A 115,343-nucleotide genomic window follows, 5' to 3' on the forward strand; every position below is an offset into this window, starting at 1 on the left:
TGCGAATGCAACTCAACGACAAAGTAATCATTATCACTGGCGGTTGCCAAGGCTTGGGCCGCTCGATGGCCGAGTATTTCGCAGGCAAGGGCGCGAAGCTGGCACTGGTCGACCTGAACCAGGAAAAACTCGATGATGCCGTCGCGGCCTGCAAGGCCAAGGGCGTCGAGGCACGCAGCTATCTGTGCAACGTCGCCAACGAAGAGCAGGTGACGCACATGGTTGCTCAGGTCGCCGCCGACTTCGGCGCGATCCACGGCCTGATCAACAACGCCGGGATCCTGCGCGACGGCCTGCTGCTCAAGGTCAAGGACGGCGAGATGACCAAGATGAGCCTGGCCCAGTGGCAGGCGGTGATCGACGTCAACCTGACCGGCGTGTTCCTCTGCACCCGTGAAGTGGCGGCGAAAATGGTCGAGCTGAAGAACAGCGGCGCGATCATCAACATCTCGTCGATCTCCCGCGCGGGCAACGTCGGCCAGACCAACTACTCCGCCGCCAAGGCCGGTGTGGCAGCAGCGACCGTGACCTGGGCCAAGGAACTGGCGCGCTACGGCATTCGCGTGGCGGGCATTGCTCCGGGCTTCATCGAAACCGAGATGACCCTGGGCATGAAACCCGAAGCGCTGGAGAAAATGACTTCGGGCATTCCACTCAAGCGCATGGGCAAGCCGGAAGAGATCGCCCATTCGGCGGCGTACATCTTCGAGAACGACTACTACACCGGCCGGATTCTGGAGATGGATGGCGGGTTGCGCATTTAAGGCTTACCAAAAATCACTGTGGGAGCGACGGTTCGACGCTTCGACTTGCTCGCGAATGCGTTGGATCAGACAACTGATAGGTTGAATGACACACCGCGTTCGCGAGCAAGCTCGCTCCCACAGTTTTTTTCAGCGGCGCGGCAAAATCAATCGTCGCTGATGGTGATGTTCGGCATCGCCGGCGATGCCGCTTCCTGCAACACGATCCGCGCGCCGACGTGGCGGGCCAGTTCCTGATAGACCATGGCGATCTGGCTGTCCGGCTCGGAAATCACCGTCGGCTTGCCACCATCGGCCTGTTCGCGGATCAGCATCGACAGCGGCAACGAGGCCAGCAGTTCGACGCCGAACTGGGTCGCCAGTTTCTCGCCACCGCCCTCACCGAACAGATGCTCGGCGTGCCCGCAGTTCGAGCAGATGTGCACGGCCATGTTTTCCACCACGCCCAGTACCGGGATGTTGACCTTGCGGAACATCTCCACGCCTTTGCGCGCATCGAGCAGCGCCAGATCCTGTGGCGTGGTGACGATCACGGCGCCGGCCACCGGGACTTTCTGCGCCAGGGTCAGCTGAATGTCGCCGGTGCCTGGCGGCATGTCGATCACCAGATAATCCAGGTCGCCCCAAGCGGTTTGCGTCACCAGTTGCAGCAGCGCGCCGGAGACCATCGGCCCGCGCCAGACCATCGGCGTGTTGTCGTCGGTCAGGAACGCCATCGACATCACTTCGACACCGTGGGCCTGCAGCGGCACGAACCATTTCTGATCCTTGACCTGCGGGCGGGTGCCCTCGGGAATGCCGAACATGATGCCCTGGCTCGGGCCGTAGATATCGGCATCGAGAATCCCGACCTTCGCGCCTTCACGGGCCAGTGCCAGCGCCAGGTTGGCGGCGGTGGTGGATTTGCCCACACCGCCCTTGCCCGACGCCACGGCGACCACGTTCTTCACGTTGGCCAGCCCCGGAATCTGCGCCTGGGCCTTGTGCGCGGCGATCACACTGTTGACCTCGACCCTAGCAGTCACCACACCGTCGAGGTTTTCGATGGCCAGTTGCAGCAGTTGCGCCCAGCCGCTTTTAAACAGACCGGCGGCATAGCCGATTTCCAGCTGCACATTGACACGATCACCGGTGATTTCGATGTTGCGCACGCAACCGGCGCTGACCGGATCCTGGTTCAGGTAAGGGTCGGTGTATTGGCTGAGGACGGCTTCCACCGCTGCGCGAGTGACGGCGCTCATGGGCAACTCCGATAACAAGACTGGGAAAAGATGGCGGGTATCCTACCCCTTCTGTCCTCCGGACGGCATGTCCGGCAACGATTTGCAGAGGTGAAATATCTTTCCCGGCGCTTTATAGTGGCCGACCTCCGTTTCATCAAGTAGCGAAGCCCCACATGTCCGAACCACGCAAGATTCTCGTCACCAGCGCCCTGCCCTACGCCAACGGTTCGATCCACCTTGGCCATATGCTGGAATACATCCAGACCGATATGTGGGTGCGCTTCCAGAAGCATCGCGGCAATCAGTGCATCTATGTCTGCGCCGACGACGCCCACGGTTCGGCGATCATGCTGCGCGCGGAAAAGGAAGGCATCACCCCGGAACAACTGATCGCCAACGTCCAGGCCGAACACAGCGCCGACTTTGCCGAGTTCCTGGTGGACTTCGACAACTTCCACTCCACTCACGCCGAAGAAAACCGTGAGCTGTCGAGCCAGATCTACCTGAAGCTGCGTGACGCCGGACACATCGCCCAACGTTCGATCACCCAGTATTTCGACCCGGAAAAGAAAATGTTCCTGGCCGACCGCTTCATCAAGGGCACCTGCCCGAAGTGCGGCACCGAAGACCAGTACGGCGACAACTGCGAAAAATGCGGTGCGACCTACGCGCCGACCGACCTGAAGGATCCGAAGTCGGCAATCTCCGGCGCCACCCCGGTGCTCAAGGATTCCCAGCACTTCTTCTTCAAGCTGCCGGACTTCCAGGAAATGCTGCAGGCCTGGACCCGCAGCGGCACCCTGCAGGACGCCGTCGCCAACAAGATCGCCGAATGGCTGGACGCCGGCCTGCAACAGTGGGACATCTCCCGCGATGCGCCGTACTTCGGTTTCGAGATCCCGGGCGAGCCAGGCAAATATTTCTACGTGTGGCTGGACGCGCCGATCGGCTACATGGCCAGCTTCAAGAACCTGTGCAACCGCACGCCGGAGCTGGACTTCGACGCGTTCTGGGGCAAGGACTCCTCCGCCGAGCTGTACCACTTCATCGGCAAGGACATCGTCAACTTCCACGCCCTGTTCTGGCCGGCGATGCTCGAAGGCGCGGGTTTCCGCAAGCCGACCGGGATCAACGTACACGGCTACCTGACCGTCAACGGTCAGAAGATGTCCAAGTCCCGCGGCACCTTCATCAAGGCCCGTACCTACCTGGATCACCTGTCGCCGGAATACCTGCGCTATTACTACGCGGCCAAACTGGGCCGTGGCGTGGACGACCTCGACCTGAACCTCGAAGACTTCGTGCAGAAGGTCAACTCCGACCTGGTCGGCAAAGTCGTCAACATCGCCAGCCGTTGCGCCGGTTTCATCCAGAAGGGCAACGCCGGCCTGCTGGTGGACACCAACGCCGCGCCGGAACTGACCGAAGCGTTCCTGGCCGCTGCGCCGAGCATCGCCGACGCCTATGAGGCCCGCGATTTCGCCCGTGCCATGCGCGAAACCATGGCTTTGGCCGACCGCGCCAACGCCTGGATCGCTGACAAGGCGCCATGGTCGCTGAACAAGCAGGAAGGCAAGCAGGATGAAGTCCAGGCGGTCTGCGCCACGGCGATCAACCTGTTCCGCCAGCTGGTGATCTTCCTCAAACCGGTGCTGCCAGTGCTGGCCGCCGATGCCGAGGCGTTCCTCAACGTCGCCCCGCTGACCTGGAACGACCACACCACCCTGCTGGCCAACCACCAGTTGAACGAATTCAAACCGTTGATGACCCGCATCGACCCGGTAAAAGTGCAAGCCATGACCGACGCCTCGAAAGAAGACCTGACCGCCAGCCAGACCGACACCGGCGCCGCTGCGCCGGCCGGCAAAGGCGAACTGGCCAAGGATCCGCTGTCGCCGGAAATCGACTTCGACACCTTCGCCGCCGTCGACCTGCGCGTCGCGCTGATCGTCAAGGCCGAACACGTTGAAGGTGCGGACAAGTTGCTGCGTCTGACCCTGGATATCGGTGACGAACAACGCAACGTGTTCTCGGGGATCAAGAGCGCTTACCCGGATCCGTCGAAGCTCGACGGTCGTCTGACCATGATGATCGCCAACCTCAAGCCACGGAAAATGAAGTTCGGCATCTCCGAAGGCATGGTGATGGCGGCCGGCCCTGGCGGTGAAGAAATCTACCTGCTGAGCCCGGACAGCGGCGCCAAGCCGGGTCAGCGCATCAAGTAAGGTTCTGCCCTGACTGATCCCACAGGCGTGCTCCGTGCGCCTGTGGGATTTTTCATATCTGGCCCGCGCTCCACGGCTGCCGGATAATGCCTAACCTTAAGTGACACACGCCCGTTCCTGCCGGCAGAACCATGACCGAACTCGTGCTTACGCTCTTCAGTGCTGCGCTGATCAACAACTTCGTGTTGCACTGGCCGCTGGGCGTCGATCCGCTGCTGGCGGGCGAACGCCGTCAGGTGCATGCACTAGGGCTGGCGACGTTGTGTCTGATGCTGATTGTCGGCGTGACGGGTTATGCGATCTGGCATTGGCTGCTGGTGCCGTTGCAACTGGAATTCCTGCGGCTGTTTGTGTTTCTGCCGTTGAGCGTCCTGCTGATCACGCCGTTGCTGAAGCTGTTGGCGCATTGGCGGCCCACGCTGCCATTCGACGGCTTGTGGCCGCTGCTGCTGGGCAATGCCGGTGTGCTGGGGCTGACGCTGATCAACGCGCAAACGGATAAAGGCCTGTTTCATGCGATTGCGTTGAGCCTGGGCGCCGGTCTGGGTTTCTGGCTGGTGTTGAGCCTGTTCAGCGATTTGCGTGAGCGCACGGCCGACAACGATATTCCCCTGCCCTTTCGTGGCCTGCCGATCCTGTTGATCGGCGCCGGACTGATGGCCGTGGCTTTTCTCGGATTCAGTGGACTGATCAAAACATGAGTCTGATTCAACGGATCGATGCCTTGCTGCCGCAGACCCAATGCGGCAAGTGCGGCCATCCCGGATGCAAACCCTATGCTGAAGGCATCGCCGACGGCGAGCCGATCAACAAGTGCCCGCCGGGTGGCGACGAAACCATCGCGGCACTGGCCGAACTGTTGAAAATCCCGGTGCTGGAGCTGGACATCAGCCGCGGTTCGGCGCCGCCGCAAGTGGCCTACATCCGTGAGGCCGAATGTATCGGCTGCACCAAGTGCATCCAGGCCTGCCCGATCGACGCCATTGTCGGCGCGGCGAAGCTGATGCACACGGTCATCATCGACGAATGCACCGGTTGCGATCTGTGCGTGGCGCCCTGCCCGGTCGATTGCATCGAGATGCATCCGCTGCCGCCGGGCACGCTGCCGGTGGTCAGTGGTCTGGCCACAAGCCTTGAAGAACAGCAGGCCCGCGCAACCAAACGCGATCACGCCCGCCAGCGTTTCGAACGGCGCAATGCTCGCCTGCAACGCGAAGAACAGCAGAAGCAGGCCGAACGCGAGGCCCGGGCGCAGCGCGCGGCACAGGTAGAAGTCGCCGCCACCTCGCTCGATCCGGTGCAGGCGGCGCTGGAACGGGTGCGTGCGCAAAAAGCCGCCACCGCCGATGCCGCGCTGAAAAAGGCCAAGATCGACGTGGCCATGAGTCGGGCGCAGTTGAACAAGTCGCTCAAGGCATTCGGTCATCCGCCGACCTTCGATCAACAATCGCAACTGATCGTCCTGCAGCAGCAGTTCGAAGCGGCCGAACAGGCACTGGCGAAGCTGGAAAGCAGCGCGACACCTGCGCCGGTCGTGGCCGCCCCGGCAAAGGACGCCGATTTGAAAAGGGCGAAAATCCAGTTGGCGATGCGCCGCGCCGAGCTGAAAAAGGCACAAAACGCAGAGGCCCCGCCAGCCGAGATCGCCGCGCTGGAGCAAGCGCTGCGTGACGCCGAACAGGCGCTGCACAGCGCCGAAGCCGCCAGCGATCAACCGGCGCCCGAGCTTGTGCGTGTCGAGAAACGTCCGATCAACGACCAGCTTCGCCAGCTGAAAACCGAACTGGCTTACGCTCGCGCCGACCTGAACAAACTGCAACGACGCGACGGCACGCCCGCCGACATCCTCGAAAAAGCCCGTGCCCGCCTGCAAGAAGCGGAGCGGCAGGTACAAGCCCATGTCATCGATTGAGACCAGAGACGAACGCCTGCAACAGGCAATGAAGCTGGTTTTACTGGCGACATTGCCGGGATTGCTGGCGTTGTTCTGGTTTTATGGTTGGGGCGTGTTGATCAACCTGCTCCTGTCCATCGTCTCAGCCTTGAGCGTCGAAGCCACCGTGACTCATCTGCGCCGGCAACCGCTGCAAGCCACCTTGACCGATGGCAGCGCGGTGGTCAGCGCCACACTGCTGGCAATCGCCCTGCCGCCTTACTGCCCGTGGTGGCTGACGGTCACGGCGATCGCCTCGGGGCTGCTGCTGGGCAAACATCTGTACGGTGGTGTTGGCCGAAATCCGTTCAATCCGGCCATGCTCGGCTTCGCGCTGGCCATGGTGATGTTCCCGCAACCGATGACCCATTGGCCGGCCCACGGCATGGATCTGGCGGCGGCTTTTGGCCAGGTGTTCAATCTTGGCTCACAGCCGGATGGCTGGGTTCAGGCCACTGCGCTGGACAGTCTGCGCATCAATAAAAGCCTGACCATGGACGAACTGTTTGCCGGCAATCCGGCATTCGGTCGCTTTGGCGGGCACGGCGTTGAATGGGTGAACCTGGCGTTCCTCGCCGGCGGGTTGTTGCTGTTGCAGCGTCGGGTGTTTGGCTGGCATGCGCCGGTCGGCATGCTCGCCAGCCTGTTCGTGATCAGCCTGTTGTGCTGGAACGGTTCGGGATCGGACTCCCACGGCTCGCCGCTGTTTCACCTGCTGAGCGGCGCGACCATGCTGGGGGCATTCTTCATCGTCACGGAACCGGTGTCGGGGGCCAAAAGCCCGCTCGCCCGCCTGCTGTTCGGCGCCGGCGTGGGGTTGCTGACGTATGTGATTCGCACGTGGGGCGGTTACCCGGATGGCGTGGCATTTGCGGTGCTGTTGATGAACCTGTGCGTGCCGGCGCTGGAGCGCTTCGCCATGGCCCGTCAGAGGCAGGTGGCGCCATGAACCGCACGAGCAGCCTGATCACACTGGCGTTGATTACCGCGCTGGGCATCGGCGTGACGTGGCTGGTGCAACACAGCAATGCACCGCAGATCGCCGCCGAACAGCGTCTGCTTGAAAGTCGCAAACTGCTGGACGTGCTGCCGGTCGACGCTTACGACAATCAGCCGCTTGAACAACCTCTGGCGCTGACCGACATCAACCTGAGCCACAGTCTGTTGCTGGGCGGTTATCGGGCGACCAAAGGCAGCCAGCCCGTGGCGATCCTGCTGCGCAGCCAGACCCAAGGTTATGCCGGCAATATCGAGTTGCTGATTGCCATCGATGCCAATGGCCGATTGCTTGGTGTGAAAACCCTCGAACAAAACGAAACGCCTTCGCTGGGTGGGCATATCGGCGACTGGCCGAATGGCTGGCTTCAGACCTTTACTGGAAAATCGAGCGGCCAACCGACGGACGCCGGATGGGCACTCAAAAAGGATCAGGGGCAATTCGACCAGATCGCTGGCGCAACCATTACGTCTCGCGCGACCATCAATGCCATCCACGATGCCCTGCGTTACTTCGATGAACACCGGACGACCCTGCTCGGGAGCGCGCCATGAACACGCCTGCGACTCTGTCGAACTCAATGATGCTGGTGCTGTTGATCGGTGCCACCGACTCCGTGGCGGGTGCGCTGGCGACTCTGCTGATGTTCACCGTTGTCGTGGGCGTTTACGGTTTGTGTATGGCACCGCTGCGCTCGCGCCTGAGCAGCGAGAGCCTGTTGCCGGTCAGTCTGGTGCTGGCCGCGACCCTGGCGGGCTGCGCCGATATCTTTCTGCAACGCGTTGCGCTGCAGTGGCATCAACTGTTCAGTCTTTATGCCGGGCTGATTGGCTTGCAGTGCGTCGTGATAGAGCACAATGGATTTTTTCGCCGGCCTGTCCGTAATCGACTGAAACTGTGCGGCCTGTTTGCCGTGCTGATGATTGTGCTCGCGGTGTTGCGTGAGCTGATCGGTCAGGGCAGCATCGGCCATCATCTGCCGGAACACTGGCAAGGTTTGATTCTGTTCGGCGACGGCCTGCATTTCGCGACGCTGGCTCCCGGCGCCTTCATATTGCTTGGACTGTTACTGGCCGCCCGTCAGGCCTGGACTCGCACCTGCGACCTACCCGAGGAAACGCATCACCCATGAATGCCGCAAAACGACTGGAGATCTTCCGCAGGCTTCACGAGGACAACCCCGAGCCCAAGACCGAACTGGCCTACTCCTCGCCTTTCGAATTGTTGATCGCGGTGATTCTGTCCGCACAATCCACGGACGTCGGTGTGAATAAAGCGACGGCCAAGCTGTACCCGGTGGCGAACACGCCGGCGGCCATTCATGCCCTGGGCGTCGAAGGACTGTCCGAGTACATCAAGACCATCGGCCTCTATAACAGCAAGGCCAAAAATGTGATCGAGACCTGCCGCCTGCTGGTCGAGCTGCACAATGGCGAAGTCCCGCAGACGCGCGAAGAACTGGAAGCCTTGCCCGGCGTTGGCCGCAAGACCGCCAACGTCGTGCTCAACACCGCTTTCCGCCAGTTGACCATGGCCGTGGACACCCACATCTTCCGCGTCAGCAACCGCACCGGCATTGCGCCGGGTAAAAATGTGGTCGAGGTGGAAAAGAAGCTGATGAAGTTCGTGCCAAAGGAATACCTGTTGGACTCCCACCACTGGCTGATTCTGCACGGTCGCTACGTCTGTCTGGCGCGCAAGCCGCGCTGTGGAAGCTGTCGGATCGAAGACCTGTGCGATTACAAGCACAAAACTTCTGACGATTGAGCGGCTATTGGTTTTATTGATTTATCGATTGAAAAAATCTTTTTTACCATCTGCTGGAATATCGATATAAGGAGCGCCAAAGGCCGTCTTAGCCTGGAGTTAACCTTATGACTGACAGCAAAGAACAACTGGATGTAGATGACGATTTCACCGCTGCCGAAACCGACGACACCGAACCGGTGGTTGAAGTCGCCAAGACCAATCTCAGCAAGCGCCGGACCATCGACAACCTGCTCGAGGAGCGCCGACTGCAGAAGCAATTGGCCGATTACGATTTTGATCTCTGACATTTGAAAGCCTCCCGAAACGGAGGCTTTTCCTTTTCTGTCGCACGCTGATTCCGACCCGCCCATGATCGTCAGCCACTAAACAGTCAGACAAGACCGTTTCGCTGTGCCAGTTCGATCAGATCCACCAGTGATCGCGCGTTGAGTTTCAGTAACAACCGGGTCTTGTAGGTACTCACGGTCTTGTTGCTGAGAAACATCCCATCGGCAATTTCCTTGTTGGTCTTGCCGCGCGCCAGCTGTTGCAAGACCATCATCTCTCGCCCGGACAGACGATCAACCATATCGGCCTCACTGGCATTTCCCAGGCTGGTCCGTACGGTGTGCAGCGCCTGGTTCGGAAAATAACTATACCCGGACAGCACCGCCTTGATGGCGCTCAACAACTCAGTCAGATCCTGCTGCTTGCAAACATAACCCGCCGCCTCCGATTGCATGCAGCGCATGGAGAAGTGCCCGGGTGACTGGGATGTCAGCACAAGTACTTTCAATGGCATCGCGCTTGTTGTAAGGCGCGCAATGACTTCCAGTCCATCCAGTTTCGGTATGCCGATATCCAGTATTACGATATCCGGCATCTGATCACGGGCAAGTTGTAACGCATCCACTCCATTGTCGGTTTCTGCAATGACTTCGTAGCCATGACGCTCCATCAGCATACGTACCGCAAGACGAATGACGGGGTGATCATCCACGATCAGCACTTTATTCATGGGCAAGTCCAGTTTCGCTGTTCGAATTTTTAGAACCGGCACAATAACGCAGTCATTTCACTCATGGCATGGAGAAGTTCATTCACACCGGCATCAAGAGACACCTCCTACAGCCAATAAAGATTATTCCTACAGAAAAGGACCACCGCAAAAAAGATAGCCTGGCAAGAACATAAAGCCAGCCATCAAACCGATCGCAACTCGACAATACCTTGACAAGACACTCAATAAAAAACAAACCCACCAAAAAATTAAAATCCGAAACAACATATCTATATTAATTTAACGATATTTCATATAAACACCAACTAACTAGCACTGGACTCTCTACCTGGCGCCCAGCGATACAAATCACTAACCCCCATGACGAGAACAACAACCTCATGAGCAAAGCACATGTTAAAAAACAACAGAAAGATCACCAACCCTATAAGCATCATTGCCGTATTTGCATTGATAACCGAGACCTCTGCAGCGGTTTCCCTGCCCTTTCTCGATAACGAAGAACGGAAGATCTACATTTGGCTTTTAATCAGCTTTCCTTTTTTCCTGTCGTTCCTGTTCTTCATAACTCTTAACTTCAACTATCGATCCCTTTATGCGCCTTCAGACTTTGAAAATGACAAGAATTTTTTAAAGGCATTTGAGGAAGCTGCATCCCACCTGCATGGAACAACCACACAATCCAACATAGAGTTACTCTCCGTAAAACTGCAAAAGTCGCTCACCACGCTATATATCGTTGATATCAGGGGACGAAATAGCGAATTTGAAACGGACGCACTATTGGAAAAAAGCCCACATCCCTCCAAGCATTCACTCAGAATATTCCTGTTCCTGACCCACTCGATACCGGACGTTTCATTAACAGAGAACGTCTACAAATCGTTTAAACAGGGAAAGAAAGCTGCCGGAACTACCTACTGCATTTTTTACGACGTGGATTCAATGAGTATGATTCAGGTGGAAAAAGTTTGAACACGTCGGAGAAGGCGGGCACAGCGAAAGCGGCGAAAATACGGGTCCGGATCAGCTTGAAGAAAGGAGCCCCCGAAACAAAAAGGCCTTGTCTTACGACAAGGCCTTAGTTTCACATCCGAACCGAACGGATCAGAACAGCTTGCGGCCCTTGTTGGCAGCAATGCGCATGCGCAGCGCGTTGAGCTTGATAAAGCCCGCCGCGTCGGCCTGGTTGTAAGCGCCGCCGTCTTCTTCGAAGGTCGCGATATTGGCGTCGAACAGCGAATCGTCGGACTTGCGGCCAGTCACGATCACGTTGCCCTTGTACAGCTTCAGGCGTACGACGCCGTTAACGTTGACCTGGGAAGCGTCGATCATTTGTTGCAGCATCAGACGCTCCGGGCTCCACCAGTAACCGGTGTAGATCAGGCTGGCGTATTTCGGCATCAGCTCGTCTTTCAAGTGAGCGACTTCGCGGTCCAGGGTGATCGACTCGATGGCGCGGTGAGCGCGCAGCATGATGGTGCCGCCCGGGGTTTCGTAGCAGCCACGGGACTTCATGCCGACGTAACGGTTTTCAACGATATCGAGACGGCCGATGCCATGCTCGCCACCGATCTTGTTCAGCGTTGCCAGCACGGTGGCCGGGGTCATTTCAACGCCGTCCAGCGCGACGATGTCGCCGTTGCGGTAGGTCAGTTCCAGGTACTGCGGGGTGTCAGGAGCCTTCTCCGGGGAGACGGTCCAGCGCCACATGTCTTCTTCGTGCTCGGTCCAGGTGTCTTCCAGCACGCCGCCTTCATAGGAGATGTGCAGCAGGTTGGCGTCCATCGAGTACGGGGATTTCTTCTTGCCGTGACGCTCGATCGGGATCGCGTGCTTCTCGGCGTAGTCCATCAGCTTCTCGCGGGACAGCAGGTCCCACTCGCGCCATGGAGCGATCACTTTCACGCCTGGCTTGAGTGCGTAGGCACCCAGTTCGAAACGGACCTGGTCGTTGCCTTTGCCGGTGGCACCGTGGGAAATGGCGTCGGCGCCGGTTTCGTTGGCGATTTCGATCAGACGCTTGGCGATCAGCGGACGCGCGATGGAAGTACCCAGCAGGTACTCGCCCTCGTAAACGGTGTTGGCGCGGAACATCGGGAACACGAAGTCACGCACGAATTCTTCGCGCAGGTCGTCGATGTAGATTTCTTTGACGCCCATGGCCTGCGCCTTGGCGCGAGCCGGCTCGACTTCTTCGCCCTGACCCAGGTCAGCGGTGAAGGTCACGACTTCACAGTTATAAGTATCCTGCAGCCACTTGAGGATCACCGAAGTGTCCAGGCCGCCGGAATACGCCAGAACGACCTTGTTTACGTCCGCCATGCCATCACTCCACGGGGTTCTACGGAAAGCCGAGGAGTCTACCGCTCAAACGCGATAATTTACAGAGGCGCGACAGCTTAAGACGACAAAGCGACAGAATCTGTCGAGAGGGCGACGATGACCAACGGGTCAGGAAGTCGCCGCAGCATTGGCCGGGGCGCTGGCCGTCGGTGCCGGAGCCGCCGTTGGTGCCACCCGCGCCAGATGCACATTGACCCGACGGTTCTTGGCCCGGTTGGCGGCATTGGTGTTCGGCACCAACGGGTAGCGCTCTCCATGGAAACGCACGGTGATCTGCGATTCCTGGATGCCGTTGGCCTTGAAGAAGTCGACCACTGCCAGCGCGCGGCGGCGCGACAGTTCGCGATTGGTCAGGCGATTGCCGCTGTTGTCGGAGTGGCCGTCGAGTTCGATGTGATTGACCGTCGGATCGGCCTTCATATATTCGAGCATCACTTGCAGCTTGGCCTTGGCGGCAGCGTCCAGCTCGATGCCTTCGCCGGGGAAGCCGATCTGCGACTGTTTGACCTGATCGAAATTCTGCGGCAAGAGTTTCGCCACGCAGGTCTGATAGTCGTTGAACGCCTTGCTGAACTTGACCGGCAAAAGCCGCACTTCCGACACCCGACCATCGCCCGATGCCCGGCGTACCACCGGGCTGCGACCGTCCATCAGCCCGCTGATCAACTGCCCGGCCTGGGATTGAGAACTGTTGAACAACACGTTGCCGCTGCCCAACCGGACAGTGCCCAGATTGATGTCGCCACGTCCCGGCTGCCACGGCGCGGCCGCCGCCAGCAAGGTCGCCGAACCGCCGCCGAGCATGGCGTTGTAGGCGTTCAGGCGAAAGGTCGCCTGCTCGCCGGCCTTGCGCACGAATTGCCCCGAACCGAAGTCGGTGATCGGCTGCGTCAGACGGCACTCGAACTTGTCGCCCTCGACCGTCCACTCAATGTTCTCCAGACGGGTCTGGTAGGTCAGTGCCATCGCTGGAAGGCTGGCAAACACACTGAGCAAGGCTAGATATCGCTGGCGCACGGGAGGCTCCATTGGTTTCTACAACAAAAAAGACCGAGACATACATCTTTACGGCATACCTACGGGATATCGGACGCTCGTCGCAAAACTTGATAGCGAGTGCCTGCAAGAGTCTTTTCCGGTAGCATTCGCCTCAGTTTGACCCGCCTGGAATCCCCTCATGTCCGACCGCCTGACCCTGCTGCGTCCCGACGACTGGCACATTCATCTTCGCGATGGTGCCGTGTTGACCAATACCGTTGCGGATGTCGCGCGCACCTTTGGTCGCGCCATCATCATGCCCAACCTGGTACCTCCGGTGCGCAACGCCGCTGAAGCCGACGGCTATCGCCAGCGGATTCTCGCTGCCCGCCCGGCCGGCAGTCGTTTCGAGCCGCTGATGGTGCTGTACCTCACCGACCGCACCCAGCCCGAAGAAATCCGTGAAGCCAAGGCCAGCGGTTTCGTGCATGCCGCCAAGCTGTACCCGGCCGGCGCCACCACCAACTCCGATTCCGGGGTCACCAGCATCGACAAGATTTTCCCGGCGCTGGAAGCCATGGCCGAAGTCGGCATGCCGCTGTTGATCCACGGTGAAGTCACCCGTGGCGACGTCGACGTGTTCGACCGCGAAAAAATCTTCATCGACGAGCACATGCGCCGCGTGGTCGAGCGCTTCCCGACGCTGAAAGTGGTCTTCGAACACATCACCACCGGCGACGCCGTGCAGTTCGTCAACGAGGCTTCGGCCAACGTCGGCGCGACCATCACCGCGCATCACCTGCTCTACAACCGCAACCACATGCTGGTGGGCGGGATCCGGCCGCACTTCTATTGCCTGCCGATCCTCAAGCGCAACACGCACCAGGAAGCCCTGCTCGACGCCGCCACCAGTGGCAGCGCGAAGTTCTTCCTCGGTACCGACTCGGCGCCGCACGCCCAGCACGCCAAGGAAGCCGCCTGCGGCTGCGCCGGCTGCTACACCGCGTACGCCGCCATCGAGCTGTATGCCGAAGCCTTCGAACAGCGCAATGCGCTGGACAAGCTCGAAGCGTTCGCCAGCCTCAACGGCCCGCGTTTCTACGGCCTGCCGGCCAACACCGATCGCATCACCCTGGTTCGTGACGAATGGACCGCCCCGACCAGCCTGCCTTTCGGCGAGCTGACCGTTATCCCGCTGCGCGCCGGTGAAAAACTGCGCTGGCGCCTGCTGGAGGAACACGCGTGAGTGAAGACCATTTCGACGACGAACTGGACGGTCAAGGTGGCGGCGGTTCGCGCCATCCAATGGCAGCACGCTTTCGCGGCTACCTGCCGGTTGTCGTCGACGTAGAAACCGGTGGTTTCAACTCGGCCACCGACGCTTTGCTGGAGATTGCCGCGACCACCATCGCCATGGATGAAAAGGGTTTCGTCTACCCGGATCACACCTACTTCTTCCGTGTCGAGCCGTTCGAAGGCGCCAACGTTGAAGCGGCCGCGCTGGAGTTCACCGGGATCAAGCTCGATCACCCGTTGCGCATGGCCGTCAGCGAAGAAACGGCCCTGACCGACATCTTCCGCGGCGTGCGCAAGGCCTTGAAGGCCAACGGCTGCAAGCGGGCGATTCTGGTCGGCCACAACAGCAGCTTCGACCTGGGCTTCCTGAACGCTGCCGTTGCGCGGCTGGACATGAAGCGCAACCCGTTCCACCCGTTCTCCAGCTTCGACACCGCGACCCTCGCCGGTCTGGCTTACGGCCAGACCGTATTGGCCAAGGCCTGTCAGGCAGCCGACATCGACTTCGACGGCCGTGAAGCGCACTCCGCGCGTTACGACACCGAGAAAACGGCCGAGCTGTTCTGCGGCATCGTCAACCGCTGGAAACAAATGGGCGGCTGGGAAGACTTCGACGACTGATCCTCGTCGGGTTTTTCCTAATATAAAAAAACCGGCCACATGGGCCGGTTTTTTTGTACCTCGACGTTGCGCCTTACAGGGCAGCAGCGTTCTCGGTCAGGTAAGCCGCAACGCCTTCTGGCGAAGCGTTCATGCCTTTGTCGCCTTTTTTCCAGTTGGCAGGGCAGACTTCGCCGTGCTCTTCGTGGAATTGCAGCGCGTCGACCAGACGGATCAGCTCTTCCATGTTACGGCCCAGCGGCAGGTCGTTGACGATCTGCGAGCGGACAACGCCTTTGTCGTCGATCAGGAACGCGCCACGGAAAGCCACGCCGCCTTCGGATTCAACGTCGTAGGCCTTGGCGATGTCGTGCTTCATGTCGGCAGCCATGGTGTATTTCACCTGACCGATGCCGCCATTGTTGACCGGGGTGTTGCGCCAGGCGTTGTGGGTGAAGTGCGAGTCGATCGACACGGCGATCACTTCTACGTTGCGTGCCTTGAAGTCGGCCATGCGGTTGTCCAGAGCGATCAGCTCGGACGGGCAGACGAAGGTGAAGTCCAGCGGGTAGAAGAACACCAGGCCGTATTTGCCTTTGATGGCCGAGGACAGGGTGAAGCTGTCAACGATCTCGCCATTGCCGAGTACGGCCGGGACGGTGAAGTCAGGGGCTTGTTTGCCTACGAGTACGCTCATTGATATCTCCTGGTGTAAAAACTTGAAGTTCAGGGTTCGGGCCAGCCTGGCACCCTCAGGCGACAGCCCTGTGACACGAACCCCCTTCGCAAGGGCCGACCATCATACACTGCGTTTTTCGACTGTCCTTAAAGGTTTTTCGCGAAATCCCGGCTGGCATTGCGCCATGAACCACCGTTCGTCAGTCACAGGCGTTGGCAATGAAAACCACTGGGAAAGCACTTTGACAATCATTCTCGTTAACATTAAGATCCATCGCAATTGAGTCACAACCAGCGACGGTTCTCACTTATGTATGTTTGCCTCTGCACTGGCGTCACCGACGGACAGATCCGCGAAGCGATCTATGAAGGTTGCTGCAGCTATAAAGAAGTCCGTCAGGCCACCGGCGTAGCCAGCCAATGCGGCAAATGTGCGTGCCTGGCGAAGGAAGTGGTCCGCGAAACCCTGACCAAGCTGCAAACCGCCCAGGCTGCGATCCCCTACCCGGCAGAATTTACCGCCGCGTAATTATCCCGAATTCGAAGAACCGGACTTATGTCCGGTTTTTTTATGCCTGAAAATCAACTGCTTAGCGTCTAGACGCGGAACACAAACATTCTTATTCCGATTAATTTTCATTTATTATTCAATAACTTAGGTTTGACACTTATAAATACCAAGCTCAAACTCTGCCTTATATACCGCTACTTAGGGCAGGACTCCCATCATGAAAGGCGACGTAACAGTCATCCAGCATCTCAACAAGATCCTTGCCAATGAGCTGGTCGCGATCAATCAGTACTTCCTGCATGCACGCATGTATGAAGATTGGGGCCTGAACAAGCTCGGCAAGCACGAGTACAAAGAATCCATCGACGAGATGAAGCACGCGGACAAGCTGATCAAGCGCATCCTGTTCCTCGAAGGCCTGCCGAACGTGCAGGATCTGGGCAAGCTGCACATCGGCGAGCACACCAAGGAAATGCTGGAGTGCGACCTGCGTATCGAGAAGACCGGCCATGCCGACCTGAAGGTCGCCATCGCCCACTGCGAATCCGTCGGTGATTTCGGCAGCCGCGAACTGCTCGAAGACATCCTTGAATCCGAAGAAGAACATATCGACTGGCTGGAAACCCAACTGGGCCTGATCGATAAAGTCGGTCTTGAGAACTATCTGCAATCGCAGATGGGCGAAGACGAGTAATTAGCCAGCGCTAAACTCGAGACACTAAAAAGCCCCGCCCTCTTTCGAGAGGCGGGGCTTTTTATTGCCCGGACTTCAGACTCGCCGAAATCCGGACAGAAACCAATCAGGCTTCGGACTTGGCCGCAGCAGCCTTGGCGGATGCTTCCTTGACCAGGGTCTGCAGCTCACCGTTGGCGAACATTTCAGCCATGATGTCGCTGCCGCCGACCAGTTCACCGCCGACCCACAGCTGCGGGAAAGTCGGCCAGTTGGCGTATTTCGGCAGGTTGGCGCGGATTTCCGGGTTCTGCAGGATGTCGACGTAGGCGAACTTCTCGCCACAGCCCATCACAGCCTGCGCAGCTTTCGCGGAGAAGCCACACTGCGGGGCATTCGGCGAGCCTTTCATGTAAAGCAGAATGGTGTTGTTGGCAATCTGCTCTTTAATCGTTTCGATGATATCCATGGAGCACCTCGGCTGAACTTTCCGACTCATGGGTCGGCACGGTGGCGCATTGTAACGGAATCCCGAGCGCCCTGCTCGGTCTCCCCGACAGACTTGCTCAAGCCGCCGCCACGGTCACCGGCACGCCATTGAGCGCCGCATTGCCTGAGAGCTCGTCGAGCTGGCATTCATCGGTCAGGTCATTGGCACTGGAACCGGGCTGACCGCTGGCGATCGCCATCTGCACACCTGGCCGGGCATGGCCCCATCCGTGCGGCAGGCTGACCACACCCTTCATCATGTCCGCACTGCCCAGCACTTCGACCTCGATCTGCCCGACCCGCGAACTCACCCGCACAAGCTGACCATCACTGAGCCCGCGACTGGCGAGATCGTCCGGGTTCATCAGCAACTGATGACGCGGCTTGCCCTTCACCAGCCGATGATAATTGTGCATCCAGGAATTATTGCTGCGCACATGACGGCGACCGATCATCAACAGCTCATCGGCGGCCGGCGCCTGCAACGCGGCGAAACGCGCCAGATCGGCGAGGATTTCCGGCGGCGCTGCCTGAACCTGCTGATTAACGGTTTTCAGGCGCGCCGCAAGATTCGGCTTCAATGGGCCCAGGTCGACACCGTGAGGATGGTCGAACAGAGTGGCCAGAGACAACCTGTGCTCGGACGCATCGCCGTAAAGGCCCATGCGCAACCCCATGTCGATCATCTTCGCTGGCGGCATCGTCGGTTTCAGCTCCTTGCCGGTCTTCGCGGCAAAGGCCTTGGCCAGGCCGACAAAGATCTCCCAGTCGTGCAACGCCCCTTCGGGTTTGACGAGAATCGCCCGGTTGAAGCGGGTGACGTTGCGCACCGCGAACAGGTTGAAGGTGGTGTCGTAATGATCGTTCTCCAGCGCCGAGGTCGACGGCAGGATCAGGTCGGCATAGCGCGTGGTTTCGTTGATATACAGGTCGACACTGACCATGAACTCCAGCCCGCCCAGCGCCTGCTCCAGTTGCCGGCCGTTGGGCGTGGACAGGACCGGATTGCCGGCCACGGTGATCAACGCGCGGATCTGCCCCTCGCCTTCGGTGAGCATTTCTTCGGCCAATGCCGAGACCGGCAACTCGCCGCCGTATTCAGGACGCCCGGATACGCGGCTCTGCCATTTGTTGAAGTGCCCGCCCGAAGTGGACGCCACCAGATCCACCGCAGGCTCGGTGCACAAGGCACCGCCAACGCGGTCGAGATTCCCGGTGACCAGATTGATCAACTGCACGACCCAATGGCACAGCGTGCCGAAGGCCTGAGTGGAAACACCCATCCGGCCGTAGCAAACGGCGCTTGGCGCCGCGGCGAAGTCCCGGGCCAGTTGGCGAATCTGTTCCGCGGGAACGGCGCACAACGAGCTCATGGCTTCGGCGGTGAACCCTGCCACCGCCGCGCGAACCTCATCAAGGCCGTCCACCGGCAAATGAGTGCCTCGAGCCAGCCCCTCATCGAATAGCGTGTTGAGCACACCAAACAACAACGCCGCATCGCCACCCGGGCGCACGAACAAATGCTGATCGGCCATCGCCGCCGTCTCGCTGCGCCGAGGATCGACCACCACCACTTTGCCGCCCCGGGCCTGGATCGCCTTCAGACGCTTCTCGACATCCGGCACGGTCATGATGCTGCCGTTGGACGCCAGCGGATTGCCGCCCAGGATCAGCATGAAATCGGTGTGATCGATATCCGGGATCGGCAGCAGCAGGCCGTGGCCGTACATCAAGTAGCTGGTCAGGTGATGGGGCAGTTGATCGACCGACGTCGCCGAATAGCGGTTGCGGGTTTTCAACAGGCCGAGGAAGTAGTTGCTGTGGGTCATCAGCCCGTAGTTGTGCACGCTGGGGTTGCCCTGATACACGGCGACCGCGTTCTGCCCATGACGCTCCTGAATCGCCGAGAGTTTTTCGGCGACCAGCTCGAACGCTTCGTCCCACTCGATAGGCAGCCATTCGCTGCCGACCCGGCGCATCGGCTGGCGCAGGCGATCCGGATCGTTCTGGATATCCTGCAGCGCGACGGCCTTGGGGCAGATGTGCCCACGACTGAACGTGTCCAGGGCATCGCCCTTGATCGAGGTGATCTGCACCTGGCCGTCGGTCTCGGTGGTTTCGATGGTCAAGCCGCAGATGGCTTCACACAGGTGGCAGGCACGGTGATGGAGAGTCTTGGTCATGGCCAGTCTCTGTCTTGTTCTGGGCAGGCAATCACGCCTGCGGGAACAAAACTATGGCCCGCGACCCGGTGCAGCGCCAGCGACGTTCGTCTTGTGAATCGGCGGCCATCAGGCCCGCCGATAGACCCGCGTCAGTTCGCCGGAAGCTGTGGCGGCGCGGCCAGCTGGATTTCCTGGATGGTCTCGATCTGCTCGTGGGCGACATGGACGCCGGTGAGTTCGCCGATCAGTCGCCAGTGCTCGTCGAGCCCGGCACTGATGGTCGCCATGCGATCGATCATCTGCCGGCTGGCGGCCTTGACCACGTCGTCATCGCTGCGCAGCAGTTCGAAGGACATCGAGGTCATCGAGGCGGTGAGGTGGGTCAATGAGCGTGCCGTGTGGCCCAGCAGTTCCATTAACAGTTTTTCTTTCGATTCCATGCGGAGGCTTCCTGCGTCGCTCGTGATTTATTTATAACCCAGCACTTTGCTTTAGCAAATGTTTCAGCCTGCGCATCCGACCAAGCGAACCGGTGGCTCACGGGTCGCAAACCGACCAGGGCTGTGCCATCCCCGCCGCGCCTGATTGCCAAGCCCGGTGGGGCCAGTGTACAAATGCCTCGCAACCCTCTCGAAAACTGACCGGAAATCACAGTGTTCGCACTGTTCTCACCCCGGCGCATTTCTGCAAAAACCGTAGCCTATTGGAAAAACGCGACATTTAGTGTCAATATCGCGCCTTCCCCTATTTCGTCGCCCCCGTGCGGCTTACGCCGCAGGTCTCGCCCGTTGTTCCGATAAACAAGGCTTTGAGCATCTGCGGTTTGTAGCAAAAAGGTAGTCAATGATGAGCGCAAGGCACTTTCTCTCCCTGATGGATTGCACGCCCGAAGAGCTGGTCAGCGTGATCCGTCGAGGCGTTGAGCTCAAGGACCTGCGTAACCGCGGCGTACTGTTCGAGCCTCTGAAAAACCGCGTCCTGGGGATGATCTTCGAGAAATCCTCGACCCGTACCCGAATCTCCTTCGAGGCCGGCATGATCCAGCTCGGCGGCCAGGCAATCTTCCTGTCCCCGCGCGACACCCAACTGGGTCGTGGCGAGCCGATCGGCGACTGCGCCATCGTCATGTCGAGCATGCTCGATGCGGTGATGATCCGTACCTTTGCCCACAGCACCCTGACCGAATTCGCCGCCAACTCCCGCGTGCCGGTGATCAACGGCCTGTCCGATGACCTGCACCCGTGCCAGTTGCTGGCCGACATGCAGACTTTCCTCGAACACCGTGGCTCGATCCAGGGCAAGACCGTGGCCTGGATCGGCGACGGCAACAACATGTGCAACAGCTATATAGAAGCGGCGATCCAGTTCGACTTCCAGTTGCGCGTGGCTTGTCCGGAAGGCTATGAGCCAAACCCTGAGTTCGTGGCCAAGGCCGGTGACCGCGTGACCATCGTCCGCGACCCGGAAGACGCCGTGCGCGGCGCGCATCTGGTGAGCACCGACGTCTGGACCTCCATGGGCCAGGAAGAAGAAACCGCCAAGCGCCTCAAACTGTTCGCGCCGTACCAGGTCACCCGCGCCCTGCTCGACCTGGCAGCCGAGGACGTGTTATTCCTGCACTGCCTTCCCGCCCACCGCGGTGAGGAAATCAGCCTCGACCTGCTCGATGACCCACGCTCCGTTGCCTGGGATCAGGCAGAAAACCGTCTCCACGCACAGAAGGCCCTGCTCGAGTTCCTCGTCGAACCGGCATATCACCACGCATGAGTCATGAATTACTGCTGAACCTGCGCAACCTCGCTTGCGGCTATCAAGATCAACGCGTGGTGCAGAACCTCAATCTGCACCTCAACGCCGGCGACATCGGTTGCCTGCTCGGCTCCTCGGGCTGCGGCAAAACCACCACCCTGCGCGCGATTGCCGGTTTCGAACCGGTGCACGAAGGGGAAATCTCTCTCGGCGGTGAAGTGATCTCCAGCGCCGGCTTCACCCTCGCCCCGGAGAAACGCCGGATCGGCATGGTGTTCCAGGACTACGCGCTGTTCCCGCACCTGAGTGTCGCGGACAACATCGCCTTCGGCATCCGCAAGCACCCGAACAAGGAGCGCGTCACCGAAGAGCTGCTGGAACTGGTCAACCTGAAGAACCTCGGCAAACGCTTCCCCCACGAGCTGTCCGGCGGCCAGCAACAACGTGTCGCCCTCGCCCGCGCCCTGGCGCCTGAGCCGCAGCTGTTGCTGCTCGACGAGCCGTTCTCCAACCTCGATGGCGAATTGCGACGCAAGCTCAGCCACGAAGTGCGGGACATCCTCAAGGCCCGTGGCACCAGCGCGATTCTGGTGACGCACGACCAGGAAGAAGCCTTCGCCGTCAGCGATCACGTCGGTGTGTTCAAGGAAGGCCGGCTGGAGCAGTGGGACACGCCCTACAACCTCTATCACGAACCGGCGACGCCGTTTGTGGCCAGCTTCATCGGTCAGGGTTACTTCATTCGCGGCCAGCTCGGCAGCCCGGAGTCGGTGCAGACCGAACTCGGTGAACTGCGCGGCAATCGCGCCTACACCTGGCCGATCGGTGGCGCGGTGGATGTGCTGCTGCGTCCGGACGACATCGTCTACGCGCCGGACAGCGGGTTGAAAGCACGGATCGTTGGAAAGACCTTCCTAGGCGCTTCGACCCTGTATCGCCTGCAACTGCCGACCGGCGCACAGCTGGAGTCGATCTTCCCGAGCCATGCCGACCATCAGGTGGGTGCGGATGTCGGGATTCGGGTGGCGGCGGAACATCTGGTGCTGTTCCAGGCCAGCGGCAGCACGGCAGCGCAGATTCCGGCCGTGGAAAACGGCGTCCGCCGTTACAGCACCGCGCACTGATCTGCACACAAACAATGAGGGAGCCTGATGGCTCCCTCATTTTTTGGCTTCAGCCCAGCATCAATGTGCCGCTGGCCACCAGCGTCGCATTGCCGCCGATCTTCACCCGCTCGCCTTCCAGCCGACAGAACAACTCACCGCCCCGCGCCGAACGCTGGCATGCAGTGAGGCTGGATTTGCCCAGACGTTTCGACCAGTAGGGAATCAGGCTGCAATGGGTCGAGCCGGTCACCGGGTCCTCATTGATGCCAATCGCCGGGGCGAAATAGCGCGAGACGAAGTCATGCTGATTACCCCGCGCGGTGATGATCGCGCCCAACCACGGCAGCTTGGCGAGGGCGACCATGTCCGGCTGGCAATCGAGCACCGCCTGCTCCGACTCCAGCACCACGAACAGCTCATTGGAACTCAGAACATCCACTGCCTGGACATTCAGCGCACGCTCGATCTCCAGGGTGACACCTTTCTCCACCGCTTCGATGGCCGGGAAATCCAGCCACAGCCTGTCGCCTTCGCGGCTGACGCTCAACGGCCCGGACTTGCAGGTGAAATCCAGACGCTCGGCCGTTTCCTTATAGATCTCGAACAACACATAGGCGCTGGCGAGTGTCGCGTGACCACACAGAGGCACCTCGGTGGTCGGCGTGAACCAGCGGATGTGCCACGCCTGCCCCTCGCGCACCAGAAACGCGGTTTCCGCCAGATTGTGCTCGGCGGCGATCTTCTGCATCAGTTCGTCCGCGAGCCACGCGTCGAGCCGATAGACCATTGCCGGATTGCCACTGAACGGCCGATCACTGAACGCGTCGACCTGATGAAACTCGAGCTGCATAACCTTCTCCCTGTGTCAGTCGAACGAGCATGCAGCGCCGGCCGGATCAGCGCCAGTGACAGTGCCGGCCAATTTTCTTCATACAGACGTCAAGGGCGACCGATGTCGGCAAATTTCGCCTGGGTGTGTTCCGCCAATACCGCCGGCGCCAGCTCCACTTCCAGCCCGCGCCGACCGGCGCTGACATAAATGGTCGCAAAAGGCTGGGCCGAGTTATCGATGAAGGTACGCAGGCGTTTTTTCTGCCCCAGCGGGCTGATGCCGCCCAACAGGTAACCGGTGGAACGTTGCGCCGCGGCCGGGTCGGCCATTTCGACTTTTTTCACCCCGGCGGCGTGGGCAAGCCCCTTGAGGTCGAGACTTCCGACGACCGGCACCACCGCCACCAGCAACTCACCCTTTTCACTGGCCGCCAGCAGCGTCTTGAACACCTGCGCCGGATCGAGTCCCAGCTTTTCCGCGGCCTCCAGCCCATACGACGCGGCCTTCGGGTCATGTTCGTAACTGTGCACGCGATGTTCGGCACGAACTTTTTTCAACAAGTCCAACGCAGGGGTCATGGCAGCTCCGGGCTCGGCAGTGACAAAAAATCCTGCGGCGGATTTTAGGCCATCGCTGTGCAAAAGGCTCTATCACGCGCCACGTTTCCCGGGGTTTGCAGGCCGATAACATTCGTGCAGAACGGGTAGCCCGCAGGATCATTCACATGACTGATAGTTTATTTGTGACTGACGGTTCACTTTCGACCTTTGACAGGTTTGTTTCTTGTCTATATTTTTTCGAATCTGAATAATGTAAGAATTATCGTCATCGCAGCACCCAGCAGTAAACCGGGAACAGGATGGGGATCCTGCCTCGGCGAAAATCGCGCCTTGCCCTGTCGGCAGCGCGCCAGACAACAACAAAAACCGAGGTTTTCAATGACAACTGCGTTACAGCAACCTTCGCTCTCGAGCCAGTGCCTGGCCGAGTTTCTGGGTACTGCACTCCTGATCTTTTTCGGTACGGGTTGTGTCGCCGCGCTCAAGGTCGCGGGCGCCAGCTTCGGCCTGTGGGAAATCAGCATCATCTGGGGCGTCGGCGTCAGCATGGCGATCTACCTCACCGCCGGCGTTTCCGGCGCGCACCTGAACCCTGCCGTCAGTATCGCCCTGAGCATTTTCGCCGACTTCGAAAAGCGCAAACTGCCGTTCTACATTCTGGCCCAGATCGCCGGCGCCTTCTGCGGCGCGCTGCTGGTGTACACGCTGTACAGCAACCTGTTCTTCGATTTCGAACAAACTCACCATATGGTTCGTGGCACTGAAGCCAGCCTCGAACTGGCGTCGGTGTTCTCCACCTTCCCGAACCCTGCGCTGTCGACCGCGCAGGCGTTTCTGGTCGAGATGATCATCACCGCGATCCTGATGGGCGTGATCATGTCCCTGACCGACGACAACAACGGCCTGCCGAAAGGCCCGCTGGCGCCACTGCTGATCGGTCTGCTGATTGCCGTGATCGGCAGCTCGATGGGCCCGCTGACCGGTTTCGCGATGAACCCGGCCCGGGACTTCGGTCCGAAACTGATGACTTTCTTCGCCGGCTGGGGTGAAATTTCTTTCACCGGCGCACGCGAAATCCCGTACTTCCTGATTCCGATTTTTGCACCGATTGTCGGTGCCTGCCTCGGCGCTGCCGGGTATCGCGGGCTGATTGCCCGTCACCTGACCGGCGCCACACCTGCTACAAAGGATGCAGAACCGGCCATTGACGGCAAACCAAGAACTTCTTGAAACAGTCGGCGCGGGCTCCTGCCCTTTTAGAGCCCGCGCCACGGCCCACTCTCCCTTATTTCGTCCAAGGCAATCGACATGACCGACATTCAGAATAAGAACTACATCATTGCCCTCGATCAGGGTACGACCAGCTCCCGGGCGATCATTTTCGACCGCGACGCGAACGTGGTCTGCACCGCACAACGCGAATTCGCCCAGCATTACCCGCAAGCTGGCTGGGTCGAACACGACCCGATGGAAATCTTCGCCACCCAGAGCGCGGTAATGGTCGAAGCGCTGGCCCAGGCCGGCCTGCACCATGACCAGGTCGCCGCCATCGGTATCACCAACCAGCGTGAAACCACCGTAGTCTGGGACAAGACCACCGGCCGCCCGGTGTACAACGCGATCGTCTGGCAATGCCGCCGCAGCACCGAGATCTGCCAGCAGCTCAAGCGCGACGGTCATGAAGACTACATCCGCGACACCACGGGCCTGGTCACCGACCCGTACTTCTCCGGCACCAAACTGAAGTGGATCCTCGACAACGTCGAAGGCAGCCGCGAACGTGCGCGCAACGGCGAACTGCTGTTCGGCACCGTCGACAGCTGGCTGATCTGGAAATTCACCGGCGGCAAGGTCCACGTCACCGACTACACCAACGCCTCGCGCACCATGCTCTTCAACATCCACTCGCTGGAGTGGGACGCGAAGATGCTGGAGATCCTCGACATCCCGCGCGAAATGCTGCCGGAAGTCAAAGCCTCCTCGGAAATCTACGGCCGTACCAAAAGCGGCATCGCCATCGGCGGTATCGCCGGCGACCAGCAGGCTGCACTGTTCGGCCAGATGTGCGTCGAGCCGGGCCAGGCGAAAAACACCTACGGTACCGGTTGCTTCCTGCTGATGAACACCGGCGACAAAGCGGTCAAATCGCAACACGGCATGCTCACCACTATCGCTTGCGGCCCGCGCGGCGAAGTGGCTTATGCCCTGGAAGGCGCGGTGTTCAACGGTGGTTCGACCGTACAGTGGCTGCGCGATGAACTGAAAATCGTCAACGACGCCCACGACACCGAATACTTCGCCAATAAAGTGAAAGACAGCAACGGCGTGTACCTGGTGCCAGCCTTCACCGGCCTCGGCGCACCTTACTGGGACCCGTATGCCCGTGGCGCGCTGTTCGGCCTGACCCGTGGCGTGCGCGTGGATCACATCATCCGCGCTGCGCTGGAATCGATTGCCTACCAGACCCGCGACGTCCTCGACGCCATGCAACAGGACTCCGGCGAACGCCTGAAAGCCCTGCGCGTGGACGGTGGCGCCGTGGCGAACAACTTCTTGATGCAGTTCCAGGCCGACATCCTCGGCACCCAGGTCGAGCGTCCGAAAATGCGCGAAACCACGGCGCTGGGCGCAGCTTATCTGGCCGGTCTGGCATGCGGTTTCTGGGGCAGCCTGGAAGAACTGCGCGGCAAGGCCGTGATCGAGCGCGAGTTCGAACCGAGCCTGGACGAGGCGGCAAAAGAGAAGCTCTATAAAGGCTGGAAAAAAGCCGTCAGCCGTACCCGCGACTGGGAACGTGAAGACGCTGAATAAGCCAGTCTGAGGACTGACTAAGGCTGGAAACTGGTAGGGAGGAGATTCCTGCGGCATCATGGGCAAATTTTGCACGGCAGCCCAAAGGAAGCCCCATGAATCTGCCTCCCCGTCAGCAGCAAATCCTCGAGCTGGTCCGCGAACGCGGCTATGTGAGCATCGAGGAAATGGCCACGCTGTTCGTTGTTACCCCGCAAACCATCCGCCGCGATATCAATCAGCTGGCGGAAGCCAATCTGCTGCGTCGCTACCACGGCGGCGCCGCCTATGATTCCAGCGTCGAAAACACCGCCTACGCGATGCGCGCCGATCAGATGCGCGATGAAAAGCAACGCATCGGCGAAGCCATCGCCGCGCAGATTCCCGATCACGCCTCGCTGTTCATCAACATCGGCACCACCACCGAATCGATTGCCCGCGCCCTGCTCAATCACAGCCACCTGAAGATCATCACCAACAACCTGCACGTCGCTTCGATGCTCAGTGCCAAGGATGATTTCGATGTGCTGCTCACCGGCGGCAACGTGCGTCGCGACGGGGGCGTGGTGGGGCAGGCGAGCGTGGACTTCATCAACCAGTTCAAGGTCGACTTTGCACTGGTGGGCATCAGCGGTATCGACGAAGACGGCAGCCTGCTCGATTTCGATTACCAGGAAGTGCGGGTGTCACAGGCGATCATCGCCAATGCCCGTCAGGTGATCCTGGCGGCGGACTCCAGCAAGTTCGGGCGTAACGCGATGATCCGCCTCGGCCCGATCAGCCTGATCGATTGCCTGGTGACCGACCAGCAGCCAGTGCCAGCCCTGGCGCAACTGCTGAGCCAGCACAAGATTCGCCTGGAAGTCGTTTAACCCCTCCTTACATCCTCAGCGCCTGTACTGGCGCCTTCGCGGGCAAGCCCGCTCCCACAGTGCCTGTGGCGTTCATCAGCTCTGTGAACGACGAAAGTCCTGTGGGAGCGGGCTTGCCCGCGAAAGCGATCTCACAAGCGCCCCCATCCGCGCTCTAACGCGCATTTCATGTTCGAATATTTTCCTTTCTCGGTCCTTCGATGAGTTTTTTCAATCGAAGTCGACTGGCTGCGCGCGTCTTTATGGGCTACCATTTTCGCAAATGAACATTCATGTTCGATTTCCAAGACAGAAAATCAAAAGAGCCCGAGGCCAGCCGATGTCTACATCTACCTTGCGTACGCCCCCTATCTCCGAGATCTACGATATCGCCGTCATCGGCGGCGGGATCAATGGCGTGGGGATCGCAGCGGATGCCGCCGGTCGCGGTCTTTCGGTGTTCCTTTGCGAAAAGGACGACCTGGCCAGCCACACCTCCTCGGCCAGCAGCAAGCTGATCCACGGTGGCCTGCGTTACCTCGAACATTACGAATTCCGTCTGGTGCGCGAAGCCCTGGCCGAACGCGAAGTGCTGCTGGCCAAGGCCCCGCACATCGTCAAGCCAATGCGTTTCGTGCTGCCGCACCGCCCGCACCTGCGCCCGGCGTGGATGATCCGCGCGGGCCTGTTCCTTTATGACCACCTCGGCAAGCGCGAAAAACTGGCGGGCTCGAAAAGCCTGAAGTTCGGTGCCGACAGCGCACTGAAAAGCGAAATCAGCAAAGGCTTCGAATACTCCGACTGCTGGGTCGACGACGCCCGCCTCGTGGTACTGAACGCCATGGCCGCCCGTGAAAAAGGCGCGCACATTCACACCCAGACCCGTTGCGTCAGCGCCCGCCGCGCCAAGGGCCTGTGGCACCTGAACCTGGAACGCGCCGACGGCAGCCTGTTTTCGATCACCGCCAAAGCGCTGGTGAACGCGGCCGGCCCGTGGGTCGCCAAGTTCATCCGTGACGACCTGAAGATGGAATCGCCGTACGGCATCCGTCTGATCCAGGGCAGCCACATCATCGTGCCGAAGCTGTACGAAGGCGATCACGCGCACATCCTGCAAAACGAAGATCAGCGCATCGTTTTCACCATTCCGTACCTGAACAACCTGACCCTGATCGGCACCACCGACCGCGAGTACACCGGCGATCCGGCCAAAGTGGCCATCACCGATGGCGAAACCGATTACCTGCTGAAAGTGGTCAACGCCCACTTCAAGAAGCAGATCAGCCGTGACGACATCCTGCACACCTACTCGGGCGTGCGTCCGCTGTGCAACGACGAATCCGACAACCCGTCGGCCGTGACTCGCGACTACACACTTGCACTGTCCGGCAGCACCGAAGAAGCGCCGCTGCTGTCGGTGTTCGGCGGCAAGCTGACCACCTACCGCAAACTCGCCGAGTCGGCGATGGCGCAGCTGATGCCGTTCTTCACCCAGATGCGCCCGAGCTGGACGGCCACCGCCACCCTGCCCGGCGGCGAAGACATGACCACCCCGCAGGCCTTGAGCGCGCTGATCCGCGACAAGTTCGACTGGGTACCGACCGAAATCGCTCGCCGCTGGGCCACCACCTACGGCAGCCGTACCTGGCGCATGCTCGAAGGCGTCGACACTCTGGCCGACCTGGGTGAACACATTGGCGGCGGGCTCTACACCCGCGAAGTCGATTACTTGTGCACCGAAGAGTGGGCCACCACGGCACACGACATTCTGTGGCGTCGCAGCAAACTGGGCCTGTTCACCACGGCGGACGAGCAAGAGCGATTGGCGGCGTACCTGAACAAGGTCGAGCAGAACCGCAGCAGGATCGAAGCGGCCTGATCCATTCGTCATTGAACAAAAAGCCCCTGAATCGAAAGATTCAGGGGCTTTTTTCATTCAGGCTGAAACAAGCTGCAATAAGGATGTTCGGTTTTCCGAACGCGACCTGGCAGTCAATTCGGTTAACCGGATCAGATTCACGAAAAAACACCATCACAAAACTTTAATAACGTTATAAATCAATGCATTGAACTGTATCGACTGGTCTGGCACGACTCATGCTCTACACTCCTTCGACGAATGCCTGTTGCGCCAACACACCAGGAGCCGTCAGGCATTCGAAGCACAAAAGGGCCCGCTCAACCGGCTCCATAAAAAAAACAATGTCGAGGAAAATTTGATGCGCATCGTTCCCCATATCCTGGGCGCAGCCATTGCTGCCGCTCTGATCAGCACACCAGTTTTCGCTGCCGAACTCACCGGCACCCTTAAGAAGATCAAAGAGTCCGGCGTCATCACCCTGGGCCACCGTGACGCTTCCATTCCTTTCTCCTACATCGCTGACGCTTCCGGCAAGCCGGTCGGCTACTCCCACGATATCCAGCTGGCCATCGTCGAAGCGATCAAGAAAGACCTCGACCTGCCAAACCTGCAGGTCAAATACAACCTCGTCACCTCGCAGACCCGTATCCCGCTGGTGCAGAACGGCACCGTGGACGTCGAGTGCGGCTCCACCACCAACAACGTCGAGCGTCAGCAACAGGTCGACTTCTCCGTCGGCATCTTCGAAATCGGTACCCGCCTGCTGTCCAAGGCTGACTCCAAGTACAAGGATTTCGACGACCTGAAAGGCAAGAACGTCGTGACCACCGCCGGCACCACTTCCGAGCGCATCCTCAAGGCGATGAACGCTGACAAGCAGATGGGCATGAACGTGATCTCCGCCAAGGACCACGGTGAATCCTTCCAGATGCTGGAGTCGGGCCGTGCCGTTGCGTTCATGATGGACGACGCCCTGCTGGCCGGCGAAGCTGCCAAAGCCAAGAAAGCCTCCGACTGGGCCGTCACCGGTACTCCACAGTCGTACGAAATCTACGGCTGCATGATGCGCAAAGGCGACGAGCCGTTCAAAAAGGCTGTCGACGACGCCATCAAGGCAACCTACGCCTCGGGCGAGATCAACAAGATCTACGAAAAATGGTTCATGCAGCCGATTCCGCCAAAAGGCCTGAACCTGAACTTCCCGATGAGCGACGAGCTCAAGGCCCTGATCGCCAATCCGACCGACAAAGCGGCTGACGACAAGAAATCCTGATTTCTGACTAACCTTATCCCCTGAGAAGGCGCCTGCCTTTTCAGGGGATGGTCACTCCCTGCTGGCACTTATTGGAAACACTCGAACCGGTGGCTGTCGAGCCGATCGCGTGTGCCTGATTTTCACAATCAGGGCGGGAACGGAGCTTCCCCAGGCGGGCACTTGTACATTGATCGAATCAAGGGGAGACCCTAATGAATTACAACTGGGACTGGAGCGTGTTCTTCAAGTCCACCGGCGTGGGCAGCGAGACCTATCTCGACTGGTTCATCTCCGGTCTGGGCTGGACCATCGCCATCGCCATCGTGGCCTGGATCATCGCCCTGCTGCTCGGCTCGCTGCTGGGCATCATGCGCACCGTGCCGAACCGCATCGTGTCGGGCATCGCGACCTGCTACGTCGAACTGTTCCGTAACGTGCCGCTGCTGGTTCAGCTGTTCATCTGGTACTTCCTGGTGCCCGATCTGCTGCCGCCGGATCTGCAGGAGTGGTACAAGCAGGACCTGAACCCGACCACCTCGGCCTACCTGAGCGTTGTCGTCTGCCTGGGCCTGTTTACCGCCGCCCGTGTCTGCGAACAGGTTCGCACCGGTATCCAGGCGCTGCCACGCGGTCAGGAATCCGCCGCCCGCGCCATGGGTTTCAAGCTGCCGCAGATCTACTGGAACGTGCTGCTGCCCCAGGCCTACCGGATCATCATTCCACCGCTCACCTCGGAATTCCTGAACGTGTTCAAGAACTCCTCCGTGGCGTCCCTGATCGGTTTGATGGAACTGCTGGCGCAAACCAAACAGACCGCCGAATTCTCGGCCAACCTGTTTGAAGCCTTCACCCTGGCGACCCTGATCTACTTCACCCTCAACATGAGCCTGATGCTGCTGATGCGCATGGTCGAGAAGAAAGTCGCCGTGCCCGGCCTGATCTCCGTGGGGGGTAAATAATGGAATTCGATTTCAGTGGCATCGTTCCGGCCATTCCCGGCCTGTGGAACGGCATGCTGATGACCCTCAAGCTGATGGCGCTGGGCGTGGTCGGCGGGATCATCCTCGGCACCATCCTCGCGCTGATGCGCCTGTCCCACAGCAAACTGCTGTCGAGCATCGCCGGCGCCTACGTCAACTACTTCCGTTCGATCCCGCTGCTGCTGGTGATCACCTGGTTCTACCTGGCAGTGCCGTTCGTGCTGCGCTGGATCACCGGCGAAGACACCCCGATCGGCGCGTTCACCTCGTGCATCGTGGCGTTCATGATGTTCGAAGCGGCGTACTTCTGTGAAATCGTCCGGGCCGGCGTGCAGTCGATCCCGAAAGGCCAGATGGGTGCCGCCCAGGCACTGGGCATGACCTACGGCCAGATGATGCGCCTGATCATCCTGCCCCAGGCGTTCCGCAAGATGACCCCGCTGCTGCTGCAGCAGAGCATCATCCTGTTTCAGGACACCTCGCTGGTCTACACCGTGGGTCTGGTGGACTTCCTCAACGCCTCGCGCGCCAGTGGCGACATCATTGGCCGCTCGAATGAGTTCCTGATCTTCGCAGGTCTCGTGTACTTCACCATCAGCTTTGCCGCCTCGGTGCTGGTCAAGCGTCTGCAAAAAAGGTTCGCCGTATGATCTCTATCAAGAACATCAACAAGTGGTATGGGGACTTCCAGGTGCTGACCGATTGCAGCACCGAGGTCAAAAAGGGTGAAGTGATCGTGGTCTGCGGCCCGTCCGGTTCGGGCAAGTCGACCCTGATCAAGTGCGTCAACGCACTGGAGCCGTTCCAGAAAGGCGACATCGTGGTCGACGGCACGTCGATTGCCGATCCGAAGACCAACCTGCCGAAACTGCGCTCGCGCGTCGGCATGGTGTTCCAGCATTTCGAACTGTTCCCGCACCTGACCATCACCGAAAACCTGACCATCGCGCAGATCAAGGTGCTGGGCCGCAGCAAGGAGGAAGCGACCAAGAAAGGCCTGCAACTGCTCGAGCGCGTCGGCCTGTCGGCTCACGCCCACAAGCACCCGGGCCAGTTGTCCGGCGGTCAGCAACAGCGTGTGGCAATTGCCCGTGCGCTGGCGATGGACCCGATCGTCATGCTGTTCGACGAACCGACCTCGGCGCTGGACCCGGAAATGGTCAACGAAGTGCTCGACGTGATGGTGCAACTGGCCCACGAAGGCATGACCATGATGTGCGTGACCCACGAAATGGGCTTCGCCCGTAAAGTGGCCGACCGCGTGATCTTCATGGACGCCGGCAAGATCATCGAAGACTGCAAGAAAGAAGAGTTCTTTGGCGACATCAGCCAACGCTCCGAACGCGCGCAGCATTTCCTCGAGAAAATCCTGCAGCACTAAAAAACACTGTGATCCCGGTGGGAGCGGGCTTGCCCGCGATGAGGCCCTGTCAGTTGTCGATGATCTCGACTGACAGACCGCTATCGCTGGCAAGCCAGCTCCCACAGGGGCAGTGGCAGCTCTGAGGTAAGTGTTGTGGTTGACCCAAGGCATCTGTGATGAAATGCGACCCCACTCTCTATCGCGCCACGCCGCCATCACTTGCCGTGAAACCCCGTCTGATCCGCCACCTGTTCCTGCCGCCGCTGGTCATCGCCCTGATGATCGGACTGGGTTACATCGGTTTCTGGACCAGTGAACATTTCGGCATCCGCAGCCTCGGCGAAAACGGCCAGCGCCAGCTGGAACTGCACGCCCGCGCGGTCGAAAGCGAGATCAGCAAATACACCTACCTGCCCAGCCTGCTGGAACTCGAATCGAGCGTTTCGCAGTTGCTGGACGACCCGACCCCGGAACACCGGCAAACGGTCAACGATTACCTTGAAGGCCTGAACCGGCGCAGCCGCAGTCGGGCCATCTATGTCATGGACACCACCGGCCGCGTCATGGCCACCAGCAACTGGCGCGACGTCGACAGTTACCTCGGTGAGGACCTGTCGTTCCGCGCCTACTTCCAGAACGCCATCCGCGGCCAGCCCGGACGTTTCTACGGGATCGGCAGTACCAACGGCGAGCCCGGTTATTACCTGGCTCACGGCCTCGAAGAACACGGCAAGATCATCGGCGTCGCGGTGGTCAAGGTACGCCTGGAAGCCATGGAAGAACGCTGGCAGCGGGCGCGACTGGAAGCGTTCGTCAGCGATGAAAACGGCATCATCATTCTCTCCAGCGATCCGGCCCGGCGTCTGAAATCGGTCATACCGCTGAGTGACGAGATCAAGGAAAAACTCGCCCGCAGCCTGCAGTACTACTGGTTTCCGCTGAACGAGCTGCAACCGCTGGCCCGGGAAACCCTGTCCGAAGGCGTGGAAAAACTCACCTTCCCGGCCAACAGCGAAGTGCCGAGCCAACAGGATGGCGATGAAGAAAACATCAGCTACCTGGCGCAAACCCGGCCGTTGAGCGACACCCCGTGGAATTTCACCCTGCTCACGCCGTTGCAGGATCTGCGGCGCGAGGCGATCAATCAGGGGATTCTGGTGGCCGTGGCGTTTGCCTTGGTGGCGTTCCTGCTGATTGCCTGGAACGAGCGGCGCAAGGTCATCGCCACCCGCCTCGCCGCCCGGGAAGCCCTGCAGGAAGCCAACAATCAACTGGAGCGTCGGATTACCGAACGCACCGCCGACCTGCGCGCCAGCAACGACCGGCTCAAGAGTCAGATCCGCGAACGGCGTCAGGCTGAAGAGACTTTGCGCCGCGCCCAGGACGAACTGGTGCAGGCCGGCAAACTCGCGGCCATCGGCCAGATGTCCACCAGCATCGCCCACGAACTGAATCAGCCGCTGGCAGCAATGCGCACGCTGTCGGGCAACACCATTCGCTTCCTTGAGCGCGGCCAGCTCGATGTCGCCAGTACCAACCTCAAGACCATCAACGACCTGATCGACCGCATGGGCAGGATCACCGCCAGCCTGCGCTCATTCGCCCGGCGCGGCGACGACAAGGGCCGCGCCAGCCTCGGCAAAGCAGTGGATGCCGCGCTGCAAGTACTCGGCGCCCGTGTCGAAAGTGCCTCCCTGCAACTGCATCGCCAGTTCGACGATGTGCAGGTGCAGATCGACCAGACGCGCCTGGAACAGATTCTGGTCAACCTGATCGGCAACGCCCTCGACGCCATGCAGACGCAACCGCTGCCGGAGCTGTGGCTGGAAGGCGAAGAATTCAACGGCAAATATCGCCTGCGGGTGCGCGACAACGGCCACGGCATCGACGCCGAAGCGCGCAAGCACCTGTTCGAACCGTTCTTCACCACCAAACCCGGCGAACAGGGCCTGGGCCTCGGCCTGACCCTGTCGGCCAGCCTGGCCGCCGCCACCGGCGGGCATCTGGGTGTCGAACACCCGGCCAGCGGTGGTACCACCTTCGTCCTCAGTTTACCGTTGGTAAGCCCTACTCCTGCCGAGCCAATATGAACAACGACCTTAGTGTGCTGATCGTCGAAGACGATCCCCATGTGCTGCTCGGCTGCCAGCAGGCGCTGACCCTGGAAGACATCCCGTGCATCGGCGTCGGCAGTGCCGAAGAAGCGCTGGAGCAGGTCGGCGACAACTTCGCCGGGATCGTCATCAGCGACATTCGCCTGCCGGGCATCGACGGTCTGGAACTGCTGACCCGGCTCAAGCAACGCGACCGCAGCCTGCCTGTGGTGCTGATCACCGGCCACGGCGACATCTCCATGGCGGTCGGCGCGATGCAGAAAGGCGCCTACGACTTCATGGAGAAACCGTTCTCCCCCGAGCGTCTGGTCGATGTGGCCCGGCGTGCGCTGGAGCAACGCAGCCTGAATCGCGAAGTCTCCTCCCTGCGCCGGCAACTGGCCGAACGCGATTCCCTTGAAGGGCGGATCATCGGTCGCTCGCCGGCCATGCAGAACCTGCGCGAGCTGATCGCCAACGTCGCCGACACCTCGGCCAACGTATTGATCGAAGGCGAGACCGGCACCGGCAAGGAACTGGTCGCCCGTTGCCTGCACGATTTCAGCCGCCGCCACACCAAACAGTTCGTCGCGCTGAACTGCGGTGGCCTGCCGGAAAACCTGTTCGAAAGCGAAATCTTCGGCCACGAGGCCAATGCCTTCACCGGCGCCGGCAAACGGCGGATCGGCAAGATCGAACACGCCGACGGCGGCACGCTGTTCCTCGATGAAGTGGAAAGCATGCCGCTGCCGTTGCAGATCAAACTGCTGCGGGTATTGCAGGAACGCACCCTCGAACGCCTCGGCTCGAACCAGAGCGTGGCGGTGGATTGCCGGGTGATTGCGGCGACCAAGTCCGACCTCGACGAGTCGAGCAAGGCCGGGGAATTTCGCAGCGACTTGTACTACCGCCTCAACGTGGTGACGCTGGAACTGCCGCCCCTGCGCGAACGCCGCGAAGACATCCTGCAACTGTTCGAACACTTCACCCAGCAATCGGCCCTGCGTTTCGACCGCGCGCTGCCGGAGCTGGACAACCAGACGTTGTCGAGCCTGATGAGCCACGACTGGCCGGGCAACGTAAGGGAACTGCGCAACGTCGCCGAGCGTTTTGCCCTCGGTTTGCCGGCGTTCAAGAAATCCGGCGCGGGTAACGCAGGTCAGGGGCTGGCGTTCGCCGAAGCAGTGGAAGCGTTCGAACGCAACCTGCTCAGTGATGCCCTGCAACGCAGCGGCGGCAACCTGACCCAGGCCAGCCTGGAACTCGGTATGGCCAAGACCACGCTGTTCGACAAAGTGAAAAAATACGGGCTAAGCCATTAAGCGAGAACGACGTGGATCTGATTTTCAAGGCAATGCTCGGTGCGGCAGTGGTGGTGATCCTCGCCATGCTGGCCAAGACCAAGAACTACTACATCGCAGGGCTGGTGCCGCTGTTCCCGACCTTCGCCCTGATCGCCCACTACATCGTCGGCAAGGGCCGTTCGGTCGACGACCTGAAGACCACCATCGTCTTCGGCATGTGGTCGATCATTCCGTACTTCGTCTATCTGGCAACGCTGTACGTGATGGTCGACCGCATGCGCCTCGAAGCTTCGCTGGCGGTCGCGGCCGTGGCGTGGCTGATGGCGGCGACCGTGCTGGTGTCGGTGTGGGTACGGCTTCACGCCTGAGTCAGAGCAGGTTGTGTTCCGCCACCGGTTCGATCTGCGCCCAGTGCGACGTGTCTTCGCGATGCTCACGCAGATACGGCAACACCGCCGCCAGCAACGGCTCCTTGAACGCTTCCTGAAAGCGGTGCGCCAGCCCTGGAATCAGCCGCAGCTGACTACCACGAATGTGCGCCGCCAGATGCACGCCGTGCATCACCGGCAACAACGGATCGGCCGTGCCATGCACCACCAGGGTCGGGACGCGCAGTTGATTGAGCAACGCCACCCGGCTCGGTTCGGCGAGGATCGCCATGATCTGGCGCTTCACGCCTTCGGGGTTGAACGCCCGGTCATAGGACAGTGCCGCCTGATGCAGCAACGCCTGGCGATCATCAGTGACCGTCGGACTGCCCAGCGCCGCCAGCAGATCAGCCTGTTGCTCCAGCGCGATCTGGCGATTGGGGGCGCCACGCCGTGACAACAATTGCACCAACGCCGCACTCGGCGCCGGCAACCCTTCGGCGCCGGAACTGGTCATGATCAGCGTCAGGCTCTCGACCCGTTGCGGCGCCATCGCCGCCATGTGCTGGGCGATCATCCCGCCCATGCTCGCGCCCAGCACGTGGAATTGCTCGACGTGCAACGCGTCCATCAGGCCCAGCGCATCGCCGGCCATGTCGGTCAGGCTGTAAGGCGCCGCCACCGGCAGACCGAGTTTGTATCGCAGCACCTCAAAGGTCAGGTTGGCTTCGGCCGGCGTCTGGCGCCAGGTCGACAGACCGACATCGCGGTTGTCATAACGGATCACCCGAAAACCCTGCTGACACAGCGCGACCACCACTTCATCGGGCCAGTGGATCAACTGCCCGCCCAGCCCCATCACCAGCAACAGCGCCGGGTCCGACGCACGGCCGATGCTCTGGTACGCCAGGCTCACCTGCTCCAGATCGACCCGTTCGGTCGGTACATTGACGTCGCAACGCGACGCCGCATAGGACGCCGGAACGAAAAAAACCGCGGCCAACAACGCCGAGATTGCAAAAAATCCCTTGAACATGAAAAACACCGAAACGCAGAACCCCAGTAGAGCGCGAGTCTGATGAAGTTTGTTCAAGCGCGCTGCCACAGTTCGATGACAGTTTGATGAAGAGTGCCGAGCGGTCGGCACTCTTCATCCGGTGCTGCCGTTACGCCAACTGACTGCGCAACTGTCGCGCCGCCGCCACCATGTTGACCAGCGCCGCTTCGGTCTCCGGCCACGCGCGGGTCTTGAGGCCGCAATCGGGGTTGACCCACAGGCGCTGCGCCGGGATGCGCTTGACCGCTTTACTCATCAACTTGACCATCTCGGCGGTGTCCGGCACGCGCGGCGAGTGGATGTCGTAGACGCCCGGGCCGATGTCGTTCGGGTAGTCGAACGCTTCGAAGGCTTCGAGCAACTCCATGTCCGAACGCGAGGTTTCGATGGTGATCACGTCGGCGTCCATGTCGGCGATCGCCTTGATCACGTCATTGAATTCGCTGTAGCACATGTGGGTGTGAATCTGGGTTTCATCCTTCACCCCCGACGCTGTCAGGCGGAACGCCTGCACGGCCCAGTCGAGGTATTCCTGCCATTGTTCACGGCGCAGCGGCAGGCCTTCGCGGAACGCGGCTTCGTCGATCTGCACGATCTTGATTCCGGCGTTTTCCAGGTCCACCACTTCGTCACGCAGGGCCAGCGCCAATTGTTGCGCCTGGATTTTGCGCGATACGTCCTCACGGGGGAACGACCACATCAGCATGGTCACCGGGCCGGTCAGCATGCCTTTCATGACCTTGTCGGTCAGGCTCTGGGCGTAGGTGATCCAGTCCACGGTCATGGCGTTCGGACGGCTGAGGTCGCCATATATCACCGCCGGTTTCACGCAACGGGAACCGTAGCTCTGGACCCAGCCGAAGCGGGTGAACAGGTAACCGTCGAGCTGCTCGGCGAAGTACTCGACCATGTCGTTGCGCTCGGCTTCACCGTGCACCAGCACATCGAGGCCCAGACGTTCCTGCACCTGTACCGCGTGGCGGATTTCGCTGCGCATGGCATCGTGGTAGTCGTTGGCCGACAACTTGCCCTGCTTGAACGCCTGACGGGCCAGACGAATCGAGCCAGTCTGCGGGAACGAGCCAATGGTGGTGGTCGGGAACGCCGGCAATTTCAGACGCGCCTGTTGCGTGGCGATGCGTTTGGCGAACGGCGAATGGCGCTGGCTGTCGCTGGCATTGATCGCCTCGATCCGGGCCTGCACGGCGGCCTTGTGAATGCGCGGCGAGCGGGCGCGACTCTCTTGAATGGCGCGACTTTCGGCCAGCGCGTTTTGTACTCTCGGCGCTTGTGGATCATTCAGCGCATCACGCAGCACGGAGATTTCGGCGCATTTCTGCACGGCGAATGCCAGCCAGCTTTTCAGTTCCGGATCCAGCTTGTCTTCGCGCTCGACATCCACCGGACTGTGCAGCAACGAGCAGGAACTGCTGACCCACAGGTTGTCGCCAAAACGCTCCTGCGCCGGTTGCAACTGCGCCAGCGCCTGCTCCAGTTCGCAGCGCCAGACGTTACGCCCGTTGACCAGACCCACCGAAAGAATCTTGTAGGTCGGCAGACGATCAAGCACCTGACCGAGCTGATCGGGCGCACGCACCGCGTCGATGTGCAGACCTTGTACCGGCAGGCCGACGGCCAGGCCGAGGTTGTCTTGCAGGCCGCTGAAATAGGTCGCCACCAGTTTTTTCAGCGGCGAGTACTGAAGGATGTGATAGGCGCGTTCGAACGCACTTTTCCAGGCTTGCGGCAGGTCCAGCGTAAGGATTGGTTCGTCGATCTGCACCCACTCCACGCCCTGTGCGGCGAGGCGACCGAGGATCTCGTTATAGACCGGCAGCAGGCGCTCAAGCAGATCGAGCTTGTCAAAGTCGTTGCCTTTCGCCTTGCCCAGCCACAGATAAGTCAGCGGGCCGATGATCACCGGTTTGACGTTGTGACCGAGGGCCTTGGCTTCTTCGACTTCATCGAACAGCTGTTCCCAGCTCAACTTGAATTGCTGGTCGGCGGTGAATTCCGGGACCAGGTAGTGGTAGTTGGTGTCGAACCACTTGGTCAGCTCTTGCGCGTACTGGGTCTTGCCGTGCTCACCGCCGCAGCAGGACGACGTGGCGCCACGGGCCATGGCGAACAGCGTATCGAGGGTCGGCAGGCCGCGCTCGTCACGCACAGCGTCGAAGCGCTCGGGGATCACACCGAAGGTCAGCGAGTGGGTCAGCACCTGGTCGTACCAGGCGAAGTCGCCGACCGGCAGCAGGTCGATGCCGGCGTCCTTCTGCAATTGCCAGTGTCTGGCACGCAGCTCGCGGCCGACCTGATTCAAAGCGGCCTGATCGAGATCGCCTTTCCAACAGGCTTCGAGGGCCTTTTTCAGTTCGCGGTCGGCGCCGATGCGCGGGAAACCAAGGGTGTGGGCCACGGCCATGTCGAGTGTTCTCCATTGCGTAAAAGATGGCGCCATTGTCGACAGCCAGGACAACATGAGACAAACTCAACCTTTTCGTGTTGATCACAAATTTTCCTCACGGAGCCAGCGGTGCTTGAGATCCGTCACCTGAAAACCCTGCATGCCCTGCGCGAAGCCGACAGCCTGGTCGATGCAGCCGACCGCCTGCACTTGACCCAGTCGGCGCTGTCCCACCAGTTCAAGGAGCTGGAAGAACGCATGGGCATGCCGTTGTTCGTGCGCAAGACCAAACCGGTGCGCTTCACCAGCGCCGGCCTGCGCCTGCTGCAACTGGCCGACGCGACCCTGCCGCTGCTGCGCGCCGCCGAACGCGACATCGGGCGTCTGGCCGGGGGCACCGCCGGGCGTCTGCACATGGCCATCGAATGCCACAGCTGCTTCCAGTGGCTGATGCCGACCATCGACCAGTTCCGCGATGCGTGGCCGGAAGTCGAGCTAGACCTCGCCTCGGGTTTCTCATTTGCCCCGCTGCCGGCGCTGGCCCGGGGCGATCTGGATCTGGTGGTGACGTCCGACCCGCTGGAAATCGCCGGCATCACCTACGTGCCGCTGTTCACCTACGAAGCCATGCTCGCGGTCGCCAATCAGCACGTATTGGCGAGCAAACCGTACATCGTCCCCGAAGACCTGCTGACCGAAACCCTGATCACTTATCCGGTGGAACGTGACCGCCTCGATATCTTCACCCGCTTCCTCGAACCGGCCGACATCGAACCGGCACAGGTACGCACGTCAGAGCTGACGGTGATGATGATGCAACTGGTAGCCAGCGGCCGTGGCGTGTGCGGCATGCCGCACTGGGCGCTGCATGAATACAGCTCGCGGGGTTACGTGAAGGGCAAGCGGCTGGGCGAGAAAGGTCTGTTTGCCACGCTGTACGCGGCGATCCGCGCCGACATGCTGGACGCGCCGTACATGCGCGATTTCCTGCTGACGGCCAAGGACACGTCGTTCTCGACCCTGGACGGGGTCAGCGCGGTTCGTTGATCTGCGGACACCTCAAATCATTGCAGGATTGAGCCTGCTCGCGATAGCGATCTGTCAGTCATCCTCTAAGCGCCTGACAGTCAGTCATCGCGAGCAAGCTCGCTCCCACAAAGTTATAAGTGTTCCCGGAGAGCGTGCCACATGTGGATTTTGTCGAAGTAGTCCTCGCCGACTCGCACCGCCATCGGCTCGAGGCCGAACTGGATGAAGCCGCAGCGCTGGTACAGATTGAACGCCGCGTCGTTGCCAGCGGTGACCGTCAGTTGAATGACTTTCAGCGCCGGATGCTGCTGCGCTTCACCCAGCACCGCTTCCATCAATTTCAGCCCCAACCCGCGCTGACGAAACTCAGCCGACACATACATGCCGAATACCGTTGCCTTGTGCCGGGCCTTCTCCCGAGGCTCGAACGCCAGGCCGACGATGCCCGCCAACCGGCCGTCGTCGAACGCGCCGAACAGCGCGTCGAGCTTGCTGGTCAGGCGTGATTCCCACCAGCTCAGCGGCATCACTGCACGTTCGCGCACACTGGAGGTGAACGCCTGCGGATGCCGGTCATAGGCTTCCAGCATCAATTCGCGATAGGCCAGCGCATGACTGGCGTCCAGCCGTTCGATCCACATGTTCAGGCGGCCTTGCGCTGTTCAAGCATCAGCCGCACCGCCAGACCACCCAGCACGAAGCCCATGAAATAACGCTGCGCCGCCAGCCAGGTCGGGTTGTTGACGAACCACGACGCGATACCCGCCGCGAACAACGCGATCAACAGGTTGACGCAGAAACTGACGCTGATCTGGGTCAGGCCGAGAATGATGCTTTGAGTGAACACAGAGCCGTGCTCTGGCGAAATGAATTGCGGAAATACCGAGAGGTAAAACACCGCAATTTTCGGGTTCAGCGCACTGGTGAGAAAGCCCATGGTGATCAGTTTGCGCGAGGAATCCGCCGGCAACTGCTGCGCCTCGAACGGCGAGCGGGCGCCGGGTTTCACCGCTTGCCAGGCCAGCCACAGCAGGTACAGAGCACCGGCCCACTTCAACACTTCATAGGCCATCGGCACGGCGAGAAACACTGCAGTCAACCCGGCGGCCGCCGCAAACAGATGCACGAAGAACCCCGCCACCACGCCAAGCAGCGAGGTCACCCCGGCGCGGCGCCCCTGACAGATCGACCGCGAGATCAAGTAGATCATGTTCGGCCCCGGTGTCAGGACCATCAGCAGTGCGGCGGCGGCAAAAATCAGCAGGTCTTGAAGCGGGATCATGACGAAGTCCTTTGCACGAATGATCAGGCGATCGCGGTCAGCGAGGCTCGATAAAACGGCAGGATCAGGTCACGTGTCAATGGGGCGAGAATCACATCGCCGTCGGTGGCCGGGTCGATCCAGATCACCTCTTCGATCTCGGCGGCCGGAGAGACTTCGGCGTCGATGGTCAGCTGAAAGATCTCGGCCTGCACGACGAATCCCGGCTCGTTGGCGGCTGGGGCCGAAAACTGGCCGAGAAAGCTCGCCTGCGCCGGATCGATCACCAGCCCCAGCTCTTCTTCCAGCTCACGGGCCAGCGCATGCACCGGCAGTTCATGGGCCTCGATCTTGCCGCCCGGTTGCATGAACGCCGTGGTGCCGCGCTTGCGCACCAGCAGGGTCTGGCCGTCGGGGTTGAGCAGCAATGCGGCGGCAATGCGAATGGCGGAATTATTTGTGGTCGACATGAACGGCAAGCCTTTGACTCAAAAACGGCAAGGATCACATGCCTGCCGTTTGTGAGCAAAGGCCAGGGTTTAAAGGTCTTTGCAACTCAGGTACTGCGCCTGCGGCAGGGTTTGAGAAAACCGGAGCCGACCGTCCGTACTCTTGAGCACAGCCTGGAAAGACATGCTGGTATAGCCGTTGAATACGACCGTTACCGTCAGGTCATCCAGTGCAGAGTCGCCTGAAGGTTTTTTCGAAACGATCGTCTGGCTCATTTTCCAGCGTCTAAACAGTTCATTTACACCGCGCCCCTCTGTGACAGTCGTCAACGCAGTTGCAGAACGCTCACCTTGCGCTCGATTGGCGTTTTGTCTGACAGGTTTGGCATTGTCGGAATACAGCTGCTGTTTAAGATCCAGCGTACAACTGATCGCCCCCAATCGAGTCAATGCGGATTTGTGGTTCACATCCGGCGTCGAGTCCAGCGAGTTGAAAACGACATCGAACGACGCTTGCGTTACAGGCAACTTCGTTTCTGCCGCCATTCGCGTCCATACGACAATCGGAGCAGCAAAACCGGGTGCGTTGATAACCACTGGCGGTCGGTCGATGAAGTCATTCTTCAACGCAGGATCCAGAGGAATTCTTTCCGGCTCAACCACGGCCTGAAAGGAGGGCTGAACGTCTTGAGGTAGACGCCAGAGCGACAGTAAAGGCGAATGTGTCGCAGGCTCTGCGTCTTCCAGTCGCTCCAGATCCTCGCGCGACCAACTCAATCCGGCCAGTGCCACGCCGCTACCCTCCTGCAAATGAATCAAGGACAGGGGATCATCGACCTCTTTGGCATCGACGACAAACCGCTGGGTACTACCCGACAGCCCATCCGCCAGTGGCTGTCGAATCACCAGTAATCGATCTTCATATCCTTTAGCGTCGGGGTTATCAACGATCAACCCTGACGCTGGATCCAGCTTCATTCCACGCACAAGAATCCAGGCATGCGTATCACGGCCCTGTGCGTCTTTCTCAAGAAGCAATTCGTTTTGCAAAAAACGATATCGATCCCTGATCCCGTGTTGAGCATTGAGCGCGTAGTCGTCAATGGTTGGATCACTGGCAAGGTCACTGCGCACCAGTTTGACCGTATGAACGCGAGTGGAGGAATCAGAGGCTTTGAAACCGGCCCAGTGCGCCAGCGAAACGAGCATCGGTCGCCCATCAACATTGGCCAGTCTGGCGATCGAGGAGCCCAGGTCGGGTGAACACTTCGCGGCAACCCAAGGCTGCGGGCAGGGTTTGAGAGAAAGCGAAAATTTGTTGCTTTCAAGTAAAGGGGAAAACTGCACCAGCCCTACTCGGGTATCGCTGAAAGAATTACGCGCCACGGCAATCATTGAAGACTGGCCGTTACCCAGCCATTCGGTGGTGGGCGCCGTAGCGATCAACTGCCCGGGATAGGGAACCGGATCGCTCAGCACTTCCAGCAAGCGTCGTGGGTCGCCGGGATCGACCCTCAACATTTTTGCTCGGACCGAGTTGCGAAGAAAGTGGTAGGCAATAACCCCCAGCTCACCCGAAGCGGCTTGCGCCTGATTGATGGCAAAGGCTCGGGCAACCACATAGTTGTCTGCTTTTTCAGGCATCGGGTCGTATTCGAAATACGTTGATTTTCCCGAGGCCCTGAAAGAGCCTGCGCCACCCAGAGAAACACCTAACAGCACCTTTTTCGCTTCAGTCTGGCAGTCGTCGTAAATCGGCTTCTCATTGCCGCGCGACTTGTTGATCTGGCGACACATACGAAATGCTGACGTCTGCAACGCGCGATCGCAGTCTGCCTGTGCATATCCGTAAGTGGCGTACCCATGGCGATAACACAAATCATGCATGACGCACGAAGGGCGAAAATGCAGACTGACACTCGCAGTCTGCTCCGGTGTTTCAAAAAGACTTTTGCCAATTTCGGGAATCGAGCAGTTCAATCCGCGACCCCGCCCCCCAAGAATGGCCTGGCTGATCGGGGACGACAGATATTGCTTGAAGGTCGGCGGTGCTTCTCGCTCAGGAGGGGGATCGAGATCGGGAAAGACTTTTTCCGCGACGTAATTCCCGATAGGTGCCGCGAACCAGCTGCAGCTCTGCACTAAAACGATAATGATCAAAAGAGCCAGCAAGAGCGCCACGCGCAGAGGCCGACGAAAGAGAGAGGCGACAAGTCCGCCCGAACCAGCCTGGTTTTTGGCAGTCATGGAAAATGCTCCGAGTAAGTCAATCCCTCTGCCGCAACGACTTACCAGACTTCACACATGGCCATATGGCAGTACTTCAGAAACAGCGTAGATCAAAGATTCAAGAGGTGCTGCGGGCCGATAAACGGCCCGCCCCCATGACCCCGTCGTCCTTCAAGCCGTTTCCTGAAAATCCATTTCCGGCGGCTGGCGACGGAACCCGCCGGTCAGCACCGCCAGATACACCACGCCAATCGCCAGCCAGCTCAGGCCCAGATACACCGCCAGGTGATCGAGGCTGACCATCAGCCACAAATCCGCCGCCAGACCAATGAACGGGAAGATCAGGAACAGGATCAGTTCGCGCAGGCCTTTTTTCTCACCACCGATCCAGTAGTGAAAAATCACCGACAGGTTGACCAGGCTGAACGCCAGGAACGCGCCGAAGTTGATGAACGAGGTGGAGGTGGTCACGTCGAGTTTCAACGCCAGCAAAGCCACCACCGCACACAGCAGGATGCTGTTGACCGGCGTACCGAAGCGCTCGTGCAAGGTGCCGAAGAACGACTTGGGCAGCACACCGTCACGGCCCATCGCGAACAACAGCCGCGAACCGCTGGCTTGTGCCGACAGGCCCGAGGCGAACTGACCGACGATCAGGCCGATCAGGAAGATCGAGACGAACAGATCACCGCCAATGTTGCGCGCAATTTCGTAGGCCGCCGAGTCGACGCTGTCGAACTGGAATGACGGATGGGCGATCTGTACGAAGTACGAGACGCCGACAAAAATCAGCCCGCCGATCAGGGTGATCAGCATGATTGCCCGAGGGATGGTGCGGCGTGGGTCGCGGGTTTCTTCGGTGAGGGTGCTGACCGCATCGAAACCGAGGAACGAGTAGCAGGCGATGGCGGCGCCGCTCATGATCAGCGGCATCTGCATGTCGCCGTTGAAGAACGGTTTGATCGACCACAGCGGCTGGCTGGCATCGCCGCCGACGTAATGCACGCACAGCGCAACGAAGGCGATCAGCACCAGAAATTGCACCAGCATCAGCAAGGCGTTGATGCCGTTGGCCAGTTTCAGACCGATGATGTTGATCGCGCTGGTGATGCCGATGAACGCCAGCACCCAGATCCACTGCGGGATCGACGGGAACGCCGAAGCCAGATACGCAGCGCCGATCAGCCAGATCGCCATCGGCAGAAACAGATAATCGAGCAGCACCGCCCAACCGGCGATGAAACCGAGTTTCGGGCTGATCGCCTTGCGCACGTAGCTGTAGGCCGACCCGGCCACCGGGAACGCAGCGGCCATGCGGCCATAACTCATGGCGGTGAAGAACATCGCTACCAGCGCCGCCAGATACGCGGCGGGCACCATGCCGGCGGTGGACTGGGCGAGGATGCCGAACGTGCCGAGGACAATGATCGGCGTCATGTAGGCGATGCCGAACAGCACCACCGACCCTAGCGAAAGGGTGCGTTGCAAACGAGCCATGGGCGACTTACTCCGGATTTTATTGGATTTATGGCAGAGGCCGAGTTCGGCGAATGTTTCGGGTGTTGCCTGTTTTTTTGTTCGACTTGATCGTTCCCAAGCTCCGCGTGGGAATGCCTCAATGGACGCTCCGCGTCCGCTCTTGGGACGCAGAGCGTCCCGGGCTGCATGCCCAAGCAGAGCGTGGGAACGATCGGATATCTTTGTGATCGTTCCCACGCTCCGCGTGGGAATGCCTCAATGGACGCTCCGCGTCCGCTCTTGGGACGCAGAGCGTCCCGGGCTGCCTGCCCAAGCAGAGCGTGGGAACGATCGGATATCTTTGTGATCGTTCCCACGCTCCGCGTGGGAATGCCTCAATGGACGCTCCGCGTCCGCTCTTGGGACGCAGAGCGTCCCGGGCTGCATTCCCACGCAGAGCGTGAGAACGATCGGGTACAACGGGTCAAGGGATCAGCAGCTCTCGTACTCCAGAAGCGTGTTCAACCACCTCCCCCGGCAACCTCAACCGCTGATCATCCAGATACCGATAGTCCTTGCGCGCCAACTCCAGCTGACCGAAATCCAGCTCGACACTGAACCGCCCCTCCTCACGCCCGGCCTCGAACAGCACCGTGCCCAGCGGATCCACCAGCGCACTGCCGCCGGCAAACATCAACCCGTCATCCCCGGCTTCCACACGGTTGACCATCAGCGCAAACGCCTGGTTTTCCTGGGCCCGGGCCATGATCGCGGTGCGGTGGGTCGGGCCGTACGGGTCCATGTTGCCGTTGGTCACGATCAGCAATTCGGCGCCCAGTTGCGCCAGGGCACGGGCGGATTCCGGAAACTCGATGTCGTAGCAGATCAGCAGACCGACCCGCACGCCGTTCCACAGGCAAGTCGCGTATCGATCGCCAGCCTCGAACACACCGCGATCCGACGCCCACAGATGAGTCTTGCGGTATTTCAGGGCGATGCCTTCGGGGGTAATCAGCAGCGTGGTGTTGTAGAAGCGGCCGTTGTCGTTCTCGGCCATGCCGATCACCACGGCGAGGTTGCGTTCACGGGCGGCGGCCTGGACCGCGCTGACGGTCGGGCCGTCTACCGGCTCGGCGATCTGCGCCACGGTGTCAGCGGTCGGGAAGCCCATCAGGTGGGTCTCGGGGAATACGATCAATTGCGTGTCGGCCGGGCACGCGGCAATTGCCGTCAGGGCGCGTTCGAGGTTGTACGCCGTGTCTTTGTCACGGCCCGCCAGTTGGGCGAGTTCGACTTTCATGGGTAGTCCTTGTTATGGGCGCCGGGCGCCGAAAGATTGCCCGGCGGCTGTCTGTGGGCCAGTATGCTTCGCATTCGACCGGCCAGGGAATTACGCGGCCGGGGTAACCCGATAGGGGTAGAGGCATGACTCTTTCGTTTGACGACATCACCTGGCACCGCGCCGTCGGGCAGTTGATCGACGCCCTCGACAAGCCGAATTTCTGGGCGCAACTGGTGCGTTTGCTCGACCAGTACGTGCCGTTCGATAGCTGGGTGGCGCTGCTGTTCAGCGCCGACCGCCACCCGCAGGTATTCGCTGAATGCCCCGGCGCGGATGGCAGTCCCGACCAGCTGTTTCAGGATTATCTGCGCGGGTTGTACCTGCTCGACCCGTTCTACATCGCCTGCCGCGAGCAGTCGCGCACCGGTCTGTATCGCCTGTCGGAGGTCGCGCCGGAGCATTTCGAACTGACCGAGTATTACCAGCGATACTTTCGTCTGAATGTGGTCGCCGACGAAATCCAGTTCAATTGCCAGCTCGAGGGCGACCGCACGCTGTGCCTGTCGCTGGGCAGCCAGCAACGCTTCAGCGGCGAGCAGATTGCCCTGCTGTCGCTGATCCAGCCGTGGGTGCTCGGCCTGTTGCGCCAGCGCCTGCCCTACGAAATCAATGAAATCGTCGCCCTCGCCCCGTCGCCGGCGCAACCGGACTGGCGGGTGCAGCTCGAAGCGTCGGTGCAACAACTCAAGGGCGCACAATTGACCGCCCGGGAACTGGACGTCGGGCGCCTGATGCTCAGCGGTTGCTCCAGTAAAGAAATCGCCCGTAAGCTGGAAATCTCTGTTGAAACCGTGAAAGTCCATAAGAAACACATCTACAGCAAGCTGGGAATCAAGTCCCAGTCGGAGCTGTTTTCGATCTTCCTGCAGGCGCAGAACGCCTGATACAGCGCTGTGAGCTTTTCTGTGGGAGCGAGCTTGCTCGCGAAAGGGCCGTCATAACCGACTTATACATTGACTGGCCCACCGCTATCGTCGGCACGCCGCCCGGAGCAAGCTCGCTCTCACAGGGTTCTGCGGCGCTGAACAATCCAAGTCCGAACCAAGGAAACCGTATGAGCCTGTCACTCCTGAGCCGCTACGCCTTCTTTGCCGTCTGCGTGATTTTCACCCTCGCCAGCCTGCCCTTTCTCGAACACGACTGGCTGTGGCCGATCACCGCCATTACCGGCGTATTGAGCCTGATCGGTCTGTTCGACCTGATGCAGAGCCCGCACGCGGTGCGCCGCAATTATCCGATCCTGGGCAACATCCGCTATCTGGTCGAAGGCATCCGCCCGGAGATCCGCCAGTACCTGCTGGAGTCCGACAGCGACGCCCTGCCCTTCTCCCGCGCCCAGCGTTCGCTGGTGTACTCGCGAGCGAAGAACGAAACCGCCGACAAACCTTTCGGCACCCTGATCGACGTCTATCAATCCGGTTTCGAATTCATCGGCCACTCGATGCGCCCGGCGCCGTTGAGCGACCCAAGCAGTTTTCGCGTCACCGTCGGCGGGCCGCAGTGCACCCAGCCGTACTCGGCGTCGGTGTTCAACATCTCGGCCATGAGCTTTGGCTCACTCAGCGCCAACGCGATCCGCGCGCTGAACCAGGGCGCGAAACTCGGCAACTTCGCCCACGACACCGGCGAAGGCAGCATCAGCCCCTATCACCGCGAACACGGCGGCGACCTGACCTGGGAACTGGGCAGCGGTTACTTCGGCTGCCGCACCAGCGACGGCCGCTTCGACCCGGAACGCTTCGCCGCCCAGGCGCAGACCCCGCAAGTGCGAATGATCGAAATCAAGATGAGCCAGGGCGCCAAACCCGGCCACGGCGGGATTCTGCCCAAGCACAAGGTCACCCAGGAAATCGCCGACACACGCGGCATCCTGATGGGCGAAGACTGCATCTCGCCGTCGCGCCACAGCGCGTTCTCCACGCCGATCGAGATGATGCATTTCATCCAGCAACTGCGTGAACTGTCCGGCGGCAAACCGGTGGGCTTCAAGTTCTGCCTCGGCCATCCGTGGGAGTTCATGGGCATCGCCAAGGCCATGCTGGAAACCGGCATCCTGCCGGACTTCATCGTGGTCGACGGCAAGGAAGGCGGCACCGGCGCCGCACCGGTGGAGTTCACCGACCACATCGGCGTACCGATGCGCGAAGGCCTGCTGTTCGTGCACAACACGCTGGTCGGTCTGAACCTGCGGGACAAGATCAAGCTCGGCGCCAGCGGCAAGATCGTCAGTGCCTTCGACATCGCCAGCGTCCTGGCCATCGGCGCCGACTGGGCCAACTCGGCGCGCGGTTTCATGTTTGCTATCGGCTGCATCCAGTCGCAAAGCTGCCACACCAACAAATGCCCGACCGGTGTCGCCACCCAGGACACCCTGCGCCAGCGCGCACTGGTGGTGCCGGACAAGGCCCAGCGGGTCTACAACTTCCATCGAAATACGCTCAAGGCCCTGGCGGAAATGCTCGCCGCCGCCGGCCTCGATCACCCGTCGCAACTGTCGGCCAAGCATCTGGTGCGGCGCATGTCGGCGACTGAAATCAAACTGTTCTCGCAGCTGCATGTGTTCCTGAAACCGGGGGAATTGCTCACCGGGGAAGTGAACGGCGAGTTTTATTCGCGGATGTGGCAGATGGCTAGGGCGGACAGTTTTGAGCCGGGGGACTCAATTTCTGCTTAGCCCGCATTGAGGCTTCAACCTCTTCCGATGCAGGCCTCGCATTAAATTCAAAGAGATGGGCGGCAATTTTGCCGCCCTGGATCGTGAGTGTTTGCGTCCAGTCATTTCCCAGTAACTTCTTCAAGTCAGACAAGGGCTTGACCGATATCCACCAGACCCTTGGGCAGGTGCACTTGAGTGACTCCACACGATCAAAATAAACATCTTTCGAGCTCTCTGAAATCAGTCGAAAACCGCCCCGCCCAGCCATTTTCAGGAACTCGCTCATTGGCGAGCCTACGTAATACTTCGGCTGAGTATCTCTAGTGCTGTAGTACGTGAATGGCAGGAACCAAAGCACATAATCAATCACTATCTGGTCGTCTGGCCGAACGTCCCGACTGATAGAGGTCGCCAGCGCCTCGATCCTGAAATCACGACGTAAATCAGTTCCGTTCATCTGATCTGACTGCCGGTAAACAGCTCCCACTCCGTACAACTGCGCAGCCACAAAAAGCATCAGCAACAACAACGACAATAAGCGTTGATCGTGTGCCCATTCATCAATCGCAGCCCCTACGATCATCGGTAATCCAATTGCCGCGAATACCAAATATCGTGGAATGAACAATGGGACGGCCAATGCCAGCAGATAGAGGGCTATTCCAGGAAAAAAGAAATAGCTCACTAGTAACCATCGGAAGTTTTTTTCTATGTAATCACTTGCTGTGATCTTTACGACACAGGCAACCGTCAATGCAAGGGGCAACAATTGCCACCACGAAGACAGCCCTCCTGCACCATCCAGAACCGTAAATTGCCAAACCAGACCCAGTGCACCTTGAAACGATACCGGTTCAATCCAACCCAGACCGCTCAGGTTGCCAAGTTGATCAACGAGTGCCGGAGCCCAAGGCAAGAAGAGCAGCACAATCATCGCGTTGGCCACTGCCCACCTCGCGAACGGGATGATTGTCCGGTTCACGGAATTCCGGCTTTTCCACCAAAACAGCCAATGCACCAATATGCACAATCCTGCGAAATAGTGGGTATAAAACGCGGCTGTCATCAACACCACATAAATAAGCGAAAACCGTTTTACCTCTGGCGTCTTTGTCCAGCAAACCAAAGCCACAGTTGCCCCAATCAGCCAGAACCCTAGCAAGGTATACATCCGTACTTCCTGGCTGTAGCGAACCGAAATCGGCAGCAACGACAACAGCAACGCAGCAATCCACGTCGCCCTTCGTGTGGTAATCAGGCTCATCAATTTGATACACAGCAGCAACGTTCCGACATCCGCCAGCGCACTCATTGCGCGGGCCGACAATGAGCTGTCGCCCCACACCATGACCCAGTAATGCAGCAAAACGTAATAAAGCGGGGGATGCACATCCAGCCCTGTCAGCGTCCAGATGCGCGTCGGAGTCTCTCGAGCGAGCAACAGACTGTAGGCCTCGTCATACCAGATACTCGGCACATCAATGGCGTAGAACCGCACGATCAGGGCAAGGGATACAGCCGCCAGAAGGGCCAGTCTGTCGATTCTCAAGGAAGTGAACCCGGCGGAGGCGGCAACACTCGCAAGGCTTTTCATGCCTGACGCCCGCGAAACAGCACAAACCGGAAAAAACAGTACCCCAGCAACAGGTCCAACAGCGAAAACACCGACACCGTCACCAGGCCCGGCAGACTCCGTGCATCGGCGATCAGTCCTGTGCCGTAGCTCAACGCCCCCATCACGCCGATAAACATCAGGTACGCCAGCACCGACGTTCCGGTTTCGAACGTGTAGAGCGCGTTCATGTAAAACGCGAAGGAGGCGGCGATGCAGAACGCAGCAAAGTTACTGGCCGCCTGGTCGAGCTGAACCGCGCTGGTCAGTACGAAAAAAACCTGCCAGTGGACCAGCGTTGCGGCAAGACCGATAGCCGTTTGTGCGGGAAATCCTTTCCAGAAGATCCTCATCGTGAATCCTTGCTGTCGCGGCAACGATCGGGTCTTTCACGCTAGGGCAAGGTGTGGGGGCGGTCTACTGTCAGAAGTTACAGGTCTGCGATGATTTTCGACCAACGGTTACCATTGCAATAACCGGCCGTGGGGTGGCTCCTTCATGACGATGAAGCCGTAATCACCGATCAGGTAGAGGCGGTAATAGAGGCTGTCCACCAAGGGTCGATAACCCATCAAACCGACACGGGTTGCGTTGCGTCGCTCGCGTTCGGCGACCACATTGGTAATGCCGGCCGAGGGCAGGTTTTCCGCGAGCATGAAGTAGTCGATGTTCAGCAGGTATGGCAGCACCGGCAACTGCTTGAACGTACCCACCGCCCCCGCCATCCAGCGGTCGGAGTACGTCACCGAGATATAAATCCGTTTGGCTTCGCGCAGTTCGCGACGGGATGAAATGTCGTGGCTCAGACTGTAGAGCGTACTGCTGGCAAAGGTTTTCTCCATCGTCAGCACCCGGCCATAAGCGAAGGACAGCGACAGCGTGGCCAGCAGCGGAATCGCCAACACCAGTGGCAACCGTTGATCCAGCGGCATCAACCCCAGCCAGGCCAGATAGAACAGCAACATCAGCAGCACGCCGAACCCCATCAGGGTGCGCGCGCCTTCGTTGAAATCGCGAAACAACAGCGTCATGCCCGGCACCAGCAGCACAATCAGCGGCAATGCCAGCAGGCAGCCGAAGCTCAGGAGCAAGCCATTGGCGCGGGACATGTTGCGCTCGCGAATCCGCCGTCCCAATTGCACACCGCCGAACACGGCACACAGCACCAGCGAAATAAAAACCACTGTGTAGCCGCCGTGAAACAGCAGCGCAACTTTCTCCATCACCCGACCGATATTGATGCCGATCTGCAGTAACGGATCAGCGCTCGCCTTCAGCAATTGCGTACGCCCGTGGTCAGTGAACGGATAGGCCGTGACGCTGTAGATCAATACCGCCAGCAGCCCTTGCGCCAGCCGCCAGCCCGACCGGTGCCAGAGTTCATCCCACGGCACTCGCCGATGAACATTGCGCAGCAAATCCAGGCAGCACAACCCGAGAAACACATTGAGGCTGATCTGATAGAGCCCGATCGCCAGCGCCAGCAATACCGACGGCACCAGCCATCGCTGAATGCGTGAAGCGCCGCAAAAAGTGATCGCGTAAATCACCGCCACCAGACTCAGGGCCATCCCGGCCCCGTCGTATTGATAGGACAGGTTCTGCAACAGGAACGGGTTGTACCAGAGTGGCAACGGCACCAGGCAGCAAGCCAGAGTCGGTTCGGGGAAATAGTGGAAGGTCAGCCGCTTCAGGGCAAAAGACATGGCCACCATGGCGAGTAACAGCGGCAGAGGAAAAATATTCGGCGCAGCGCCGCTGAAGGTCAGCGCCTGATACAGCCAGTCCATGAACAACCGCCCCTGCCCCGCCCAGGCGTTGCCGGCAGCGAGAGTGCGCCAGTTGTCGTCGATGTAGGGGAAGTCGGCGAGGATCAGCGGCAGGATGTACAGCAGCGTGGCGAGCAGGAAGAACAGCACGACCTGACGGCGGCCGAGTTCTCGTACGAGAAAATCGCGGATCCTCATACCTGCGCCTCTGTTCACTGCTGCGCGGGAAACATCGTAGATAAAGGTTGGAACATGACTCTGAATCAGAAGTCGTTTTTTGCGACGCTTTCAGACCAGCGGCTACACCCCTTGCACCCACGAAAAAGCCCCGGACTTTCGACCGGGGCTTTCGATTTTCAGCGGCAGCGACTTACGAAACCGAATGCATCGTACTCTGTGCCGAATCCTTGGGTTGCAGCTTGAACACGTAGAACAACACCGTCAGCAGCACCAGGAACACCGGGCCCACATACAGCGCCACGCGAGTGTCCGGGAAGTACGCCATCAGGCCGACCACCAGCACCAGAAACGCCAACGCCAGATACGAGCTGATCGGGAACAGCCACATCTTGTACTTCAGACCGGCACGTTCGCTGGCACTCAGGCCTTTGCGGAATTTCAGCTGGGCCAGCAGGATCATCACCCAGGTCCAGATCGCGCCGAAGGTGGCGATGGACGTCACCCAGACAAAGACTTTTTCCGGCACCAGATAATTGAGCAACACGCCCAGCAGCAGCGCGAAGATCGACAGCAGCAATGCGCGACGCGGTACGCCGTTGCTCGACGTGCGAGCGAAACCGGCCGGCGCCTGGCCGTTCTGCGCCAGGCTGTAGAGCATGCGCCCGGTGCTGAAAATGCCGCCGTTGCACGACGACAGTGCGGCGGTGATCACCACGAAGTTGATGATGCCGGCGGCGGTCTTGATGCCCAGACGCTCGAAGGTCATCACGAACGGGCTGCCCTGGGTGCCGATTTCGTTCCACGGGTAGATCGACAGAATCACGAACAGCGCGCCGACGTAAAACAGCAGGATCCGCCAGAACACCGAGCCGATCGCATTCGGAATGGTCTTCTGCGGGTTCTTTGCTTCACCGGCAGTCAAGCCGATCATCTCCACGCCGAGGTAGGCGAACATCACCATTTGCAGGGACATCAACACGCCCGTCACGCCGTTGGGCATGAAGCCGCCGTGGGCCCACAGGTTGGAAATCCCCAGCGCCACGCCGTCGTTGCCGAAACCGAAGGCAATGATGCCGATGCCGCCGAGCACCATGGCAATGATGGTGACGATCTTGATCAGGGCGAACCAGAACTCGAACTCACCGAAGGCCTTGACCGCGATCAGGTTGATCGAGCCCATGCTGACCAGCGCCGCCAGCGCCCATATCCAGCGCGGGACATCGGGAAACCAGATGCCCATGTACACCGCCACCGCCGTGATTTCCGCAACGCAGGTCACCAGCCACAGGAACCAGTAGTTCCAGCCAGTGAGAAAGCCCGCCAACGGGCCGAGGTAATCCTGTGCGTAACGGCTGAAGGAGCCGGCGACCGGGTTGTGCACGGCCATTTCGCCGAGGGCGCGCATGATCACCAGGATCGCCAGGCCGCCGATGATGTACGAGAGCATGATCGCCGGGCCGGCCATTTCGATGGCCTTGGCCGAACCGAGAAAAAGACCGACACCAATACAGGCGCCGAGCGCCATCAGGCGGATATGCCGTTCACCGAGTTCGCGTTTGAGCGGGCCGCCTTGAGCGGTTTCGCCATGGGGCGGGTGATTGCCGACTGGCATGGGGGACTTCCTCGTCTTGTTATTGGATGTGACCACCGAGTGTTCAAGCGTCGGCCGATAAGCCTGCGCCTGGGTAAAACCGGCCCTGCTTCGTGGGCAGGACCGTCCCGCAGAAGCTACCTGCGGGATCAGCGGGGCGTGCAGTATAAAAAGCTTGCGACAGGTTTTTTCACTCTATAAGGCATCTGATTCAGACGTAAACCTCGTCAAATACAAGGTTTACGAGACAAACCATCCTGCATTTCGAGGATTATTCACCGCACAAATGGGCGTCGAGTATTGCACAGCAATGGTGCAACGTCATGCAGCGACCGGGTTTGAAGATTTGTTCAGATGCCGGTCGAGCGCCGTCCTTCACAATTTTTTCACCGACGCCAACCACCGACTAAGCTTCAGACAAGTCCGATCAATCTGCGTGAATGGATCAATCGACTATGGGCGCTTTGTGGCAAACCGATTCGAGTGAAAAAGTGGTTCCGACTGAACGTGTGGATGAAGCGCCTGTACCTGAGAAACCCCGTCGCAACCGGCATGGGTGGAAGGCTTTCTGGCTCCTGTTGGTGATCATTGCGATTGTCGTGGGCCTTGCCGCGATGAAGGAAATGCGCACCTCGCGTTTTCAGTCCCGCGAGGTCAGCCAGTACGCCGCCAGGCTCAAGTACGAACTGCAACCGGGGCCCAGCGAGGCGATCCGCTATCCGGGCAACGGGCCGTTCGATCTGCGTCTGGGTTACAGCTCGCTGGACGAATTCCTGCCGCGCCTGATCAAGCGCAATTACGTAATCACCGAGCAGACGCGCTTCTCCCCGGCCCTGCTCAACTACACCGACAAGGGCCTGTTCGTGCCCTACTCCGAGAAGATCCAGGCCGGGCTGTCGATCACCGATTGCCGGGCCGCGCCGCTGTATCAGTACAACTATCCACAGCAGCTTTATTCAAGTTTCGAGTCGATTCCGCCGGTGGTGGTCAACAGCCTGCTGTTCATCGAAAACCGCTTTCTGCTGGATCCCAAACAGCCGCTGGCCAACCCGGCGGTGGACTGGCCGCGCTTCGGCATGGCCGCGTGGTCGCAGATCGCCAAGCTGCTGCACTTGCCGGGACAGTCGGCGGGTGGCAGTACCCTGGCTACGCAGCTTGAAAAATATCGTCATTCGCCCGATGGCCTGACGGTGTCCGGTGGTGAAAAGATCCGCCAGATGATCTCCGCCAGCGTGCGTGCCTATCAGGGCGGCCCGGACACCTTGCCGGCGCGGCAGAACATCATTCGCGACTACCTCAACAGCGTGCCGCTGTCGGCAGTGCCGGGGCATGGCGAAGTGCACGGCATGGCCGAGGGTCTGCGGGTCTGGTACGGCGCCGATTTCAATGAGGCCAACCGCAAACTCGCGAGTACCGAAACCGATCCGCAGACCATGGCGGACAAGGGCCTGGCCCTGCGCGAAATGCTCTCGCTGATGATCGCCCAGCGCCGCCCTTCGCATTACCTGACCAAGGGCCGCGAAGAACTGGTCGAACTGACCAACAGCCACTTGCGCCTGCTCAAACAGAACGGCGTGATCGACGCCGCCCTGGCCGATGCGGCACTGGCCAGCACCATCAGCTACCGCGACTGGCAGACCCAGCCGACGATTCAACCGATCGAAACCAACAAGGGCATCAGCGTCGCCCGCAGCCGGCTGGCATCGATGCTCAACCGTCCGCTGTACGACCTCGACCGTCTAGACCTGTCCGCCACCAGCACCCTGCAAGGCGAGCTGCAAACCCAGGCCACCGCCTACCTGAAAAAGCTCGCCGACCCGGCCTATGCGACCGAAGTCGGCCTGATGGGCGAACGCCTGCTGACGCCCACCAGCACCACCCAGGTGCGCTACAGCTTCACCCTCTTTGAGCTGACTCCGGACGGTTCGCGCGTGCGAGTGCAGACCGACAGCACCGACCAGCCGTTCGACATCAACGAAGGCAGCAAACTGGAACTGGGCTCCACCGCCAAGATGCGGGTGCTGACCACCTACCTGCAAATCATCTCGGAGCTGCACGACAAATACGCCGCCATGACCGTGCCCGAGCTGAAGAAAGTCGAGGTGCCGGATCAGGATCGCCTGAGCCAGTGGGTGATCGATTACCTGATCCAGAACAAGGATCGCGACCTCTCGAAAATGCTCGGTGCAGCTCTCGACCGCAAATATTCCGCCAGCCCCGGCGAAGCCTTTTTCACCGGCGGCGGCCTGCACGTTTTCCACAACTTTCGCAAAGAGGACAACGGGCGCATGCCGACCCTGCGCGATGCCCTGCGCGAGTCGATCAACCTGCCGTTCATTCGCCTGATGCGCGATCTGGTGCGCTACACCACCTACTCAGGTCCCAACAACAGCGCCGAATTGCTCAAGGACGACCGCGACCCGCGACGTCAGGAATACCTCGCGTCGTTCGCCGACCGTGAAGGCACCTCGTTTCTGCTCAAGTTCTGGAAGAAGTACCGGAACAAGGACACCCAGGCCCGGCTCGACACCTTCCTCGACAGCATGCGCCCGACGCCGATCCGCATGGCTGCCGTGCACCGTTACCTGCTGCCCAATGCCAGCCAGGAAGACTTCAACAGCTTCGTGCGCTCACACTTGAAAGGCGCCAAGCTCACCGAGAAACTCACTGACGAACGTCTGGAAAGACTCTATCTGGCCTACGGTCCCGGCACCTACGACCTGCCGGATCAAGGCTTCATCGCCAAGGTCCATCCGCTGGACCTGTGGATGATCGGTTACCTGCTCAACCACCCCGACGCGACCTTCAAGGACATCGTCAAGGCCAGCCAGTTCGAGCGTCAGGAAGTCTACAGCTGGCTGTTCAAGAGCAAGCACAAGGGCGCCCGCGACAGTCGTATTCGCACCATGCTGGAGATCGAGGCGTTCCTCGACATCCATCAACGCTGGCAGAAAGTCGGCTATCCGTTCGACCACCTGGTGCCGTCGCTGGCCACTGCCATCGGCAGCTCCGGCGACCGCCCCGCTGCGCTGGCCGAGCTGATCGGCACCATCCTCAACGACGGCGTGCGCATGCCGACCCTGCGCATCGACAGCCTGCACTTTGCCGCCGGGACGCCCTACGAAACGAAACTGGTCAATGACCCTCACGTCGGAAAACGGGTGATGCCTTCCGAAGTCGCCACCGCGATGCGTGAAGCACTGTCGCAAGTGGTGGACTCGGGAACGGCCAAACGTGTTTCCGGCAGTTTCAAACTGACCGATGGAACACCCCTGACCATGGGCGGAAAAACCGGCACCGGCGACAACCGCATCGAAGCCATCGGCTCTGGCGGACGGATACTGAGCTCCAAGTCGATCAACCGCACGGCCACCTTCGTGTTCTACATCGGCGATCACCATTTCGGCACGCTCACGGCGTTCGTTCCGGGGCGTTCGGCCGAGAACTTCAAGTTCACTTCGGCCCTGCCGGTGCAGGTGCTCAAGGGCATGGCGCCGATCCTGATGCCGTACCTGCAACCGGGAAGCGACTCGCAATGTCTGGCACCTGAAGCACCAGCGGTGGCGTCCTTGAATACACAGTCACCTGATCCGAATTGAAGTACCCATGGTGTTACTTATGTGTTTTATACATTCCAATATTCAATCGACCGGCCATAAAAAACGGCATGCCGGCAACAAGCTTTTAAACTAATCATTCCCGGCCCTGAACGTTAGCCTTGAAACTCCTGACTGATTCAAGGCTTTAGCGATGACTGCAATAACTGAAAACAAAGGGCAACATTACGACTTGATTAAGTCGCACATCGACTCCGTCTTTCTCGATATGCAATTGCATCGAGGCCACGCACTGAGGCAAGCCCCTCTACGCAGCGAACCGTGGATGGACGAGGCGCCGGCCAGTCAAGTCGAACGAATGGGCAATGCCAACAAGAAGGCCTGGAGTGCGCAGAACAAAGTTGACAAGATACTGGCGCGGCTGCAGGACAGTTATGCATTCGCCGAACCGTTACTCAAAAAAAAGTTGCTTGAAAAGTTCAACATCAATGTCGATGTGAAGAACACTTTTCTCCGGTTGTACATACCTAAAAAAAGTAACTGGTGGGCCATTCAGATCGCGGAAGGACATTCGGCAAGAACCGTGTCATTACTGGATGCGGCATTGCACAACTTCTCCTACGACGAAGTATTTGAAAAAGACTCTGCCTTCATTATCAAGACCGATCCTGTACGTGAGCTGTTCGATATTTCACCGATCGACAAGATCATCAGCGTCAGCCAGTTTCAGGCACTGTGTCGGGATCTGGACATCGGCGCGCAATACCGGGCCCACCTCGAAGAGTACTTGCTCAATAAGGAGCCGGTTGCCCAGGCCTATCTGGAATTGCAAGTCCAGCGTAGCCAGCAAGCGGCGCTCAAGGCGGCGGCGCACATCGCGCTGGCAAAAAAAGACCTGAGCCGACAGGCCCACGGGCTCATCCGTGAACTGCTCGAGGGTCGGCAGCAATTGAAGCTCGGCGAGCAAACCATGCGGGTGTGTGAGCTGGGCATGATGGACCTGAACCTCACCGGCATCCTGATCATCCGGCCGGACCCCGAGCAGAAACAGCACTCCCGGAAAATGATCGCCTACGTGCCTCACGATCCAGAGCACCCGCTCAAGGAGTACCCGTCGACCCTGGATTTCATGAAGGAATTGAGCCGCCAGTTGAGAGACAACAACGTCGCGCCGTCCAGTGGCATGACGTATCGCCAGTTCTTCAGCCAGTTCGTCGATCACGAGCAGCGCGGCCACTTCTTCGCCGACCTTCAACAGCGGCTCATTTACGTCAAATGGTATCCAAAGGAACGGGGCGATCCACGCCCGTCCTGGCGGGAAACACCCGTGGACAAACCTCAGCTGCAATTCAGCGCGCCCCCGATCACCCAGCCTCTGTGGACTTATCTCTACCAGCAGCAGCTCAACAAGATCCTCAATGACGCCCGCGTCATCGCGGTGTCGACGGCCGACGCGGACAGCCGTGCACGCTGGGCCTGGTGGGAGAACTTCAAGAAAATCGCTTCTGACATTTTCAATGTGGCGTTGCTGGTGCTGACGCCATTCGTGCCGTTCCTGGGCGAACTCATGCTGGCCTACACCGCGTATCAGATCGTCAACGAGGCGATAGAAGGCGCGTGGGACCTTATTGAAGGGCACTTTGCCGAAGCCGGCGGGCATGTCATGGGTGTGGTCACCGATCTCCTGCAACTGGCGGCATTTGCCGCCGGCGCGAAAATCGGCAATACGTTCCAGCTCAAACTGTCGCCCCTCGTCGAAGGCATGAAACCGGTGCAGTCAAGTGATGGCAAGACTCGTCTCTGGCACCCGGATCTCACTCCCTATGAGCAACCTGCCCTGGCTTTGCCACAGACGTCAAAACCCGATGCGCTTGGCCTGCATCGTCTCTCGGGCAGGATCGTGCTCCCCATCGAGGGCAAATACTACGAAGTGCAGCGCGACCCGCAAAGCGACGTGCACCGCATCCGCCATCCCGAACGTGAGCAGGCCTACTCACCCGAGCTGCGGCACAACGGCCAGGGCGCCTGGGTCCTGGAAGGTGAAAAGCCGCAAGACTGGGAAGGACCGAGATTGATGCAGCGTCTGGGGCACTCCGTCGAGGGCTATACCCTCTCCGAACTGGAAAAGCTGCGCAGCATCAGCGCTACCCCGGAAGATTCCCTGCGCCGCATGCACGTCGAGAACGCCGCCCCGCCTCCGTTGCTGGCAGCGACCCTCACCCGCTTCAAGACCTGGGATCGAACCCGCGCCATGAGCCAGCTGGTGCGCACAGGGCAGGCACTGCCTCCCGATGCGTACTGGTTCGAAAGCATTGCTCCTGGCCTGCAGGGCTGGCCCGCCGACAAGGGCTTGAGGGTGTATGAAAAGGCGGATCTGACGGGAGCATTTCACCAGCACGGCAATGCAGGTGCCGCGCCCGAAAAAACGCTTAACATCAGTCTTGAGGACGTGCTGAGTAGCAACCTGCCGGAGCGTCTGGCGGGGTTCCTGAGTGAGCCGGACATGACCGCCCTGCTGGGCAGGCAGTATCCCCGCAACGAGCAAGTCCAGGCTTTGCGCGAAGTACTGGCGCAAGCCGTGGAGACACGAACGCCCGAAATTTTCGATTACGAGTACCGACACAAGGAGCGCTCCGAAAACCCACAGGTGCAACTGCTGCAAAGTGCCGTTCCGGAACTGCCGTCCTCGGTGGCTCGCCCGTTGCTGGAACAGGCAACCGACGGCGAACAGCGTGTGATGTCCGAACAACAGCGCATACCGCTGCGACTGAAAAACATGGCCCGCGAAAGTGCCTTCGAGTTCCGGGCGGCGCGCGCCGTTGAAGGCCTGCACGAACCGGCGCTGATGGTGCCGGATACCGAACGACTCGTCCTCAATACCCTGAAGATTCACTCCGACACCTTTGGTGGTTTGCGTATCGATGTGCGGGACGGAACCCCTGACGGCCCTCTGCGCTCCAGCACCGGCCCCAAGGAGGCCGGTACCGTGCGGACGTTGATCAGGGATGAACGTGGCCGCTATGAAGTGGTTGATGGAGCCAACAGGAAGTTGCACGACGCCGATGACTTCTACGAGGCAGTCCTGCTGGCCCTGCCCGAGAACAAACGCGCTGCGTTGGGCTATCGCACTGACCAGGGAGACATGTTCAGACAATGGGTCATGGCCAGAACCGAGCAGCCTGCAGAGCGCCGGACACTGCTCGCACGCCCTCCCCTGCGAGCCCTCCCGCCTCGGCAAACCGAGCTGCTGGTACGAGGCCCGGGATTGTCAAAAATCCTCTGGCCCTTCGCGGAAAAAACCGTCGAAACCAAAGTACGGGAGATGTATCCGCACTTCGATCAGAGTGAGGTAGCCGCATTTACCCGCTCTTTGCACGCCAAAGGCGACCCCCATCAGGAAATCGAGCGCCTGAAACAGGAACGCAAAGCCCTTAAACGAAAACTGGAGGATTGGCGCAAAAGCTACCTGCGTGACTACGACCCGGATGACGGCGGCCGACTGCCGGACGCCTATTGGGATTTCGAGCAAAAGGGCGGCAAGTTCATCGCAGAGCGTCTGATGGAGTGTTTCGATAGAAAGTCCGAGGCATTCGGCGAGCGCAGTGCCAGCCTGGAAGGGGGTTATACCCTGGACCTGTCCACCGAGATGATGCCTCGCAACCTTGAGCGCTGGTGGAAACAGATGCCGGAAGATCTCAAACCTTTTCTGGAGCAGGTCACCACGGTGAATCTGGACCTCCAGCAGTTCTCGCCCGGACCTCGCGGCCTGCTCAAGGACTTCCCCAATCTGCAACAGCTCAGCGCCAGGAACTGCGGTTTGAGAACGCTGCCCGAAAGTCTTGGCCAACAGCGTCAGCTCAGAACCCTGCGCCTGAGCGACAACATGATCGAGCTGACACCGTCCGCCATCGAGCAACTGCAAAACCTCGACCGCCTGGAAACCCTGAGGCTGGACAACAACCCGCTGGGCGACCCGCCACCCATTCACCGCATGCCTAGACTCAAGGTGTTGAACCTGGCCAATACGGATCTCACTGCATGGCCACTGGGGCTGTTCAGCCAGCCCAGGCCGAAGGGTTTTTTCCTCGATCTGCAAAGAAACCGGCTGCGCTCGATTCCCGACGTTGCACCGGGATCGGACAAAGCCTTTCTCATCGCCCGCACCCGGGTCGACCGGGCAAAGCTGACACCGGAGGTTCGCAAGTCATACGGGCTGTACCGCGAATCCGTGGGGATGAAGTCCAGAGTTCGGTATCAGCAGCCAGCCGCAGATCTGATGACCAAGTGGACACCACCCGACGATTCGTCGCTGTATAGCGAGTCTCCCGGTACCGGTGCCTATCGGCCGGAAGCCTGGCACGACCTGGTGGACGAACCGGATTCCGACGGGTTCTTCACCGTGCTGGAAACACTTACCCGTTCGGCCGACTACCGACAGGGAGGCCGTGCCAGAGCGCAGTTGACCGATCGTGTCTGGCGCATGGTCAACGCCATCGACATCGACACCCCGCTACGGGAAAAACTGTTCCTCATGTCCACCGAACCCGGCAACTGTGAAGATGCCGGCGCGCAGATCTTCAACAACATGGGTGTGGAAGTGCTGGCGTCAGAAGCCCGGGACTATTCCATCAGTGCCGCCGAAGTCGAACGCAAACTGGTGACGCTGGCCAAAGGCTCGGCGAGACTTGCGCGAGTGGGCGAGATTGCCCGGGCCGATGTCAGGGCTCGTGGCAGCGTTCCCGAGGAAGTCGAGGTGCACATGGCCTATGAAACAGGGCTGACCAAGCGTCTGGAACTGCCTTGGCAATCCGAGGCCATGGACTACCACACGATTGCCGGCGTTTCGGATGATGCCGTCAACGAGGCTTACACGACCATCATCGATGCCGAGGCCGGCGACGGACTGGTCAACCAGATGCTCGAGCAGTCCTTCTGGGAGCGATACCTGCGCAAGCACTACCCGAGCGAGCTCGCCCGAAACACCGATCTCTATCAGGACAAACTGGAATTGCTGTCGCTGACGAAAGAATGGCAGGAGGCTCAGCGCCAGGGGCAGGAACCGACAGACCTGCTCAAGCGGCTGGTGAAACTTGCCGAGAAACTTTCCGTCCCGATGGAGGATGTTCTGGAGGGCGAGGAAATGAGCCAGGAGAGGTATGAAACCCTGCAACGGGACATCGGCTATCAGGAGAAAGAACTCAGCAGGCAATTGACCCGCGAAGCCATGGCCCGGGCTGGAATCTGACACCCTCCCTGCGCCCGAAAGGCAAAGACTGCGGTTGCCTGCCGGGCGCAGTTCCCGTCTCTACGCTTCCGAATCCCAGATCACCGTGATGTTGCCCCTGAGCGTGTCATTGACACCGGGGCGCAGCACATAAGCGATGGCGTCCGGAGGCATTTCGAACCTCAGGTTGCCTGATTTGCGATCCACATAATGGCCTGGCTGGAACGGGCCGACCCATGCGTTGTTCATCAACGGAACATCCTTGACCGGCGCCCCGTCAGGCCCCGTGATGCCGCCGGGCAGACTGAGCTTCGTGTACACCCAGGTCGAATTCGACTGTCCGTTCAACCGGCAATCGGGACCAGAGGGCTGGGTCGAATCGCACTGCATCATGACCTTGAACGCTGCGGACGCGGAGATGTTGAACGCCTGATCACGATAAATCCGCGCAGGTGGTGTACCGCTGGCGATCCAGCGCTGCCAGCCGCCCTCGGGCTCCAGGGCAACCTTGTTCCCGCCGGGTGGCAGGTCGACCTTGAGCGTGTGCTGTACGTCCAGAACGAAGTCCAGGGTCAGATTGTTGTCGAGTGGCCTCATCAGCGCGCCGAAATCGATATGCCCACCCGAGCCGAGGATGTAAGGAATCGAGCCGGTGTATTGCCCGGTCGACATCGTCAGTGGATTGGGGGTGCGCAATTCGTAAGCGAAATCGAGCGTGGAAAACGCCATCGACGGAATCCGGTAAGCGGTCACCTTGGTACAAGTCGCCTCGATCGGCGCCTTCCAGAAAAACCGGAATGTGTAAGAGTTGGCCAACCCCATACCCGCGTACTGACAGGGAGGTGGGGCATACACCCAACTGCTGCCCCACAGCAGGCCATGTGCCTCGATCGGGTTCGTCACACCCACCAGGCTGCTGGCCGTGTCGCTCAGGCGGTACTCGGAGCCGACACCCGTCATGCGCACTTCAACGATCGCTGTCTCCTGCGTGTCCCTGTTGGTCACCACCAACGGGCGCCAGTTGGAAGGCATGCGTATCGAAACACCGTCCCCAGGCAACAACGAACGCACCGACTGGAAAATCAGCGGAGCCCGGATACTGAACATGTTGTTGTCCGCACACTGCGCCGGATAATCCGCGCAATAGCCGCTGTTCGGGGTCACATTGATAAACATGTTTTTGCCAGGCTTGGCAGGATCGGGCTGGAATACCGCCCTGATTTCCTGATTCGCGGCCTGCGTCGCCGACAGGCTCAGGGCTGCCAGCACACCCATCCAGTTTGTAAAGCTTTTCATCGTTGCAAATCGCCTGCTGCTGATAGTGGGGAGCGGTTGGCTTTCATGCGCCCGGCGCCCTGGCGTTGAACAGCAGCATCACATTGCCGCTGTAGTCTCCCGGTCGATACCCGCCGGCGGGCTTCACCGGTTCGATTTCCAGCAGGACCCGTTTACCGATTGCAGCGTCTTCCTTCGACACCACTTCTCGCGGCGGCACCTCGGGCCCCAGTACCACGCCATTGAAACTGACCTTCAGCCAGATCTCTTCACCCGACCGGCCGTTCGACAGGTAGGCGGGGCTGTCCAGACGCGCCTCGATGGCACTGGTGTCATGCCGCACGTCGAAATCCTTGCGCAGGCTGCTCAAGGTCGATGAGGGGTAATCCCAGAACAGTTGCTGCGTGCGATGCACCCAGTCCGGCTCGGCGGGGACGACGTAGAACGGCCGACTCGGAATCGTCAGCGACACTTCGAAAATGTGTTCTTCCCGGGCGGCCCCGGCCAGAGCACTCATCAGACCGCCAGCTGCCATCAGCGCCAGGCGAGCGCATTGCTTGATCATGTCTTGTTACCTGCTGCGTCATTGGAGGACGGGATCAACGGCTCACAACCTTGAGGTTTTTCTTGCTGTCACCCTCAATCAGAAAGAAGCGGTATTCACGACCCTTCTCCTTGTCGAAGGCAAAGGACTTGCCGGCCAGCACGTGGTGCTTGGTGACCGCCCCGCAATCGGTGTCGTTGCTCAGCGAACAGCTTTTGAACTCGTCGACAATGATCACGGAGTTACCGTTGTTACGCAGTTCGTAACGGCGGCCGGTTTCTTCGACGGCAGTCTGGAAGCGAGTGTCCTTGGGGCGAACAAACAGGATGGTGCCGAACCCCGTCATCAGGTTGACCCCCGCCGACAGGCTCCTGGCGTAGTCCTCGCGCTCCTGCTCCCCCACTACGAACGCGTCTTCCTTTTCCGGCACCACCGGTACGAAACGCACACGGAAGTAGCGCTCACGCGATCGCTCGCCCATGTACAGCAGCCGCGTTCCCTGCATGCCCTCGGCCGGCACGATCAAACGTGCCGGGCTGGCCATCACGCCATCGCGAGAGGCACCGCCGGCCACACTCTCCAGCGGAATTTCCTGCGGTTTGCCATCGGCGTCGTACACGATCTCCAGCACGTTGACCTTGACGAAGGCCGTGCTGTCGCCGCTGTTGAACACGCGTTTGAGGTAGGTGCTCTTGTCGCCGTCCAGGTAGTCGTACACCGTGCCGACATTGATCTGTGGCCCGGCCAGTGCAGGCCCGCCGAGCAGACCGAGCAGTGAAAGCAGAAAAAGGCGCTTCATCGTCTTCAACCTTTTGAACAAATGGAAAGGGGTCGGCCCGGATCGTCAGACTTCCGAGTCCCAGATAATGGTGATATGGCCGGTAAGCGTGTCGTTGACGCCGGGTTTCAGGAGGTCGTCGATGTACATCCGGGGAATCTCGAACCGCAGGTTGCCGGGCTTGCGATCCACATAGTGAGTAGGCTGGAACGGGCCGATCCAGAGATTGGTGCCCAACGTGCCACTCCAGCCATCGACGCCACCGGGCCCGACAATGCCCGGCGGCACTGTGAGTCTTGTTTCGACCCGGGTGCTTCGGCCGGTCGGACTGCCCATGCGGCACTCGCTACCGCCCAGTGAGTCGCACTGCATCGTCACCTTGAAGCGTGAGGAGGCCGACAGGTAATACGGCTGGTCGCGGTAGAACCGGGTCGGTTTGCGACCATTGTCGAGCCAGTTCTGCCAGCCACCGGCGGGCTCCAGGGTCACCTTGTTGCCACCCGGTGGCAGGTCGACTTTCAGGGTGTGTTGCACGTCCAGGACGAAGTCGAGGCTCACACTGCCATCGTCCGGGCTCATCAACGGCCCGAGGTCGAAATCGCCGCCCGATCCGAGGCTGTACGCCAGCGAACCGGTATACAGCCCGGACGACATGCCCAATGGATTGGGCGTTCGCAACTCGTAGGTAAAGTCCAGCGTGTTGAACGTGATCGCCGGGATGGCATACGCGGCATTCTTGGCGCAGGGCGCTTCGACCGGCGTCTTCCAGAAAAAACGGTAGGTCCGGGGTGTATAGGCACCCACACCGCTGTACTGGCAAGGAGACGGTGCATACACCCAACTGCTGGTGGTCCAGAGTTTCTGATGGCCTTCGAGCGTGTCCGTCACCCCCACCAGATTGGCGGCCGTATCACTGAGTGTGAAATCCGATCCGATTCCGATGATCCGTACCTCAACGGTTTCCGTTTCCTGCGTGTCTCTGTTGGTGACCGTCAGGCGACGCCAGTTCGAAGGGGCCTTGGGCGCGATGGCATCCCCTGCCCGCAGGGCCCGGTTCGAGTTGAAACGAACGGGAATCTGGATGCTGAACATTTTGTGATCGGCGCACTGATCCGGATAAGTCGCGCAGTACCCGCTGTCGGGCGTCTGATTGACGAACTCGTTCTTGTTCGGGTGCGCGGGATCAGGCTGGAACAACGCGCGTATTTCCTGGCTGGCCGCCTGCGCCGAAGAAACGCCAAGGCTCATGGACAACCCCAGCCACCACGTAGACCTTTTCATCGGCTCAACCCGCCTTCTGATCGGTTACGTTGACGTCGGCCAACGTATCGGGAGTGCAGCGCAGATCACCGATCATCAACACGTTGTTCTCACTGCGGTGCCGATCGGCATCGAGGCGGAACTGACACAACAGCTGTTGTCCCTGACGCACCTCCAGTGTTGGCGAACCGGCGTTCATCTCCATCGAGAAGAAACCATCGACCTCCGTCACCCCGCGACTGGCGTGGTTGATCACGTGGTGACCCTTGAGCGGTCGGCCCTGAGCGTCGACCAGCCGTCCGAGCACGGTCATGGTTTTCATCACGCGCACCTTGCGGTACTCCACGCCGCCCTTGTTCATGTGATAACGGGTGCGTGCCGGCTCGATGGTGGCGGCCGGAACGGTATTGCCCTCGAAATCGAAGCTCACCGAGCTGTTCTGATAGGCCGTGATCGGAATGAAGTTGCGGCCCGGTCGCAACGGCGCACTCCCGCCGCTGTAATCGTCGGCGCGCAGGGCGATGTCATCGATGTCGGACTCGACGTCGACAATCATTCCGGCGCCGCGCATCTCGTTCTGACTGGTCAGCACCATGCGCTCGCCCCCCATCACCAGCGTGCTGTCCAGGTTCAGGCCACCGGTGAAGTTGCCGTTGTAGGACGAACGCTGGACGAAGCCGTCGCCATTGAGCGAATCGGTGCGAAAGCTCGCCAGGCTGGACATCCCGACGCCATAGGTGTCGGCCAGCGCGGTCACCGAGACGTTTTGCAGCACATGATCCTGCAGATTCATGCGCCAGCCGAGGGAGGCATTGTTGTCGCGTCCGCCTTCGCGCGCCGTGCGTGAACCGATGCTGCCGGTGATCTGCTGACCCGGACCGCCGAGCGCCAGATTGACGCTCAGATCAACCCCGCGATTACGCGCATCGCCGCTGCTGAAACTGCCAGGCCGGTCGAACAGGGAAAGCCGCCAGTTGGCATCGCTGCCGAACAACACGGTGCGCTGGTTCCAGCCCAGATCCACACCGATACCTTCGGTGTTGCCTTCACTGTGGGAGACACGGGCATTGATCGAGCTTTTACTGCTGAGCCGGTGATTGAGCGCCAGCGACGAATTGCTGGTTTGTCCGACGAACACATTGCGCTGTCGAACCCGGGTGCCATCGGGCAGCGTGTCGTAGATGTCCGTGGTGTCCAGCCAACTGCGGTTATGACTGATCACCAGACTGCCGGAGCCGTAGTTGTAAAGCCCTTGCAGATCCAGGCCGGTGCCGTGGTCTTCGGTCTGATAAACGTTGGCGTACAGACTGACGCTGTTGGCCAGCGTCCAGTCGATGGAGCTGCCGTATTGCAGTTTTTCGCGGATCTGCCGCGCCGAGAGGCCCAGAATCACCCGTGGGTGCCACAGGTAATTGATTGATGCGCCCGCCGTGGGATCGCCGCTGGCCTGGCGGTCCCAGTTGCTGAACAGCTTGGCTTCCTGCCCCGCGAACAGGTTGTAGCGCCAGCGCTCGTCGAGGTTGCGCCAGTTGTTCGGCTTGTACACCAGTTCCTGGGTAGTCGACGTGGTCTGGCCATCCTCGATCAGGCGCACCTCGACTTCATAGATACCGCCGGGCAATGGCCGGGTATCGAGGGTTTGCAGTCCCGCCGGCACCGATTGTGTATTGATCAACAGTCCGTCGCGGTAAACCTCCACCGATGCCTGGCGGTTGGCCGTGACATAGATCGGATAGACGCTGGGCTTGGGCGAGTTGATCGCCAGACTGTCGGAACTGCCATACATCACCCCCACGGTGGTATCCGGGCTGGTTCCGAAGGTGCGGGGCTGACGGGTCAGGCCCTCGGACGCCGGCGTGAAGTAGCCCAGGCGCACGAAGCTGCCCTGCAACTCCCGTTGCGTGTGCAGTTCATGCACGGCGTGGTACAGCTGATCATCCGGCCCGCCAAGACGGGCCAGTTGCATGTTGAATGTCTGGCTCCAGTTCCCCAGGCTGCCGTTGGCCTCCAGGCCGAAACGCCCGCCCAGGTCCTGTTCCTGGCCACCATTGAGATTGAGCTGGTTACGGACGATGAGACCGCTGCTGCCGCCTTCGGGCTGGTCATGAAAGCGCTTGGACTCGGTGTCGCGCTCGGCGTTTTCGGTGACGATCGAGACCAGCGAGCTTTCCAGGTTGTAGTGCACCGCCAGCATCTGTTCGGGGCATTGCCCGGTACAGGCGCCGAGGGCAACACCGGGTTTGAGATAGCTTGCCCAGACGTCGCGTTCGGCGGCACTGAAGCGACTGTCATGGGTGTCGGTGAATTCCAGCAGTGTGAGCCGGTCGTCACGGGACAAGACCACCATGGCCTCGCCCAGCGGTTGCTGGTCGAGCTCCACCCGCACCGCCAATGGAACATCAAAAAAGTGCTCTTCAAAATCCGTCGGCAAACCTTTGGCCTGAGCCAACAGGCTTCGCGGTGTCGTACCGGAAGCCGCAGGTGCCGCCACGGCGGCGGCACAAAACAGCAACGCAAGCGCAGCCGCGATGGGCGTCATCGGGAACATGAACAGTTACTCTGATTACAAACATACAAGAAGTCCGACTGACAGAAAGTTCTGTCAGTCGGCTTTCGTTACTTTCAGAAGTCAGAGCTTGATACTGGCCACCGGAGTAACAGCATCAAACATCATGGTCACCGCACCGGTATAGTCGCCCGGCGTAAAGTTGGTACCTTTGGCTGTAATGCTGATCGGTGCGCGATAGTTCACATCGGACTCGGCTTCACCCACTACCATTTGCGGAGTTTGGGTGAGTACCACATTATTGAATTTGACTTCCAGATCGATAATGCTCGAACCGCCGATCAGTTTCGGTACGCCTTCCAGAGAACCGTGCACCGAACCATTGTTGTTGCGCACATCGAAGAAGCCGTTGACCGGTTTCATGGTGCCGGTGATCGGGCTGAAGCTCATGTCCTGGTCCTTGCTGACCAGGTCAGGGTCGACCGGCACTACGTAGAAACCGTTGGTCGGCACATGGGCCACCAGGCTGATGGAGTGACGCGCTTCGCCGGCGGCAAACGCCATGGAAGAACCCAGTGCCAGTACAGCCAGTGGAGCAGCCATTGCGATTTTCTTGAACATCATTCATACCCTGTCTTTTTAAAGGATGGAGAATTGAAAGTTCAAAACAACACTTGCCCGGACGGTTCGTGCCGGTTTGAACTTTCAACGCCGGGGCATGATCGACGGTTATCAATGGAAAGTAAGCAGGCAACTTCCCACGGACGTGTAGTTAAACGTGCTCACGACCAGAAAGAAAAAACGCCAAATTTCAATTATCCACAACAATACCTGTAAGTTAGACCCTACATACACTTTCAGATAAAAAACCATACAGCGCTTACAACTAACAAACCCGGCAACAATGGCACTTTTTAGAGTATATGCTCAATCACTCCTAGAGTTACGACTTTAACTTTACAGTCATTACTGCAAAAGAGACGTACGCGCTACGGGGCGCTGCGAAACAGGCCCTCAAGCCTTTCGACCACTCGTCAGGGCACAGGCGCGCTCAGGAAAAAAACGCTTGCCGGGTCTTAAAGATATATCTTAAGTTGTATCTAAACACGACGAGAGAAGACTGAAATGAGAGACCATCATTCCCCCCACCGCGATCACGGTGACAGCCGTGACGGCTTCGAAAAGCGCCACGGTCGCGAACGCGGCGGTCGCGGCCCGCGCGTATTCGCCCCCGGCGATCTGAAACTGTTGCTGCTGGCGCTGATCGCCGAACAGCCCTGCCACGGCTACGACCTGATTCGTCAGATCGAAACCATGTTCGACGGCGCCTATAGCCCGAGCCCGGGCGTGATCTACCCGACCCTGACGTTCCTCGAAGAAAGCGAAATGATCAGCGGCGATGCCGAGGGCGGCAAAAAGCGCTACGCGGTGACCGATGCCGGCCGTCAATCCCTCAGCGAACAGGCGGTAGCGCTGGACGGCGTACGCACGCGTATCGACGTCAGCAAGCGCTCACTGCGCGGCCATGACCGGCCGCCGGAAATTCATGAAGCGGTGCACAACCTGCGTCATGCCCTGCAGATGCACCACGGGCGCTGGAACCCGGAAGAAATCCTGCGGGTGCGCGACCTGCTCAATGACACCGCCAAAGCCATCGTCGACGGCCCCGCCGTTCAATCTGCCCCGGAGAAAGCCGAATGACTGAAGTACAGACCCAAGGCATCCACCGCGTGATGCACGAAATCAAACGTCGCCGCCTGGAAGTACTGCGGGTAGTCGACCTGACCCCGCGCATGCGCCGCATCACCCTTGGCGGGCCGGAACTGGCAGGATTCATCAGCCTCGGCACCGACGACCACGTCAAACTGCTGTTCCCGCAGAACGCCGAACAGGCCGCCGCGCTGGAAACCCTGGTGCTCGGCGCCGGCAAGAGCGACGTGCCGATGCCCGAAATGCGCGACTACACCCCGCGCCGTTACGACCTCGACAAGCTTGAACTGGACATCGATTTTGTCCTGCACGGCGACGGCCCTGCCTCGACCTGGGCCGAACAGGCCAAGCCCGGGCAGTTCCTGCACATCGGTGGCCCGCGCGGTTCGATGATCGTGCCGGACATCTTCGACAGCTACCTGCTGATCGGCGACGAAACCGCCCTGCCCGCCATCGCCCGCCGCCTCGAAGGCCTGGCGGCCAATCGCAAGGCGCTGGTGGTGATCGAAGTGGAAAACGGCAAGGAGCAGCAAGCCCTGGAAAGTGCGGCGCAGGTCAACGTGATCTGGGTTTTGCGCGAAGGCGGCAAAGACAATTTGCTGGCCACCATCAAACAATTGCAGGTGCCCAAGGGCAATCTGTATGCGTGGGTGGCGACGGAAACGAAAGTCTCGCGGCAGATCCGCCGGGTACTGCTCGATGAGCACGGGCTCGACGAGCAGTTCGTCAAAGCCGTCGGTTACTGGCGTGCCGAGGGCACAGAGGAAGAGTGAAACGAGTGGCGGCGCTAAGTGCGCCGCCCTTGCCAGCGATCAATCCCGATCACCAGCAACGCAATCAGCACGAACCCAACCAGAATCCCCCCGGCATTGACGAACACCTGTGGATAACCCAGCAGTGCCACGTCAATGAACGGATACGCGTAAGCCCCCAGCAGATGCCCGCGCAACAGCGCATAGGCGAAGTACACCAGCGGATAGATCAACCACAACGGCAGATGCTTCAGACGCAATGAGCCCTTCGGCACGCAAAGCCACCAATAAGCCAGAAACAGCAGCGGCATCACGTCGTGAAGTAATTCGTCAGCGATAAACTGCCAGCCCTGCGGATGCCACAGATGTCGCAGAAGAATGCTGTAGGCCAGGCCTACCACGGCAATGCTGACGGCAATTCCACTGCTGACCCACGGTTGCAGAAACCAGCGCCGTGCAGCGGATTCGCGATAGGTCACCGCGCAGGTCAGCACCACCGCCACCAATGTGTTGGTGATCACGGTGAAATAACTGAAGAAACTCACCAGCCCGCCCAGCAAACTGGCGCCGACGCTCAGACGTGCGAAGAAAATCAGGTACAGCTGAATCCCCAGCCCGGCCCAGCCCAACACCGCGGCCGAAGTGATCAGACGTCGCCGCGATACGGCGTTCATCTCAGAGCGGACGCTTGGTGCGCATCAGCTTCACGTACAGACGCTCGACCTTTTCCCGTGCCCATGGCGTCTTGCGCAAAAAGGTCAGGCTCGACTTGATGGTCGGATCGCTCTTGAAGCAACGGATGTCGATGCGCTCGGCCAGGCCCGACCATTCGTAGTGGGTCACCAGTGCATTGAGGATCTGTTCGAGGGTCACGCCGTGCAGCGGATCGGGGTTGTGGTCGTTCATGCCGGGCCTTTGGGCGAAGTGAAAATGCAGAAGCCGCGCACCTTAGCCGAGGGCATGGGCGGGTGGAAGGCCTTGGGTTAAATGTAGGCCAACCGGAGAAGATCGCAGGTCTGCGCCAATGCCCGCAATGCGCTGTATTGCCGCACTGTTACCGAATCCGAAAGGGTTCATGTCTGCAAAAGCACTTTGTGTTTTTGTAACAGGACATTATCCTGCCGCCCTTCTGCTGAATCGCTTCACTGCCTGCGTCAAATCGTAGCGGCCAGCTTATCCCCCAAAAAGATCAAGAAAGACCCTATTCATGCCCGATTTTCCGTTCTCCCGAGACAGCGCTATCTCAACCCTGCGCCTGATCGGCGGCTGCACCGCCCTTGGCCTCGCCACCTGCACCCAGGCCGCTCCGGCCTTCGACAGTGAATCACCGTGGATGCTCGGTGACTGGAACGGCACCCGCAGCGAACTCGCGGCAAAAGGTATCGACTTCAAGCTCGACTACACCGGCGAAATGGGCAGCAACCTGCACGGCGGCTACGACCACGACCGCACCGCGCGCTACAGCGACCAATGGGGCCTCGGCACCCATCTGGACCTGCAAAAACTGCTGGGCTGGAACGACGCTGAATTCCAGCTGACCGTGACCAAGCGCAGCGGCAACAACATCAGCAACGACCGCATCAACGACCCGCGCGTCGGTGGTTTCACCTCGGCCCAGGAAGTCTGGGGCCGTGGCCAGACCACCCGCCTCACGCAGATGTGGTACCAGCAGAAATTCTTCGACCAGAAGCTCGACATCAAGGTCGGCCGCTTTGGCGAAGGCGAAGACTTCAACACCTTCCCGTGCGACTTCCAGAACCTGGCGTTCTGCGGCTCGCAGGTCGGCAACTGGGTCGGCGGCATCTGGTACAACTGGCCGGTCAGCCAATGGGCGCTGCGCGTCAAATATCACCTGACGCCGGAGCTGTACGCGCAGGTCGGCGCCTATGAGCAGAACCCGTCGAACCTCGATCGCGGCAACGGCTTCAAGCTCAGCGGCAGCGGCACCCAGGGCGCGATCCTGCCGATCGAGCTGGTGTGGAAGCCCAAGCTCAACGGCCTGCCGGGTGAATACCGCGCCGGTTACTACTACAGCAACGCCAAGGCCACCGATGCGTATAAAGACAGCAACGGCCAGCCGGCTGCCTTGAGCGGCGAAGCCTATCGCAGCGCTTCGAGCAAACACGGCGTGTGGCTCGGCGTGCAGCAGCAGATCACCAGCGTCGCCAGCGACAACTCCCGTGGTCTGAGCGTGTTCGCCAACGGCACGATGCACGACAAGAAGACCAACGCCATCGACAACTACGTCCAGGCCGGCGTGGTCTACAAAGGCCTGTTCGACGCCCGCGCCAAGGACGACATCGGTGCAGCCATCGCCCGCGTCCACGTCAACCCGGCCTACCGCAAGAACGCCGAGGCGACCAACCAGGCCCGCGCCGTCTACGACTATGACGATCCGTCCTTCCTGCCACCGCAGGACACCGAATACAGCGCCGAACTCTATTACGGCGTGCACGTCACCAACTGGCTGACCGTGCGCCCGAACCTGCAATACATCCGCCATCCGGGCGGTGTGGACAAGGTCGATGACGCGCTGATTGGCGGGATCAAGATCCAGTCGTCGTTCTGACCCAATGCAGGCCGCTCAGGCCTGCAGATGAAATTCGATAGCAAGACAAGTTTTTATCTGAACCATGCCCGCGCCTGATCGTCATCTACAGTGACTACAGCGCGGGACTACTTGAAACGTCACGGAGAACCACACTATGAGCACTGAAGGTGCTTCGAGTCGAAGCCGTCTTCTGCCGAACCTGCTCGGCATTCTGCTTCTGCTGATGGGCCTGGCCATGCTGGCCGGGGGAATCAAGCTGAGTACGCTCGGCGGCTCGCTGTATTACCTGCTGGCCGGTATCGGCATCACGCTGACTGGCATTCTGATGCTGATGCGCCGTCGGGCAGCATTGGGCCTGTACGCCATCGTGCTGTTCGCCAGCACGGTCTGGGCGCTGTGGGAAGTCGGCCTGGACTGGTGGCAACTGGTGCCGCGTCTGGCGCTGTGGTTTGTCCTCGGCTTCGTGATGCTGCTGCCGTGGTTCCGTCGTCCGTTGCTGATCAACGGCCCTGCGCCGATGGGCACCGGCGGCCTGACCGTGGCCGTGATTCTGGCCGGCGTCACCGCCCTGGCCAGCCTGTTCACCCACCCGGGCGAAACCTTTGGCGAACTGGGTCGCGACACCGCCGACACCACCAGCACCGCGCCGCAAATGCCGGACGGCGACTGGCAGGCCTATGGCCGCACCGAATTCGGTGACCGCTACTCGCCACTGAAGCAGATCACCCCGGCCAACGTCGGCAAGCTGCAAGAAGCCTGGCGCATCCAGACCGGCGACCTGCCGACTGCCGATGACCCGGTCGAGCTGACCAACGAAAACACCCCGCTGAAAGCCAACGGCATGCTCTACGCCTGCACCGCCCACAGCAAAGTGCTGGCGCTGGACCCGGACACCGGCAAGGAACTGTGGCGCTTCGACCCGCAGATCAAGAGCCCGGTCGGCTTCAAGGGCTTCGCCCACATGACCTGCCGTGGCGTGTCGTACTACGACGAAGCCGCTTACGCCAAGTCTGAAAACGCGGCGTCCGCCGTCATCTCCGAAGCCGGCAAAGCCGTCGCCCAGGCCTGCCCGCGTCGCCTGTACCTGCCGACCGCCGACGCTCGCCTGATCGCACTGAACGCCGACACCGGCAAGATCTGTGAAGGCTTCGGCAACAACGGTGTGGTTGACCTGACCCAGGGCATCGGCCCGTTCACCGCCGGTGGTTACTACTCCACTTCGCCTGCCGCCATCACCCGTGATCTGGTGATCATGGGCGGTCACGTCACCGACAACGAATCGACCAACGAGCCGTCCGGCGTAATCCGCGCCTTCGACGTGCGCGACGGCCACCTCGTATGGAACTGGGACAGCGACAAGCCAGACGCCACCGAGCCTCTGGCACCGGGCGAAACCTACAGCCGTAACTCGGCGAACATGTGGTCGCTGGCCAGCGTCGATGAAAAACTCGGCATGGTTTACCTGCCACTGGGCAACCAGACTCCAGACCAATGGGGCGCCGACCGCACCCCGGGCGCCGAGAAATTCAGCGCCGGCGTAGTAGCCCTGGACCTGGGCACCGGTAAAGTGCGCTGGAACTACCAGTTCACCCACCACGACTTGTGGGACATGGACGTCGGCAGCCAGCCAACCCTGCTGGACATGAAAACCGCCGACGGCATCAAGCCAGCGCTGATCGCCCCGACCAAACAGGGCAGCCTGTACGTCCTCGACCGTCGTGACGGCACGCCGATCATCCCGATCAAGGAAATCCCGGTTCCGCAAGGCGCCGTGAAAGGCGACCACACCGCTCCGACCCAGGCCCGTTCGGACCTGAACCTGCTGGCCCCGGAACTGACCGAAAAAGCCATGTGGGGCGCCAGCCCGTTCGACCAGATGCTGTGCCGCATCCAGTTCAAGGAACTGCGCTACGAAGGCCAATACACGCCTCCGTCGGAACAGGGCAGCCTGATCTACCCGGGTAACGTCGGCGTGTTCAACTGGGGCGGCGTGTCGGTCGACCCGGTTCGCCAGATGCTGTTCACCAGCCCGAACTACATGGCCTTCGTCTCGAAAATGGTGCCTCGCGAGAAAGTCGCGGCCGGCAGCAAACGCGAGAGCGAAACCGCTGGCGTGCAACCGAACACCGGCGCGCCATACGCGGTGATCATGCACCCGTTCATGTCGCCACTGGGCGTACCGTGCCAGGCACCGGCCTGGGGCTACGTCGCCGGTATCGACCTGACCACCGGCAAAGTCGTCTGGAAACGCAAAAACGGCACCAGCCGCGACAGCTCGCCGATCCCGATCGGCTTCACCCTGGGCGTGCCAAGCATGGGCGGCTCGATCGTCACCGCCGGCGGCGTCGGCTTCCTCAGCGGCACCCTCGACCAGTACCTGCGCGCCTACGACGTGAACACCGGCAAGGAACTGTGGAAATCGCGTCTGCCTGCCGGCGGCCAAGCGACCCCGATGACCTACACCGGCAAGGACGGCAAGCAATACGTCCTGCTCGTGGTGGGTGGTCACGGCTCGCTGGGCACCAAGATGGGTGACTATGTGATTGCTTACAAACTGCCGGAATAAGTTTTAACGGCGGTAAAAGGAAAGGCGATGCCCTGTGAGGGGTGTCGCCTTTTTTGTGGGCGACAATCGCCAATCGATATAAAAGACTGTCAACTTTGACAGGCGCTGTCCTGCCCGTTTACTCCGATCATCAACCTCATGCAGCGGTTGAATCACGGAGCCTTCCATGTCAGATACGCGCTATGGCAACCACTGGATCGAAGCGCTGATCAAAGGGCAGACACGCTTTCACCAGTTGCCCGCCGATCTTGATCACAACGAAGCCGCCCTGATTCGCCGTGAAGCCCTGCAATACATCAGTGGAGCTTCGCTGCGCAGTATTGGCGATTACACCCGCGAACCGCAGCCGGCCCATTGCGAGAACCGGATCGGTTCCATCCAGATTCCACTGGGCGTCGCCGGCCCTTTGCTCGTCAAAGGCCTGGTCATCACTGCCCAGGAACCGGTCTACGTTCCCATGGCCACCACCGAAGGTGCACTGGTTGCCAGTACCTCCCGTGGCTGCCGGGCATTGCACGCCGCTGGCGGCGCAGTGGTTCGGGTCGACGAGGTGGGCATTACCCGTGCGCCGGTGTTTCGCTCCAGTGGCATCCTGCAGACCCAGACCTTTCTGGGATGGATCCGCGAGCACTTTGCGCAGATCCGGCAACTCTGCGAACAGGACAGTCACCACCTGCAGTTGCAGGACATCGTGCCCGCCGTCGTCGGCACTTCGATCTATCTGCGCTTTCGTTTCCACACCGCCGATGCCATGGGCATGAACATGGCAACCATTGCCTGCGACCGGGTCATCCGCCAATTGATAAGCCCCGAGACAGGCGTCCCCTGCATCAGCATTTCGGGCAATTACTGCACCGATAAAAAGCCTGCGATGGTCAACTTCCTCAACGGGCGCGGCTATCGGATCCACGCCGAAGTACGTCTGAGCAAAGACATACTGCGCGACATTCTGAAAACCGACGCCAAGGCACTTTGCGAGCTGCAGTACCGGAAAAACCTGCTGGGTTCAGTCATGGCCGGAACCTTCGGTGGCAATGCTCATCATGCCAACCTGCTCGCTGCATTCTTCATCGCCACCGGCCAGGATGTCGCTCAAGTGGCTGAAAGTGCCACGGGCATCACCTGTATCGAAGCCTGTGATCATGACGCCGTTTACGCGTCGATCATGATGCCCGACGTACCGCTGGGAACGGTCGGCGGCGGCACCGGACTGTGCACCCAGCGCGAAGCCCTGGCCTTGATGGGCATCGTCCCGGGCAGCAAAAAGCCCGGTATCGACACCCGGCGGCTGGCTGAAATACTCGGCGCCCTGGTACTCGCCGGTGAACTGTCGATCATGGCTGCCCAGGCCTCGCACCAACTGGTTTCAGCCCATCAGCGGCTGGGGCGCTGACCCCATGATCCATGCAAGAGCCCCCGGCAAAATCATCCTGATAGGTGAACATGCCGCGCTGCATGGATGTCCGGCAATCGCCTGTGCCGTGGGGCTTTACTGCAATGTGTGGATATCTGCGCAAGAGCATCGGCAGATCGTTGTGCAACTGCCCGACCTTTCGTACCAGCACAGCTATGCCCCCGAACAGCTGGCGGACTATGTCAGCCATGTTCGTCTGGCCTGGGAGCATTATCGGCGCGTCCCCAGCGCCTGGAGTTATGCGCAACTCCACGCCAGTGCCCCCGACCACCTGATCAAATGCGCCATCGGTGAAATCCTGCTCCGAATCGCGCCGCCAGACTGGCAGGGCTTTATCCTGCGGGTGCAATCGCAGATTCCGACCGGTGCCGGTTTCGGCAGCTCCGGCGCACTGGCGGTCACGCTGATGGCGGCACTGTCGCAGTTGTTCCGGCTGACAGATACCGATTGCCCGCTCGAACAATTGGCCCTGTCGGTAGAACGCTTTCAGCACGGTGAACCCTCGGGCATCGACCACAACACCAGCCTGCTGGGCTCGGTTGTCGTAGGCCGGCGTGACGCGAAGGGCCAGTTCAATCTGCGCACGCTACCCGACAGCCCTCTGATCCTGCCGCTCGCCAACGTGCGTCTCTTCAACACCGGAACCGCCCGCGAGAACACCGGCCAGGTCATTGCCGCTACCCGATTCCGGCTCGAAGGCGCCCACAATGCATTGCTGGCCAGCATGCAACGCAATACCGAGCGTTTCTGTTCGCTGCTCCAACAATCGCGTCCAATGCCGGAAACACTTCGTGCGGTAATACGCGACTACCAGGCTGATCTGGAATCCCTGGGTGTCGTCCCCGCCGCTGTTGCACAAGTGATTCGCGCGGTAGAAAAAGCAGGCGGTGCAGCGAAGATCTGCGGCGCCGGAACACTGTCCGGGGATCAGGCCGGCGCGCTGCTGGTGATGGGCGCAGAAGATGTACCAGAGCTTTCGCGGTATCGGCGAATCGAAGCACCTCTCGCGGTGGCAGGTCTCGAGATCACCCGCCCATGAACCGCACCAGCGTCTCCTCCCCCGCCAACATCGCGCTGATCAAGTACTGGGGCATGCGCGATGCGCTGAGCACATTGCCCAACAACGCCTCGCTTTCAATGACCCTCAGTCGCTGCGTCAGCCTCTGCACACTGACACCACTGGCCGATGGCACAGCCGATGAAATTCTGTGGAAAACCTCGCGCGGCGCGCTGGTGCCGGCCGACCTCACCCTGCGAGCCGGGATCGAACATCACCTGCAAGCATTGCGCGAACACTTCGATCACTGGCAACCGCTACGCATCGCCACCACCAATAGTTTCCCGACCGGCGCCGGAATCGCCTCGTCGGCGGCGGGCTTCAGCGCCTTGGCGGCGGCATTTGCCGTGTATCGCGGATGTTCGCCGACAGATCCCGTCCTCAGCGATCTGGCGCGCCTGTCCGGCTCCGGCTCGGCGGCACGTTCGGTATCCGGTGGTTTTGTGCAGTGGCCCGGTAATGCGCAACTGCTTTCGGGGCCGGCCCTGCAAATCGCCCCGGCGCGCCACTGGCCGCTTCACGACCTGATCGCCGTAGTCGATGCCCGACACAAAACCGTCAGCTCCCGCCAGGGTCATCTGCTCGCCACCAGCAGCGAGTTTTATCCGACCCGCCTGAAGCTGCTGCCTGAGCGTCTGGAACAAGTACGCCACGCCATTCTCGAACGTGACTTCACCCGACTGGCCGACGCGGTGGAACGCGAAGCCATCGAATTGCACATGATTGCCATGACTTCACAGCCACCGATCTTCTACTGGCGACCGGCGACACTGGCCTTGCTGGAACAGGTCCGTCAACTGCGTCGCGAAGGCCTGGACGTCTGCGCCACCCTCGACGCCGGGCCCAACGTGCACGTGCTGTGCACGCCGCAACATTCCCCCAGGGTGTTTGCTGCGCTGCGCAAACTGCCTGACATCCAGCGCTGGATACTCGATAAAACAGGCGACGGCCCCCGGCGGCTGGAGCAGCATCTGTTTTGATTCTTGCGTCCTACATACGAGGTTTATCTGGGGGGACGATTCCGACAAGTCGCGTCGGTTGTCCCTAGAAACGGGGTGGATAGGCTTTGGGGGTCGCTGCAGCGTGGGAACGATCAAAGCAACTAACATCCACAACCAGCAGACGCCAAGGCGCCCCCTCGCGGATAAGGCCGGTACGAAGATCCTTTCTTCTCAAGGAATCGATTACTGGATCGTATGGAGGTTACGCAAACTACGCTGCACCGTGGAGAAGGTTGAAAAACACTCAATATGAAGCTTCATCCTTACTGTCGTCTACTGTCATTCCTGACAGTAGACGACAGCAGAAGACCTTTCCAAAATCACGGCGCTGCCAGACCAAATCTGGTCCAGGAAAGTCTTCAAAGAAAGGAGCTGACAATGTTTACCCAATATTTACGACCTCTCACGAAAAACAATCCTTGTAAGGGAACCCTGACCGCAGATGTTTCAGGTGAAACGCCTTTTACATCGGAAGGGCTGGGCTTCGCCAATGATTACTCTGCAATTGACGACAAGTTACATCTGGCGCTCAGTACTCTTCAAAACGTCAACCAAGGCGTAGTAGTCATGCAACGCGGCTTTGAGATGGTTTTCGATGCCGATATCAAAAGCGGTACGTACAGATTCGAAGACAAAAAAGTATTCGCGAGCTACTGGACAATGCGCATAGAGTCCTCAAAGTTGCGAATCGAAACGTTCAGTGCCGATACCGGCACAATTACCGTGGACTTTGATGACACAAACGAAATGTATGAAGCCACCTTTTCCTTCAAATCCACCGACGCAACCGGAGGTCAACTGGAAGTTACACAAGGCAGGCTATCGATCAAAGGACGTGACGACATCATTCTTTAAACGAACGATGCGGCAAAGAGGGAATGCTTGCCATTTCATATCTATGCCAACCCCGATGAGAGAGTGATCCGACTTGCTATGAGTCAGACTGTCACGTGAGAAAGATCACTCCCATCATTTGGGCGACGGCTCCCCGCGCACAGATACCTCCCTCTATCGCGTCGCGGTAATCGAGCAGGTAGCTCCACTTCTCATTCGGAGTTACACCCTGAAAAAGCAACACCAAACCCGCCCCAAACCGACGATACCTCGCCGTTCGAGTCCACCGACTCAAAGAAACTCCACGAGGCTGCCAAGCGCGCCCTCGACCACCACTTCAATCCCATTTCAGAAAAATACCTTGGCCGCCGACCGAGCCAGATGTTCCAGATTTCGCCGGACATGGACGATGAAACCCTGTTGGCCCATGCCTGTGAGTCCTTGGCGACAGCCAGCGTCATGGCCAGTGATGTAGCGGCTTTTGTCGATACGCCGCAGCGGCACCGGATCCTGGGGATTCAGCAGGTGATCATGCTGGCGGAACTGGCGGTGAATCGAGTACTGGATAACGTCGAAGTACAACGTTACCCAACACACAGCTAAGCCGCCCTGACAAAATCGACCTGCCAGCCACAAACCGCATTCGCTGGCAGATCGACTGGGACGCAGAGCGTCCCGGGCTGCATTCCCACGCAGAGCGTGGGAACGATCAAAGCCACCCTGACGAAATCGACTGCCAGCCACAAACCGCATTCGCTGGCAGATCGATTGGGACGCAGAGCGTCCCGGGCTGCATTCCCACGCAGAGTGGACTGCACCCCAAAGGTTGGACACAACCGATGGGGTGCAGTCCACTCTGCGTGGGAACGATCAAGTTCCAGCCATGCGCGGGAGGGTCTATGCCCTGCCAGGTTCCATTCCCCGGTCGACCAACCCGCGCATGGCTCCCCCAAAAGCAGGATGAGCGTTAGCTCGACAAGGCTCTTGATCTTGATCCACAGGTCCCGTCGGCAGGCTGAGTGGAGGGGTTCATCCGGGGGGTAGGCGCGCAGCGCCGTTCGACGCAGTCGAACACATCGAGAGGAGGTGCAGCGAAGCAAACCGGAGGCGATGCCCCCGGATGAATCCCGGAGCGAAGGAACCCCGAGCGCCCTGATTTTAACGGTTCAACTGGCTAACAACGATTGGAACAAGGCGACAGGTGCCTTGACACGCACCGGTTTGTCAAAAAAGTGAGTCGCCGTAAGGGCCATCCCTTTCAAGGTCTTAGGTAAAATCCCCTGAAGTTTCTATCAGGGATACCCGAACGATGTGGGCCGATGTTTTAGCGCGTTTCGAGAAAAAAGCACCTGCCAGCGTTATGGCCAAATTGGCGCTGGAGCAAGCTATTGCCCCTGAGTGGGTCGATCAGGTCTTCGAAGAGCATCGGCAACGGCAGTATTCTCGTGAGCTACTGTTCTCGACCATCATCAAGCTGATGTCCCTTGTTTCATTGGGCTTGAAGCCATCCCTGCACGCTGCGGCGCGGCAACTGGAAGATCTTCCTGTCAGCCTGGCGGCCCTCTACGACAAGATCAGTCGTACCGAGCCAGCTCTGTTGCGCGCCCTGGTCACGGGCTGTGCACAGCGCCTGGCTCCAACGATCAGGGAGTTGGGTTGCACGGCGATGCTGCCGGGTTGGCAGGTTCGGGTGGTGGACGGTAATCACTTGGCATCCACTGAGAAACGACTCGGGGCTTTACGCCACGAGCGAGGCGCCGCTCGGCCCGGTTTTTCGGTGGTTGTCTACGATCCCGACCTGGATCAGGTCATCGACCTGCAGGCGTGTGAGGATGCCTACGCAAGCGAGCGTGTCTGCGTGTTGCCTCTCTTGGCCGATGCCGAGTCGGGCCAAGTGTGGCTGGCTGATCGACTCTATTGCACGCTCCCGGTTATGGAGGCTTGCGAACAGGTCAAAACCTCCTTTGTCATTCGCCAGCAAGCCAAGCATCCACGCTTGATTCAGGAGGGGCAGTGGCAAGAACCAGTGCCTGTGAGTACGGGCACTGTGCGTGAGCAGATTATTCAGGTCAGAGGCGGTTACCAGTGTCGGCGTGTCGAACTGACGCTTCACTCGCCAACGGACTCGGGTGACAGCAGCTTGATGTTCTGGAGCAATCTGCCTGACAGCGTCAGCGCGCAGCAGATCGCGGAACTCTATCGCCGCCGCTGGAGCATTGAAGGCATGTTCCAGCGACTGGAAGCAATCCTGGAAAGTGAAATCGAAACCCTTGGTAGCCCAAAGGCTGCCCTGCTCGGGTTTGCTACTGCGGTTTTGGCCTACAACGTCCTGGCCGTACTCAAGCGAAGCGTCGAGCAAGCCCATCAGGCTTCCCAGCCTGAGGGCTGGGAAGCCTCAACCTATCACTTGGCGGTTCAGGTCCGCAGTGGCTATGAAGGTCTGCAAATTGCGCTGCCCTCGGAATGCTTTCCCGTCGTACCTCTGGAAAAACTGGCCCAGCGCTTGTTGGAACTGGCCAGAAACATCCAGCCAAAACAAGTTGCCAAAAGTCCCCGGGGCCCCAAGGTGCCCAAACCCAAAACATGGGTGCAAGGCGCTGCGGTGCATGCGCATGTTTCAACGGACCGGGTAATCAAGGCCGCCAAAACGAAAAGACCTTGAAAGGGATGGCCGTAAGGGCGAAACCGCCAGCGGGAGCCCCCGAAGAAACGGATATTCACCCCAAACATCCAGAGCATGGTCGGCCCAAAGGCCGCCAAGCCCCCCCCAAAAAAACCCTGTCAAAACCCTGAACACACAAGCAGAAACATCCACCCCCATTGAAACCACCCAACCCCTGCCCCATCTAACAGCCATACCCAATTGCGCAGGTGCCCCATGAGCGACCAGCAAGAATTCCCCGAGAACCCCGACGACATCACCGAAACCGACGCCGAACACATCGAACACCACGTCCCCGGCAAAGGCCTCGCCCTGCCCGGCCAGAACCTGCCGGACAAGGTCTACATCATCCCGATCCACAACCGCCCGTTCTTCCCGGCGCAAGTCCTGCCGGTCATCGTCAACGAAGAACCCTGGGCCGAAACCCTCGAACTGGTCAGCAAATCCGAACACCATTCCCTGGCCCTGTTCTTCATGGACACGCCCCAGGAAGACCCGCGCCACTTCGACACCAAGGCATTGCCGCAGTACGGCACCCTGGTCAAGGTACACCACGCCAGCCGCGAAAACGGCAAGCTGCAATTCGTCGCCCAGGGCCTGAGCCGCGTGCGCATCAAGACCTGGCTCAAACACCATCGCCCGCCGTATCTCGTTGAAGTCGAATACCCGCACCAGCCCACCGAGCCGACCGACGAGGTCAAGGCCTACGGCATGGCGCTGATCAACGCGATCAAGGAACTGCTGCCGCTCAACCCGCTGTACAGCGAAGAACTGAAGAACTACCTCAACCGCTTCAGCCCCAACGATCCGTCGCCGCTGACCGACTTCGCCGCCGCCCTGACCTCCGCCACCGGCCCTGAATTGCAGGAAGTGCTCGACTGCGTGCCGATGCTCAAGCGCATGGAAAAAGTCCTGCCGATGCTGCGCAAGGAAGTCGAGGTTGCGCGCCTGCAGAAAGAAATCTCCGCCGAAGTGAACCGCAAGATCGGCGAGCATCAGCGCGAGTTCTTCCTTAAAGAGCAACTCAAGGTCATCCAGCAGGAACTCGGCCTGACCAAGGACGACCGCAGCGCCGACCTCGAACAGTTCGAGCAGCGTCTGGAAGGCAAGGTCCTGCCGACGCAGGTGCAGAAGCGCCTCGAAGAAGAGATGAACAAACTGTCGATCCTCGAAACCGGATCGCCGGAATACGCGGTCACCCGCAACTACCTCGACTGGGCGACTTCGGTACCGTGGGGCGTGTACGGCGAGGACAAACTCGACCTCAAGCACGCACGCAAGGTGCTGGACAAACACCATGCCGGTCTCGATGACATCAAGGACCGCATTCTCGAATTCCTCGCGGTCGGTGCCTACAAAGGCGAAATCAGCGGTTCCATCGTGCTGCTGGTCGGCCCGCCGGGCGTAGGTAAAACCAGCGTCGGCAAGTCCATCGCCGAATCCCTCGGCCGGCCGTTCTACCGCTTCAGCCTCGGCGGCATGCGCGACGAAGCCGAGATCAAGGGCCATCGCCGCACCTACATCGGCGCGCAGCCGGGCAAACTCGTGCAGGCGCTGAAAGACGTCGAAGTGATGAACCCGGTAATCATGCTCGACGAGATCGACAAGATGGGCCAGAGCTACCAGGGCGACCCGGCCTCGGCGCTGCTGGAAACCCTCGACCCGGAACAGAACGTCGAATTCCTCGACCACTACCTGGACCTGCGGATGGACCTGTCGAAAGTCCTGTTCGTCTGCACCGCCAATACCCTGGATTCGATTCCCGGCCCATTGCTGGACCGGATGGAAGTGATTCGCCTGTCGGGTTACATCACCGAAGAAAAAGTCGCCATCGCCAAGCGTCACCTGTGGCCGAAACTGCTGGAAAAGGCCGGCGTGTCCAAGGGCAGCCTGAGCATCAGCGACACCGCCCTCAAGGCTTTGATCGACGGTTACGCCCGTGAAGCCGGCGTGCGCCAGCTGGAAAAACAGATGGGCAAGCTGGTGCGCAAAGCGGTGATGAAGCTGATCGATGATCCGAAAGCGGTAATCAAGCTCGGTCCGAAAGACCTCGAAGCGTCCCTCGGCCATCCGGTGTTTCGCAACGAGCAAGTGCTGTCCGGCACCGGTGTCATCACGGGGCTTGCCTGGACCAGCATGGGCGGCGCGACCCTGCCAATCGAAGCCACGCGCATCCACACGCTCAACCGTGGATTCAAACTCACCGGGCAACTGGGCGATGTAATGAAGGAGTCGGCGGAGATCGCCTACAGCTACGTCAGCTCGCACCTCAAATCCTTCGGTGGCGATCCGAAATTCTTCGACGAAGCTTTCGTCCATCTGCACGTGCCGGAAGGCGCGACACCGAAAGACGGCCCGAGCGCCGGCGTGACCATGGCCAGCGCCCTGCTCTCGCTCGCCCGTAATCAGGCGCCGAAAAAAGGCGTGGCCATGACCGGTGAACTGACGCTGACCGGGCATGTACTGCCGATTGGCGGGGTGCGCGAGAAGGTGATTGCGGCGCGGCGGCAGAAGATTTTCGAGTTGATTCTGCCGGAGCCGAATCGGGGCAACTTCGAGGAGCTGCCGGAGTACTTGAAGGAAGGCATCACCGTGCATTTCGCCAAGCGGTTTGCGGATGTGGCGAAGGTGCTTTTCTAACAATGATGTAGTGCCTGCACTGCCGCCTTCGCTGGCAAGCCAGCTCCCACAAGTTCAATGGTGCTCACGAATCTTGTGTTCAACCGAGAAACCTGTGGGAGCTGGCTTGCCAGCGATGGCGTCAGCCAAGACAGCACCAACTCCCGCACTGTCACACTTTGTCTCATCTTCAGTTATGCTCGCCGTTCGTCGCCAACGCCGGAGCCACTGAATCCATGTCCCCCCTTCGCCTGTTTGTCCCCCTGTCCCTCGCCCTGCTGGCCGCCTGCGCCACGCAACCGAAAACCAACGTGACCGTGGAAAAACAGAGCGAATGCCCCGTACGGCTTTCCAACGGGCAAAACCTGATCGTCATGCTCCCGAGCAACCCGACTACCGGGTACCGCTGGGCCATCCAGGATTCTGCTGGCGGCGTATTGCGTGCCCTCAGCCCCGAGGTCTACAGCAACCCGGAAGATGCCGGCGTCGTCGGCGCAGCGGGCTTGTCGACCTGGCGCTTCCAGGCGTTCGCCCCCGGCACTGGTCGCCTGCGCCTGACTTCGCAACAACCGTGGGCGCCGGAAGTGTTGCCGGTGGAAACCTTTGACTGCGCCATTTCGGTGAACTGATCGTGGGTTGGCTGATCCTCGCGCTGATGGGCGCAGTAACCTTTCTCTATGGCGTCAGCACCCATGCGGCGCTGCTTTGTCTGCTGGTCAAACCGCTGCCGGTGTTGGCACTGCTTGGCTGGTTGCACGATGCACCGCCGACTGACTATCGCCGCTGGATCAGCCTCGGCCTGATTTTCTCGTTGATCGGCGATGTGTTGCTGGCGTGGCCGGGGGATTTGTTCGTGTTTGGCCTGGGGGCGTTTCTGGTGGCGCATCTGGCGTATCTCAAGGCATACCTCAGCGACTGCAAACGTCCGGCAGTGTTGCCGCTGATACTCGCCATCGGTGTGGGCGCATCGCTGTTGGGGATTCTGATTGCCAACGGACTCGGCCCCTTGCTGATACCCGTGATTGTCTACGGCATGGCAATCAGCGCCATGCTCTGGCGCGCCCTCGCCCGATTGGGAACCGATGTACCCAAACGTTCGGCGCTACTGGCAGCCGCAGGTGCGCTGGCATTTGTGTTCTCCGACAGCGTGATCGGCATCAACCGGTTCGTGTCACCGTTCAACGCGGCGCCCTACATCATCATCCTCAGTTACTGGCTGGGGCAGTGGGGGATTGCAGCCTCGGCGTTTGCCCTAAATTCAAAAAACATTGATAACCGTATCCATTAATAGCGAAACGTACTTTATACCTGTCAGATCTGACAGTATCCCGATTCTTCCAGCGGTTTTAGGATTCGAGTGGCTTTTCCCCACATCATCCAACGCAAGGAAGACCACAATGAGTTTTTTCCAAGGCAAACAAAAACGAAGCGTAGCTGAGACCGCAATCACGGTCAGTGCCCACACAAAGCTCAGTGTTTCGAAGCGCGTAGACGTTGATACCCAAATCGTTGAATACGAAGAGGATACCGACAGTGGAATGATCGCGATTGTTTCCCGCGCCAACACCGAGGATTACTCACACAGAAACAAGAAAGGCCTTGTGATGGTTTTTCCTCGAGACATCAAATCTGGCACCTATCCAGCGAAAGATCCTCAATTCGAAAACATTTACTACTTTGAAACAGCAACCATTCCCGGATATACCAAGTCGATCCAATACAATGCAGTTAACGGCTCTGTAATTATTGATGTCGTAGAAAACACTGCTAAATCACTGATATATAAAATCACTCTCGACATTAAAGTCGTTGACGACAAGACCAATGAAGAACTGAATATTGTCGGTAAAAAAGACTTCAGGGCTTTCTTTGAACCGCTCTGATTGACCCTGACTGTCGAATGGCCAAATTACAAACCGTGTATTTGGTCATTCAACCGATTTCTCACTCCGCATCAGGCTTTCCCCCGCACCACAGCCGACCCCACGCTTTATCAGACAACCCAAGCATCTGCGCGCCAGTTTGGCTAAAATGCCGGCCTTTCCACCGACACCGCCGGAACCGCCGTGAGCAAAGAACCCGATCGCATTTTCGCCCAGCCGATGGCCCAGGTGCCTGACTTCGCCTTCAACGAGGACGTGGTGCGGGTGTTCCCGGACATGATCAAGCGCTCGGTGCCGGGTTACCCGACTATCGTCGAAAACCTCGGTGTGCTGGCGGCGCAGTTCGCCCAACCGAACAGTGTGCTCTACGACCTCGGCTCTTCCCTTGGCGCCGTCACCCAGGCCTTGCGCCGGCATGTGCGCACCGACGGTTGCCGGGTGATCGCGGTGGATAACTCGGCAGCGATGGTCGAGCGCTGCCGCGAATACCTCAACGGTCAGGACTCGATGTTCCAGGAGTTGCTGCCGGTCGAAGTGATCGAAGGCGATATCCTCGCCCTCGACTTCAAACCTGCTTCGGTAGTGGCGCTGAACTTCACCCTGCAATTCATCGCCCCGGATCAGCGCACGGCATTGCTGTCGCGCATCCGCCAATCGTTGCTGCCGGGCGGCGCGTTGATTCTGTCGGAGAAGCTGCGCTTCAACGATGCCGAAGAACATGCGCTGCTGACCGACCTGCACGTCGCGTTCAAACGCGCCAACGGCTACAGCGAACTGGAAATCGCCCAGAAGCGCAGCGCCATCGAAAACGTCATGAAGCCCGACAGCCTCGAAGAACACCGCGAGCGCCTGCTGGCCGCGGGGTTCTCGAAAGTCGTGCCGTGGTTCCAGTGTCTTAACTTTGCCTCGTTGATTGCCTTGCCATGATTGATCTGTCCCCCCTCGCCCGCCGTCTGGCCGGCACGCCGCTGGCCGAATGGGCCAATACCCTGCAAGTGCAGCTCGACAAGAAAATGGAGAAAGGTCATGGCGATCTGGAGCGCTGGCAAAGTGCGCTGGATGCCCTGCCGAAGATCCAGCCGACCGAAGTCGACCTGCTCGACGGCCTGAAGCTGGACACCGATTGTGACGACGAAACCCGCGCGCAGATGCGCACCGCGCTGATGGGACTGTCGCCGTGGCGCAAGGGGCCGTTCGATCTGTTCGGCGTGCACGTCGACACCGAATGGCGCTCGGACTGGAAGTGGTCGCGTGTCGCTCCGCATCTGGACCTGAAGGGCAAGCGCATCCTCGACGTCGGTTGCGGTAACGGCTACTACATGTGGCGCATGCTCGGCGCCGGTGCCGACAGTGTGATCGGCGTCGATCCGAACTGGCTGTTCTTCTGCCAGTTCCAGGCGGTGCAACGTTATCTGTCAGAGCCGAATGCCTGGCACCTGCCGTTCCCGTTCGAAGACCTGCCGCCGAATCTGGAAGGTTTCGACACGGTGTTTTCCATGGGTGTGTTCTATCACCGTCGCTCGCCGATCGAGCATTTGCTGGCGCTGAAGGATTGCCTGGTGAAGGGTGGCGAACTGGTGCTGGAAACGCTGGTGGTCGAAGGCGACAAGCATCAGGTGCTGGTGCCGGAAGACCGTTATGCGCAGATGCGTAATGTGTGGTTTTTGCCGTCAGTGCCAGCGCTGGAACTGTGGCTGCGCCGTGCGGGTTTCACGGATGTGAAATGCGTGGATGTGAGCACCACCACCATTGAAGAACAACGCGGGACTGAGTGGATGAAGTATCAGTCGTTGAGCGATTTCCTTGATCCGGAAGATCACAGCAAGACGATTGAAGGACTGCCGGCGCCGATGCGTGCGGTGATTGTCGCGAAGAAGTAACGATCCCTTCCAGACACTGCAAAAAATTGTGGGAGCTGGCTTGCCAGCGATAACGGTGGATCAGTCGACATCAATGCTAGATGTGCCGATGCCATCGCTGGCAAGCCAGCTCCCACAGGGTTTGATGTTGTTCTTCAGTCTGCGGGTTTTGCCCGCCGCGCCCGGAAGAACTCAGTCAACACCGCCCCACACTCCTCCGCCAACACCCCGCCTTCATACAACACTCGATGGTTGAGAAAGCCCTGAGTGAAGAACTGCCCCTGACTCTGCACAATCCCGGCCTTGGGCTCCAGCGCGCCATACACCACCCGCGCAACCCGCGAATGCACGATCAGCCCGGCGCACATGCTGCACGGTTCCAGCGTCACATAGAGCGTGCTGCCCGGCAGACGGTAGTTATCCACCGCCTGCGCGGCCGCACGGATCGCGACCATTTCGGCATGTGCACTCGGGTCGCTGGTACTGATCGGACAGTTGAAACCGCGCCCGATGATTTCGCCATCCTGCACCAGCACCGCGCCCACCGGCACTTCACCGAGGGCTGCACCCTGGGCAGCCAACTCCAGCGCCTCGCGCATGAAGTCGCGATCACGGCTGCGGTCGATGATCGCTGCGGGGCGAATCTGGCGCATCACTTCACCTCGATGGCGGCCATCAGGCCGGTTTCCATGTGGTCGATCACGTGGCAATGGAACATCCACACCCCCGGGTTATCCGCCACCAGCGCCACTTGCGCGCGCTCGTTCTTGCCCAGCAGGTAGGTGTCGGTGAAGTACGGAATGATCTTGTGCCGGTTCGACGCAATCACCTTGAAGCTCATGCCGTGCAGGTGGATCGGGTGCTGGTACTGGGTCATATTTTTCAGTTCGAAAATATAGCTCTGGCCCAGCTTCAGGCTGGCGATCGGCCGGTCGGCGCAGGTCTTGTCGGTGATGTCCCAGGCCTTGCCGTTGATCTGCCACAGGCTCGGCGGCTTGCCGTTGTCGACATTCACCGACACCGAACCGACCCATTCGAAATTGAAGTTGAGTTTCTCGGCATTGGCCAGGTCCGGCTCGGCCACCGGGTTAGCCGGCAGTGCTTTCGGCCAGTCGGTCGGCGCGTCATTGTTGGCCACCGAACGTAAAGTACCGAGGCGAACCGGGCCGTTGCGCAGCGACAGTTCCTCACCGGCCGCTGGTGCCTTGATCGCCAGGCAGATGCGCATCCCCGGGCCGAGCCAGTATTCCTTGCCCAAGGGGCGCGGCTCGACCGGGTTGCCGTCCAGCGCATAGATCTGCGCTTCGACGCCGGGAATATTGATGCGATAAGTCAAGGTGTTGTCGAGGTTGAGCAGGCGCACCCGAGTGATCTGCCCCGCCGGCAACTCGATCACCGGCGAAGGTACGCCGTTGATGGTCGACAGCCGACCCGCCGTACCGCCACGGGCCGCTTCGCGCGGAATGCTGAACTCGACGAAGTTGCCCTCGTCGTCGATGTGCCAGTTCTTCAGGCTCAGGGTCTTTTCGTACTTGAACCCGGTCGGCTCGCGCTCTTCGACGATCAACGGCCCGACCAGCCCGCGACCGAGTTCTTCGCTGCTGCTGACGTGCGGGTGATACCAGTAGCTGCCGGCGTCCGGCACACGGAATTTGTAATCGAAGTATTCGCCCGGCAGCACCGGCAATTGCGAAACGTACGGCACGCCGTCCATCTCCAGCGGCAAGCGGATGCCGTGCCAGTGAATGGTCGTCGCGACCGGCAGATGATTGATGAAACGCACCCGCAGCCACTCACCCTGACGCACGCGCAACTCGGTGCCCGGCGCCGACGGGCCAAACGCCCAGGCCTCGGTCTTGTGCCCCGGCACCAGCTCGACGTCCAGTGGTGCAGCGATCAGCTCGTAATCATGCCCGGCGTTGGCATCGGCCACCTTGCCCAGCCAGTAACGCGTCGCACCACCGGCTCCCGCGCCAACCACTGCCAGACCGGCCAGGCCACCGAGGATTTGTCGACGGGTAAAGGACATGGACACAACTACCTCACATATCTGCCGCGGGCCAGAGCGCCCGCAAAAGGCAAATACGATACACCTGCGCTTGCGAAACAGTAAGGGTGACGCGGCGGATGGCCGCAGATCCGATCACCTCCGGGTGGTATCTATGTACCACACGGCCCTGCGGCGAACGGTTCATCCTCCAGCTCTCTTCTCAAGGATCAGAGAGCCAATGAACCCAGCAGAAACCCGCCCACTGCCCAACGCCGCCGACAAGGCCGCCCTCACGAACATGGCCACGCAAGTCGTCACGACCTGCCCGAGCCTGAACGACACGGCCCGTCAGGTTGCCGCCGATCTGCTCGCCAGACATGCAATTACCGGTCTCGACCCCGACCACATCTATTTCCACCGATTCAGAACCGCCCAAAGCCTGTCCGTATCTTTCACCGGCTGGCAGCACTATGGCGAAAGACCCTACGAAAGCCTGACCCTGACGCAACTGGTGATTCACCGTTTCCGCGCCACGGATCAGGACAACGCCGACCTGCTGGATCTATACGGCGGTTTTTACACCGCTGGGCCGGAAGCCGAAAACTTCGATGCAAGCAACGAAGTGCGCCTGCACGGCAACGAGGTTTTGAACGACTTCTGGAACATCAACTTCAGCGAGCGCTACCGCAACGAGCTGAACGCTTTCTGGAGCAGTCATTCCAGTGAGTTCCGCACCTTGGCCAAATGCAACTTCCTCGTCAAAGCGGTCGAAGCGCGAGAGCTCGGTCACCTGAGCGACGAAGATTTTCAGTCTGCGATCAGTGCGATCACCGGCCCGCTGAGCTGGCCTGTCAACCTGCACACCCTGCAAAGCGAATCCGAAACCGGTCATGGCCTTCGGGTCTGCACGCTGGAGATCGACGGTCATGTCGCCACGAACATCCTGCGCATCATCGACTCCAAGGGGCGGCAGATCGTTTATGTACCCGGAGACAGCGAGGCTTTCCATGTACTGGATACGCCTGCCGACCTGCACTGGTGGGCCTTGCAACAATTGAAAGAGAGCGTGCCCCGTGAACGGTTTCTCCAGCACTTCCCGCTGGCCGACCGACAATCGATGACCGAGAACATCAGCGATCTGGTCAATCGGCTGGTCAGTACCTGGAGCCACGGCGATCATCACTTGATCAATCCGAATGATCGGGTGCTGACAGGGGATGCATTCACCTGGCTTCGCAATTCCACCCGCGATGCAATGTTCGCCGAGGCTGACCTGTCCCTGACGTCGAATGGCGATCTGCGCAAGAAATTGTGGATCGGCTATATCAGTGCCGGCCTCAAAGTCTTCGGACCGATGGCCATGGTGGGCTGGCCAATAGCACTGCCGGTGATCGGCGCCAGTCTCGCTAACATGGGATTGAACATTGACCAGGCCGTCAATGCCAAGACAGCCGAGGAGCGCAAGGCTGGCGTACTCGGGGCGATCCTCAGCGGTATCGATGCGCTGCTCAACATTGCATTTCTGAAAGGGACCGGGGCACTGGCGGAGTTCAGTGAGTCTCCCCAAGCGATCGACGCAGGCGAATTGACTGAAGCCGGTACGGCATCGGAGCTGGAGGCGGAACATCCGAACGAAATTGTCCCGGTCCTGGAAGAATTGTCGTCAGCCCCAGCCGAAACCCCTCAGATGCCGAGGATTGCTCAGCGCTATCAATCCAACGAAGTACTGGATGGACTGACGCCGGTATCGGAGCCAGGCAAGTACCAAGGGATCTACAGGCTGAACGCCGAGCCTTCCTGCGCCATCGTGATGAACGACACGGCTTATTACGTGCGGTACTTCACTGACTCACAAGGCGGCGGATTCTGGGCGATCGTCGACCCGGTGAAACCCAACCAGCTGATTCATGCATTGCCGGTGCGTCTGAACAGTGAAGGCGTCTGGGAGCGGATGACACAATTGGGGCTCAAGGGCGGTGGTCAATGTCTGGGCAAGCCATGCACCGTGGACGTGGCGCTGGAACTCGACGCACGTGAGCCTTTACCCGAGGAGCCGGAACAGCCCCTGGCGCAGCCCGCTCCGCGCACGCCACTGACACCAGAGCCTCAACCCTCGACATCAAACGATATCCGCCTGGTCAGGACGCCGTACGACGTCGACGCAGCCAGTCAACAGGAACTGAAGCGCTGGGCAATGCAACTGCGCGAAACGCATATACAGCTGCAGATCGGGCCTGATGGCGGGCTGATCGCACTGGATCGATATGCGATTAACTTCGCCAACAAGGCCCGGACCCTCCTGATGTCCGCGCGACGTTTTTACCACCATCTTTCATGGGCAAACCTGCCTCCACGCCCTCCGATTCCTGCTGTTACCGCCTCAACGACCTTCGCAGATTTTGCTGCGCAGGCACTCGAAGAAGCGCCAGGGCTGGTCATCGGCGAAACCCCGGGGCGCATCACCAGTATGCGACTGATGATTCAAAACATGCCCTCTCTGGCGCGCCAAGGGGTCAAGACCCTCTATGTGCGCCGGCTGCTCAGTGACTTCGCCCAGGCAGACCTGAACAACTACTTCAAGACCGGCGTCATGTCCGATGACCTGGAACAGTACCTGAGTCGCCTCGGCACCGATCCCGCACAGCAATTCGATGAACTGGCGCTGGTGAAAAGCGCCAGGCAGAACGGCATTCGGGTCCAGGCCACCGACTGCGCGGCGATGTATAGAAAACCCGTTTCGCTCACACGACCTGAAGAACAGATCGCGACCAACCACCTCACCGCCGACATCATGTTCATGGACAGATCCCTGAATGACGTCGGTAAATGGGTGGTGCTGACCGGGGTGGAAAACACCAACACATTCAGAGGTTTTACCGGTATCAGCGAACTGGAAGGTGGCATCGGGGTGCGGATTGAAGAGGTGGAGCCGGGACAAGGCGAGCGCCTGATGACGGACACGGGCATCGATATCGAACGAGGACCACACTCACAGACAGCAATGATGCGCGGAAACTTCGACACCCAGAACGCCGATGTACTTCTGCAAATGGAAGCTTCGCCGGTGAGCCGGAGCGAGTTGCAAATACACCGCCTGCTTTACCGCGCAGGCATGTATATTTTCGAGCGCTCCCAGGGTGCCTACCGTTTGTTTCACCGCAGCGTGAATGGAGACATCGTGCAAACCCCGGTCCAGACCTACGCCGATGGACGCTATTACATTGATCGCCCCTCCTGGGGTTCGATCCATCGCATTCCTTACGACAACCTTGAACAGCTATCCGCTGCGCTGAAACAAATGGGCCTGCAACTTCAGAGTCGCCTTCCGGGTTGATCGAGCGCCGTGGCAATAGATTTCAAGACACGGGCCAGGTCTCATTCGGCCTGCCCGGGTACATACACCACGGCCTGATTGGTGGAGACTCTCGGCACTTTCCGCCCAGAAACAAAAATGCCAGTCAGATTAACTGACTGGCATTTTCTATAACCCCTTTTGCGCCTCTGCGAATTCAACCTCGAATTCTAGAAGGCGCGGCGCGGGATCACTCCCACTCAATGGTCGCCGGCGGCTTGCTCGACACGTCGTAAGTAACGCGGGAGATGCCTTCGATTTCATTGATGATGCGGCCGGAGACGGTTTCCAGCAGCTCGTAAGGCAGGTGTGCCCAACGTGCGGTCATGAAATCGATGGTTTCCACGGCACGCAGGGCCACGACCCATGCGTAACGGCGGCCGTCGCCGACCACACCAACCGATTTCACTGGCTGGAACACTACAAAGGCCTGGCTGACCTTGTGATACCAGTCGGCCTTGCGCAGTTCTTCGATGAAGATGTGGTCGGCGCGACGCAGCAGGTCGGCGTATTCCTTCTTCACTTCGCCGAGGATCCGCACGCCCAGGCCCGGACCCGGGAACGGGTGGCGGTAGACCATGTCGTACGGCAGGCCCAGTTCCAGGCCCAGACGACGGACTTCGTCCTTGAACAGTTCGCGCAGTGGCTCGACCAGTTTCAGGTTCATCTCTTCCGGCAGGCCGCCCACGTTGTGGTGCGACTTGATCACGTGGGCCTTGCCGCTTTTCGCGCCAGCCGACTCGATCACGTCCGGGTAGATGGTGCCCTGAGCCAGGTACTTGATGTTGTCCAGCTTGCAGGATTCGGCATCGAACACGTCGATGAAGGTACGACCGATGATCTTGCGCTTCTTCTCTGGATCGGCTTCGCCGGCCAGGTTGTTCAGGAACTGGTCTTCAGCGTTGGCGCGGATCACCTTGACGCCCATGTTCTCGGCGAACATGGCCATGACCTGCTCGCCTTCGTGCAGACGCAGCAGGCCGTTGTCGACGAATACGCAAGTCAGCTGATCGCCGATGGCCTTGTGCAGCAACGCCGCAACCACCGAGGAGTCCACACCGCCGGACAGACCCAGCAGCACGTTGTCGGTACCGACCTGTGCGCGGATGTTGGCGATGGCGTCTTCGGCGATCTTCGACGGCGTCCACAGGGCTTCACAGCCGCAGATGTCGAGAACGAAGCGCGACAGGATGCGACCGCCCTGCTTGGTGTGGGTCACTTCCGGGTGGAACTGCACGCCGTAGTAAGCACGCTCGTCGTTGAACATGCCGGCGATCGGGCAGCTCGGGGTGCTGGCCAGGATGTGGAAGTCTTCCGGCATCTTGGTGACCTTGTCACCGTGGCTCATCCATACGTCGAGGCCGAACAGGCCGTCGGCGTCGATGTGGTCTTCGATGCCGTCGAGCAGGCGGCTCTTGCCGACCACATCAACGCGGGCATAACCGAACTCACGCAGCTCGGAGCCTTCAACCTTGCCGCCCAATTGCTCGGCCATGGTCTGCATGCCGTAGCAGATACCGAAGACCGGTACGCCCAGGTCGAACACCGCTTGCGGGCAGCGCGGGCTGTTGGCTTCGTGCACGGACTCGGGACCGCCGGCGAGGATCACGCCTTTTGGCGCAAATTCGCGGATCGCATCTTCGTCCATGTCGAACGGGTGCAATTCGCAGTACACACCGATCTCGCGCACGCGGCGGGCGATCAGTTGGGTGTATTGCGAACCGAAGTCGAGGATCAGGATGCGGTGAGCGTGAATGTCGAGGGCCATGATTCAGTCTCGTCTAAGTAATTCAGAAACAGTCTTGATTCAGAAACGACTCGGGGCTGAATAAAACAGCCCCGGTCATTTAACGTTTTGCTTGAAGCCTCAACCTACGCGGTAGTTTGGCGCTTCCTTGGTGATCTGCACGTCGTGAACGTGGGATTCGGCCATGCCGGCACCGGTGATCCGCACGAACTCAGGCTTGGTGCGCATTTCTTCGATATTGGCGCTGCCGGTGTAACCCATCGAGGAACGCAGACCGCCCATCAACTGGTGAATGATCGCGCTCAGGGTGCCCTTGTAAGGAACACGGCCTTCGATCCCTTCCGGAACGAGTTTCTCGGCGCCTGCCGAGGAGTCCTGGAAGTAACGGTCGGAGGAACCTTGAGCCTGGGACATGGCGCCCAGCGAACCCATGCCGCGATAAGCCTTGTAAGAACGGCCCTGGAACAGTTCGATCTCGCCCGGCGCCTCTTCGGTACCGGCGAACATCGAGCCCATCATCACGCAGGACGCACCGGCCACGATGGCCTTGGACAGGTCACCGGAGAAACGGATGCCGCCGTCGGCGATCAACGGAACACCGGTGCCTTCGAGGGCAGCGGCAACGTTGGCGATGGCACTGATTTGCGGAACGCCGACACCGGCGACGATACGGGTAGTGCAGATCGAGCCAGGGCCGATACCGACCTTGACGGCATCGGCGCCAGCTTCGGCCAGAGCCTTGGCGGCTGCGCCGGTGGCGATGTTGCCGCCGATCACCTGCACCTCAGGGAAATTCTCTTTGACCCAGCGAACGCGGTCGATCACGCCTTTGGAGTGACCGTGAGCGGTGTCGACCACCACCACGTCCACACCGGCATTGACCAGGGCTGCAACGCGGTCACCGGTGTCTTTACCGGTACCAACTGCTGCGCCGACGCGCAGACGACCCTGGTCGTCCTTGCTGGCCAGCGGATAGGCCTTGGCTTTTTCGATGTCTTTGACGGTCATCATGCCTTTGAGGGCAAACTTGTCGTCGACGATCAGGACTTTTTCCAGGCGGTGCTTGTGCAGCAGCTCGCGGACTTCGTTCTTGTCGGCGCCTTCGCGAACAGTGACCAGACGCTCTTTGGGCGTCATCACTTCACGAACGGTGGCATCCAGACGGGTTTCGAAGCGTACGTCACGGGAAGTGACGATGCCGACCAGGTCGCCATCGTGCAGAACCGGAACGCCGGAAATGTTGTGCATGCGGGTCAGTTCGAACAGATCACGAACCGTGGCGTCAGCCTCGATGGTGATTGGGTCCTTGACCACACCGGCTTCGAACTTCTTGACCTTGCGAACTTCGGCAGCTTGCTGCTCGATGGTCATGTTCTTGTGGATAATGCCGATGCCACCTTCCTGAGCCATGGCGATTGCCAGACGGGCTTCGGTGACGGTGTCCATGGCGGCAGAAACCAGAGGAATGTTCAGCTCGATGCCACGGGTAAGGCGGGTCTTCAGACTGACTTCGTTAGGAAGCACCTCGGAATAACCGGGCACTAGGAGAATGTCGTCGAAGGTCAGAGCTTCTTGGCTGATACGCAGCATCGCGGGGGCTCCCGAGCGGGAAAATGGAAGCGCGCCATTATACTCAGACACCCTACCGGGCTCAATGTAAAACTTGTCTTATATCAATGTTGCTGATGTACGGGAAAAACGCCCCTTACAACTCGACCTTGACCCAGCTCACCGGCTGATCCAGCCAGTCGGCGAATTCGTCGATAAAACTCTGCTTGAAGCCCGCCTCCAGCCAGTTGTTGAAGATGAAACCAAGGTTGGAAAAACCGCATTCCTGCAAATACAGAAAACCGTTGATGTCGTCTTCATGTCCGCATTCTGGGCAAGTGAAGTTGTCGGTGCGACCCGGCATCCAGTCTTCCAGGCTTTCGAACAGCGCTTCGCCGACTTCCTGACGGCATTCGGCACAGCCGGCTTCTTCGAGAAAACCCTTGGCCGGGGTGTAGATACAGCGCTTGGTGATGACCTCCAGCCCATTGATCGGCTCACCAAACGGCAGCGCCTCGGGATGCAGCACCACCGCGCGGGCACCATCGGCGATAGCATAGGCCATGCGGTTGCCGGTACGTCCGCAGGTGCTCAGCTCTTCCTTGACGATGTTCTTGCGCACCAGCCAGCGCAGGATCGCCCGGGCCCGGGGCTCGTGCACCGGCAGGTTGGAGATTTTCGGGACGATGATGCTTTGGGAATTCATGGAAAGTCCTGCGGCGTGGCTTCTGACGCTTTCGCGAGCAAGCTCGCTCCCACCCTGGATACATAACCCTGTGGGAGCGAGCTTGCTCGCGAAGAGGCCCTAAAGGCCGGCAGCTTAATCCCTGAGACAATCAGGTCAAGTGCTTAAATAGCGGCCGATCAGCGCAATCCCGCTCGCCAGCACCAGCCAGGTCACCAGCCGCACGAAGGCCTCGCGGGACAGGCGCATGGTCAACCGCCGCCCCACCCACAAGCCCAGCGCCATCGCCGGCAACAGGCACAGCGCAAGCATCAACAAGGGTAGCTCGGCATACACCCCGGCGATGGCGAACAGGCTCAAACGCACCACCGTGCTGCAACTGATCAGCGCACTTTGCGTGGCCCGCGCCGCGTCCTTGGGCAGTCGGCTGTTGAGGTAGATCGCATAAAGAAAGCCGCCACTGCCGAACAACGCCCCGAACAGTCCACCCACCGTGCCCATCGGCAACGCCCACCCGGCGGACAACTGCGCCGGCCGAACCTTGATCCACAAGCTGTAGATCGCATAGGCACTGATGAACAATCCCATCAACAGCAGCAAAAGATCGGACTTGAGATTGAGCAGGAAAATTACCCCCAGCGTGCACCCGACCGCCATGCACGGCAGCAGCCGCAGCAATTCCGGTTTCGCCACATCCCTCCGAGATGGCAGCAGGTTGCCGAACGCCGCGACGAAATCCAGCAACACCAGCAACGGCACGATCTTCGACAGCGGCATGAACAGGATCAGAACCGGCCCCGCCACAAGCGCCGTTCCGAAACCCGCAATCCCGAACACGATGTAGGCCAGGGCGATGGCCAGTCCGATCACCACCCAGCCCTGCGCGCCCCACGACCATTCGCTCAACAATCCCGCCACGCTCATCCATTCGCTTCCTTTATTAGCCTGCGATGACTTTAGCCAGCGCCGAGGGTTGCGACTAATATCATCGAAACCGCCAAGCCATCTCGAAAAGGCATGCCTCGTGCTTTCAACCCGTCAATTGCGCTACTTCGTGGAAATCGCCGAGAGCGGCAGCTTCAGTGCTGCGGCCGAACGCTTGTTCATCGCCCAATCAGCGCTGAGCCGGCAGATCAAGGACATGGAAGCCCGCCTGCAAACGCCGCTGTTCGAACGTACCGCGCGCCAGCCCCGGCTCACCGCCGCTGGCGAAGCGCTCCTGCCCCGGGCGAGAAACCTGCTCAACGAACTGAACAAGGCCAGCACCCTGGCCACGGAAATCGGCCAGGGCCAGCGTGGCACCTTGCGCGTGTGTCACTCCAGCACCGTACCGATCAGTGGCCGACTGCTGCGCGACATGAGCCTCTATCTGGAGCAACAGCCCGGGGTTTCGCTGGACATCGGCACGCTCTCCTCGGAAGCACAACTTGAAGAGCTGGCCGAGGGCCGCCTCGATATCGGCCTTCTGCGCCTGCCAGTTCTGCGCCAGCGCGAGGGTGTTCAGGTTGTGCCGCTCTACACTGAGCGCTTGCTGCTTGCCGTACCGGCGAATCATCGACTGGCGTCGGCGAAGGCGGTCGATCTGGCGCAATTGAAGGACGAAGCGTTCATCTCCATCCCGCACCCGCAGCGCGGCGGGCTGAGTTATTTGTGCGCCGACCTGTGCATGCGTCACGGCTTCTTCCCCCAGGCTGCACGGGTGATGTCACGCAAGACCACGCAATTGCAGTTGATCCAGGCCGGGTTCGGCATCGCGCTGCTGCCGGAATCGATGCAGGACATCGCGCCCGCCGGTGTGAGATTTCTGCCGCTGACCGGCGATTGCCAGAGCACCGTCGCCCTCGCATCTCGGCAAAATCCCACACCTCTGGTGCAACACTTCCTCCAGACATTCACCGGCGAATGCCTTTAAACTGCGCCCCATGATTAAAGATCCCTTTGCAAGACTCGGCCTGGACCGCGAAGTCCTGACCGTCAGCCAGCTCAACGGCCGCGCGCGGGTGTTGCTCGAAGACGTGTTCAGCAACATCTGGGTCGAAGGCGAAATCTCCAACCTCGCCCGCCCGGCGTCCGGCCACGTGTACTTCACGCTCAAGGACAGCGGCGCGCAGGTGCGTTGCGCACTGTTCCGGCAGAACGCCGCTCGGGTGCGTCAGGCGCTGAAGGATGGCCTGGCGGTCAAGGTACGCGGCAAGGTCTCGCTGTTCGAAGGGCGTGGCGACTATCAGCTGATCCTCGACACCGTGGAGCCGGCCGGTGACGGCGCCCTGCGCCTGGCCTTCGATGCCTTGAAGGAAAAGCTCAGCGCCGAAGGCCTGTTCAGTGCCGAGCGCAAGGTGCCGCTGCCGGCGCATCCGCAGCGCATCGGCATCATCAGTTCGCCAACCGGCGCGGTGATCCGCGACATCATCAGCGTGTTCCGCCGTCGCGCGCCGCAAGTGCAACTGACGCTGATCCCGACCGCAGTGCAGGGCCGCGAGGCCACCGCACAGATCGTCCGCGCCCTGAAACTGGCGGATGCCCGTGGCTTCGACGCGCTGATCCTGGCTCGCGGCGGCGGCTCGCTGGAAGACCTCTGGTGCTTCAACGAAGAGGCGGTGGCCCGGGCGGTGGATGCCTGCGTCACGCCGATCGTCAGTGCAGTCGGCCATGAAACCGATGTGTCGATCAGCGACTTCGTCGCTGACGTGCGCGCTCCGACGCCGTCCGCCGCTGCTGAACTGCTTGCCCCGGATTCCAGCCACCTGATCCGGCAGGTCGAAAGCCTGCATCGCCGGTTGGTGATGCGCATGCGTGACCGACTGATGCGTGATCGACTGCGCCTTGAAGGCATGACCCGCCGCCTGCGCCATCCCGGCGAGCGTCTGCGCCAGCAGGCACAGCGCCTGGATGACCTGGACATGCGCATGCGCCGCGCCTTCGAACGCCAGCTCAATACCCGCCGCGAACGCCTGATTCGTCTGGAAACCCGCCTCGCCGGGCAACATCCGGGACGCCAGCTGGCCCTGTTGCGCCAGCGTCTCGACAGCCTCGCCGAGCGCCTGCCACGCGCGATGAGCGAAGGCTTGAAACGCCGTCGCCTACAGTTGCAAAGCCAGATGCAGACCCTGCACGTGGTCAGCCCGCTGGCGACCCTCGGCCGTGGCTACAGCATTCTGCTGGATGAGCGCGGCAACGCGATTCGCAACGCCGCGCAGACCCAAACCGGCCAGCGCCTCAAGGCCAGACTGGGCGAAGGCGAACTGCAAGTGCGCGTCGAGGACAATCACCTGACGCCCGTCACCCTTTCTTTACTGGACTGATCCATGCCGCGTTTTCTTGCCCCGCTGCTGTTGCTGTGCCTGACCTTCAACGCCCACGCCGACAGTTACATCACCCGTCTGCTGAACAAACCGGTGCCGGGCGGCGTGGCCGTCGTCGATCTGGGCACCACCGCGCAAGCGCCGAAAGCCACGTATCAGGGCAAACCGGTGCTGGTGGTCAAGGAACAGAACAACTGGCTGGCGATTGTCGGCCTTCCGTTGACCGTCAAACCCGGTGTGCAACAGATCAGCAGTGGCGGCCGTAACCTCAACTTCAATGTCGGCAACAAGAAATACCCGGAACAGCACATCACCCTGAAGAACACTCAGCAGGTCAATCCGAACCCGGCCAACCTCAAGCGCATCGAGGGCGAGTTGGCCGAACAGATCAAGGCCTATCGCAGTTTCAGCCCGAACACGCCGAGCAACCTGCTGCTGGACAAACCGGTCAACGGGCCGCTGTCGAGCAAGTTCGGCGTGCGCCGCTTCTTCAACGGTGAAGAGCGCAATCCGCACGCAGGTCTGGACTTCGCGGTGCCGGCCGGCACACCGATCAAGACCCCGGCGGCGGGCAAAGTGATCCTGATCGGCAACTACTTCTTCAATGGCAACACGGTGTTCGTCGACCACGGCCAAGGCTTCATCAGCATGTTCTGCCACATGTCGAAGATCGATGTGCAGAACGGCCAGCAACTGACGCGCGGCGCGGTGGTGGGCAAGGTAGGCGCCACAGGTCGCGCGACCGGACCGCACATGCACTGGAACGTCAGCCTGAATGATGCGCGAGTCGATCCGGCGATTTTCATTGGGGCTTTTCAGCCTTGATTTGCCGGTGAGGCGACTGGCCTCATCACGAGCAGGCTCGCTCCCACAGGGATTGCGCACGACGAACGGACTGCGCAATCTCTGCAAACATTCACTTTGATTCAAAGAATAAAATCTCGGAAAAAACCGCTTTCCGGGTATTCCTCTCAATTTTTTTCGACTGCTTGCCATCCTCATCCCTCGCGGTTAGGGTTGAAGGCATGAAAACCTCTCATACCCTCATTCAGCTTCGCCAGCACCGTAGTTTGTGCCTCGTCAGCGCACGACTGCCGGGCTGAATCGCTGCGCCTCGTCCCACGCTTTTCCAAGAACGTTCGTTCCACCGGCAGGCCGCCTCTTTTCGGCCCAGACAATAAGGAATTTCCCGATGAGCATGCTCAAAGACCCGTCTTCGAAATACCGCGCGTTTCCTGTGATCAACCTGCCGGACCGCACCTGGCCGTCGAAAACCATCGATGCCGCGCCGATCTGGTGCAGCTCCGACCTGCGTGACGGCAACCAGTCGTTGATCGAGCCAATGGACGCGGTGAAAAAGCTGCGCTTCTGGAAAACCCTGGTGCAAGTGGGCGTGAAGGAAATCGAAGCCTCGTTCCCGGCCGCTTCGCAAACCGACTTCGACTTCGTGCGCACTCTGATCGAAGACGGCCACATCCCGGACGACACCACCATCCAGGTGCTGACCCAGGGCCGTGAAGACTTGATCGAGCGCACCTTCGAATCCCTGCGCGGGGCGAAGAAAGCCATCGTTCACCTGTACAACGCCACCTCCCCTTCTTTCCGCCGCATCGTCTTCAATCAGGACAAGGACGGGATCAAGGCCATCGCCGTGAATGCTGCCAAGCTGTTCGTCAAATACGCAGCCATGCAACCGGACACCGAGTGGACCTTCGAGTACTCGCCGGAAACCTTCAGTGCCACAGAGCTGGAATTCGCCAAGGAAGTCTGTGACGCGGTGATCGAGGTCTGGAACCCGACGCCTGAGCACAAGATCATCCTCAACCTGCCGGCCACTGTTGAATGCGCAACCCCGAACGTCTACGCCGACCAGATCGAGTGGTTCCACCGCAACATCAACCGTCGTGACAGCGTGATCATCAGCCTGCACACCCACAACGACCGTGGCACCGGCGTGGCCGCCACCGAGCTGGGCCTGATGGCTGGCGCCGACCGCGTCGAAGGCTGCCTGTTCGGCAACGGCGAGCGTACCGGTAACGTCGACCTCGTGACTGTGGCACTGAACATGTACACCCAGGGCCTCGACCCGCAACTGGACTTCTCCGACATCGACGGCGTGCGCAAAGTCGTCGAAGAGTGCAACCAGATCCAGGTTCACCCGCGTCACCCGTACGTCGGCGACCTGGTGCACACCGCGTTCTCGGGCTCCCACCAGGATGCGATCCGCAAGGGCTTCGCCCAGCAGAAATCCGACGCACTGTGGGAAGTACCGTACCTGCCGATCGACCCGGCCGACATCGGCCGCAGCTACGAGGCAGTGATCCGCGTCAACAGCCAGTCGGGCAAGGGCGGCATCGCCTACTTGCTGGAGCAGGAATACGGCATCAGCCTGCCACGTCGCATGCAGATCGAATTCAGCCAGGTCGTGCAGCGTGAAACCGATCGCCTGGGCCTGGAGATGACCGCGCAGCAAATCCACGCGCTGCTGCACAGCGAATACCTGCAAGCCAACACCCCGTACGCGCTGGTCAGCCATCGCCTGCAGGAAGAAAACGGCAACAGCGCAGTCGAAGTGGAAGTGGCGAGCAAAGGTCAGGGCGAAACCAACCTGCACTGGCGCGGCAAGGGCAACGGCGCGCTGGAAGCGCTGGTGGCCGGTCTGCCGATTCCGGTGGAGATCATGGACTACAACGAACACGCCATCGGCGCGGGCACCAACGCCAAGGCGGCTGCCTACATCGAATTGCGTGTGAACGGCGAACGTGCGGTGCACGGCGTGGGCATCGATGAAAACATCACCACTGCCAGCTTCAAGGCACTGTTCAGCGCGCTGAACCGCTCCCTGAGCCAGCCGGAAGCGAAAGCGGCGTAACTGACCGCTGCAATGCAAAAGGCCCCGGAGTGCGAACTCCGGGGCCTTTTTTATGCCTGCTGGCGTTATGTTGCCTGAACTAGCCTCTTCGCGGGCAAGTCCGCTCCCACAGGGTTTTCTGGTGTTCATGACATTGAGTACACACCGGTCTCTGTGGGAGCGGGCTTGCCCGCGATGGGGCCCGCACAAACTACGCAAAAACTCAGGTGAACTCGAAGGTGTCCGCATCCAGATTAGCCGGGAACCGCTCCCGATAAGCCGCCAGCGAAGCCGCTTCCAGAACCACCTTGAACACCCCGTCCGCCTCCCCTGCCGCCAGCAAGGTCTCGCCCTGGAAATCCAGCACCTGACTGTCACCGGTGTAGGCAAAGCCCTTGCCATCGGTGCCAACCCGGTTGACCGCCGCCACATAGCACAGGTTTTCGATCGCCCGGGCCGGCAGCAACCGATTCCAGTGCTGACGCCGCGCACCCGGCCAGTTGGCGGTGTACAGCAGCAGATCGGTGTCCTGAGCGTCGCGACTCCACACCGGAAAGCGCAAGTCGTAGCAAATCAACGGCCGCACTCGCCAGCCCTTGAGTTCGAACTGCACCTGGCGTTCGCCGGGGGTGTAGTGGTTGTGCTCACCGGCCATGCGGAACAGGTGGCGCTTGTCGTAATGCAGCACTTCCCCGTCCGGTCGCGCCCACAACAAACGGTTGCGGTGACTGCCGTCGGCGGCCTGAATGATAACGCTGCCAGTGACGACTGCATTCAGTTTCGCCGCCTGGGCACGCAACCATTTGCTGGTCGGACCGTTTTCGGCTTCGGCCAGGGTTTCAGACTCCATGGAGAATCCGGTGGTGAACATCTCCGGCAGGATGATCAGATCCGCACCGCGCGCCTGCTCCAGCAAGGCGTCGAAATGCTCGAGGTTGGCCTGACGATCATGCCAGGCCAGACTGGTCTGGATCAGCGCCAGATTGAGATCGGGCAACGCACTCAGATCACGCATAGTTTGGCCGCCGCTTCCCGCAGCGTCTCCTCACGTTTGGCAAAGCACAGGCGCACCAGGCGCTGGCCTTCGGGTGGATTCTGGTAGAACACCGACACCGGAATACTCGCCACGCCGTGCTCGCGGGTCATCCACATCGCCATCTCGACATCGTTCAGGTCAGGGCGAATCTGCGAGTAATCGACCAACTGGAAATAGGTGCCGGTGACACGGGTGAAACTGAATCGCGACGGCGCCAGCAGATCACAGAACAGATCGCGCTTGGCCTGATAGAAGCCCGGCAGCTCTTCGACGTGTTCCGGGTGCTCGGCCATGTAATCGGCCAAAGCGAACTGCAACGGTGTCACGCCACAGAAGCTGACGTACTGATGCACCTTGCGCAGCTCCGCCGTCAGGGCCGGCGGCGCCACGACGTAGCCGGTTTTCCAGCCGGTGACGTGATAGGTCTTGCCGAACGAGCTGACCACGAAGGCGCGCTGATACAGCTCTTCATGGGCCAGCACGCTGACGTGCGGCACGCCGTCGAATACCAGGTGTTCGTAGACTTCGTCGCTGATCACATAAATGTCGCGGTCGCGGATCAAAGCCGCCAGCTGATCCAGCTCGGCGCGGCTGATCAATGCACCACTCGGGTTGTGCGGAGTGTTGAGGATGATCATCCGCGTGCGCGGGCTCAGGGCTGCGCTGAGTTTGTCGAAGTCGATGGAGAAATCGTTGAGGCCCAACTGCACATGCACGCAGCGACCCCCGGCCAGTTCCACCGCCGGCTCATAGCTGTCGTAAGCCGGGTCGAACACGATGACTTCGTCGCCACTGTGGATAACCGCCTGGATGGCGCAGAAGATTGCCTGGGTCGCGCCGGGGGTCACGGTTACTTCGGTATCGGCATCGACACTGGCGCCGTAACTGCGGGCGATTTTCGCCGCGATCTGCTGGCGCAGCGCTGGCAGGCCGGTCATGGGCGAATACTGGTTATGACCGCTGGCGATGTGTCGACCGACCGCGTCGCGCAATGCCTGCGGGCCGTCGAAATCGGGAAAACCCTGGGAAAGGTTGATCGCTCCGGTCTGCGCCGCGAGCTGAGACATCTGCGTGAAAATAGTGATGCCGACATTCGGCAGCTTGCTGGTGATCATCGGGGTTCCCTGCTCTGCCCCGGCTCTGACGACGGCGCGGGAGAGCCCGAGGATAGCCCATCCGGCGCCCATAAAAAAAGGGCGCCAAACGGCGCCCCTTCTCTGTGTTCGCAACGACCTTACTTCTTGTCGCGGCGCTTCTTGCTGGCCTTCTTGTTGTGCGACATCAAGCGACGCTTCTTGTTGACCTGGCGGTCGGTCAGCGTGTTCTTGTTGCCTTCGTACGGGTTCTCGCCGCCCTTGAACTCGATACGGATCGGTGTACCGACCAGTTTGAGCACACGGCGGTAAGTGTTTTCCAGATAGCGCACGTACGACTTCGGCACTTTCTCGATCTGGTTGCCGTGGATCACGATGATCGGCGGGTTCGCACCACCCAGGTGAGCGTAACGCAACTTGATCCGGCGGCTGTTGACCATCGGCGGCTGGTGCTCGCTGACCGCGTCTTCGAGAATCTGCGTCAGGCGGCTGGTCGGCCAGCGGGTGACCGCGGACTTGAACGAGTTCTGGACCGAGGCGTAGAGGTTGCCCACGCCAGTACCGTGCAGTGCCGAGATGAAGTGGATGTCGGCGAAGTCAACGAAGAACAACCGACGCTGCAACTCGACCTTCACGAAGTCGCGCTCGCTTGGCGTCATGCCATCCCACTTGTTGATCGCGATCACCAGCGCGCGACCTGCTTCAAGGGCGAAGCCCAGCAGGTTGAGGTCGTGATCGACCACGCCTTCACGGGCGTCCATCACGAAGATCACCACGTTGGCGTCTTTGATCGCCTGCAGGGTTTTGACCACGGAGAACTTTTCGACTTCTTCGTGGATCTTGCCGCGCTTGCGCACACCGGCGGTGTCGATCAGCGTGTACTTCTCGTCGTTACGCTCGAACGGGATGTAGATGCTGTCGCGGGTGGTGCCGGGCTGGTCGTAGACGATAACCCGGTCTTCACCGAGCATGCGGTTGACCAGGGTCGACTTGCCGACGTTCGGACGGCCGATAATGGCGATCTTGATCCCGTCTTTTTCGCTCGGGCCAGGAATGCGCTTGGCTTCCTCGCCTTCGGCGACCACTTCTTCCTCTTCACCTTCGGCCGGCTCGTCATCATCGCGCGGGAAATCGCTCAGGGCGGCTTCCAGCAATTGCGTGATGCCGCGACCGTGGGCACCGGCGATCGGGATCGCGTGGCCCATGCCCAACGGGGCGAATTCGGCGCGGGCCATTTCCGGGTCGATGTTGTCGACCTTGTTGGCAACCACGTGGGAACGCTTGTTACGTTTGCGCAAGTGTTCGGCGATCATCTGGTCGGCGGCGGTGAAACCGGCCTTGGCATCTACCAGGAACAGAACGACATCCGCTTCTTCGATGGCCAGCAGCGACTGCTCGGCCATTTTTTCGTCCATACCATGCTCGTCACCGGAGATACCGCCGGTGTCGATCAGAATGTAGGAACGCCCTTGCCACTTGGCCTCACCGTACTGGCGATCACGGGTCAGACCGGACAAGTCGCCGACGATGGCGTCGCGAGTCCTGGTCAGGCGGTTGAACAAGGTGGACTTGCCGACGTTCGGTCGGCCCACCAGGGCGATTACGGGAACCATGCGGCTCTCCACTTCGTTATTTCAGAAAATACAAAAGCCGCTGCGAGGCAGCGGCTGGTGCTCGGGGCAACACCCGTGGGTGCTGCAAACCCTGCAGAAGCAAGGCCGCCTGGGGGAATTAACCCCAAGCATAGTTGTTACTTGATGGTCAGGGCTTCCAGTTTGCCGCTGTTGCCATACACATAAATCGTGTCACCCACCACCAGCGGACGGGCACGCAGGCCGTCGCTGTCGATGCGCTCGCGGCCGACGAAACGACCGTCCACCTGACTCAGCAGGTGCAGGTAACCTTCCAGGTCACCGACTGCAACGTAGCTGGAGAACACTTCCGGCGCCGACAGTTGACGACGGGCCAGCGAGTCGTTGCTCCACAGTGCTGTGGTGGAACGCTCGTCGACGCCTTCAACAGTGCCCGACGACAGGCTTACGTAGACGTTGCCGAAACCCTGGGCAACACCGGCGTAGCTGGACGCGTCGCGCTGCCAGAGTTGACGACCGCTTTCCAGATCCAGTGCCGCAACGCGACCCTGATAGCTGGCAACGTACAGGGTACCGCCGGACAGCAGCAGACCGCCGTCGATGTCGACCACGCGCTCCAGTTCCGAACGACCTTGTGGAATCGCGATCCGCTGTTCCCAGACCGGCACGCCGTTGGAAATGTCGAGAGCGACCACTTTACCGGTCGACAGGCCAGCCACCGCGAGGCGGTTGGTGACGATCGGTGCGCTGGTGCCGCGCAGGGTCAGTACGGCCGGAGTGCTGTCATACACCCAACGCTGGTTGCCGGTGGACGCGTCCAGACCGATCAGACGATCGTCCTGGGTCTGTACCACCACCACGTCACCGTTGTTGGCCGGTGGCGCGAGGACTTCGCTGTTGACGCGCGAGCGCCACTTTTCTTCACCGTTGATGGCGTCGAGGGCAACGACTTCACCGCGCAGGGTGCCGACCATGACCAGACCGTAACCCACGCCAACGGCGCCGGACACAGGCAGTTCAAGGTCTTTCTTCCATTTCACGTCGCCATTGCCGCGATCCAGGCCCATCACGATACCGGTCACGTCGGCCGCGTAGATGGTGTCACCGTCGATCGCCGGCACCAGCATGTTGTACGTTTCGCCCTGACCGTCACCGATCGAACGGCTCCACTGCTTGTGCAGGACCACTTCTTCTTTGAAGTCGGTCAGCTCGGCCGGTGGCAGTTCTTTTTTGCTGTTGCTGCTGCAACCCGCGGCCAGAATGGCCAGAGCCAGCAATGCTGCATGCTTCCAACGGATCACGTCACGCATCCCCTTTGGCCAGGTCGTCCAGCTTGATTTGAAGGCCACCGACCGCCGCTTCATCCGACAGTGCCGCCTTGGCTTTTTGATACGCCGCGTTCGCTTCGTCGGTACGGCCCAGCTGTACCAGCAGGTCGCCCTTGAGTTCTTCGCGAGTGGCCAGGAACGACTTGTCGGCATCGCCTTCGAGCAGTTTCAGGGCTTCGTCGGCCTTGTTCTGTGCGCCCAGTACCTGCGCCAGACGCTGACGGGCGATTTCGCCCAGCGCCGGGTTGGCCGGTTTGGCAACGATGGCCTTCAGTTCGGTCGCCGCGTCATCCAGCTTGCCGCTGTCGACCGCTACCTTGGCCACGAACAGGCTGCCGTACTGCGCGTAGGCAGAGCCGCCGAATTCGCTGTTGAGCTTGCCGGCCAGGTCCGCAACGCGCGCGGCGTCAGGCTTGCCGTCCGGGGTCAGCGTGGTTTCCAGCAATTGCTGATAGAGCACCGAGGCGCCTTGCGACTGGTTGCTCTGATACTTGTGAAAAGCCTGCCAGCCGAACACGATGACCAGCGCCAACAGGCCGCCGGTGACCAGAGGTTTGCCGTTGCGTGTCCACCAGTCCTTCAAATCCGCCAACTGTTCGTCTTCGGTACTCGACACCCCAATACTCCTTAATCGCTAAATCGGCTGTTTAGACAGCTTCAACCCTGCACGACGCAGGTGGCCAGGTGTGCAGCGAGCGCATCCCAGGCAATGCTTTGTTGTTCGCCCTGGCCACGCAGGGGTTTGAAACCTACCACTTGCTGGGCCATTTCGTCGTCACCGAGGATCAGTGCGTACAGCGCACCGCTCTTGTCGGCTTTCTTGAACTGGCTCTTGAAGCTGCCGGCACCGGCATTGACTTGCAGGCGCAGGTTGGGCAGTTGGTCGCGTACACGCTCGGCCAGGGCCAGACCGGCCAGCTCTGCTGCTTCGCCGAAGGCGCAGAGATAGACGTCGACCTGACGGGAAATTTCTTCCGGGATCTGCTCCAGGGTTTCCAGCAGCAGCACCAGACGCTCGATGCCCATGGCGAAACCGACGCCCGGGGTCGGCTTGCCGCCCATCTGCTCGACCAGACCGTCATAGCGCCCACCCGCGCAGACGGTGCCCTGGGCGCCGAGCTTGTCGGTGACCCATTCGAATACGGTTTTGCTGTAGTAATCCAGACCACGCACCAGTTTCGGGTTCAGCACGTAAGGAATGCCGACGGCATCCAGACGGGCCTTCAGGCCTTCGAAGTGGGCACGGGATTCGTCATCCAGGTAATCCGCCATTTTCGGCGCATCGACCAACACGGCCTGGGTATCGGCATTTTTTGTGTCGAGCACGCGCAGCGGGTTGGTTTTCAGGCGACGCTGGCTGTCTTCGTCCAGTTTGTCGTGATGCGCCGAGAGGTACTCGACCAGCGCTTCACGATAACGGCCACGGGATTCGCTGGTGCCGAGGCTGTTGAGTTCGAGTTTGACCGCATCGCGGATGCCCAGCTCGCCCCACAGGCGCCAGGTCAGCACGATCAGTTCGGCGTCGATGTCCGGACCGTCGAGGTTGAACACCTCCAGACCGATCTGATGGAACTGGCGATAACGGCCTTTCTGCGGACGCTCGTGACGGAACATCGGGCCGATGTACCAGAGTTTCTGCACCTGGCCACCGCCGGTGATGCCGTGCTCGAGCACGGCACGCACGCACGCAGCCGTGCCTTCCGGACGCAGGGTCAGGGAGTCGCCGTTGCGGTCTTCGAAGGTATACATCTCTTTTTCGACGATGTCGGTCACTTCACCGATCGAGCGCTTGAACAGCTCGGTGAACTCGACGATCGGCATGCGGATCTGCTTGTAACCGTAGTTATCCAGCAGACGCGAAACGGTGCCTTCGAAATAACGCCATACCGGCGTCTGTTCCGGCAGGATGTCGTTCATGCCACGAATGGCTTGCAGAGACTTGCTCACAGAAATTCCTTAATTCGTTCGATCAGCCGCGCGCGATAACCGCTGCGTCAGCTTCGACCTTCTCGGCCGCTTTCTCGCGGATCAGCTTTTCCAGCTCGTCCACAAGATTGTCATTCGTCAGTTTCTGCGACGGCTTGCCGTCGATGTAAATCAGGTTTGGCGTGCCGCCCGTCAAGCCGATATGGGCTTCCTTGGCTTCGCCGGGGCCGTTGACCACGCAACCGATTACCGCGACATCCAGCGGCACCAGCAGGTCTTCAAGGCGCCCTTCCAGCTCGTTCATGGTCTTGACCACATCGAAGTTCTGCCGCGAGCAGCTCGGGCAGGCGATGAAGTTGATGCCACGGGAACGCAGATGCAAAGACTTGAGAATGTCGTAACCGACCTTCACTTCCTCGACCGGGTCGGCCGCCAGCGAGATGCGGATAGTATCGCCAATCCCCTCGGCGAGCAGCATACCTAGGCCCACGGCGGATTTCACTGTACCGGAGCGCAATCCACCGGCTTCGGTGATGCCCAGGTGCAGCGGCTGGACGATTTCCTTGGCCAGCAGACGGTAGGCTTCAACGGCCATGAACACGTCGGAAGCCTTCACGCTGACCTTGAAGTCCTGGAAATTCAGGCGTTCAAGGTGCTCGACGTGACGCAGGGCGGACTCGACCAGCGCGGCCGGCGTCGGCTCGCCGTATTTCTTTTGCAGGTCTTTTTCCAGCGAGCCGGCGTTGACGCCGATGCGGATCGGGATCCCGCGGTCACGGGCGGCATCGACCACCGCACGCACGCGGTCTTCGCGACCGATGTTGCCCGGGTTGATGCGCAGACAGTCCACACCCAGTTCGGCCACGCGCAGAGCGATCTTGTAGTCGAAATGGATGTCGGCAACCAATGGCACCTTGACCAGTTGCTTGATCTTGCCGAACGCCTCGGCGGCGTCCATGTCCGGTACCGAAACGCGGACGATGTCGACGCCGGCGGCTTCCAGACGGTTGATCTGCGCGACGGTGGCAGCGACGTCATTGGTG

Annotated in this window: 95 protein-coding genes and 1 pseudogene (1 of these 96 only partly in view); 53 read left to right on the top strand and 43 right to left on the bottom strand. The window is 60.1% G+C overall.

Going from position 1 to position 115,343, the window contains the following annotated elements:
* The first annotated feature begins 5 nt into the window (after positions 1-5).
* On the top strand, positions 6-764 hold the full coding sequence (locus IHQ43_RS23120) for an SDR family oxidoreductase (protein WP_192562241.1): 759 nt from the start codon (positions 6-8) through the stop codon (positions 762-764).
* Between the two features lie 146 nt (positions 765-910).
* Here IHQ43_RS23120 and apbC read toward each other — a convergent pair whose 3' ends face one another.
* Positions 911-2,005: an iron-sulfur cluster carrier protein ApbC gene (gene apbC / locus IHQ43_RS23125; protein WP_192562242.1), complete on the bottom strand. Its 1,095-nt coding sequence runs from the start codon at positions 2,003-2,005 to the stop codon at positions 911-913.
* Positions 2,006-2,160: 155 nt separating this feature from the next.
* Here apbC and metG point away from each other — a divergent pair, with 155 nt between their 5' ends.
* The 8 genes from metG (at position 2,161) to IHQ43_RS23165 (ending at position 9,196) form a co-directional block, all read left to right on the top strand.
* Positions 2,161-4,212: a methionine--tRNA ligase gene (gene metG, locus IHQ43_RS23130; RefSeq protein WP_192562243.1), complete on the top strand. Its 2,052-nt coding sequence runs from the start codon at positions 2,161-2,163 to the stop codon at positions 4,210-4,212.
* A gap of 131 nt (positions 4,213-4,343) precedes the next feature.
* Complete coding sequence (locus IHQ43_RS23135; protein WP_192562244.1) at positions 4,344-4,913, top strand: electron transport complex protein RnfA; 570 nt, start codon at positions 4,344-4,346, stop codon at positions 4,911-4,913.
* Positions 4,910-6,124, top strand: a complete 1,215-nt coding sequence (gene rsxB / locus IHQ43_RS23140) for an electron transport complex subunit RsxB (protein WP_192562245.1) — start codon at positions 4,910-4,912, stop codon at positions 6,122-6,124. Before IHQ43_RS23135 ends, rsxB begins: the two co-directional genes overlap by 4 nt.
* Complete coding sequence (locus tag IHQ43_RS23145) at positions 6,111-7,094, top strand: RnfABCDGE type electron transport complex subunit D (RefSeq protein ID WP_192562246.1); 984 nt, start codon at positions 6,111-6,113, stop codon at positions 7,092-7,094. Before rsxB ends, IHQ43_RS23145 begins: the two co-directional genes overlap by 14 nt.
* Positions 7,091-7,696, top strand: a complete 606-nt coding sequence (locus IHQ43_RS23150) for an RnfABCDGE type electron transport complex subunit G (protein ID WP_192562247.1) — start codon at positions 7,091-7,093, stop codon at positions 7,694-7,696. Before IHQ43_RS23145 ends, IHQ43_RS23150 begins: the two co-directional genes overlap by 4 nt.
* Positions 7,693-8,274, top strand: coding sequence for an Rnf-Nqr domain containing protein (locus IHQ43_RS23155; RefSeq protein ID WP_192562248.1), 582 nt, complete (start codon positions 7,693-7,695; stop codon positions 8,272-8,274). Before IHQ43_RS23150 ends, IHQ43_RS23155 begins: the two co-directional genes overlap by 4 nt.
* Positions 8,271-8,909, top strand: a complete 639-nt coding sequence (gene nth / locus IHQ43_RS23160; RefSeq protein WP_192562249.1) for an endonuclease III — start codon at positions 8,271-8,273, stop codon at positions 8,907-8,909. The genes IHQ43_RS23155 and nth overlap by 4 nt, the downstream gene beginning before the upstream one ends.
* Before the next feature lie 107 nt (positions 8,910-9,016).
* Positions 9,017-9,196, top strand: a complete 180-nt coding sequence (locus IHQ43_RS23165) for a PA3496 family putative envelope integrity protein (protein ID WP_192562250.1) — start codon at positions 9,017-9,019, stop codon at positions 9,194-9,196.
* Between the two features lie 86 nt (positions 9,197-9,282).
* Here the strand turns inward: IHQ43_RS23165 and IHQ43_RS23170 are convergent, their stop codons facing one another.
* On the bottom strand, positions 9,283-9,909 hold the full coding sequence (locus IHQ43_RS23170) for a response regulator transcription factor (RefSeq protein WP_192562251.1): 627 nt from the start codon (positions 9,907-9,909) through the stop codon (positions 9,283-9,285).
* A 396-nt stretch (positions 9,910-10,305) separates the two neighbouring features.
* Here IHQ43_RS23170 and IHQ43_RS23175 point away from each other — a divergent pair, with 396 nt between their 5' ends.
* A complete protein-coding gene (locus IHQ43_RS23175; RefSeq protein ID WP_192562252.1) occupies positions 10,306-10,887 on the top strand; it encodes a hypothetical protein in 582 nt (193 codons plus the stop codon).
* A 132-nt stretch (positions 10,888-11,019) separates the two neighbouring features.
* On the opposite strand, the gene IHQ43_RS23180 is transcribed toward IHQ43_RS23175, so the two are convergent.
* Complete coding sequence (locus IHQ43_RS23180) at positions 11,020-12,237, bottom strand: argininosuccinate synthase (RefSeq protein WP_007953201.1); 1,218 nt, start codon at positions 12,235-12,237, stop codon at positions 11,020-11,022.
* A gap of 129 nt (positions 12,238-12,366) precedes the next feature.
* Positions 12,367-13,275: a flagellar protein MotY gene (locus tag IHQ43_RS23185; protein ID WP_192562253.1), complete on the bottom strand. Its 909-nt coding sequence runs from the start codon at positions 13,273-13,275 to the stop codon at positions 12,367-12,369.
* A gap of 160 nt (positions 13,276-13,435) precedes the next feature.
* Here IHQ43_RS23185 and pyrC point away from each other — a divergent pair, with 160 nt between their 5' ends.
* Both pyrC and rnt read left to right on the top strand, forming a co-directional pair.
* Complete coding sequence (gene pyrC, locus IHQ43_RS23190; RefSeq protein ID WP_039765844.1) at positions 13,436-14,482, top strand: dihydroorotase; 1,047 nt, start codon at positions 13,436-13,438, stop codon at positions 14,480-14,482.
* On the top strand, positions 14,479-15,153 hold the full coding sequence (gene rnt, locus IHQ43_RS23195) for a ribonuclease T (protein WP_007953196.1): 675 nt from the start codon (positions 14,479-14,481) through the stop codon (positions 15,151-15,153). The genes pyrC and rnt overlap by 4 nt, the downstream gene beginning before the upstream one ends.
* Positions 15,154-15,226: 73 nt before the next feature.
* On the opposite strand, the gene IHQ43_RS23200 is transcribed toward rnt, so the two are convergent.
* The gene (locus IHQ43_RS23200; protein WP_007953195.1) at positions 15,227-15,829 is read right to left on the bottom strand and encodes a peroxiredoxin; all 603 of its coding nucleotides are present in this window, start codon (positions 15,827-15,829) and stop codon (positions 15,227-15,229) included.
* 291 nt (positions 15,830-16,120) lie between these two features.
* On the opposite strand from IHQ43_RS23200, the gene IHQ43_RS23205 reads away from it, so the two are divergent.
* Entirely contained in the window at positions 16,121-16,339 is a 219-nt protein-coding gene (locus tag IHQ43_RS23205; RefSeq protein WP_007953193.1) for a bacterioferritin-associated ferredoxin, read from the top strand.
* A gap of 199 nt (positions 16,340-16,538) precedes the next feature.
* The gene (bfr, locus tag IHQ43_RS23210) at positions 16,539-17,015 is read left to right on the top strand and encodes a bacterioferritin (protein WP_007953192.1); all 477 of its coding nucleotides are present in this window, start codon (positions 16,539-16,541) and stop codon (positions 17,013-17,015) included.
* Between the two features lie 106 nt (positions 17,016-17,121).
* On the opposite strand, the gene grxD is transcribed toward bfr, so the two are convergent.
* From grxD to IHQ43_RS23225, 3 genes are all read right to left on the bottom strand, one after another.
* Positions 17,122-17,463: a Grx4 family monothiol glutaredoxin gene (gene grxD, locus IHQ43_RS23215; protein WP_003227729.1), complete on the bottom strand. Its 342-nt coding sequence runs from the start codon at positions 17,461-17,463 to the stop codon at positions 17,122-17,124.
* 97 nt (positions 17,464-17,560) lie between these two features.
* Positions 17,561-19,666, bottom strand: a complete 2,106-nt coding sequence (locus tag IHQ43_RS23220) for a molybdopterin oxidoreductase family protein (protein WP_192562254.1) — start codon at positions 19,664-19,666, stop codon at positions 17,561-17,563.
* Positions 19,667-19,797: 131 nt separating this feature from the next.
* The gene (locus tag IHQ43_RS23225; RefSeq protein ID WP_007953190.1) at positions 19,798-20,088 is read right to left on the bottom strand and encodes a hypothetical protein; all 291 of its coding nucleotides are present in this window, start codon (positions 20,086-20,088) and stop codon (positions 19,798-19,800) included.
* 406 nt (positions 20,089-20,494) lie between these two features.
* Here IHQ43_RS23225 and argF point away from each other — a divergent pair, with 406 nt between their 5' ends.
* Together argF and IHQ43_RS23235 are read left to right on the top strand one after the other, a co-directional pair.
* Positions 20,495-21,415, top strand: coding sequence for an ornithine carbamoyltransferase (argF, locus tag IHQ43_RS23230; protein WP_192562255.1), 921 nt, complete (start codon positions 20,495-20,497; stop codon positions 21,413-21,415).
* A complete protein-coding gene (locus tag IHQ43_RS23235; protein ID WP_179693896.1) occupies positions 21,412-22,521 on the top strand; it encodes an ABC transporter ATP-binding protein in 1,110 nt (369 codons plus the stop codon). The genes argF and IHQ43_RS23235 overlap by 4 nt, the downstream gene beginning before the upstream one ends.
* Positions 22,522-22,570: 49 nt before the next feature.
* On the opposite strand, the gene IHQ43_RS23240 is transcribed toward IHQ43_RS23235, so the two are convergent.
* Together IHQ43_RS23240 and ybaK are read right to left on the bottom strand one after the other, a co-directional pair.
* Positions 22,571-23,353 (bottom strand): PhzF family phenazine biosynthesis protein, encoded by a 783-nt coding sequence (locus IHQ43_RS23240; protein ID WP_192562256.1) that lies wholly within the window; start codon positions 23,351-23,353, stop codon positions 22,571-22,573.
* 89 nt (positions 23,354-23,442) lie between these two features.
* Complete coding sequence (gene ybaK, locus IHQ43_RS23245; protein ID WP_007953184.1) at positions 23,443-23,913, bottom strand: Cys-tRNA(Pro) deacylase; 471 nt, start codon at positions 23,911-23,913, stop codon at positions 23,443-23,445.
* Between the two features lie 360 nt (positions 23,914-24,273).
* On the opposite strand from ybaK, the gene IHQ43_RS23250 reads away from it, so the two are divergent.
* From IHQ43_RS23250 to IHQ43_RS23300, 11 genes are all read left to right on the top strand, one after another.
* Positions 24,274-25,125: an MIP/aquaporin family protein gene (locus tag IHQ43_RS23250; RefSeq protein ID WP_085610878.1), complete on the top strand. Its 852-nt coding sequence runs from the start codon at positions 24,274-24,276 to the stop codon at positions 25,123-25,125.
* A 78-nt stretch (positions 25,126-25,203) separates the two neighbouring features.
* Complete coding sequence (glpK, locus tag IHQ43_RS23255) at positions 25,204-26,706, top strand: glycerol kinase GlpK (protein WP_192562257.1); 1,503 nt, start codon at positions 25,204-25,206, stop codon at positions 26,704-26,706.
* 95 nt (positions 26,707-26,801) lie between these two features.
* Entirely contained in the window at positions 26,802-27,557 is a 756-nt protein-coding gene (locus IHQ43_RS23260) for a DeoR/GlpR family transcriptional regulator (protein ID WP_007953179.1), read from the top strand.
* A gap of 319 nt (positions 27,558-27,876) precedes the next feature.
* Positions 27,877-29,415 (top strand): glycerol-3-phosphate dehydrogenase, encoded by a 1,539-nt coding sequence (gene glpD / locus IHQ43_RS23265; RefSeq protein ID WP_192562258.1) that lies wholly within the window; start codon positions 27,877-27,879, stop codon positions 29,413-29,415.
* Positions 29,416-29,755: 340 nt separating this feature from the next.
* Positions 29,756-30,670: a glutamate/aspartate ABC transporter substrate-binding protein gene (locus IHQ43_RS23270; RefSeq protein ID WP_011335750.1), complete on the top strand. Its 915-nt coding sequence runs from the start codon at positions 29,756-29,758 to the stop codon at positions 30,668-30,670.
* A 194-nt stretch (positions 30,671-30,864) separates the two neighbouring features.
* Positions 30,865-31,611 carry an amino acid ABC transporter permease gene (locus IHQ43_RS23275; protein ID WP_192562259.1) on the top strand — a complete coding sequence of 249 codons (747 nt, stop codon included), beginning with the start codon at positions 30,865-30,867 and terminating at the stop codon, positions 31,609-31,611.
* Positions 31,611-32,282 carry an amino acid ABC transporter permease gene (locus IHQ43_RS23280; protein ID WP_007953172.1) on the top strand — a complete coding sequence of 224 codons (672 nt, stop codon included), beginning with the start codon at positions 31,611-31,613 and terminating at the stop codon, positions 32,280-32,282. Before IHQ43_RS23275 ends, IHQ43_RS23280 begins: the two co-directional genes overlap by 1 nt.
* Complete coding sequence (locus tag IHQ43_RS23285; RefSeq protein ID WP_007953170.1) at positions 32,279-33,013, top strand: amino acid ABC transporter ATP-binding protein; 735 nt, start codon at positions 32,279-32,281, stop codon at positions 33,011-33,013. The genes IHQ43_RS23280 and IHQ43_RS23285 overlap by 4 nt, the downstream gene beginning before the upstream one ends.
* Before the next feature lie 158 nt (positions 33,014-33,171).
* Positions 33,172-35,085, top strand: coding sequence for a two-component sensor histidine kinase AauS (gene aauS / locus IHQ43_RS23290; protein WP_192562260.1), 1,914 nt, complete (start codon positions 33,172-33,174; stop codon positions 35,083-35,085).
* Positions 35,082-36,410 (top strand): two-component response regulator AauR, encoded by a 1,329-nt coding sequence (gene aauR, locus IHQ43_RS23295; RefSeq protein ID WP_192562261.1) that lies wholly within the window; start codon positions 35,082-35,084, stop codon positions 36,408-36,410. Before aauS ends, aauR begins: the two co-directional genes overlap by 4 nt.
* Before the next feature lie 20 nt (positions 36,411-36,430).
* Positions 36,431-36,760 (top strand): GlpM family protein, encoded by a 330-nt coding sequence (locus IHQ43_RS23300; RefSeq protein WP_192565048.1) that lies wholly within the window; start codon positions 36,431-36,433, stop codon positions 36,758-36,760.
* 1 nt (position 36,761) lies between these two features.
* Here the strand turns inward: IHQ43_RS23300 and IHQ43_RS23305 are convergent, their stop codons facing one another.
* Together IHQ43_RS23305 and metE are read right to left on the bottom strand one after the other, a co-directional pair.
* A complete protein-coding gene (locus IHQ43_RS23305; RefSeq protein ID WP_192562262.1) occupies positions 36,762-37,796 on the bottom strand; it encodes an alpha/beta fold hydrolase in 1,035 nt (344 codons plus the stop codon).
* 130 nt (positions 37,797-37,926) lie between these two features.
* Positions 37,927-40,239 carry a 5-methyltetrahydropteroyltriglutamate--homocysteine S-methyltransferase gene (gene metE / locus IHQ43_RS23310; protein ID WP_192562263.1) on the bottom strand — a complete coding sequence of 771 codons (2,313 nt, stop codon included), beginning with the start codon at positions 40,237-40,239 and terminating at the stop codon, positions 37,927-37,929.
* 111 nt (positions 40,240-40,350) lie between these two features.
* On the opposite strand from metE, the gene metR reads away from it, so the two are divergent.
* The gene (gene metR, locus IHQ43_RS23315; protein ID WP_011335758.1) at positions 40,351-41,268 is read left to right on the top strand and encodes a transcriptional regulator MetR; all 918 of its coding nucleotides are present in this window, start codon (positions 40,351-40,353) and stop codon (positions 41,266-41,268) included.
* A gap of 113 nt (positions 41,269-41,381) precedes the next feature.
* Here metR and IHQ43_RS23320 read toward each other — a convergent pair whose 3' ends face one another.
* From IHQ43_RS23320 to IHQ43_RS23345, 6 genes are all read right to left on the bottom strand, one after another.
* On the bottom strand, positions 41,382-41,891 hold the full coding sequence (locus IHQ43_RS23320; RefSeq protein WP_192562264.1) for a GNAT family N-acetyltransferase: 510 nt from the start codon (positions 41,889-41,891) through the stop codon (positions 41,382-41,384).
* A 2-nt stretch (positions 41,892-41,893) separates the two neighbouring features.
* Positions 41,894-42,532: a LysE family translocator gene (locus tag IHQ43_RS23325; protein ID WP_102687195.1), complete on the bottom strand. Its 639-nt coding sequence runs from the start codon at positions 42,530-42,532 to the stop codon at positions 41,894-41,896.
* A 23-nt stretch (positions 42,533-42,555) separates the two neighbouring features.
* Positions 42,556-42,981 (bottom strand): NUDIX hydrolase, encoded by a 426-nt coding sequence (locus IHQ43_RS23330; RefSeq protein ID WP_192562265.1) that lies wholly within the window; start codon positions 42,979-42,981, stop codon positions 42,556-42,558.
* A gap of 69 nt (positions 42,982-43,050) precedes the next feature.
* Positions 43,051-45,207: a hypothetical protein gene (locus IHQ43_RS23335; RefSeq protein WP_192562266.1), complete on the bottom strand. Its 2,157-nt coding sequence runs from the start codon at positions 45,205-45,207 to the stop codon at positions 43,051-43,053.
* Between the two features lie 153 nt (positions 45,208-45,360).
* Complete coding sequence (locus tag IHQ43_RS23340; RefSeq protein WP_192562267.1) at positions 45,361-46,686, bottom strand: APC family permease; 1,326 nt, start codon at positions 46,684-46,686, stop codon at positions 45,361-45,363.
* Between the two features lie 445 nt (positions 46,687-47,131).
* Positions 47,132-47,947: a carbon-nitrogen hydrolase family protein gene (locus IHQ43_RS23345; protein ID WP_192562268.1), complete on the bottom strand. Its 816-nt coding sequence runs from the start codon at positions 47,945-47,947 to the stop codon at positions 47,132-47,134.
* A 125-nt stretch (positions 47,948-48,072) separates the two neighbouring features.
* On the opposite strand from IHQ43_RS23345, the gene IHQ43_RS23350 reads away from it, so the two are divergent.
* Positions 48,073-48,873 carry a helix-turn-helix transcriptional regulator gene (locus tag IHQ43_RS23350; RefSeq protein WP_192562269.1) on the top strand — a complete coding sequence of 267 codons (801 nt, stop codon included), beginning with the start codon at positions 48,073-48,075 and terminating at the stop codon, positions 48,871-48,873.
* Positions 48,874-49,043: 170 nt separating this feature from the next.
* On the top strand, positions 49,044-50,663 hold the full coding sequence (locus tag IHQ43_RS23355; RefSeq protein ID WP_192562270.1) for an FMN-binding glutamate synthase family protein: 1,620 nt from the start codon (positions 49,044-49,046) through the stop codon (positions 50,661-50,663).
* Here IHQ43_RS23355 and IHQ43_RS23360 read toward each other — a convergent pair.
* From IHQ43_RS23360 to IHQ43_RS23375, 4 genes are all read right to left on the bottom strand, one after another.
* Positions 50,620-52,239, bottom strand: a complete 1,620-nt coding sequence (locus tag IHQ43_RS23360) for a glycosyltransferase family 39 protein (protein ID WP_192562271.1) — start codon at positions 52,237-52,239, stop codon at positions 50,620-50,622. The two genes, IHQ43_RS23355 and IHQ43_RS23360, sit on opposite strands and share 44 nt — an antisense overlap.
* Positions 52,236-52,610, bottom strand: a complete 375-nt coding sequence (locus IHQ43_RS23365) for a GtrA family protein (protein WP_192562272.1) — start codon at positions 52,608-52,610, stop codon at positions 52,236-52,238. The genes IHQ43_RS23360 and IHQ43_RS23365 overlap by 4 nt, the downstream gene beginning before the upstream one ends.
* A 108-nt stretch (positions 52,611-52,718) precedes the next feature.
* Positions 52,719-54,224, bottom strand: coding sequence for a glucosyltransferase domain-containing protein (locus tag IHQ43_RS23370; RefSeq protein ID WP_192562273.1), 1,506 nt, complete (start codon positions 54,222-54,224; stop codon positions 52,719-52,721).
* A 172-nt stretch (positions 54,225-54,396) separates the two neighbouring features.
* Positions 54,397-55,818 carry an amino acid permease gene (locus tag IHQ43_RS23375; protein ID WP_192562274.1) on the bottom strand — a complete coding sequence of 474 codons (1,422 nt, stop codon included), beginning with the start codon at positions 55,816-55,818 and terminating at the stop codon, positions 54,397-54,399.
* 434 nt (positions 55,819-56,252) lie between these two features.
* On the opposite strand from IHQ43_RS23375, the gene IHQ43_RS23380 reads away from it, so the two are divergent.
* Together IHQ43_RS23380 and IHQ43_RS23385 are read left to right on the top strand one after the other, a co-directional pair.
* Entirely contained in the window at positions 56,253-59,396 is a 3,144-nt protein-coding gene (locus IHQ43_RS23380) for a transglycosylase domain-containing protein (protein ID WP_192562275.1), read from the top strand.
* Positions 59,397-59,547: 151 nt separating this feature from the next.
* Complete coding sequence (locus IHQ43_RS23385) at positions 59,548-64,599, top strand: NEL-type E3 ubiquitin ligase domain-containing protein (RefSeq protein WP_192562276.1); 5,052 nt, start codon at positions 59,548-59,550, stop codon at positions 64,597-64,599.
* 60 nt (positions 64,600-64,659) lie between these two features.
* Here IHQ43_RS23385 and IHQ43_RS23390 read toward each other — a convergent pair whose 3' ends face one another.
* The 6 genes from IHQ43_RS23390 to IHQ43_RS23415 all read right to left on the bottom strand — a co-directional run bounded on the left by IHQ43_RS23390 (position 64,660) and on the right by IHQ43_RS23415 (position 71,565).
* Positions 64,660-65,874: a hypothetical protein gene (locus IHQ43_RS23390; protein ID WP_192562277.1), complete on the bottom strand. Its 1,215-nt coding sequence runs from the start codon at positions 65,872-65,874 to the stop codon at positions 64,660-64,662.
* A gap of 43 nt (positions 65,875-65,917) precedes the next feature.
* Positions 65,918-66,418, bottom strand: a complete 501-nt coding sequence (locus tag IHQ43_RS23395; RefSeq protein WP_192562278.1) for a CS1 type fimbrial major subunit — start codon at positions 66,416-66,418, stop codon at positions 65,918-65,920.
* A gap of 34 nt (positions 66,419-66,452) precedes the next feature.
* Positions 66,453-67,196, bottom strand: a complete 744-nt coding sequence (locus IHQ43_RS23400) for a molecular chaperone (protein WP_192562279.1) — start codon at positions 67,194-67,196, stop codon at positions 66,453-66,455.
* 45 nt (positions 67,197-67,241) lie between these two features.
* Complete coding sequence (locus IHQ43_RS23405) at positions 67,242-68,456, bottom strand: hypothetical protein (protein ID WP_192562280.1); 1,215 nt, start codon at positions 68,454-68,456, stop codon at positions 67,242-67,244.
* Between the two features lie 4 nt (positions 68,457-68,460).
* A complete protein-coding gene (locus tag IHQ43_RS23410; RefSeq protein WP_192562281.1) occupies positions 68,461-70,983 on the bottom strand; it encodes a CS1-pili formation C-terminal domain-containing protein in 2,523 nt (840 codons plus the stop codon).
* 81 nt (positions 70,984-71,064) lie between these two features.
* On the bottom strand, positions 71,065-71,565 hold the full coding sequence (locus IHQ43_RS23415; protein ID WP_192562282.1) for a CS1 type fimbrial major subunit: 501 nt from the start codon (positions 71,563-71,565) through the stop codon (positions 71,065-71,067).
* A gap of 501 nt (positions 71,566-72,066) precedes the next feature.
* On the opposite strand from IHQ43_RS23415, the gene IHQ43_RS23420 reads away from it, so the two are divergent.
* Both IHQ43_RS23420 and IHQ43_RS23425 read left to right on the top strand, forming a co-directional pair.
* Positions 72,067-72,642, top strand: coding sequence for a PadR family transcriptional regulator (locus tag IHQ43_RS23420; protein ID WP_192562283.1), 576 nt, complete (start codon positions 72,067-72,069; stop codon positions 72,640-72,642).
* Positions 72,639-73,424 (top strand): siderophore-interacting protein, encoded by a 786-nt coding sequence (locus IHQ43_RS23425; RefSeq protein ID WP_192562284.1) that lies wholly within the window; start codon positions 72,639-72,641, stop codon positions 73,422-73,424. The genes IHQ43_RS23420 and IHQ43_RS23425 overlap by 4 nt, the downstream gene beginning before the upstream one ends.
* A gap of 14 nt (positions 73,425-73,438) precedes the next feature.
* Here IHQ43_RS23425 and IHQ43_RS23430 read toward each other — a convergent pair whose 3' ends face one another.
* Both IHQ43_RS23430 and IHQ43_RS23435 read right to left on the bottom strand, forming a co-directional pair.
* Positions 73,439-74,077, bottom strand: coding sequence for a Pr6Pr family membrane protein (locus IHQ43_RS23430; protein WP_192562285.1), 639 nt, complete (start codon positions 74,075-74,077; stop codon positions 73,439-73,441).
* Between the two features lies 1 nt (position 74,078).
* Entirely contained in the window at positions 74,079-74,309 is a 231-nt protein-coding gene (locus IHQ43_RS23435) for a VF530 family protein (protein ID WP_007956650.1), read from the bottom strand.
* A 301-nt stretch (positions 74,310-74,610) separates the two neighbouring features.
* Between IHQ43_RS23435 and IHQ43_RS23440 the strand changes: the two genes are divergently transcribed.
* The 14 genes and pseudogenes from IHQ43_RS23440 (at position 74,611) to cmoB (ending at position 91,870) form a co-directional block, all read left to right on the top strand.
* Positions 74,611-75,972, top strand: coding sequence for a carbohydrate porin (locus tag IHQ43_RS23440; protein ID WP_192562286.1), 1,362 nt, complete (start codon positions 74,611-74,613; stop codon positions 75,970-75,972).
* A 136-nt stretch (positions 75,973-76,108) separates the two neighbouring features.
* On the top strand, positions 76,109-78,520 hold the full coding sequence (locus IHQ43_RS23445) for a glucose/quinate/shikimate family membrane-bound PQQ-dependent dehydrogenase (RefSeq protein ID WP_192562287.1): 2,412 nt from the start codon (positions 76,109-76,111) through the stop codon (positions 78,518-78,520).
* A gap of 166 nt (positions 78,521-78,686) precedes the next feature.
* Positions 78,687-79,913, top strand: a complete 1,227-nt coding sequence (locus tag IHQ43_RS23450) for a hydroxymethylglutaryl-CoA reductase (RefSeq protein ID WP_192562288.1) — start codon at positions 78,687-78,689, stop codon at positions 79,911-79,913.
* 4 nt (positions 79,914-79,917) lie between these two features.
* A complete protein-coding gene (locus tag IHQ43_RS23455) occupies positions 79,918-80,973 on the top strand; it encodes a mevalonate kinase family protein (RefSeq protein ID WP_192562289.1) in 1,056 nt (351 codons plus the stop codon).
* Entirely contained in the window at positions 80,970-81,971 is a 1,002-nt protein-coding gene (gene mvaD, locus IHQ43_RS23460; RefSeq protein ID WP_192562290.1) for a diphosphomevalonate decarboxylase, read from the top strand. The genes IHQ43_RS23455 and mvaD overlap by 4 nt, the downstream gene beginning before the upstream one ends.
* 399 nt (positions 81,972-82,370) lie before the next feature.
* Positions 82,371-82,847 carry a hypothetical protein gene (locus tag IHQ43_RS23465; protein ID WP_192562291.1) on the top strand — a complete coding sequence of 159 codons (477 nt, stop codon included), beginning with the start codon at positions 82,371-82,373 and terminating at the stop codon, positions 82,845-82,847.
* Positions 82,848-83,060: 213 nt separating this feature from the next.
* Positions 83,061-83,429, top strand: a pseudogene (locus IHQ43_RS23470) (DUF6124 family protein); the annotation flags it as partial.
* Between the two features lie 757 nt (positions 83,430-84,186).
* On the top strand, positions 84,187-85,488 hold the full coding sequence (locus IHQ43_RS23475) for an IS4 family transposase (RefSeq protein ID WP_192564953.1): 1,302 nt from the start codon (positions 84,187-84,189) through the stop codon (positions 85,486-85,488).
* Positions 85,489-85,704: 216 nt separating this feature from the next.
* The gene (lon, locus tag IHQ43_RS23480) at positions 85,705-88,128 is read left to right on the top strand and encodes an endopeptidase La (RefSeq protein ID WP_244142223.1); all 2,424 of its coding nucleotides are present in this window, start codon (positions 85,705-85,707) and stop codon (positions 88,126-88,128) included.
* Between the two features lie 215 nt (positions 88,129-88,343).
* Positions 88,344-88,736, top strand: coding sequence for a protease inhibitor I42 family protein (locus IHQ43_RS23485; protein ID WP_192562292.1), 393 nt, complete (start codon positions 88,344-88,346; stop codon positions 88,734-88,736).
* A gap of 2 nt (positions 88,737-88,738) precedes the next feature.
* On the top strand, positions 88,739-89,395 hold the full coding sequence (locus IHQ43_RS23490; protein WP_192562293.1) for a lysoplasmalogenase: 657 nt from the start codon (positions 88,739-88,741) through the stop codon (positions 89,393-89,395).
* A 109-nt stretch (positions 89,396-89,504) separates the two neighbouring features.
* Entirely contained in the window at positions 89,505-89,990 is a 486-nt protein-coding gene (locus IHQ43_RS23495) for a hypothetical protein (protein ID WP_192562294.1), read from the top strand.
* Positions 89,991-90,209: 219 nt separating this feature from the next.
* The gene (gene cmoA / locus IHQ43_RS23500) at positions 90,210-90,917 is read left to right on the top strand and encodes a carboxy-S-adenosyl-L-methionine synthase CmoA (RefSeq protein ID WP_219736936.1); all 708 of its coding nucleotides are present in this window, start codon (positions 90,210-90,212) and stop codon (positions 90,915-90,917) included.
* Positions 90,914-91,870, top strand: a complete 957-nt coding sequence (gene cmoB, locus IHQ43_RS23505; RefSeq protein ID WP_192562295.1) for a tRNA 5-methoxyuridine(34)/uridine 5-oxyacetic acid(34) synthase CmoB — start codon at positions 90,914-90,916, stop codon at positions 91,868-91,870. Before cmoA ends, cmoB begins: the two co-directional genes overlap by 4 nt.
* A gap of 134 nt (positions 91,871-92,004) precedes the next feature.
* Here cmoB and tadA read toward each other — a convergent pair whose 3' ends face one another.
* Together tadA and IHQ43_RS23515 are read right to left on the bottom strand one after the other, a co-directional pair.
* Positions 92,005-92,502: a tRNA adenosine(34) deaminase TadA gene (gene tadA, locus IHQ43_RS23510; RefSeq protein ID WP_192562296.1), complete on the bottom strand. Its 498-nt coding sequence runs from the start codon at positions 92,500-92,502 to the stop codon at positions 92,005-92,007.
* Positions 92,502-93,878, bottom strand: coding sequence for a multicopper oxidase family protein (locus IHQ43_RS23515; protein WP_192562297.1), 1,377 nt, complete (start codon positions 93,876-93,878; stop codon positions 92,502-92,504). The genes tadA and IHQ43_RS23515 overlap by 1 nt, the downstream gene beginning before the upstream one ends.
* A gap of 199 nt (positions 93,879-94,077) precedes the next feature.
* Between IHQ43_RS23515 and IHQ43_RS23520 the strand changes: the two genes are divergently transcribed.
* Positions 94,078-97,173, top strand: a complete 3,096-nt coding sequence (locus IHQ43_RS23520; protein ID WP_192562298.1) for a membrane-targeted effector domain-containing toxin — start codon at positions 94,078-94,080, stop codon at positions 97,171-97,173.
* A 208-nt stretch (positions 97,174-97,381) separates the two neighbouring features.
* On the opposite strand, the gene guaA is transcribed toward IHQ43_RS23520, so the two are convergent.
* The 4 genes from guaA to IHQ43_RS23540 all read right to left on the bottom strand — a co-directional run bounded on the left by guaA (position 97,382) and on the right by IHQ43_RS23540 (position 102,095).
* Positions 97,382-98,959, bottom strand: a complete 1,578-nt coding sequence (gene guaA / locus IHQ43_RS23525) for a glutamine-hydrolyzing GMP synthase (protein WP_108590389.1) — start codon at positions 98,957-98,959, stop codon at positions 97,382-97,384.
* 99 nt (positions 98,960-99,058) lie between these two features.
* On the bottom strand, positions 99,059-100,528 hold the full coding sequence (guaB, locus tag IHQ43_RS23530) for an IMP dehydrogenase (RefSeq protein WP_011335798.1): 1,470 nt from the start codon (positions 100,526-100,528) through the stop codon (positions 99,059-99,061).
* Positions 100,529-100,643: 115 nt separating this feature from the next.
* Positions 100,644-101,192, bottom strand: a complete 549-nt coding sequence (locus IHQ43_RS23535; RefSeq protein WP_192562299.1) for a sugar ABC transporter ATPase — start codon at positions 101,190-101,192, stop codon at positions 100,644-100,646.
* A gap of 135 nt (positions 101,193-101,327) precedes the next feature.
* Positions 101,328-102,095 (bottom strand): sulfite exporter TauE/SafE family protein, encoded by a 768-nt coding sequence (locus IHQ43_RS23540; protein ID WP_192562300.1) that lies wholly within the window; start codon positions 102,093-102,095, stop codon positions 101,328-101,330.
* A 100-nt stretch (positions 102,096-102,195) separates the two neighbouring features.
* Here IHQ43_RS23540 and IHQ43_RS23545 point away from each other — a divergent pair, with 100 nt between their 5' ends.
* The 4 genes from IHQ43_RS23545 (at position 102,196) to leuA (ending at position 107,345) form a co-directional block, all read left to right on the top strand.
* Entirely contained in the window at positions 102,196-103,083 is an 888-nt protein-coding gene (locus IHQ43_RS23545; protein ID WP_192562301.1) for a LysR family transcriptional regulator, read from the top strand.
* Positions 103,084-103,093: 10 nt separating this feature from the next.
* Positions 103,094-104,473, top strand: coding sequence for an exodeoxyribonuclease VII large subunit (xseA, locus tag IHQ43_RS23550; RefSeq protein WP_192562302.1), 1,380 nt, complete (start codon positions 103,094-103,096; stop codon positions 104,471-104,473).
* Positions 104,474-104,476: 3 nt separating this feature from the next.
* A complete protein-coding gene (locus IHQ43_RS23555; RefSeq protein WP_192562303.1) occupies positions 104,477-105,298 on the top strand; it encodes a peptidoglycan DD-metalloendopeptidase family protein in 822 nt (273 codons plus the stop codon).
* A gap of 367 nt (positions 105,299-105,665) precedes the next feature.
* Complete coding sequence (gene leuA / locus IHQ43_RS23560; RefSeq protein WP_007956672.1) at positions 105,666-107,345, top strand: 2-isopropylmalate synthase; 1,680 nt, start codon at positions 105,666-105,668, stop codon at positions 107,343-107,345.
* Between the two features lie 202 nt (positions 107,346-107,547).
* Here the strand turns inward: leuA and IHQ43_RS23565 are convergent, their stop codons facing one another.
* The 7 genes from IHQ43_RS23565 to ispG form a co-directional block, all read right to left on the bottom strand.
* Positions 107,548-108,339, bottom strand: coding sequence for an amidohydrolase (locus IHQ43_RS23565; protein WP_064383905.1), 792 nt, complete (start codon positions 108,337-108,339; stop codon positions 107,548-107,550).
* A complete protein-coding gene (locus IHQ43_RS23570) occupies positions 108,327-109,475 on the bottom strand; it encodes a pyridoxal phosphate-dependent aminotransferase (protein WP_192562304.1) in 1,149 nt (382 codons plus the stop codon). The genes IHQ43_RS23565 and IHQ43_RS23570 overlap by 13 nt, the downstream gene beginning before the upstream one ends.
* A gap of 119 nt (positions 109,476-109,594) precedes the next feature.
* Positions 109,595-111,067: a ribosome biogenesis GTPase Der gene (der, locus tag IHQ43_RS23575; RefSeq protein WP_007956675.1), complete on the bottom strand. Its 1,473-nt coding sequence runs from the start codon at positions 111,065-111,067 to the stop codon at positions 109,595-109,597.
* A gap of 137 nt (positions 111,068-111,204) precedes the next feature.
* Positions 111,205-112,356, bottom strand: coding sequence for an outer membrane protein assembly factor BamB (bamB, locus tag IHQ43_RS23580; RefSeq protein ID WP_039765728.1), 1,152 nt, complete (start codon positions 112,354-112,356; stop codon positions 111,205-111,207).
* Complete coding sequence (locus IHQ43_RS23585; RefSeq protein WP_007956678.1) at positions 112,349-112,990, bottom strand: tetratricopeptide repeat protein; 642 nt, start codon at positions 112,988-112,990, stop codon at positions 112,349-112,351. Before IHQ43_RS23585 ends, bamB begins: the two co-directional genes overlap by 8 nt.
* A 41-nt stretch (positions 112,991-113,031) precedes the next feature.
* Positions 113,032-114,321, bottom strand: coding sequence for a histidine--tRNA ligase (hisS, locus tag IHQ43_RS23590; protein WP_192562305.1), 1,290 nt, complete (start codon positions 114,319-114,321; stop codon positions 113,032-113,034).
* A gap of 22 nt (positions 114,322-114,343) precedes the next feature.
* Positions 114,344-115,343, bottom strand: the 3' portion of a protein-coding gene (gene ispG / locus IHQ43_RS23595; RefSeq protein ID WP_007956680.1) for a flavodoxin-dependent (E)-4-hydroxy-3-methylbut-2-enyl-diphosphate synthase. The gene runs 110 nt beyond the window's last position; only the last 1,000 of its 1,110 coding nucleotides appear in the window; its start codon lies off the right edge, out of view; it ends in the stop codon at positions 114,344-114,346.

Source organism: Pseudomonas gozinkensis (assembly GCF_014863585.1).
Classification (GTDB): Bacteria; Pseudomonadota; Gammaproteobacteria; order Pseudomonadales; family Pseudomonadaceae; genus Aquipseudomonas; species Aquipseudomonas gozinkensis.

Excerpts from the sequence above, each read along its gene's own strand:
- IHQ43_RS23260 (WP_007953179.1), top strand. The coding sequence starts at position 26,802 with ATGAATCTGCCTCCCCGTCAGCAGCAAATCCTCGAGCTGGTCCGCGAA.
- IHQ43_RS23350 (WP_192562269.1), top strand. The coding sequence starts at position 48,073 with ATGACTCTTTCGTTTGACGACATCACCTGGCACCGCGCCGTCGGGCAG.
- tadA (WP_192562296.1), bottom strand. The coding sequence starts at position 92,502 with ATGCGCCAGATTCGCCCCGCAGCGATCATCGACCGCAGCCGTGATCGC.
- IHQ43_RS23145 (WP_192562246.1), top strand. The coding sequence starts at position 6,111 with ATGTCATCGATTGAGACCAGAGACGAACGCCTGCAACAGGCAATGAAG.
- IHQ43_RS23205 (WP_007953193.1), top strand. The coding sequence starts at position 16,121 with ATGTATGTTTGCCTCTGCACTGGCGTCACCGACGGACAGATCCGCGAA.
- IHQ43_RS23485 (WP_192562292.1), top strand. The coding sequence starts at position 88,344 with ATGTCCCCCCTTCGCCTGTTTGTCCCCCTGTCCCTCGCCCTGCTGGCC.
- IHQ43_RS23515 (WP_192562297.1), bottom strand. The coding sequence starts at position 93,878 with ATGTCCTTTACCCGTCGACAAATCCTCGGTGGCCTGGCCGGTCTGGCA.
- IHQ43_RS23270 (WP_011335750.1), top strand. The coding sequence starts at position 29,756 with ATGCGCATCGTTCCCCATATCCTGGGCGCAGCCATTGCTGCCGCTCTG.
- IHQ43_RS23335 (WP_192562266.1), bottom strand. The coding sequence starts at position 45,207 with ATGACTGCCAAAAACCAGGCTGGTTCGGGCGGACTTGTCGCCTCTCTC.
- IHQ43_RS23570 (WP_192562304.1), bottom strand. The coding sequence starts at position 109,475 with ATGATCACCAGCAAGCTGCCGAATGTCGGCATCACTATTTTCACGCAG.
- IHQ43_RS23180 (WP_007953201.1), bottom strand. The coding sequence starts at position 12,237 with ATGGCGGACGTAAACAAGGTCGTTCTGGCGTATTCCGGCGGCCTGGAC.
- IHQ43_RS23395 (WP_192562278.1), bottom strand. The coding sequence starts at position 66,418 with ATGATCAAGCAATGCGCTCGCCTGGCGCTGATGGCAGCTGGCGGTCTG.
- IHQ43_RS23345 (WP_192562268.1), bottom strand. The coding sequence starts at position 47,947 with ATGAAAGTCGAACTCGCCCAACTGGCGGGCCGTGACAAAGACACGGCG.
- IHQ43_RS23415 (WP_192562282.1), bottom strand. The coding sequence starts at position 71,565 with ATGATGTTCAAGAAAATCGCAATGGCTGCTCCACTGGCTGTACTGGCA.
- IHQ43_RS23120 (WP_192562241.1), top strand. The coding sequence starts at position 6 with ATGCAACTCAACGACAAAGTAATCATTATCACTGGCGGTTGCCAAGGC.
- IHQ43_RS23165 (WP_192562250.1), top strand. The coding sequence starts at position 9,017 with ATGACTGACAGCAAAGAACAACTGGATGTAGATGACGATTTCACCGCT.
- guaA (WP_108590389.1), bottom strand. The coding sequence starts at position 98,959 with ATGGCCCTCGACATTCACGCTCACCGCATCCTGATCCTCGACTTCGGT.
- IHQ43_RS23340 (WP_192562267.1), bottom strand. The coding sequence starts at position 46,686 with ATGGCTCGTTTGCAACGCACCCTTTCGCTAGGGTCGGTGGTGCTGTTC.
- IHQ43_RS23455 (WP_192562289.1), top strand. The coding sequence starts at position 79,918 with ATGATCCATGCAAGAGCCCCCGGCAAAATCATCCTGATAGGTGAACAT.
- xseA (WP_192562302.1), top strand. The coding sequence starts at position 103,094 with ATGATTAAAGATCCCTTTGCAAGACTCGGCCTGGACCGCGAAGTCCTG.
- IHQ43_RS23540 (WP_192562300.1), bottom strand. The coding sequence starts at position 102,095 with ATGAGCGTGGCGGGATTGTTGAGCGAATGGTCGTGGGGCGCGCAGGGC.
- IHQ43_RS23435 (WP_007956650.1), bottom strand. The coding sequence starts at position 74,309 with ATGAACGACCACAACCCCGATCCGCTGCACGGCGTGACCCTCGAACAG.
- IHQ43_RS23200 (WP_007953195.1), bottom strand. The coding sequence starts at position 15,829 with ATGAGCGTACTCGTAGGCAAACAAGCCCCTGACTTCACCGTCCCGGCC.
- IHQ43_RS23235 (WP_179693896.1), top strand. The coding sequence starts at position 21,412 with ATGAGTCATGAATTACTGCTGAACCTGCGCAACCTCGCTTGCGGCTAT.
- IHQ43_RS23355 (WP_192562270.1), top strand. The coding sequence starts at position 49,044 with ATGAGCCTGTCACTCCTGAGCCGCTACGCCTTCTTTGCCGTCTGCGTG.
- IHQ43_RS23220 (WP_192562254.1), bottom strand. The coding sequence starts at position 19,666 with ATGACCAAGACTCTCCATCACCGTGCCTGCCACCTGTGTGAAGCCATC.
- argF (WP_192562255.1), top strand. The coding sequence starts at position 20,495 with ATGAGCGCAAGGCACTTTCTCTCCCTGATGGATTGCACGCCCGAAGAG.
- IHQ43_RS23330 (WP_192562265.1), bottom strand. The coding sequence starts at position 42,981 with ATGTCGACCACAAATAATTCCGCCATTCGCATTGCCGCCGCATTGCTG.
- IHQ43_RS23390 (WP_192562277.1), bottom strand. The coding sequence starts at position 65,874 with ATGAAAAGCTTTACAAACTGGATGGGTGTGCTGGCAGCCCTGAGCCTG.
- metG (WP_192562243.1), top strand. The coding sequence starts at position 2,161 with ATGTCCGAACCACGCAAGATTCTCGTCACCAGCGCCCTGCCCTACGCC.
- IHQ43_RS23450 (WP_192562288.1), top strand. The coding sequence starts at position 78,687 with ATGTCAGATACGCGCTATGGCAACCACTGGATCGAAGCGCTGATCAAA.
- guaB (WP_011335798.1), bottom strand. The coding sequence starts at position 100,528 with ATGCTGCGTATCAGCCAAGAAGCTCTGACCTTCGACGACATTCTCCTA.
- mvaD (WP_192562290.1), top strand. The coding sequence starts at position 80,970 with ATGAACCGCACCAGCGTCTCCTCCCCCGCCAACATCGCGCTGATCAAG.
- IHQ43_RS23405 (WP_192562280.1), bottom strand. The coding sequence starts at position 68,456 with ATGAAAAGGTCTACGTGGTGGCTGGGGTTGTCCATGAGCCTTGGCGTT.
- IHQ43_RS23400 (WP_192562279.1), bottom strand. The coding sequence starts at position 67,196 with ATGAAGCGCCTTTTTCTGCTTTCACTGCTCGGTCTGCTCGGCGGGCCT.
- IHQ43_RS23170 (WP_192562251.1), bottom strand. The coding sequence starts at position 9,909 with ATGAATAAAGTGCTGATCGTGGATGATCACCCCGTCATTCGTCTTGCG.
- IHQ43_RS23225 (WP_007953190.1), bottom strand. The coding sequence starts at position 20,088 with ATGGAATCGAAAGAAAAACTGTTAATGGAACTGCTGGGCCACACGGCA.
- IHQ43_RS23565 (WP_064383905.1), bottom strand. The coding sequence starts at position 108,339 with ATGCGTGATCTGAGTGCGTTGCCCGATCTCAATCTGGCGCTGATCCAG.
- IHQ43_RS23365 (WP_192562272.1), bottom strand. The coding sequence starts at position 52,610 with ATGAGGATCTTCTGGAAAGGATTTCCCGCACAAACGGCTATCGGTCTT.
- IHQ43_RS23380 (WP_192562275.1), top strand. The coding sequence starts at position 56,253 with ATGGGCGCTTTGTGGCAAACCGATTCGAGTGAAAAAGTGGTTCCGACT.
- bamB (WP_039765728.1), bottom strand. The coding sequence starts at position 112,356 with ATGCGTGACGTGATCCGTTGGAAGCATGCAGCATTGCTGGCTCTGGCC.
- cmoB (WP_192562295.1), top strand. The coding sequence starts at position 90,914 with ATGATTGATCTGTCCCCCCTCGCCCGCCGTCTGGCCGGCACGCCGCTG.
- aauR (WP_192562261.1), top strand. The coding sequence starts at position 35,082 with ATGAACAACGACCTTAGTGTGCTGATCGTCGAAGACGATCCCCATGTG.
- IHQ43_RS23375 (WP_192562274.1), bottom strand. The coding sequence starts at position 55,818 with ATGCCAGTCGGCAATCACCCGCCCCATGGCGAAACCGCTCAAGGCGGC.
- rsxB (WP_192562245.1), top strand. The coding sequence starts at position 4,910 with ATGAGTCTGATTCAACGGATCGATGCCTTGCTGCCGCAGACCCAATGC.
- IHQ43_RS23475 (WP_192564953.1), top strand. The coding sequence starts at position 84,187 with ATGGCCAAATTGGCGCTGGAGCAAGCTATTGCCCCTGAGTGGGTCGAT.
- leuA (WP_007956672.1), top strand. The coding sequence starts at position 105,666 with ATGAGCATGCTCAAAGACCCGTCTTCGAAATACCGCGCGTTTCCTGTG.
- IHQ43_RS23370 (WP_192562273.1), bottom strand. The coding sequence starts at position 54,224 with ATGAGGATCCGCGATTTTCTCGTACGAGAACTCGGCCGCCGTCAGGTC.
- lon (WP_244142223.1), top strand. The coding sequence starts at position 85,705 with ATGAGCGACCAGCAAGAATTCCCCGAGAACCCCGACGACATCACCGAA.
- IHQ43_RS23175 (WP_192562252.1), top strand. The coding sequence starts at position 10,306 with ATGTTAAAAAACAACAGAAAGATCACCAACCCTATAAGCATCATTGCC.
- IHQ43_RS23420 (WP_192562283.1), top strand. The coding sequence starts at position 72,067 with ATGAGAGACCATCATTCCCCCCACCGCGATCACGGTGACAGCCGTGAC.
- IHQ43_RS23320 (WP_192562264.1), bottom strand. The coding sequence starts at position 41,891 with ATGTGGATCGAACGGCTGGACGCCAGTCATGCGCTGGCCTATCGCGAA.
- IHQ43_RS23495 (WP_192562294.1), top strand. The coding sequence starts at position 89,505 with ATGAGTTTTTTCCAAGGCAAACAAAAACGAAGCGTAGCTGAGACCGCA.
- aauS (WP_192562260.1), top strand. The coding sequence starts at position 33,172 with ATGAAATGCGACCCCACTCTCTATCGCGCCACGCCGCCATCACTTGCC.
- IHQ43_RS23430 (WP_192562285.1), bottom strand. The coding sequence starts at position 74,077 with ATGAACGCCGTATCGCGGCGACGTCTGATCACTTCGGCCGCGGTGTTG.
- der (WP_007956675.1), bottom strand. The coding sequence starts at position 111,067 with ATGGTTCCCGTAATCGCCCTGGTGGGCCGACCGAACGTCGGCAAGTCC.
- IHQ43_RS23410 (WP_192562281.1), bottom strand. The coding sequence starts at position 70,983 with ATGTTCCCGATGACGCCCATCGCGGCTGCGCTTGCGTTGCTGTTTTGT.
- IHQ43_RS23520 (WP_192562298.1), top strand. The coding sequence starts at position 94,078 with ATGAACCCAGCAGAAACCCGCCCACTGCCCAACGCCGCCGACAAGGCC.
- bfr (WP_007953192.1), top strand. The coding sequence starts at position 16,539 with ATGAAAGGCGACGTAACAGTCATCCAGCATCTCAACAAGATCCTTGCC.
- glpD (WP_192562258.1), top strand. The coding sequence starts at position 27,877 with ATGTCTACATCTACCTTGCGTACGCCCCCTATCTCCGAGATCTACGAT.
- IHQ43_RS23385 (WP_192562276.1), top strand. The coding sequence starts at position 59,548 with ATGACTGCAATAACTGAAAACAAAGGGCAACATTACGACTTGATTAAG.
- IHQ43_RS23325 (WP_102687195.1), bottom strand. The coding sequence starts at position 42,532 with ATGATCCCGCTTCAAGACCTGCTGATTTTTGCCGCCGCCGCACTGCTG.
- IHQ43_RS23155 (WP_192562248.1), top strand. The coding sequence starts at position 7,693 with ATGAACACGCCTGCGACTCTGTCGAACTCAATGATGCTGGTGCTGTTG.
- IHQ43_RS23360 (WP_192562271.1), bottom strand. The coding sequence starts at position 52,239 with ATGAAAAGCCTTGCGAGTGTTGCCGCCTCCGCCGGGTTCACTTCCTTG.
- apbC (WP_192562242.1), bottom strand. The coding sequence starts at position 2,005 with ATGAGCGCCGTCACTCGCGCAGCGGTGGAAGCCGTCCTCAGCCAATAC.
- IHQ43_RS23425 (WP_192562284.1), top strand. The coding sequence starts at position 72,639 with ATGACTGAAGTACAGACCCAAGGCATCCACCGCGTGATGCACGAAATC.
- IHQ43_RS23445 (WP_192562287.1), top strand. The coding sequence starts at position 76,109 with ATGAGCACTGAAGGTGCTTCGAGTCGAAGCCGTCTTCTGCCGAACCTG.
- cmoA (WP_219736936.1), top strand. The coding sequence starts at position 90,210 with ATGGCCCAGGTGCCTGACTTCGCCTTCAACGAGGACGTGGTGCGGGTG.
- IHQ43_RS23240 (WP_192562256.1), bottom strand. The coding sequence starts at position 23,353 with ATGCAGCTCGAGTTTCATCAGGTCGACGCGTTCAGTGATCGGCCGTTC.
- IHQ43_RS23280 (WP_007953172.1), top strand. The coding sequence starts at position 31,611 with ATGGAATTCGATTTCAGTGGCATCGTTCCGGCCATTCCCGGCCTGTGG.
- glpK (WP_192562257.1), top strand. The coding sequence starts at position 25,204 with ATGACCGACATTCAGAATAAGAACTACATCATTGCCCTCGATCAGGGT.
- pyrC (WP_039765844.1), top strand. The coding sequence starts at position 13,436 with ATGTCCGACCGCCTGACCCTGCTGCGTCCCGACGACTGGCACATTCAT.
- nth (WP_192562249.1), top strand. The coding sequence starts at position 8,271 with ATGAATGCCGCAAAACGACTGGAGATCTTCCGCAGGCTTCACGAGGAC.
- IHQ43_RS23305 (WP_192562262.1), bottom strand. The coding sequence starts at position 37,796 with ATGTTCAAGGGATTTTTTGCAATCTCGGCGTTGTTGGCCGCGGTTTTT.
- IHQ43_RS23535 (WP_192562299.1), bottom strand. The coding sequence starts at position 101,192 with ATGAATTCCCAAAGCATCATCGTCCCGAAAATCTCCAACCTGCCGGTG.
- grxD (WP_003227729.1), bottom strand. The coding sequence starts at position 17,463 with ATGGATATCATCGAAACGATTAAAGAGCAGATTGCCAACAACACCATT.
- IHQ43_RS23275 (WP_192562259.1), top strand. The coding sequence starts at position 30,865 with ATGAATTACAACTGGGACTGGAGCGTGTTCTTCAAGTCCACCGGCGTG.
- IHQ43_RS23555 (WP_192562303.1), top strand. The coding sequence starts at position 104,477 with ATGCCGCGTTTTCTTGCCCCGCTGCTGTTGCTGTGCCTGACCTTCAAC.
- IHQ43_RS23150 (WP_192562247.1), top strand. The coding sequence starts at position 7,091 with ATGAACCGCACGAGCAGCCTGATCACACTGGCGTTGATTACCGCGCTG.
- metE (WP_192562263.1), bottom strand. The coding sequence starts at position 40,239 with ATGGCCGTGGCCCACACCCTTGGTTTCCCGCGCATCGGCGCCGACCGC.
- IHQ43_RS23440 (WP_192562286.1), top strand. The coding sequence starts at position 74,611 with ATGCCCGATTTTCCGTTCTCCCGAGACAGCGCTATCTCAACCCTGCGC.
- IHQ43_RS23465 (WP_192562291.1), top strand. The coding sequence starts at position 82,371 with ATGTTTACCCAATATTTACGACCTCTCACGAAAAACAATCCTTGTAAG.
- ybaK (WP_007953184.1), bottom strand. The coding sequence starts at position 23,913 with ATGACCCCTGCGTTGGACTTGTTGAAAAAAGTTCGTGCCGAACATCGC.
- IHQ43_RS23285 (WP_007953170.1), top strand. The coding sequence starts at position 32,279 with ATGATCTCTATCAAGAACATCAACAAGTGGTATGGGGACTTCCAGGTG.
- IHQ43_RS23250 (WP_085610878.1), top strand. The coding sequence starts at position 24,274 with ATGACAACTGCGTTACAGCAACCTTCGCTCTCGAGCCAGTGCCTGGCC.
- IHQ43_RS23135 (WP_192562244.1), top strand. The coding sequence starts at position 4,344 with ATGACCGAACTCGTGCTTACGCTCTTCAGTGCTGCGCTGATCAACAAC.